The sequence below is a fragment of the Pseudomonas sp. GW821-FHT10B02 genome (assembly GCF_059415665.1).
Genome location: NZ_JBWKNR010000008.1, coordinates 109,681 through 221,036, shown reverse-complemented (window position 1 = coordinate 221,036; position 111,356 = coordinate 109,681). Strand labels below are relative to the sequence as shown.

The window sequence follows — 111,356 nt, the reverse complement described above, 5'->3', positions numbered from 1 at the left end:
GCCTCGGGCTCAGCCTTTCACCGGTACCAGGTCGAAGTTGTCGGCCTGGTACTGGAACAGCAGGCAGTCAGCCGCGGCGGTGCAGCCGCTTTCATGCACCAGATTGGCCGGCAGCTTGTAGTACGAGCCCGCTGGATACTCGGTGCGCACCTTGTCGATCACGGCGTAGAAAGTGCCTTTCAGGACCACTGTTGGCAGGCTCTGGCGGTGGGTGTGCAGACCGTTGTCGGTACCCGCCTTGAAGGTGACAAAGGCCGAGTAGTCACCCTTGCCGAAAATATCCCCCTCAGTGTTGGCGTAAGTGACGGCGCCGTTGGTGTTGGGTACGGCCTGCCATTGCAGAGTGGAGTTGGGCAGCGAGATCAGTGCTGCTGGTTCGGTCTCGCTCTGGGCAACCACGGTAGTGGCAGAGGCGGTGAGGATCAGGCCGAACAGGGAGGTTTTCAAAGCTTTCATGGCGATAACCTTCGTTGAGTGGAGTGCGCGAAGGTTAATTGAACGCTTGATGCAGAAATACGCCAATTAGAGGTCATGATTTGTGCGTTTTTTGCACCAATTACATCAGCCAGCGTGGGGCCCGATAGTAGTCCTGAAGGTAATCCAGCAGTGCGCGAACCTTGGGCGCCAGGTAGCGGCTTTGCGGGTAGAGCGCATACAGGGTGCGCGCAGGTTGTTGCCAGTCCGGCAGCAGTTGCACCAGGCGGCCATCCTGCAAGGCGTCGTGGACTATGAAACGGTCAAAGCTGGCGATGCCCAGGCCACCGATAGCGGCGGCCCGTAGTGCCATCGGCGAGTTGGCGCTGACACGGCTGGGCATCAGCACCTCACGTTGGCTGCCCGAAGGCCCGACCAGTTGCAGGCGCTGCGGTTGAGCGAGGCGGTTGTAGCCGAGCAGCGGATGTTCGCCCAGGTTGTCGGCCGTGATCGCGTTTGGCAGGCGCTTGAGGTACGACGCGGCGGCGACCAGTATCACTTCACTCGGCGCCAGCGTGCGTGCCACCAGGCTGGAGTCCGGCAAGTGATCGGTGACCCGCAGGCACAGGTCGATGCCCTCATCGAGCATATCGACGAAGCGGTCGGTACAGCTCAGTTCAATCTGCAACCCGGTGAAGCGTTCGACGAAGCCGGGTAGCCAGTGACCCAGTTCCAGTTCGCCAAACGCACTGGACACGCTCAAGCGCAAGGTGCCGGAGGGTTGCTGCTGGTGCTCGGAAAGCTCCAGCGTCATTGCCTCCATCTGATCGAGAATCTGCACGCAGTGACGGTAGAACAGCGCACCCGCTTCGGTCAGTTGCAGGCGCCGGGTGGTGCGGTTGAGCAGTTGACTGCCGAGCTGGCGTTCGAGGTTCTTCACCTGCCGCGACAGCACTGTATGGGATTGGCCCGCGAGGGCGGCAGCGGCGCTGAAGCTGCCGTGCTCGACCACCCGGCGGAAGGACTGCATGGCGCTGAACTGGTCCATCAGAGGGCGATGCTCCTTGAGATCTGCGGCCCGTTGCAGGCGCTGGCACAGCCGGCGCCTGCAACGCCGGGGTCAACGGCGAACCAGCAACACCCCACTCTCCATGTGATGGGTATACGGAAACTGGTCAAACAACGCGCAACGCTCGATGCGGTGTGTGTCGTGCAACTGGGCGATGTTCGCCGCCAGGGTTTCCGGGTTGCAGGAGATGTACAGGATATTGTCGAAGCGCCGGGTCAGCTCGCAGGTGTCCGGGTCCATGCCGGCACGCGGCGGGTCGACGAACACGCTGCCGAACTGGTAGCTCTTCAGGTCGATGCCTTCCAGACGGCGGAACGGGCGTACTTCGTTGAGCGCCTCGGTCAGCTCTTCGGCGGACAGGCGCACCAGGCGCACGTTATCCACCGCATTGTCGTCGAGGTTGTGCAGCGCGGCGTTGACCGAGGTCTTGCTGATCTCGGTGGCCAGCACCTTGCGCACCCGGGTCGCCAGCGGCAGGGTGAAGTTGCCGTTGCCGCAGTACAGCTCGAGCAGGTCGTCCTGACGCTCGCCGAGGGCCTCGTAGGCCCAGTTGAGCATCTTCTGGTTCACCGCGCCGTTAGGCTGAGTGAAGGCGCCTTCCGGCTGGCGATAGCGGAAGTTGCGTCCGGCGATCTGCAGTTCTTCTACTGCGTAATCGCGACCGATCACCACACGTTTGCCCTTGGAGCGGCCGATGATGCTGACATCCAGGTCTTTGCCCAACTGCTGCGCGGCGGCTTCCCAGTGCTCGTCCAGCGGACGGTGGTAGCACAGGGTGATCATCGCGTCGCCGGCCAGGGTGGTGAGGAACTCGACCTGGAACAGCTTGAAGCTCAGCGCCGAGCTGGCCTGCCAGGCGGCCTTGAGCCGCGGCATCAGTTCGTTGATGCGCAGGCTGGCGATCGGGAAGTCTTCGATCAGGATCGGCGTGTGCTTCTCGCCCGGAGCGAACATCGCATAGAAGCGTTGCTCGTTTTCGCGCCACAGGCGGAACTCGGCGCGCAGGCGATAGTGCTCGCGTGGCGAGTCGAATACCGCAGGTTCCGGGGCATCGAAAGGCGCCAGCAGCTCGCGCAGGCGCGCGGCCTTGGCGTCGAGCTGCTGGGTGTAGGTCGAAGGGTCGAAGACAGCACTCATGCGTTGAACCAGCCCAGCTTGATGACGAACAGGATCGAGAGGATCACCAGCGCCGGGTTCAGGTCGCGGCGACGGCCGGAGAGCAGCTTGATCGCAGTCCAGGAAATGAAACCGAAGGCGATGCCGTTGGCGATCGAGTAGGTCAGCGGCATGGCCAGGGCGGTGATCACCACTGGCGCGGCTTCGGTGACGTCGTCCCAGTTTATTTCAGCCAGGCCCGAAGCCATCAACACGGCGACGAACAACAGTGCCGGTGCGGTGGCGAAAGCCGGCACGCTGCCGGCCAGCGGGGCGAAGAACAGTGCAAGCAGGAACAGGATGGCGACGACGATGGCAGTCAGGCCGGTGCGTCCGCCAGCACTCACGCCGGCAGCCGACTCGATGTAGCTGGTGGTGGTCGAGGTGCCCAGCAGGGAACCGGCCATGGCCGCGGTACTGTCAGCGATCAGGGCGCGGCCCATCTTCGGCATATGACCGTCCTTGCGCATCAGGCCGGCGCGTTTGGCAACGCCGATCAGGGTGCCGGAGTTGTCGAACAGGTCCACGAACAGGAAGGCGAAGATCACGCTGACCAGGCCGACATCCAGGGCACCCTTGATGTCCAGTTGCAGGAAAGTCGGGGCCAGCGAAGGCGGCATCGAGACCACGCCCGCGAACGGGGTGACGCCCAGGGCGATCGAGGCCACGGTCACCGCCAGGATGCCGATCAGTACTGCGCCACGAACCTTCAGTGCTTCCAGGGCGACAATCAGGAAAAAGCCCAGGGTGGCGAGGATCGGCGCCGGTTGCTTGAGGTCGCCCAGGCCCACCAGGGTCGCCTGGTTATCGACGACGATACCGGCGTTGTGCAGGGCGATCAGTGCCAGGAACAGACCGATACCGGCAGCAATGGCCGAACGCAGTGGTAGCGGAATGCTGTTGACGATCCACTCACGGATACGAAAGATCGACAGCAGGAAGAACAGCACCGCTGAAATGAATACCGCACCCAGGGCCACCTGCCAGGTGTGGCCCATGTGCAGGACCACGGTGTAGGTGAAGAAGGCGTTCAGGCCCATACCCGGCGCCAGGGCGATCGGGTAGTTGGCGATCAGGCCCATGGTGGTCGAGCCGATGGCAGCTGCCAGACAGGTGGCAACGAACAGCGCGCCCTTGTCCATGCCGGTCTCGCCGAGAATGCTCGGGTTGACGAACAGGATATAGGCCATGGCCAGGAAGGTGGTCACGCCCGCGAGAATTTCGGTGCGGACATTGGTGTCGTGTGCTTTTAGTTGAAACAGCCTTTCCAGCATGCCTGCTCCCCGTGGCGCGCCCCGGCGCCGTGAATGTATCGACCCCCTCAGCAAAGCACAGACCGTACCGGACGGTTTGTGGAATTTGATTGGGCCGGAAAAAAGCCGCGCATCATACCAGCATGCTTGGCCAGCGGTAATTATTGTCGCGATACACTGCAGATATCTGCAGGTTCTGCGCCGATTCCCCCACATCCCCCTCATGAGAGCCCGCTGTGCAACTGATTGATTACCGCGACCTGAGCCAGGCCCAGCGCGACCAGCTGGTCGGCATCCAGGTGCACCCCGAGCAACTGCGCTATTGCGGCGATATGGCCAGTGCGCTGTACATCCTGCTGAGTACTGAAAGCGATGACATGCGCGGTGTGGTGCTATTGCTCGATGCCGAGCCCAGGGCCTTTCTGTTGCTCCAGCGCGGGGCGTTCCTGCCGCCCTGGGCCGCGGCCGATGCGGCCACGATCAGTGCCTTGCAGGTGGATCGACGCATACAGGGGCGCGGCCTGGGACGATTTTGTATGCAGGCATTACCCGGTTGGGTTCGCGCTTGCTGGCCGGATGTTCGCCGCCTGCAATTGTCGGTGGAACCAGACAATCACGCCGCCCTGGCGTTGTACCGGGGGACTGGCTGGATTGACAGCGGTAATGGCTATCGCGCCCTCAAGGGCTACGAGTGTCAACTGACCCTCATGCTGTGAGCGACTACGCTTTATCCATACCCCGACGGAGTGCAGTCATGACCCACAGAGCCCTGATCGTAATTGCTGAAGGCGTGGATGATCTGCAGAGCGTGACCCTGATCGACGTGTTGCGCCGCGCCGAAGTTGAAGTGGTGGTGGCCAGCATCGAAGGCCGGCGCATGCTTACCTGCGCCCGTGGCACGCGCTTGACCGCCGACGGCATGTTGGTGGACTTGCTTGCCCAGCCGTTCGAACTGATCGTGTTGCCGGGGGGCGAGAAAGGGGGGCAGCACATGGCGGTGCACCAACCGCTGACACAGCGGGTAGTGGAGCAGGCCAAAGCCGGCAAGTTTTTTGCCGCGATTGGCGAAGGGCCCTTGGCATTGCAGGCTTTCGGGGTGCTGCGTCAGCGGCGCATGACCTGTCATCCGGATGTCAGTCAGCAGCTCTCCGGGTGCAGTTTCGTTGACCAGCCGGTGGTGGTGGACGGTAACTGCATTACTGCACAGGGCTCGGGAGCGGCGTTGGCGTTTGCTTTGACGCTGGTGGAACAGGTGGCGGGAAAGGCGGCTCGTAACCGAGTTGCGGGACAGTTGCAGGTATAACAGTTCTGGCTTCATCGCCGGCAAGGCCGGCTCCCACCAGGTCCGGTGCTTACACATCCTGTGGGAGCCGGCCTTGCCGGCGATGAGGCCCTTGAGATCAACCCAGGGACTTGCTGTGCATATGATCCCTTCCGGCCAGGCTCGGGAACAGCTTGATCCACACCCCGGTCACCACCAGCGTCCCGACCCCGCCGAGCACTACTGCCGGCACGGTACCGAACCAGTGCGCAGTCAGCCCTGACTCGAATTCGCCAAGCTGGTTGGACGCGCCGATGAACAGCCCGTTCACCGCACTGACCCGGCCACGCATCTCATCCGGTGTCTCCAGCTGCACGAAGGCGCCGCGAATCACCATGCTGATCATGTCGGCTGCGCCGAGCACGGCCAGCACCGCCAGCGAGAACCAGAACGAGGTCGACAGGCCGAAGGCGATGGTGGCTACACCAAAGATCCCGACAGCGGTGAACATCACCCGACCGACCTTGCGCTCCACCGGAAAGCGCGCCAGCCACAGCGACATCAGCAAGGCTCCCACCGCTGGCGCCGAGCGCAACAGGCCAAGGCCCCAGGGCCCGGTAAGCAGGATGTCCTTGGCGAACACCGGCAGCAGTGCGGTTGCGCCGCCGAGCAATACGGCGAACAGATCCAGGGAGATGGCGCCGAGGATGTCCGGGCGGCTGCGGATAAAGCGAATCCCGGCCAGCAAGGAGTCAAGGCTGGCGCGGCCTTGCTGAGGCGCTTGCGGTCGCACACTGAGGCTCAGGGTCAGCAGGCAAGCCGTCACGTACAGCAGCACAGTCGGGCCGTACACCCAGACACTGCCAAATGCATAGAGGAAACCGCCCACCGCGGGGGCGACGATGGTTGCCGCCTGCATCGCCGAGGCCGAGGCCGCTACTGCGCGGGGAAACAGCGCAGAGGGCACTACGTTCGGCAGCAGTGCCTGGGTCGCCGGCATTTCGAAGGAGCGGGCGCTGCCGAGCAGAAAGGCGAGGATGAAGATCAGTTCGCGGCTGACATTGCCGGTACTGCTGCCGACCACCAGGGCCAGGGCGATCAAGGCCTGAGCCGACTGGCACAGGGCGGCGACGCGGCGCCGGTCGTAGCGGTCGGCGACATGCCCGGTGTGCAGCATGAACAGCACCCGCGGGGCGAACTCCACCAGACCAACCAGGCCAAGGTCGAGGACGTTGCCGGTCAACTGGTAAAGGTGCCAGCCGATGGCCACGGTGAGCATCTGGAAGCCACTGGCGGTACACACCCGCGCCAACCAGAACGCGAGGAAAGGGCGATGGTGACGCAACAACAGCGGCGGATGGGCTGACATCGGCGAAACAGAGCCTCGGCGAGGGAAACAGCGGTGCAGATTATCACCAGTTTGTAACGGCGAGTTACAAGAAGGTCGGGCAATGCGCCGTTTGTGCACTGTTTTGGGGCGCACAAAACCGTGCACAACTGATCTGCGGCAATGAACCACACAACCGCGCGGACCTTTCAGGACTATCCTTTCAGGCAGCCGTTGATCTGGATCAATAGTTTCATTTGCAACGGTGGGCCAGAACGGCCGAATTCCCTGCGTTGTGAAGTACTCAGAACAATTCCAACTAGCCACACTCAACTACCGTGGGGGCAGTTGGCGCCAAGGCCCATCGCCTGACGCCGGATTACCTGACAGAGGAAGCACTATGTTCGGATTAGAGGCCCTAGATCTCGCCCGAATTCAGTTCGCGTTTACCGTGTCTTTTCACATCCTGTTTCCGGCCATCACCATTGGCCTGGCGAGTTACCTGGCGGTGCTCGAAGGCTTGTGGCTGAAGACCAACAACAGTGTCTACCGTGACCTTTACCACTTCTGGTCGAAAATCTTTGCCGTCAACTTCGGCATGGGTGTGGTCTCCGGTCTGGTCATGGCCTATCAGTTCGGTACCAACTGGAGCAAGTTCTCCGACTTTGCCGGCTCCGTCACCGGACCGCTTTTGACCTATGAAGTGCTTACCGCCTTCTTCCTCGAGGCCGGTTTCCTCGGCGTCATGCTGTTTGGCTGGAACCGTGTCGGCCGTGGCCTGCACTTCTTTGCCACGGTCATGGTGGCCATCGGTACGATCATTTCCACGTTCTGGATTCTTGCCTCCAACAGCTGGATGCAGACCCCGCAGGGTTACGAAATCGTCAACGGCGTTGTAGTCCCGGTGGACTGGTTCGCGGTGATCTTCAACCCGTCGTTCCCTTATCGCCTGCTGCACATGGCCACCGCGGCGTTCGTTGCCACGGCGTTCTTCGTTGGCGCTTCGGCGGCCTGGCACCTGCTGCGTGGGCGTGACAACCCGGCGATCCGCAAAATGCTCTCGATGGCGATGTGGATGGCCCTGATCGTCGCGCCGATTCAGGCGGTGATCGGTGACTTCCATGGCTTGAACACCCTCAAGCACCAGCCGGTGAAAATCGCCGCGATCGAAGGTCACTGGGAGAATGTCGGTGACGAGCCGACCCCGCTGATTCTCTTCGGCATTCCCGACATGGAAGCCGAGACCACCCGCTTCAAGCTGGAAATTCCGGCCCTGGGCAGTCTGATCCTGACCCACAGCCTGGACAAGCAAGTACCGGCGATGAAGGAGTTCCCGAAGGAAGACCGGCCTAACTCCACCGTGGTGTTCTGGTCGTTCCGGATCATGGTGGGTCTGGGCATGCTGATGATCTTCGTCGGCCTCTGGAGCCTGTGGCTGCGCAAGCGCGACAAGATCTACAGCTCGCGTCCGTTCCTCTACCTGACCTTGTGGATGGGCCCGTCCGGCCTGATCGCGATCCTCGCCGGCTGGTTCACGACCGAGGTTGGCCGTCAGCCCTGGGTGGTCTATGGCGTGATGCGTACTGCCGATGGTGTCTCGAACCACAGCTATACCCAGCTGGGCGTGACCCTGGTGATGTTCGTGGTGGTCTATTTCGCCCTGTTCGGTGCGGGTCTGGGCTACATGATGCGTCTGGTGCGCAAAGGGCCGAAAACCGGCGAGGGCGAAGAGCCGATCAAAGGCGGACCTGGCCAGAAACGCACGCCGGCACGGCCGTTGTCTGCTGCCGATGACGATCACGACGATCGCGAGCACACCAGCCTGAACAAGGGGAACTGAGTCATGGGTATTGATCTTCCACTGATCTGGGCCGTGATCATTATCTTCGGCATCATGATGTACGTGGTCATGGATGGTTTCGACCTGGGGATCGGCATTCTCTTCCCCTTCGTCAAAGGCGAGCAGGACCGTGACGTGATGATGAACACCGTCGCGCCGGTCTGGGACGGTAACGAAACCTGGCTGGTACTCGGCGGTGCGGCGCTGTTCGGCGCCTTCCCGCTGGCCTATGCGGTCGTGCTGTCGGCACTTTACCTGCCGCTGATGCTGATGCTGGTGGGCTTGATCTTCCGCGGTGTGGCGTTCGAGTTCCGCTTCAAGGCCACGGCCGAAAAGCGTCACCTGTGGGACAAGGCGTTTATCGGCGGTTCGCTCGCGGCGACCTTCTTCCAGGGCGTGGCTCTGGGTGCCTTCATTGAAGGTTTCAAGGTGGTCGACCGTAGCTATGCCGGTGGTGCCTTCGACTGGCTGACCCCGTTCAGTCTGTTCTGCGGGCTGGGGCTGATTGTTGCCTATGCCTTGCTCGGCTGCACCTGGCTGATCATGAAAACCGAAGGCAAGCTGCAACTGCAGATGCATGACCTGGCGCGTCCTTTGGCCCTGGTGCTGCTGGCCGTGACCGGTATCGTCAGTATCTGGACGCCGCTGGCGCACCCGGAGATCGCCTCGCGCTGGTTCACCCTGCCTAACCTGTTCTGGTTCCTGCCGGTGCCGATCCTGGTGCTGGTGACCCTCTACGGTTTGCTCAAGGCGGTGGCACGCAACGCGCACTACACCCCGTTCCTGCTGACCCTGGCGTTGATCTTCCTTGGCTACAGTGGCCTTGGCATCAGCCTGTGGCCGAACATCATTCCACCGTCGGTTTCGATCTGGGACGCTGCCGCACCACCGCAGAGCCAGGGCTTCATGCTGGTGGGGGCGCTGTTCATCATTCCGTTCATCCTTGGCTACACCTTCTGGAGCTACTACGTGTTCCGCGGCAAGGTGACCCACGAGGATGGCTACCACTAGGAGGGCCTGGCAATGACCGGCAAACACACCTTCGATGAAGAGAAAAAGCCGCTCTGGCAACGGCTGGGCTGGCTGGCGGTGATCTGGGCCGGCAGCGTGGCGGCCTTGGGGATTGTTGCCTGGCTGATGCGCATGTTTATGGCTGCCGCCGGATTAAGCACCCACTAATAGCGCATTTCCCATCCCGCCTTGCGGCGGATTTACCACCCTTCGCAGTGTGAGCTGCGAAGGGTTTTTTTTGGGCTACTGCATCATTTACGCGCTTTGAGCACCACGAACTTCGGCGTCGCCGCCACCTGCTCAACGCCACGGAACAACCGCGCCAGCTTGCTGTGGTAGCCCAGATGGCGGTTGCCGACGATGTACAGCGCACCGCCGACCACCAGCGCTTCGCGGGCCTGCTGGAACATGCGCCAGGCGAGGAAGTCGCCGACCACTTGCTGTTGGTGGAACGGTGGATTGCACAGTACGACGTCCAGAGACTGTGCCGGCTGGCCAGCCAGGCCATCGTCGGCACGTACGCTGACTTCACGCTCGCCCAGCGCCGCTTGCCAGTTTTCCAGCGCCGACTGGGTGGCCATGTAGGACTCATCAACCAGGGTGTAGTGGGCTTGCGGGTTGCTCAAGGCACTGACGATAGCCAATACGCCATTACCGCAACCCAGATCGGCGACCCGGGCTGAGCCGAGGTTGTTGGGAAGGTGAGGCAGGAACGCGCGGGTGCCGATGTCCAGGCCTTCGCGGCAGAACACATTGGCATGGTTGAGCAGTTCCAGGCGTGGCGCATCCAGTTGGTAGCGCGTTGGGTAGGGGGAAGTGAATGCGCCTTTGTCCTCTACCGTGGCAATCAGCAGGCGGGCTTTTTTCTGCGCCAGCGATGCCTGTACCGGGCCGATGTATTTTTCCAGCAGATCACCGGCAGCGCGTGGCAGGTGCTTGATCATCGCGCCGGCAATCACCTGGGCTCCGGGTGCCAGATGAGCTTGCAAGCGGATCAGTTGCTCTTCGAGCAGGGCCAGGGTCTTGGGCACGCGCACCAGCACCCGGTCGAACGGGCCTTGCCAGTTGGCGTTGGCCGCAATGAATGGCAGCGCGTCGAAGGACTGGCCATTGCGCACCAGGTTTTTCTCCAGCGCCAGTCGGGCCAGGTACGAGTCGCCGCTGCTGGTGACCTGCAGGTGGCGGCTCAGGCTGATCGCCAAGGCCCCGAAGCTGTCATTGAGCACCAGCACACGGGTACTGGCTTCTGGCGATTGCTCGGCCAAATGCTGCAGCAGGTACTCGTCGGCAGCGTCGAAGGCTTGCAAGGGATCGTTGGCTTGCTCGGGCTGGCGAAGCAGATCGAGCTCGGCGAAGGGGCTGGTCAACAAGGGCATGGCGTTAAGGCTCTGAGACATGGTCGCGCGACGCAGTCGGCCGCGCTTTGCAGAGGCATGATTCTACAGGGCTTTGACTGGCAAGGGGCTAGTTCAACAGACCGCTCAGTGCAGCAATCGCAATGGCGCCGGCTTTGTTGCTGGTGTTCAGCTTGGTGATGATACTGCGGATATGGAAGTTTACCGTGCTTTGCGACAGGGCGAGGATGCGGGCGCATTCGGCAGCGGTTTTGCCAGCTGCAGACCACTTCAGCACTTCGGTTTCACGGGCGGAAAGGTGAAAGCAAGGAGTGGGGCTGGTTGACTGTCGGTTCAGCACCAGTGTGTGCATCACGTTGCACAGCCAGATGGTGTTCCCGGCCGAATTGTAGAACTCATTGGTATCGACCGGTGTATTGCTGCGGACCACGCTCAAGATGCTTTCGTTTTGATGCAAGCCGTGTGCTGATTGGCTCCAGCCGTACCGTAGCCCGTGCAGTCGGGCTTGTTCCCAGAATTCAGGTGTCTGTCGAAAGGTGTCATCGTCCCAGAGAATGGGCAGCAACGAGGTATGGCAATGGGCGACTATCGGGTCGATGTTCAAATAGTTGCAGCGCTGATAGCGCTCGTTCCAGGCTGTGGGATAGTTGTTGTAGGTCTTGAGCGTTGGCTGCTGGGACGCGGTGTGGATGTGCGTGGTGAATGAAAAGTATTCCATGCCGAGTTGTTGTACCAGAGACGCTGCCTGATCAAACATCCGTTGATGATTTGTTTCATTGAGCAGTTGTTGCAACTGTTCTTCCTTCCAATGGGGCATGGCAATAGCCTCCTGCTGATTGGATCCAAGCTTCACTGTCATGAAAAATCAGTGTAGGAAATACCTGACTCCGTTGCTGAGTTTTTTTCGCTACAAGCACAAGCGCTTTTTCGCCAGATTGGATCTTTGGCCGATATGAAAATCCGGGCGTTGAGTGTGGCCGTGGCGATGCCACTACAATCCAGCGGTGTTTATCCTGGCGCGATTGCGCGACACTGGGCGCATCTGTTTTTTGGAGTAAGTCATGACTGCCAGTGCTGAAAAGTTCACCCGCCAGACGTTGCTTGACGTCCAGCCGCTGACCCCAAGCCTGTTCAGCCTGCGCACCACGCGTGATCAGGGATTTCGCTTCCGCTCCGGTCAGTTCGCCCGCCTGGGGGTGACCAAGGCCGATGGCAGTGTGGTCTGGCGCGCTTATTCAATGGTCTCGTCGCCGTTTGACGAGCACCTGGATTTCTTTTCCATTGTGGTGCCGGGAGGGGAGTTCACCAGCGAGCTGAGTCGTCTGCGGGAAGGCGACAGCTTGTTGATCGATCGTCAGGCCTTTGGCTTTCTGACCCTGGACCGTTTTGTCGATGGCCGTGATCTGTGGTTGCTGGCCACAGGGACCGGCATCGCACCGTTCGTCTCGATCCTGCAGGACTTTGAAGTCTGGGAGCGCTTCGAGTCGATCAAACTGGTGTATTCGGTGCGAGAAGCCAAGGAGCTGGCGTATCTTGACCTCATCGCCGGTCTGGAGCAGCGTGACTACCTGGCCGAGTTTGCCGGCAAGTTGCAGTTCATTCCGGTGGTCACACGCGAACCGCATCCCGGCGCACTCAATGAGCGCATCACCACCCTGATCGAGAATGGAGAGCTCGAGCGCGCCGCGGGCCTGGCGCTGACGCCGGAGCATTCGCGGGTAATGCTCTGCGGTAATCCGCAGATGATCGACGACACCCGGCAGGTGCTCAAACAGCGTGGCCTGAACCTGAGCCTGAGCCGCCGCCCCGGGCAGGTAGCGGTAGAAAACTACTGGTAGGAGCTGGCGACAGCCTGCGATGGGCCGCATAGCGGCCCCGGGACGGATTCAGGGCTGCCGATTCTGCGACTTGAGCAGGTCGCGGATCTCGGTAAGCAGCTCCTCTTCCTTGGTCGGTACCGGTGGCAGGCTTGGCGCTTCGGCTTCTTCGCGTTTCAGGCGGTTGATCGCCTTGACGCCCATGAAGATCGCGAAGGCGACAATGATGAAGTCGAGAATGGTCTGGATGAATTTGCCATAGGCCAGCACCACTGCCGGGATATCGCCTTCGGCAGCTTTGAGGGTGACGGCAAGATCACTGAAGTCGACACCGCCGATCAGCAAGCCGATTGGTGGCATGATCACATCACCCACAAAGGATGAAACGATTTTGCCAAAGGCGGCGCCGATGATGATACCGACGGCCATGTCGACCACATTCCCTTTGACCGCAAAGGCCTTGAATTCACTGAGCACGCCCATGGTTTATTCCTTGTAACAGATGAGTTTGGTAAACGCAGTGTAATTCAGCTACACGCTTCATGCTCCGCGCTGCTGCTACAGACTGCAGTTATATCGAATAGTTTTGTCGTTTTATGTGGCCGCCCAGGTCACGCAGGTCGGCTATCATGGTCCCTTTTCCGAGGACCGTCCCCCATGGCCAAGGCCAAGCGCATGTACGGCTGCACTGAGTGCGGCGCGACCTTTCCGAAATGGGCCGGCCAGTGCGGTGAGTGCGGGGCCTGGAACACCCTGGTCGAGACCGTGCTGGAAAGCGGCGCTGCAGCGGCGCCCAGTGGCCGCACCGGCTGGGCCGGGCAGCAGGCGCAGATCAAGACCCTGGCCGAGGTCAGCGTCGAAGAGATCCCGCGCTTCAGCACCGCCAGCGCCGAGCTGGACCGGGTATTGGGCGGTGGCCTGGTTGACGGTTCGGTGGTACTGATCGGTGGCGACCCGGGTATCGGCAAGTCGACCATTCTCCTGCAAACCCTGTGCGCCATCGCTACGCGCATGCCCGCACTGTATGTCACCGGCGAAGAATCCCAGCAGCAGGTGGCGATGCGTGCCCGGCGCCTGGGATTGCCCCAGGATCAGTTGCGGGTAATGACCGAAACCTGCATCGAGGCAATCATCGCCACTGCCCGGGTGGAAAAGCCCAAGGTCATGGTGATCGATTCGATCCAGACCATTTTCACCGAGCAGTTGCAGTCGGCGCCTGGCGGTGTCTCCCAGGTGCGTGAGAGCGCCGCGTTGCTGGTGCGTTACGCCAAGCAAAGCGGCACGGCGATCTTCCTCGTCGGTCATGTCACCAAGGAAGGTGCGCTGGCAGGCCCGCGCGTGCTGGAGCACATGGTCGATACCGTGCTGTATTTCGAAGGCGAATCCGACGGCCGCCTGCGTTTGCTGCGAGCGGTGAAGAACCGTTTCGGTGCGGTCAATGAACTGGGCGTGTTCGGCATGACCGATCGCGGTTTGAAGGAGGTCTCCAACCCGTCGGCGATCTTCCTCACCCGCGCGCAGGAAGAGGTTCCCGGCAGTGTGGTCATGGCCACTTGGGAGGGCACCCGGCCGATGCTGGTGGAAGTCCAGGCGCTGGTCGATGACAGTCACCTGTCGAACCCGCGCCGGGTCACTCTGGGCCTGGACCAGAACCGCCTGGCCATGCTCCTGGCGGTGCTGCATCGCCATGGCGGTATTCCGACCCATGACCAGGATGTCTTCCTCAACGTGGTCGGTGGGGTCAAGGTGCTGGAGACCGCGTCCGACCTGGCGTTGATGGCGGCGATCATGTCCAGCTTGCGCAACCGTCCGCTGGATAACAGCCTGCTGGTATTCGGCGAAGTCGGCCTGTCGGGTGAGGTGCGTCCGGTGCCCAGCGGCCAGGAGCGTCTGAAAGAAGCGGCCAAGCATGGCTTCAAACGCGCCATCGTGCCCAAAGGCAATGCGCCCAAGGAAGCGCCACCAGGTTTGCAGGTGATTGCGGTCACCCGTCTGGAGCAAGCGCTGGATGCGTTGTTCGAGTAACAATCTGTGGGAGCGGGCTTGCCCGGCGATTGTGACTCGACTGACACACCGTAATCGCGGGGCAAGCCCGCTCCCACCGGTTTAGCTTCTACTTGCAGCGTAAATAAAAAAGGCCGGTGCACATGCACCGGCCTTTTTGTTGCGTAGCGTTGATCAATGCTCCGAAACGGCCTCTCGTCGTGCCGGAGGCTCGCCGTGTTCACCTTCGCCCATCACCGGAACCTCCTTGCCTTCGGCATTGAACAGCTTGCCGTCTTCGAAGTAGTCGCCGTCACGCAGGGCGGAGATATCCGAGTAGTGGATGGTACGTTCGTAGGCTGCGGCAAACACCGATTGCTGATCGGAGTTACCCACGGTGAAGTGGTTGAACACCAGGTTCAGGACAATGGCCATGATCGCTGCCGAGCTGATGCCGGAGTGGAAGATGGTCTCGAACCAGTTGGGGAATTGCGCATAGAAGTTCGGTGCGGCAATCGGGATCATGCCGAAGCCCAGCGAGGCGGCGACGATGATCAGGTTGACGTTGTTCTTGTAGCTGACCTTGGACAGGGTACGGATACCGCTGGCGGCCACGGTGCCGAACAGCACGATACCGGCACCACCGAGTACCGAGGTCGGTACTGCGGCAATCACCCGGCCCATGATCGGCAGCAGGCCGAGCACCACCAGGATCACCCCGCCGGTCGCTACGACGTAGCGGCTTTTCACCCCGGTCACGGCGACCAGGCCGACGTTCTGGGCGAAGGCGCTCTGGGTGAAGGAGCCGAAGATCGGCGCCAGGATGCTCGACGCCATGTCAGCGCGCAGGCCATTGCCCAGGCGTTTGGAGTCAACCTTGGTGTCGATGATTTCACCGACGGCGAGGATGTCGGCCGAGGTTTCCACCAGGGTCACCATGATCACGATGCACATCGACAGGATCGCAGCGATGTGGAAGGTCGGCATACCGAAGTGGAACGGGCTTGGCATTGCCACCAGCGGGCCTTCAAGCACCTTGCTGAAGTCAGCCATGCCCAGCGACCAGGCGATGAGGGTACCGATGACCATGGCCAGCAGGATCGACAGGCGCGAGATGGTGGCGCTGCCGAGCTTGCTTAGCACCAGCACGATAACGAAGGTCAGCGCGGCCAGGCCGATGTTGGCCATGCTGCCGAAATCCGGGGCCTTGCTGTTACCGCCCATGACCCAACGCGCAGCAACGGGCATCAAGGTCAGGCCGATGGTGGTGATGACGATACCGGTCACCAGTGGCGGGAAGTATTTGGTAATTCGCGAGAACACCGGGGTGATCAGGAAACCGATGAACGACGCGGCCATGACTGCACCCAATACTCCGGGCAAACCGCCACCGCCTTCACTGCTGAGGATCGCGCCCATGGTCGCGACACCGGCAAACGAGACCCCTTGCACCAGCGGCAGCTGGCAACCGAACCACGGCAGTCCGAGGGTTTGCAACAGGGTTGCCAGGCCGCCGGCAAACAGCGACGCAGCGATCAGTAGACCAATGTCCGCGGGAGTCAGGCCAGCGGCCTGACCGAGGATCAACGGCACGGCGACGATGCCGCCATACATGGTCAATACGTGTTGCAGGCCGTACGCCAGGTTGGCACCCAGGCCAAGGTTCTCGTCTTCGGGACGTGCTGCTGAAGACGTGCTAGAGGAGGACGTATTCATGAGGCGGGGTCTCTGTTTTATTGTTGTGGCGCTACTGTAGACAAGTCATACGCTATGAAGCCAGAACAATTGTATACAATTTTTAGATTGGCGTAGGAACAGTCAGACGCTCAATTTGGGTGTTTAAGTGAATGCAGTTATCGTTCCAACACGCAAACGCAGGCCTCGCAAGGCTGCGTGAAAACGGATAGGAGGGGTAAAAAAGCTGTCCGAGTGGACAAAAACGTAACGAGAGGGAAATCCGGTAGCAAGCTAAGTTATTTTAAATTTCGATCAGTTCTCGCAGTTCACGCATCATTTCGGGGTTGTCGGCCAGGTTGAGTTCCACCAAACGCCGTAAATGACACGATGAGTCGATATCAGTGCGCAGGCAGACAAAACCCAGTCGATTACCTTCTTCATGGCGCAGTTCCACCTGCATCCATAACGTTACCTGCTCCCCCAGGTGGACAAGGGCCTCGAAATCCTGGGTCAGGTCGGGGTCCCACGGCTCCGGGCATTTGATCAGCAAGCCCTTGAGGGACAGGTCAATCAGCTCGACCGGCCAGCATCGCTCGCCCTGGCGCAGTTCAGTGGGGCTATCAAAGGCAACACGCTGGAAACGTCGACGTTCTTGGTGGTCGCTCATGTTCAGGCACTCCGGGGTTCTTCCTGACTATAGCTCAGCACTTGCCAAGGTCCGCGCAAGGGCGCATAACGAGTTTTGTTCAACCCGCGTTGAAGGCTCTAGACCAACGTGGGGGGTGGTCTTTCCTGTCAGGATCGCTAGACTCGAAAGGCTGTCTTTTATCCACTAGCTGGAAGCAAACCATGAACAACAATAATAGCCTGCTACGCCACATTCCGTGGCTGGCGCTGGCAGTCATAGGAGCCTGTGCGCTGGGTGTGGTCGCCCTGCGTCGTGGCGAGGCCATCAACGCCTTGTGGATCGTCGTCGCTTCGGTGGCCATTTACCTGGTCGCCTACCGCTACTACAGCCTGTTCATCGCCACCAAGGTGATGCAGCTGGACCCACGTCGGGCTACCCCGGCGGTGCTCAACAACGATGGTCTGGACTATGTACCGACCAACAAACACATCCTTTTCGGTCACCACTTTGCCGCCATCGCTGGCGCCGGCCCATTGGTCGGTCCGGTCCTGGCCGCGCAGATGGGCTACCTGCCCGGCACGCTCTGGCTGATTGCCGGCGTGGTGCTGGCCGGTGCGGTGCAGGACTTCATGGTCCTGTTCCTGTCCACCCGCCGCAACGGTCGCTCGCTGGGTGACATGGTCCGCGAAGAAATGGGCCGGATTCCGGGCACCATTGCCCTGTTCGGCTGCTTCCTGATCATGATCATCATTCTCGCGGTGCTGGCGCTGATCGTGGTCAAGGCCCTGGCCGAGAGCCCATGGGGCATGTTCACGGTCATGGCGACCATCCCGATCGCGATGTTCATGGGCATCTATATGCGCTACATCCGCCCGGGCCGCATCGGCGAGATCTCGCTGATCGGCGTGGTGCTGTTGTTGCTGTCGATCTGGCTGGGGGGCCAGGTTGCCGCTGATCCGGTCTGGGGCCCGGCATTCACCTTCACCGGTGTGCAGATCACCTGGATGCTAGTGGGTTACGGTTTTGTCGCTGCCGTACTGCCGGTGTGGCTGGTGCTGGCACCACGTGACTACCTGTCGACCTTTCTCAAGATCGGCACCATCGTTGGCCTGGCCATCGGTATCCTGATCATCGCCCCCGAGCTGAAAATGCCGGCGCTGACCCAGTTCACCGACGGCACCGGCCCGGTATGGAAAGGCACCCTGTTCCCGTTCCTGTTCATCACCATCGCCTGTGGCGCGGTGTCGGGCTTCCACGCGCTGATCTCCTCGGGCACCACGCCCAAGCTGCTGGATAACGAAACCAACGCCCGTTACATCGGTTACGGCGGCATGCTGATGGAGTCGTTCGTGGCGATCATGGCCATGGTTGCCGCTTCGGTGATCGAGCCAGGCGTGTACTTCGCCATGAACAGCCCGGCCGCAGTGGTCGGTGCCGACGTTGTGTCGGTGGCGCAGACAGTCAGCAGCTGGGGCTTTGCGATCACCCCTGACGCGCTGGAAGCGGTGGCCAAGGACATTGGCGAGCACACCATCCTCGCCCGTGCCGGTGGTGCGCCGACCCTGGCGGTGGGTATCGCGCAGATCCTGCACCAGGTCCTGCCGGGTGAAAACACCATGGCCTTCTGGTACCACTTCGCGATCCTGTTCGAGGCGCTGTTCATCCTCACCGCAGTGGACGCCGGTACCCGTGCCGGTCGCTTCATGCTCCAGGATTTGCTCGGCAGCTTCGTACCGGCGCTCAAACGTACCGAATCGTGGGGTGCCAACCTGCTCGCTACTGGCGGTTGCGTAGCGCTCTGGGGCTACCTGTTGTACCAGGGTGTGATCGATCCGTTGGGCGGTATCAACACCTTGTGGCCGCTGTTCGGCATCTCCAACCAGATGCTCGCCGGCATCGCGCTGATGCTCGGTACCGTGGTCCTGATCAAGATGAAGCGCCAGCGCTACATGTGGGTCACGCTGCTGCCAGCTGTATGGCTGCTGATCTGCACCACCACCGCCGGCTTCATCAAGCTGTTCGATCCGAACCCGGCGGTCGGTTTCCTGGCGCTGGCCAACAAGTACAGCGTGGCGCTCGATGCCGGGCAGGTACTGGCACCGGCCAAGGATATCGGCCAGATGCAGCACGTGATCTTCAACGCCTATACCAACGCTGGCCTGACGATCCTGTTCCTGTTCGTGGTCTTCAGCATCCTGTTCTTCGCCCTCAAGGTCGGTATTGCCGCCCTGGGTAAAAAAGAACGGACTGACAAAGAGTCTCCGTTCCAGGCACTGCCAGATGCGTAACCCAAGAGGAATGCAGTGATGTTCAACGATCTCGGTCGACTGGGTAAGTACCTGGGGCAGGCAGCCCGCCTGATGGTCGGCATGCCCGACTACGACAACTACGTCGAGCATATGCAGACCAAGCACCCGGACAAACCGGTGATGAGCTACGAGGCGTTCTTCCGCGAACGCCAAGAGGCGCGTTACGGTGGCAAGTCCGGGCCCAAGTGCTGTTGAATGACAGCTACTGACGGCAGTTGAACCTGTGGGAGCCCGGCTTGCCGTGCTCCCACAGTCATTTTCAGTTCAGGAGATTTTCCGTTTGCACGCGCCCATTCCGGTAACAGTACTCAGCGGTTTTCTGGGGGCCGGCAAGACCACCTTGCTGCGCCATCTGCTCAAGGCCGAACATGGCCTGAAGATCGCTGTGATCGAAAACGAATTCAGTGACGCCGGCATTGATACCCAGTTGCTTGGCGATGAACCGGTGCAGGTCATGACCCTGGCCAACGGCTGCGTTTGCTGCAGCATCCACACCGACCTGACCAAAGCCTTGTTCCTGCTGCTGGAACGTCTGGACGCCGGCGAAATCGCCTTCGACCGCCTGGTGATCGAGTGCACCGGTTTGGCTGATCCGGCGCCGGTGGCGCAAACCTTCTTCATCGACGAGGAACTGCGCGAGCGCTACATCCTCGACGGCATCATCACCCTGGTCGATGCCGCCCACGCCGAGCAGCACCTGACCCAGGCGATCGCCCAGGCGCAGGTAGGCTTTGCCGACCGCCTGCTGGTGAGCAAGACTGACCTGGTCGATGCTGACAGCTTCAAGGCGTTGAGCGATCGGCTGGGGCGCATCAACCGTCGCGCACCGATCCGGGTGGTCGAGCACGGCCGTATCGATCTGGCCGAACTGCTTGATGTGCGAGGTTTCAACCTCAATGCCGATCTCGGCGGCGGCCTGAGCCTGCGTCCGGTCAGCCAACCGGCCACGCCGGATCGCATCTCCAGCCTGGTGCTGCGCACCGACACGCCGCTGGATATCGACCGGCTCAGCGACTTCATGAACCAGTTGCTGGAAGACCATGGCAAGCAGCTGCTGCGTTACAAGGGTGTGCTCAGCATTGCGGGTGAGGATCGCCGCCTGGTGTTCCAGGGGGTACTGAAACTCTATGGTTTTGACTGGGATACCGAGTGGGCAGAAGGGGAGACGCGTGAGAGCGTGATGGTGTTTATTGCCGATGATTTGCCGGAGGCGAAGATTCGCGAAGGGTTCGAGCGTTTGTAGGAGCGGATAAATCCGCTCCTACAGCAGGCACAAAAAAGCCCGGCTCAAGAGCCGGGCTTTTTCACATCAGGTAACTGCGATTACTTGCCGTATACCGGCAGCTTGGCGCAGATAGCCTTGACCTTCTCACGAACGGCGTCGATCACCGCTTCGTTGTTCAGGTCAGCCAGGATGTCGCAGATCCAGCCGGCCAGTTCTTTACACTCAGCCTCTTTGAAGCCACGAGTGGTCACAGCCGGAGTACCGAAGCGCAGGCCGGAGGTGACGAACGGGGAGCGTGGGTCGTTCGGTACCGAGTTCTTGTTGACGGTGATGAAGGCTTTGCCCAGGGCAGCGTCAGCATCTTTACCGGAGATCTCTTGCTTGATCAGCGACAGCAGGAACAGGTGGTTCTGAGTACCACCGGAAACCACGTCGAAACCGCGCTCGATGAACACGCCAGCCATGGCCTGGGCGTTTTTCACGACCTGCTGCTGGTAGGCTTTGAACTCAGGCTGCAGCGCTTCCTTGAAGCAGATCGCCTTGGCGGCGATAACGTGCTCCAGCGGGCCGCCCTGGGCGCCCGGGAAGACTGCGGAGTTCAGCTTCTTCTCGATGTCGGCGTTGGCACGGGCCAGGATCAGGCCGCCACGTGGACCGCGCAGAGTCTTGTGGGTAGTGGTGGTGACGACGTCGGCGAATGGTACCGGGTTCGGGTACACGCCTGCAGCGACCAGACCGGCAACGTGGGCCATGTCGACGAACAGGTAGGCACCGACCTTGTCAGCGATTTCGCGGAAGCGCGGGAAGTCCAGAATCTGCGAGTAGGCAGAGAAACCGGCAACGATCATCTTCGGCTTGTGCTCGACGGCCAGACGCTCGACTTCGTCGTAGTCGATCAGGCCGTTGGCGTCGATGCCGTACTGCACAGCGTTGTACAGTTTGCCCGAAGAGCTGACGTTGGCACCGTGGGTCAGGTGACCACCGTGGGCCAGGCTCATGCCCAGGATGGTGTCACCGGCCGACAGCAGGGCCAGGTAGACAGCGGCGTTGGCTTGCGAACCGGCGTGTGGCTGGACGTTGGCGTAATCGGCGCCGAACAGTTCCTTGGCACGGTCGATGGCCAGTTGCTCGACCACGTCGACGTATTCGCAGCCGCCGTAGTAACGCTTGCCTGGGTAGCCTTCGGCGTATTTGTTGGTCAGAACCGAGCCCTGGGCTTCCATGACTGCCGGGCTGGTGTAGTTTTCCGAAGCAATCAGCTCGATGTGCTCTTCCTGGCGCTGAGCTTCTTGCTCCATGGCGGCAAAAAGATCGGCGTCGTACTTGGCAATGGTCAAATCACGGCTGAACATGGCGGTCCTCAAGGATCGTGCTGAAATAGGCGGGCATTCTACCTCATCAGCTTTTGTCTGGCATATGAAAGGGCATCATGTCGCAGACAAATGGGGCTCATGAGCGACAAGCTGCAAACCTACTCGAACATGAACAGCGTTTCGTTGCTGAACTGCGCTTCGAACTGGTTGGCCGGCATCGGCCGCCCGAACAGGTAACCCTGCACTTCGTCGCAATCGTGCTCGCGCAGAAACTCCAGCTGCTCGTGGGTTTCCACGCCTTCAGCAATCACCGCCAGGTTCAGGCTGTGGGCCATGGCGATGATTGCCCGGGCGATCTGCGCGTCCTGCTCGCCTTCGGGCAAACCGTCGACGAAGGTGCGGTCGATCTTCAGTACATCGATAGGGAACTGTTTGAGGTAGTTGAGTGACGAGTAGCCGGTACCGAAGTCATCGACCGCAATGCTCAGGCCGAGCTTTTTCAGGCTGTCGAGGATCACCATCGCCTCGTTGACTTCACGCATCAGGATACTTTCGGTCAGCTCCAGCTCCAGGCATGCCGGTGGCAAGCCAGTGTCCTTGAGGATGGTGGCAATCCGCGTGCCGAGCTGGCCGTCGGAGAACTGCCGCGCCGAGATGTTCACCGAGACCTTGGGCACCTGCACCTTGTCCTGATGCCAGACCTTGAGCTGGCGGCAGGCTTCCTTGAGTACCCAGTCGCCGACATCCACGACCAGTCCCAGCTCTTCGATCACCGGAATGAAATCGCCCGGCGGCACCAGCCCGCGGCGCGGATGACGCCAGCGCAGCAGGGCCTCGGCACCGGTCAGGCGCTTGCCGTCACCGCTGAACTGCGGCTGGTAATAAAGAATGAATTCGTTCTGCTCCAGGGCATGGCGCAGGTCGCTTTCCAGCTCCAGGCGCTCGAGGGCGCTGGCGTTCATGTCGGCCTGGTAGAACTGGAAGTTGTTCTTGCCACGCTCCTTGGCGTGGTACATGGCCGTGTCGGCGTTCTTCATCAACTGGCTGAGCTCGCTGCCGTCCTGCGGGCTCAGAGCGATGCCGATACTGGCGGTGACGAAGAACTCGCGGTTTTCCAGGACGAACGGTCGTACCAGGCTGCCGAGGATCTGCTCGGCAACGTTGATGGCGCGGTTCAGGGCCGTTTCCCGGGTCGCCCGCGGTTGCAGCAACAGGGTGAACTCGTCACCGCCCATACGCGCCACGGTGTCATCATCATCGACACAGTCGAGCAGGCGCTCGGCCATGTCCTTGAGCATGCGATCGCCAGCGGCATGGCCGAGGGAGTCGTTGATCGGCTTGAAGCGGTCGAGGTCGAGGAACATCAACACCACCCAGGCTTTTTGCCGGTCAGCCTGCTGCAGGGCCGTGTGCAGACGGTCCTGGAACAGGGTGCGGTTGGGCAGGTGGGTCAGGGCGTCGTAATAAGCCAGGCGGTGAATGCGCTGCTCACTGGCTTTGCGTTCGCTGATGTCGGTGAAGAAGCACACGTAGCTGGCCAGGTCGCCTTCGTCGTCGAGCACTGCGGTGATGCCGACCCAGGCCGGGTAATGCTCGCCATTGCGACGCTTGAGCCACACTTCACCTTCCCAGGTGCCACGCTGGTTGAGCTGCTTGAGCACATAGCGCAGGTGCGCTTCCTGGTGTTCGTCCACCGTCAGCATGCTCGGCAATTGATCGAGCACATCGGCCACGGCATGGCCGCTGACCCGGCTGAACGCTTCGTTGGCCTGGACGATATAGCCGGCCGGGTCGGTGATCAGGATCGCCGATGTCGAGTGTTCGAATACCGTGGCGGCCATGCGCAGGTCTTTCTCGGCGCGGCGCTGCTGGCTGATGTCGCGGCCGACCCCGAGGATCCCTTCGAAACGCTCCTGATCGTCCCAGACCAGCACCAGGCGCAATTCGATCGGAATCTTGCGGCCATCGGCGCGCAGGCAATCGAACAGGAACAGCTGGTTGGGCAATTGAGTGCGCAGTTGCTCCAGTTGCTCAGGGTCATTCAAGGCCCGGTTGACCCGTTCGACCAGGGCATAGATGCCGGTCAATTGCGCCGGGTTGGCGATGGTCGAATGCCAGCCGTTGTCGAAGATCCAGTCGACCTCATAGCCCAGCACAGCCTGTACCGATGGGCTGACATAGTTGAGCTGCAACTGGTTGTCGGTGGAGAAGATCACATCGCTGATGCTTTCGGCGAGCATGCGATAACGCTGTTCACTGTCGCGCAGCGACTCGCTGGCCTCGATCTGGTCGGTCACGTCCTTGCCAACGCCGATGATGCGGGTGACAACGCCGTTGCCATCGCGGGTCAGGGCTTGCTCACGAATGTCGAAGCGCCGCCAGCGTTGATCGTAATGACGGAAACGCAGTTGGCAATGCAATTGCTCGACACCGCCGGTGTCGAGCAATTGCTGGCGAACTCGCCAATACAGCTGGGCATCGTCCGGGTGCAGGAGGATCTCCCAGAAGCGTTCGCCCATCTGTGCCAGCTGGCTACGGTCGTAACCGAGGGTCTGGCCGAGGTTGCGGTTGCTGAAGATCATCTGCTTGCTTTGCACATCTTGCACGTACAACTGGTCAGGCACCGTACGCACGACGTCCGACCAGAAGCTTTCGCGCTCGAGCAACGACAGCTCGACCTGCTTGCGGCTGGTGATGTCGCTGATGCTGAGGATCACCGCTTCATAGTCGCGGCGCTGCTCGGGGAATTTCACCATCAGCCAGAGGTGCAGGTCCTGGCCGTCGGCGTTCGGCAGGTGGACTTCCAGTTCCAGCTGCTGCTGGTTGTCCAGCACCGCTTCAACCAGTTGCACGCCAATGCCTTCGATACCGGCTTGCGTGCCTTCGACCAGACAGTTCCAGGCGGCATCGCAGCAGTTGACCCCCAGCAGTTGCAGGGCCACCTGGTTGACCTCGGTGACCTTGAGTTCCTGCAGCAAGACCCGCCGCAGTGCCCGGTCAAAGGCCAGGCGTTGCTGCAAGGCCTGGCGGCTGCGCAGACGATGACGCTCCAGCTGCACAGGCAAGCCGGAGAGGTCGAGTACGCACAGGGCAACGCCAGTGCCTTCGAAAATATCGTGATAGCGCCGACGGCTTTCCTGCAGCATGCGGTGCCGGCGACGCATATTGATCAAGGCAAGCAAGGGCAGCAGGGCGCAGAACAGGCCGAGCAGACACTTGCCGATCAGTGCCGGCAGCAGTTGTTCGCGGGCCAGTCCTGCATCGAACAGGCCGCGTAGTTGCCAGGTACTGTTGTCGAGGAACGCGAGCATTACGCTTTGCAGCGGTTCGTCACTGCCCGGCGCCGGTTGATGGCGATTGATGATCTCGCCGGTGCGGCTGTTTTCCAGGAGCCACAACGGGTGATTGGGGCGGTCCAGGTGTGAAGTCAGCTCGCTGTAGTAGGCCGGGCCCAGGCGCAGCAGCCAGTAACCCGGGGTGTCGCCCGGCTGGCGCAGCAACAGGTAGATCAGACGATTGTCCGCGCTGTTGCTGTAGTAATGGTCGTGACCCTGGTTGAGCCGCAGCAGCTCGTCCACAACATGACGATCCGGGGTGGCGCCGAGGCTGTCGCTGAGCACCTTGCCTTGGGAATCGATCCACACCAGGCTCTGCAAGGCCGGCAGTCGGGCCTGCAGTTTCGCGAGGATGTCCGGCAGTTGCGCAGGGCTTGGCGACGAACGGTAAGGCTGGACAATGTTGTGGGCCACCTGCGCCTTGAGCGACATGCTCAGGGCCATGTGATCGGCCAGTTCGGCGCTGGCGTCAAGGCTGTGCTGGTACTGGTCGGCCTGGGTGTGGCGGTACTGGTCGACCAGTTGCCAGAGCAGCAAGCCGAGCAACAGCAGGACCAGCAGGGCCAGCGCGCTTTTCAGAGAACCGCGTAATGCAGAGCCGGGTGCGCTGGACGGCGTGCGCAGGGATGTCGGCTGAGTGAGATTGGTCAAGCGATGATCCTGCGGTATGGCTGGATGGCAGGTTTAGAGCTGCTGGCTTGCAAGCGCCACGGTCCCTGGCGGCTACTCTGGTCACGCACTATAAGCCTGACGCCCGAAGGGCGGCTAGCATGCCCGCAAATGTGGCAAAGTGCCAGCCCTGTTCGTCGGCGGTTTGCCCAACAAGGCGCATTGCGGTAGCTTTGGCCCTTTCCTGGGGGCTGCGGCTCCCTTCATCTGTTTCGCGCTCATTTTTTCGTCTCTGACGCTAGGTTTTTCCATGGCTCAATACGTCTACACCATGCATCGGCTGGGCAAAGTTGTCCCGCCGAAGCGGGAAATCTTGAAGAACATCTCCCTGTCGTTTTTCCCCGGCGCCAAGATCGGCGTGCTCGGCCTGAACGGCTCGGGTAAATCCACCCTGCTCAAGATCATGGCTGGCGTCGACAAAGAGTTCGACGGCGAAGCCCGTCCGATGCCGGACCTGAACATCGGTTACCTGCCACAGGAACCGCAGCTGGACCCGAGCAAGACCGTCCGTGAAGTGGTCGAGGAAGCGGTCAGCGTGATCAAGGACGCCCAGGCGCGTCTGGACGAGGTCTACGCCGCTTACGCCGAGCCCGATGCCGACTTCGACAAGCTGGCCGCCGAACAGGCCAAGCTTGAAGCCATCCTGCAGGCCAGCGACGGCCACAACCTCGAGCGCCAGCTGGAAGTCGCGGCAGATGCCCTGCGCCTGCCGGCCTGGGAGGCCAAGGTCGAACACCTGTCCGGTGGTGAAAAGCGCCGTGTGGCGCTGTGCCGTCTGCTGCTGTCGGCCCCCGACATGCTGCTGCTCGACGAACCGACCAACCACCTGGATGCCGATTCCGTCGCCTGGCTGGAGCACTTCCTCCACGACTTCCCGGGCACCGTGGTAGCGATTACCCACGACCGTTACTTCCTCGACAACGTCGCCGGCTGGATCCTCGAGCTCGACCGCGGCGCCGGTATTCCGTACGAAGGCAACTATTCGGGTTGGCTGGAAGCCAAGTCTGATCGTCTGGCCCAGGAATCCAAGCAGCAGTCGGCCCACGAAAAGGCCATGAAGGAAGAGCTGGAGTGGGTGCGCAAAGGCGCCAAGGCTCGTCAGTCCAAGTCCAAGGCCCGTCTGCAACGCTTCGAAGAAATGCAGTCGCAGGAATTCCAGAAGCGCAGCGAAACCAACGAGATCTACATCCCGGCCGGTCCGCGCCTGGGCGACAAGGTCATCGAATTCAAGAACGTCACCAAAGGCTATGGCGACCGCGTACTGATCGACAACCTGTCGTTCAGCATGCCGAAAGGCGCCATCGTCGGTGTGATCGGCGGTAACGGTGCCGGTAAATCGACCTTGTTCCGCATGCTCATGGGCAAGGAACAGCCGGACTCGGGCAGCATCGAGATCGGTGAAACCGTGCAACTGGCCTGCGTTGACCAGAGCCGCGAAGACCTGGACGGCAACAAGACCGTGTTCCAGCAGATCTCCGACGGTTCCGACCAACTGCGTATCGGCACCTACGAGATCCCGTCGCGGACCTACGTCGGTCGCTTCAACTTCAAGGGCGGCGATCAGCAGAAGTTCGTCAAGGACCTCTCCGGTGGTGAGCGTGGCCGTCTGCACCTGGCCCTGACCCTGAAAGAGGGCGCCAACGTCCTGCTGCTCGACGAACCGTCCAACGACCTCGACGTAGAAACCCTGCGTTCGCTGGAAGAAGCCCTGCTGGACTTCCCGGGCGCCGCCATTGTGATCTCTCACGATCGCTGGTTCCTGGACCGTGTGGCGACCCACATCCTGGCTTACGAAGATGATTCGCAAGCGGTGTTCTTCGAAGGCAACTACACCGAGTACGAAGCCGATCGCAAGAAGCGTCTCGGCGAAGCTGCTGCCCAGCCACACCGGGTACGGCACAAAAAACTGGCATAACCCTTCGGGTTTTGCACTGAAACGGGGCCTTCGGGCCCCGTTTTTTTTTTGCGGGGCTGTGGGAGCGGGCTTGTCCGGCGAATGTATACACTTATACAAATGCACCATTTAATTTCATAAAAACGACATATCGCTCTGTTCCGGTGCGACTGGTTCTTGGTAGAGTCTGGAAAAAAACCAATAAGTCCAAATCTCTATCTGGTGAAGTGTCTATGATCGAATCCGTCGAAGATTTCCTTGCGCGCCTGAAACAGCGCGACCCTGCCCAGCCTGAGTTCCACCAGGCAGTCGAAGAAGTGCTGCGCAGTCTCTGGCCATTCCTTGAGGCCAATCCGCATTACCTTCAGGCCGGCATTCTTGAGCGCATGGTCGAGCCTGAGCGGGCAATCCTGTTCCGTGTGTCGTGGGTTGATGACGCGGGCAAGGTCCAGGTCAACCGCGGCTACCGTATCCAGATGAGCAGCGCCATCGGCCCGTACAAGGGCGGCCTGCGTTTCCACCCCTCGGTGAACCTCGGCGTACTGAAGTTCCTGGCCTTCGAGCAAGTGTTCAAGAACTCCCTGACCTCGCTGCCCATGGGCGGCGGCAAAGGTGGCTCGGACTTCGATCCGAAGGGCAAGAGCGATGCCGAAGTCATGCGCTTCTGCCAGGCCTTCATGAGCGAGCTGTACCGCCACATCGGCGCGGATCTGGATGTGCCAGCCGGTGACATCGGTGTCGGCGCTCGCGAGATCGGCTTCATGTTCGGCCAGTACAAGCGTCTGGCCAACCAGTTCACCTCGGTGCTGACCGGCAAGGGCATGACCTACGGTGGCAGCCTGATCCGTCCGGAAGCGACCGGCTACGGTTGCGTATACTTCGCCGAAGAGATGCTCAAGCGTCAGGACCTGCGCATCGACGGTCGCCGCGTGGCGATCTCCGGTTCCGGCAACGTTGCCCAGTACGCCGCGCGCAAGGTCATGGACCTGGGCGGCAAGGTCATCTCGCTGTCCGACTCCGAAGGCACCCTGTTCTGCGAAGCCGGCATGACCGACGAGCAGTGGGATGCGCTGATGGAGCTGAAGAACGTCAAGCGCGGCCGCATCAGCGAGCTGGCCGAGCGTTTCGGCCTGGAGTTCCGCAAGGGTCAGACGCCATGGAACCTGCCATGCGATATCGCCCTGCCGTGCGCCACCCAGAACGAACTGAATGGCGAAGACGCTCGCACCCTGCTGCGCAACGGCTGCATCTGCGTGGCTGAAGGCGCGAACATGCCGACCACCCTCGACGCTGTGGATATCTTTATCGAGGCGGGCATCCTGTTCGCTCCGGGCAAGGCCTCCAACGCCGGTGGTGTTGCGGTGAGCGGTCTGGAAATGTCGCAGAACGCCATGCGCCTGCTGTGGACCGCTGGCGAAGTGGACAGCAAGCTGCACAACATCATGCAGTCGATCCACCACGCCTGTGTGCACTATGGCGAGGAAAACGGCCGGATCAACTACGTCAAAGGCGCCAACATCGCCGGCTTCGTCAAGGTTGCCGACGCCATGCTGGCCCAGGGCGTGGTCTAAACCTCAGGCTCGATGGCGACGATCTCGATCGACAGATCCCCTGCCGGTCGTCGCCACAGTACCTCGTCACCGGGCGCAGCTCCCAGCAGTGCCCGGCCCAGTGGTGAGCCCCAGTTGATCAGGCCCTTGCCAGCATCGGCCTGATCTTCACCGACCAACTGCACCTGGTGCTGCTGGTTCTGTTCATCGATAAAAATCACCCGGCTGCCAATCTGCACCTTGTCCGATGCGCTCGCCTTGGCAACGACCTGGGCACTCTGTACGCGGGCAGTGAAGTAGCGCAGGTCGCGCTCTGTGTCGGCCCGGCGTTGCTTGTCGGCGTGTTCGCCCTGGGCCTGCAAGTCGCTGTGCAGGGCGTGCAGCTCAACTAGCCGTTGTTGCAACTGGGCCAGGCCCTGGGCGGTGACGTAGTTGGGCTGTTCGCTGATCTTGCGCTCCACCGGCTGGTCGGCCTGGGCGGCAGCCTGGTCTTCATTGACGAATGCTCGGCTCATGATGGCCTCCTGTGCATAGAGACCATGCTGACAGATCAAGAGGTGTCGGGGTTGTCCGTTCGCGACCTATTTACGTCGGTAGGCGCGTGCCGCATCGCGGTCTTTCTCTTCCTGCCACTGTTCGTCGCGTTCATCCCAATGACGCGCACGGTAGTCCTGCAAGTCCTGGTTTTCCTGCATGGCATGGCACTGGCGGAAACCGTCGTCCCAGCCGGTTTCGTACTGGCGGTTGTGCAGGTAGCGCGGCACGTCCTTGCGAAAGTCTCCGGCCATTACCCCGGCAGCCTGGCGGCCGCTGCTGCAGCCGTCCTGGAAGCCATCGGCATAGGCGGGTGGATAGCCTTGGTTGATCAATTGTTCGTGGGTTGTCTGGCAACCTGCAAGTACCATTATTACGCCCAACAACCACCCACACCGCTGCATGTCCGGACTCTCCGCAATCTATGGATAAGTCTAGGTGAGCAGTTGTCGGTGATGCGTCAAAACGCTGTGAAGCTATCGCGGGGCAAGCCCGCTCCCACAGTGCCCCGCGATGGGATCAATAGTGGTACCACTTCACCTCCAGCATCACCTCGTTCTGCGCCGTCGCCAGCTGACTGAATTCACGCTTGGCACTCAGGCGCAAACCCAGGTCACGGGACAGCTCCCACTGCTGGTTCAGGCTCAGGCTACGGCGCACTTCGCCATTGGTGAAGTAATCGGCCTTCGCCTCGACACTCAGGTTGCCCAACGGATTGCGCCACAGCAGGCCGGTGTTGAAGCCGGCAGCCGGAGCAATGAATTCGGCAAAGTCGTTGTTGTGTTCGACCCGCACCGTACCCAGGGCAAAGCCAAGCATTTCGTCGGCCAGTTGCCAGGTGCCGCCCGCACCGCCATTGACGTGGCTGACCAGCACTTCATCGTCATGCTTGCCCAGCACCCGCTCAAGGCCGCCGGTCACCTGCCACGACCAGGGTTGCAGCAGGTCGTTGCGCGGCGTCAGCGAGCGGATGGTGGCCAGGTCCAGGCGCTGGACCTGCCAGTCGTTGTTTTCATACTGGCGCACCTTGAGCTGAAGGATCTCGATCTGTGCGCCGAGGGGGAAGCCATAGGCGTTGTCGTTGAGATCGTGGTAGGCCATGCGCAGGCCGTATTCGGCAAAGGCGCGGTCTTCGCGGGTACCCGCGCCAAGCTGCCAGGTACGTGACTGATGGCCATCTTCAGGCAGGCCCGGGCGTTCGATATCCAGTTCTGGCGCCGGGTTGCGGTTGATCGCCCGCAGCAGCTCGAAGCTGCGTTGGGTGCGTGCCGGGTCGCGCTCCTGACCGTTGGCGCGATAGCGTTCGAGGCGGTATGCAGCATCCTGGATCAGCGCCTGGCGCTCGCGCGGCAGGGCGGTGAATTCGGCGCTTTGCAGGTGCGCCGTATCTGCACTGACCGCCAGCACTTGTTGTTGCTCCCCGGCGTCCAGCGGCTTGGCGCGCTCCAGCAGTTCGCGCTCGCGCGACGGCCGATAGTCGATGCGTTCCACCAGGCCCGACTGCTTGACCGCCTTGACCGTGTCGGTGGGAATCGCGGTCAGGGGGAACTGTGAGGTCAAGTCCAGGCCCGGGCGGGCGACCTGAAGCAATTCGAGCAGCCGGTAGGAGCAGTTTTCGTCGAAGAAGAAGTAGTCGAACTGGATCTGCTTGAGCTCCCAGACATGTTCGACCATGCGCCCGGTTTCTTCTGGCGTCAGGTTAAGCCGGTATTCCCACAGGTCGCGGTTTTCCAGGCTGCGGTACTCGGAGAGCTTTTCCTGGTACGGCACCAGTGCGAACAGTCCCGGATAGCCGCCCATCAGGCCTTTCCAGGCGTAGAGGATGCTGTTGTCGTTGCCTTCGATGTAGGCGCCGAAATTGATCGCGTAGCTGAGCAGGGCGGTCTCGTTGCTCTGCACGTCGGCCTGGTCGATGCGCAGCAGGGTGTGGCCGAACATCGACGAGGGGCTGTTGAGGTAGGCGGCAGGGAAGATCATTACCGCACTGTGCGGTGAAACGTCCTTGTACCACTGGGTGTATTCCTTGCAGTCCGGCGCCGGCAGGTCATCGAGCTGCAATTGTTCGCGCAGCCAGCGGGTGCGTGCCGGGAATACACATTGCGCATGTTTGTCGCCCAGACTGGCCGGTGCATACAGGGCCTGCAGCGTGGCACGCAGCTCCTGGTCGGGATGGTGGGCACCGTCCTCGGCGAGGAAGAAGCGCCGGTCATCGACATAGCTGCGCCAGCCGCCGAGCTTGGCGGTCTCGTAGTGGCCCAGGGAAATCCAGTAACGGTCGGCGGCCAGTTGCGCAAGGCGCGTGTCATCGAACGAGGGAGCAGCTTGCAGCGGGGCGCAGGCACAGAGCGCCAGGTAGGCAAGGCGTTTGAGCATGTCGGGCAACTACGTCTGAATGATGCCGATAGAGGCAGGAAACAACCCGCCCCGGCCTGGGGCGGGTGGGCCGAGCTTAAGCCTGGGTCGCGTATTTGGCCAGGCGTGGATCGCTTTTGAGTACCGCCAGGGTGTTGCTGTGAACGTCTTCGGCGGTCACATCCGCAGTCTTGAAGATTTCCTGGAAGTGCTGGTGGGTGACGGCGGCAAAGTGCGCACGGTCTTCCGGAGCGACGCCAAGTACCACGGCGTAGGTGGTCAGCGCTTCGCCCTGACCTTTGGCCATGTCTTCGGAGAGCTCGTTCATCATGCCATTCATGGCGAACCAGGATTTACCGCCATAGGTCAGTGCCGCGTTGGTCGAGCAGCCGTTGGTGCCCGAGGTCATGCCGAACGTAGCGTTGCCGGATGTACCGTTGGTGGTGGAGGCGAGGAAGTGGGCCGGTGTGCCGCGCTGGCCCTCGAACAGCATGTTGCCCCAGCCGCAGTCCGGTCCACCAGGGGCCTGGGCCATGGCGTTGAGGGAAACCGCGGTGAACAGAGTACCCAGAAGAATCCGTTTCATAGCTTTGTTCTCTTTCTAGTCGTCGATACCAAAGGTCAGGGTTATCTGGCATGTCTGTCAGCAGAGTTGCCAGGGGCGGGTCGGTTGTTTACCCAGCCGCGCAGTAATGGAGTTTAGGCACGATCTAAGGGTTCCGTGATTTATTGCGAAAAATTGCTGAGGAAGGTTGATCTGGCGCGGGTTTTCGGCCCTGCGACATATTGTGCCGATGAGCCTTGCAAGGCGCGGGCAGGCGGCGCCAGAATGCCGTCATCTGCCCCGCCGAAGTAAGGAAGCCCGATGCCCGATCCTGTCGCTGCGAGCCTGCGTCTTGCGCCAGAAGCCTTGACCCGGCCGTTTTCCGCCGAACAGTTCGCCTTTTCCACCACCAATGATCTGGAGCCTTTTCGCGGTGTGCTTGGCCAGGAACGTGCTGTCGAAGCCTTGCAGTTCGGCGTCGCCATGCCCCGTCCCGGTTACAACGTGTTTGTCATGGGTGAGCCCGGCACCGGGCGATTCTCGTTCGTCAAACGTTACCTCAAGGCCGAAGGCAAGCGCCTGCAAACGCCGTCGGACTGGGTTTACGTCAACAATTTCGACGAGCCGCGCGAGCCGCGCGCCCTGGAACTGCCGCCGGGCAGCGCCGGGGCGTTCATCAGCGATATCGGCGGTCTGATCGACAACCTGCTGGCCACCTTCCCGGCGGTGTTCGAGCACCCGTCCTATCAGCAGAAGAAAAGCGCCATCGACCGCGCCTTCAATCAGCGCTATGACCGTGCCCTGGATGTCATCGAGCGCGCTTCGCTGGAAAAGGACGTGGCCCTGTACCGCGACAGCAGCAACGTCGCCTTCACGCCGATGGCCGATGGCAAGGCGCTCGACGAGGCGGAATTCGCCCAGTTGCCCGAGGCCGAGCGCGAGCGCTTCCATGAAGATATCGCCGCCCTTGAAGAGCGCCTCAATGAAGAGCTGGCCAGCCTGCCGCAGTGGAAGCGCGAATCGAACAATCAGCTGCGCCAACTGAACGAAGAAACCATCACTCTGGCGCTCCAGCCTTTGCTTGCGCCGCTGTCTGAAAAGTACGCGGAGAATGCTGCCGTGTGTGCCTACCTGCAGGGCATGCAGGTTTATCTGCTGCGTACCGTGGTCGAGCAACTGGTCGATGACAGCAAGACTGACGCCCAGGCGCGCAAGCTGCTGGAAGAGCAATACGCACCAAGCCTGGTTGTCGGTCATCACGTCAGTGGTGGCGCTCCGGTGGTGTTCGAGCCGCACCCGACCTACGACAACCTGTTTGGCCGGATCGAATACAGCACCGACCAGGGCGCGCTCTACACCACCTACCGCCAGCTGCGCCCCGGCGCTCTGCACCGGGCCAATGGCGGCTTCCTGATCCTCGAAGCGGAGAAGATGCTCGGTGAGCCGTTTGTCTGGGATGCGCTCAAGCGCGCCCTGCAATCACGCAAGCTGAAAATGGAGTCGCCGCTCGGTGAATATGGCCGCCTGGCCACCGTCACGCTGAATCCGCAGATGCTGCCGCTGAACATCAAGGTGGTGATCATCGGCTCGCGCCAGCTGTACTACGCCTTGCAGGACCACGATCCGGACTTCCAGGAAATGTTCCGGGTGCTGGTGGACTTCGACGAAGACATCCCCATGGTCGACGAGAGCCTGGAGCAGTTCGCCCAGTTGCTCAAGACCCGCACCAGCGAGGAGGGCATGGCACCGCTGAGCGCCGATGCGGTGGCGCGTCTGGCGACCTACAGTGCGCGCCTGGCTGAACATCAGGGGCGTTTGTCGGCGCGCATTGGCGACCTGTTCCAGCTGGTCAGCGAGGCGGATTTCATTCGTCACCTGGCCAACGACGAGATGACCGATGCCGGTCATATCGAACGGGCGCTCAAGGCCAAGGCGACTCGCACCGGCCGGGTCTCGCAGCGCATCCTCGACGACATGCTGGCGGGGATCATCCTCATCGACACCGAAGGCGCTGCGGTCGGCAAGTGCAACGGCCTGACCGTGCTGGAAGTCGGCGATTCGGCCTTTGGTATCCCCGCGCGCATCTCCGCCACGGTTTATCCCGGCGGCAGCGGTATTGTCGATATCGAGCGTGAGGTCAACCTCGGCCAGCCGATTCACTCCAAAGGCGTGATGATCCTCACCGGGTACCTGGGCAGTCGTTATGCCCAGGAATTTCCCCTGGCGATTTCCGCGAGTATTGCCCTGGAGCAGTCCTACGGTTACGTGGACGGTGACAGTGCGTCGCTGGGCGAGGCCTGTACGCTGATCTCGGCGCTGTCGAAAACCCCGCTCAAGCAGTGCTTTGCCATCACCGGTTCGATCAACCAGTTCGGCGAGGTGCAGGCGGTTGGCGGGGTCAACGAGAAAATCGAAGGCTTCTTCCGCCTGTGCGAAGCCCGCGGGCTGACGGGCGAGCAGGGCGCGATCATTCCGCGTGCCAACGTCGCCACGCTGATGCTCGACGAGCGGGTGTTGCAGGCGGTGCGCGCAGGCATGTTCCACGTCTATGCGGTCAGCCAGGCCGACGAGGCGTTGAGCCTGCTGGTCGGCGAACCGGCCGGTGAGCCGGATGCCGAAGGCGAATTCCCCGAGGGCAGCGTCAACGCCCGCGTGGTAGAGCGCCTGCGGGTGATTGCCGAGATGATCAGCGAGGAGGAGCTCAAGGAGGCGGAGAAAGAGCATGCCGAGCAAGCCCTGGCTCAGGTGAAATCGTCCTGAGTCAAATTATCGGCGCCGCAGCGGCCATGACCGCTGGGCGCCGGTTTTTCCACGCGGCAGCGGATTTCTTCTATTCTTCAATTCAGGGATCGTAGTCATTACAGGATCGAAACAGCCTTGCCCGCAGGGCTGAAACCAGGGTTTACCGAGGATCGTCGCCATGCCGCGCAGCCTCAGCCTCACCCGCCAATGCCTGGGCCTGGTGACCCGCATTGAATGCAGCATTCGCCCACTGGCCGGTGACAACGGCATGTGGACCCTTTTATTTGCCGCCGGCATGGCTGGCGAGCAACCTTCCGCGATCAAAGCCCAGGGGCCTTTTCACGGGCCGTTTGTGGCCGAGTCGGTGCTCGACGCGATTGTCGACAGCCTGACCCTGCATGGCTATCAGGTGGCCGACGACCCGCAGATCTGGTGCGTGCATCTGCAGGCCCAGTTACGCCGGATCAATGGTGAGCGTGTCCATCACGTCGGCGACTTCCAGTTCAACCCGGAAACCTGAAGCGGCGATCCGCAGGCACTGCAACAACGCCCGGCGCTGCCCCTGTGGCAGCGTGCCACGGGCTTTTTCTGTCATGGCTGGCTGTTATACTCGCGCTCGCTTTTTTTGCCACCTGACGAGTTTTCAATGGAACGTATTATCGAAAATGCGATGTATGCCTCGCGCTGGCTGCTCGCCCCGATCTATTTTGGTCTGTCGTTGGGCCTGCTGGCGCTGGCACTGAAGTTCTTCCAGGAGATCTTCCATGTACTGCCCAATATCTTCTCGCTGGCCGAGGCTGACCTGATCCTGGTGATCCTTTCGCTGATCGACATGGCCCTGGTCGGTGGTCTGCTGGTGATGGTGATGATTTCCGGCTACGAGAACTTCGTTTCCCAGCTGGACATCGACGAAGACAAGGAAAAACTCAACTGGCTGGGCAAGATGGACTCGTCTTCGCTGAAGATGAAGGTGGCGGCGTCGATCGTGGCGATCTCCTCGATCCATCTGCTGCGGGTGTTCATGGATGCACGCAACATCGAGACCGAGTACCTGATGTGGTACGTGATCATCCACATGACCTTCGTGGTATCGGCCTTCGCCATGGGTTACCTGGACAAGCTGACCAAGCACTGATCGACCCGCTCAGCGCCTCACATGACCGCCCGTCCGTTGCAAAACGGACGGGCGGTTGCGTTTTTGTCTTGTGCTTTGACACATGCTGTACAAAAAATGAACCGTCACTTGAAGTGCCTGCTCAACGTTCCAGTAGCGAGGTATCACCATGAACCTTCAACAACTGAACACCGAGGCCAAGGCCGGTCATGTCGAAGAGCTCAACCTGATCGCCCTCGAAGGCGGCGATTTCATCATTGAGGCACGGGTAAAAGGTCATGCCCATCCTCTGGATGACAAGCATGGGCAACGCGTGAAAGTACATTCAGTGGTCGATGCCCAGCGTCTACTCAACGGTTTGCCAGCCGTGCCGGTGCACATGGTGCACTGGTCGATGGATGACGAGATGTGCGGCGCAGGCAGCGCCGGTGACGGCGACCTGAAAATCCCGATGCCACGCCGCTCTGCCTGGTAGCTGAACAGCTTTGCCGCAGTGTGCTAGGCTGCTCGCCCTTTTCATAAAGGGCGCGGTTGTCGTGCGCCCTGCAGCGGAGCAAGCAAATGTCCGAAATCAACCTGTCTACCGACGAAACTCGCGTCAGCTACGGCATCGGCCGTCAGCTGGGTGGCCAACTGCGTGACAACCCGCCACCGGGTGTTAGCCTGGACGCCATCCTGGCCGGCCTGACCGACGCGTTCAACGGCAAAGACAGCCGCGTCAGCGAAGAAGACCTGTCGGCCAGCTTCAAGGTCATCCGTGAAATCATGCAGGCTGAAGCTGCGGCCAAGGCCGAAGCTGCTGCTGGCGAAGGCAAAGCCTTCCTGGTTGAAAACGCCAAGCGTGACGGCATCACCACCTTGGCTTCGGGCCTGCAGTTCGAAGTGCTGACCGCCGGTGAAGGCGCCAAGCCGAGCCGTGACGACAGCGTGCGCACTCACTACCACGGCACCCTGATCGACGGCACTGTGTTCGACAGCTCTTACGAGCGTGGTCAGCCAGCAGAGTTCCCGGTCAGCGGCGTGATCGCTGGCTGGACCGAAGCCCTGCAACTGATGAACGCCGGCAGCAAATGGCGCCTGTACGTTCCGAGCGAGCTGGCTTACGGCGCTCAGGGCGTTGGCAGCATCCCGCCGCACAGCGTACTGGTGTTCGACGTCGAGCTGCTGGACGTACTGTAAGCACTGCGCAGGGCCTTTCGGCCCTCATCGCCGGCAAGGCCGGCTCCCACAGGATTGCACTGATCTGAAGATCAACCGGGTCTCTGTGGGAGCTGGCCTTGCCAGCGACGCTTTTTCAGTTCCACTCGGCTCCACCGCCAGGGCGCAACGCCCGCGCATAGCAGAACAGGAACAGGTTCCTCACCAGTTCCTTGAGCACAATCGGCTCACTTGAATTCAAACCGTTAAGGTCCAGGTCACCCTGGTCGCGCAGCTCGTCCAGTGCTTCTTGTTCGAGCACGGCACAGACTTCGCCGGTTTCCCGGTGCAGGATGCGCAGGTAAGGATGCGGGCGGTCAAGCCAGGCGTCTATCAGATAAGTCATGGCTATTCTCCTTGGAAGCGTCCAATGAGAATAATTCTTATTATCAAAATAGCAAGAGGCTATTGGGAAAAAATCGCCCAATGGTGTTTGGCGGGATGTTTCGAGGCTGGCTGGCAGCCCCGAAACCACCGGGACTCAGACCTTGCGGACGAACTCGGATTTCAGCTTCATCGGGCCGATGCCGTCGATCTTGCAGTCAATGTCGTGGTCGCCATCGCACAGGCGGATGTTCTTGACCTTGGTGCCGACCTTGACCACCAGCGAGGTGCCTTTGACCTTCAGGTCCTTGATCACGGTGATGGTATCGCCGTCCTGCAGGACGTTGCCCACCGAATCCTTCTTGACCGCTTCATCGCTCACTGCCTCGGCTTCACCGGCGGCGGACCACTCGTGTGCGCACTCGGGGCAGATCAGCTGGGCGCCGTCTTCGTAGGTGTATTCGGAGTTGCATTTAGGGCAGGGTGGCAAAGTGCTCACTAGGGTTCCTCAAGACGTACAGGTACAAAACCTACATTGTATAGGGTTTTGTCCGTCAGAGGGTAATCGGGCCCATCGAGCGATGGGCCAGAGGCGGGATCAGTGGGTACGGGCGACCGCGAATTCGCTCAGTTCCACCAGGGCATCGCGGTACTCGCTGGCTGGCAGCACGTCCAGGCAGGCGATGGCGCGGGCCACGTAGTCGCGGGCCAGTTGCGCGGTGTAGTCCAAAGAGCCGGAAGCTTCGACCGCCGCACGGATGCTTTCGAGGTCTTCGATGCCGCCTTTCTGGATCGCCTGGCGCACCAGTGCAGCCTGTTCGGCGGTGCCTTCGCGCATGGTGTAGATCAGCGGCAGGGTTGGCTTGCCTTCGGCCAGGTCGTCGCCGACGTTCTTGCCCAGGGTTTGCGCATCGCCTTTGTAGTCGAGCAGGTCGTCGACCAGCTGGAAGGCTACGCCCAGGTGATCACCGAAGGTGCGCAGCGCTTCGCTTTGCTCAGGGGTGGCCTGGGCCAGGGCGGCGGCACTGTGGGTCGAGGCCTCGAACAGCATCGCGGTCTTGCCGCGGATGACGTCCATGTAGACTTCTTCGGTGGTGCTCGCGTCGCGGACCTTGGACAGCTGCAGGACTTCGCCCTCGGCGATGACCCGGGTGGCCTTGGAGAGGATCTGCATAACCGGCATCGAGCCCAGTTCGACCATCATCTCGAACGAGCGCGAATAGAGGAAATCACCAACCAGCACGCTCGGTGCGTTGCCCCACAGGGCATTGGCGGTGGACCGGCCGCGGCGCATGCCGGACATGTCGACCACGTCGTCGTGCAGCAGGGTGGCGGTGTGCAGGAATTCGATGGTGGCGGCCAGCAGGCGCACGTCGTCGCCTTCGCGACCCAGGGCCTTGCCACACAGCAGCACCAGCAGCGGGCGCAAGCGCTTGCCACCGGCTGAAGTGATGTAGTCGCCGATTTTCGATACCAGCGGTACACGCGAAGTCAGCTGTTTCTTGATAATCTCGTCAACGGCGCTGAAGTCGTCCGCTACCGCTCGGTAGAAAGCTTGGGGTTGCATCGGCCACAGGTGCTCCATAAAGGTTGCGCGGCATGCTAGGTCGCGGGTCCCGGCGTGTCAAGGCGCGGTCCCCGCAGGCCGGGGGCGGGACTTGCAAGGGGCGAGCGGCTTGCGTACAATCGCGCACCCTGAACTTCCTGGGCAGCACCTGCCTTACGCAATTGCACTGGGCCGTTCCAGCCCTATGCAGCCATGCCAGCCAATACTCTTCCTATAAAGAGCTGGGTGAGCAGGATTATCGGAGAAATACCCATGTACGCAGTAATTGTTACCGGTGGCAAGCAGTACAAAGTCGCCGAAGGTGAATACCTGAAAATCGAAAAACTGGAAGTCGCCACTGGCGAATCCGTGACTTTCGACCGCGTTCTGTTGGTTGCCAATGGCGACGACGTGAACATCGGCGCTCCAGTCGTTGCTGGTGCCAAAGTTGTTGCTGAAGTGATCTCCCAAGGTCGTCACGACAAAGTTCGCATCATCAAGTTCCGCCGCCGTAAGCACCACATGAAGCGTATGGGCCACCGCCAGTGGTTCACCGAAATCAAGATCACCGGTATTTCGGCTTAATCGCCTGAATCCATTTCTGGAGAATTGAACCATGGCACACAAAAAAGCTGGTGGTAGTACCCGTAACGGTCGCGACTCAGAAGCCAAACGCCTTGGCGTGAAGATGTATGGCGGCCAGGCTATCATTCCTGGCAACATCATCGTGCGTCAGCGCGGCACCCAATTCCACGCTGGCTACGGCGTTGGCATGGGCAAGGATCACACCCTGTTCGCCAAGATCGCGGGTAAGATCAAGTTCGAAGTAAAAGGCGCCTTCGGTCGTCGTTACGTGAGCGTTGTCGCCGAGTAATCGCGCGAACGCTGGAAAAGCCCTGTCTCGCGACGGGGCTTTTTCGTTTGTGGGGTGAGTCTCTTGCAAAGCTGTTTGTATGGGCTGCCGGCGCTGGTGTTTCGGTCGTTGACGGGGGCCGCCGCGCTCACTTTTGCAAGAGCCTTATGTCTTTGTGTCACTCAGCTCGTCCAGCTGACGAGAGGCGGTTTTTATGAAGTTTGTTGACGAAGTATCGATCCGGGTCAAAGCCGGTGATGGCGGTAACGGTTGCATGAGCTTCCGCCGCGAAAAGTTCATCGAGAACGGTGGTCCCAACGGCGGTGACGGTGGTGACGGCGGCTCGGTATTCATGGTTGCCGACGAGAACCTCAACACCCTGGTCGACTACCGTTACACCCGTCATTTCGAAGCCCAGCGCGGCTCCAACGGTGGCAGCACCGACTGCACCGGCAAGAAAGGCGACGACCTGATCCTGCGCGTGCCGGTCGGCACCACGGTGATCGACTCCGCCACCCAGGAAGTCATCGGCGACCTGGTCAAGCCTGGCCAGAAGCTGATGGTGGTTCAGGGCGGCTGGCACGGCCTGGGCAACACCCGTTTCAAATCCAGTACCAACCGTGCGCCACGCCAGACCACCCCAGGCAAGCCGGGTGAGCAGCGTGACCTGAAACTGGAAATGAAAGTACTGGCCGACGTCGGTCTGCTGGGCTTGCCGAACGCCGGCAAAAGTACCTTCATCCGTTCGGTGTCGGCCGCCAAGCCGAAAGTCGCCGACTACCCGTTCACCACCCTGGTGCCAAACCTGGGCGTGGTCAGTGTCGACCGCTGGAAGAGCTTCGTCATCGCCGATATTCCCGGCCTGATCGAAGGCGCCTCCGAAGGTGCCGGCCTGGGTATCCGTTTCCTCAAGCACCTGGCGCGTACCCGCCTGCTGCTGCACCTCGTCGACCTCGCGCCGCTGGATGAAAGCAGCAGCGCCGATGCCGCCGAAGTGATCGTCAACGAGCTGGTTCGCTTCAGCCCGTCGCTGGCCGAGCGTGACCGCTGGCTGGTGCTGAACAAGACCGACATGCTGATGGACGACGAGCGTGACGAGCGCGTCAAGGAAGTGGTCGAGCGTCTGCAGTGGGAAGGTCCGGTCTATGTGATCTCGGCGATCTCCAAGCAGGGCACCGAGCAGCTCAGCCGCGACATCATGCGCTATCTCGAAGACCGCGCCGACCGCCTGGCCAACGACCCGGCCTACGCCGAAGAGCTGGCTGACCTCGATCAGCGTATCGAAGACGAAGCCCGTGCCCAGCTGCAGGCGCTGGACGACGCGCGTGCCTTGCGCCGCAGCGGCGTCAAGAGCGTGCACGACATCGGCGACGACGATGACGACGATTGGGATGATGACGACGAAGACGGTCCGGAAATCATTTACGTGCGCGACTGATTCGTTGCAGTACACTAAACGCCGCTCTCTGGAGCGGCGTTTTAGTATCTAAAGATCTATATAGGTTGGAAGAAGATGCGGAGCAAGGTGACGGGTGCGCAGCGCTGGGTGGTGAAGATCGGCAGTGCCCTGCTGACAGCAGATGGCAAGGGCCTGGATCGCGCCGCCATGGGCGTCTGGGTCGAGCAGATGGTAGCGTTGCATGAGGCAGGTGTTGAACTGGTATTGGTGTCGTCCGGGGCGGTTGCGGCCGGGATGAGCCGCCTGGGCTGGGCCAAGCGACCGAGTGCGATGAACGAGCTGCAGGCTGCGGCTTCAATCGGCCAGATGGGCCTGGTGCAGGCCTGGGAATCGAGCTTTGCCGAGCATGGCCGGCACACTGCGCAGATCCTCCTGACCCACGATGACCTCTCCGACCGCAAGCGTTACCTCAACGCTCGCAGTACCTTGCGCACGCTGGTCGAGCTGGGCGTGGTGCCGGTGATCAACGAGAACGACACGGTGGTCACCGACGAAATCCGTTTCGGCGACAACGACACCCTGGCCGCGCTGGTAGCCAACCTGGTCGAAGCCGACCTGCTGGTGATCCTCACCGATCGCGACGGCATGTTCGATGCCGACCCGCGTAACAACCCCGATGCAAAGTTGATCTACGAAGCCCGTGCCGACGATCCGAGCCTGGATGCGGTAGCCGGTGGCACCGGTGGCGCCCTCGGCCGTGGCGGCATGCAGACCAAGCTGCGTGCTGCGCGTCTGGCGGCACGCTCCGGTGCCCACACGATCATCGTTGGCGGGCGTCTGGAGCGCGTGCTCGACCGCCTCAAGGCCGGCGAGCGTCTTGGCACCCTGCTGTCGCCTGAGCGCGGCATGCTGGCTGCGCGTAAGCAATGGCTGGCCGGGCACCTGCAGACCCGTGGCACTCTGGTACTCGACGACGGCGCGGTGAAGGCCTTGCGCAAGGACAACAAGAGCCTGCTGCCGGTTGGGGTCAAGACCGTGCAGGGCAGCTTCCGCCGTGGCGAGATGGTGGTTTGCGTCGGCCCTGATGGCCTGGAAGTCGCCCGCGGCCTGGCCAATTACAGTGCCCTTGAGGCGCAGAAAATCATCGGGCAGTCGTCCGAGGCGATCGAAAGCCTGCTGGGCTATAGCGCCGAGCCGGAGCTGGTGCATCGCGACAACCTGATTCTGGTCTGAGGAAACAACCGTGCTCAAAGGGATAGTGACTGCTGCACTGCTGGCGTTGCCGGTGCTGGCCTCGGCCGAGGAAATCGGTCAGGTGTCGACCGTGTTCAAGTTTGTCGGGCCGAACGACCGCATCGTCGTCGAGGCTTTCGACGACCCGAAGGTGGAAGGGGTGACCTGCTACCTGTCGCGGGCCAAGACCGGCGGCGTGAAAGGTGGCTTGGGCCTGGCTGAAGACCGTGCCGAAGCCTCGATCGCCTGTCGCCAGGTGGGGCCGATTCGCTTCAAGGAGCAGCTCAAGGACGGTGACGAGGTGTTCAAGGAGCGCACCTCGCTGGTGTTCAAGACCATGCAGGTGGTGCGCTTCCTCGACAAGAAGCGCAATACCCTGGTCTATCTGGTGTACTCGGATCGCTTGATCGAAGGCAGCCCGCAGAACGCGGTGACGGCGATTCCGATCTTGCCGTGGCCCCAGCAGTAATACCGGGTTGAATTCATCGCCGGCAAGGCCGGCTCCCACAAGGGCCGCTATCTGCAGTCCCTGTGGGAGCCGGCCTTGCCGGCGATGGGGCCTGAAAGGCCCCCGCAGAAGCCTCAGGCCGAAGCTTCTTCCTCTTCTTCTTTGCGCACCACCGCCTTCTCCACATCCCGACGGCTGATGTATTTCCAGTCCGCCTCGTCAATGTAGATCCCGTTCGGCCCGCTGCCGCCTTCCAGGTCAATGGCGACATGCGCCGAGACCTGCGGCTTCACACTCGCCAGAATCGGCACGAAGCCCAGCTGCAGGCTGGTTTCCAGCAATGCGGCCTGGTTGCGTTCGTCGATGTCGGCCGCCTCGTCGAGGTAGTACGGCAGGCGCACGCGACCGGCCAGGTCACGGTCCATCAGGTGCAGCAACAAGTACATGTTGGTCAGCGCCTTGATGGTCATGGTGGTGCCGTTGGACGCCGCGCCGTCGATGTCGGTGTGGATCACCGGCTGGCCACCGACCTTGGTGATCTCGAAGGCCAGTTCGAACAGGTCCTTCAGGCCCAGCTGGTTGTGGTTGGCCGCTACCAGGCGCGCCAGGTACTCCTTGGCCTCTTCGTTCTTGTTGTCCTGCTCGGCGCTGGCGCTCAGGTCGAACACCGACAGGGTCTCGCCTTCTTCGTACTGGCCGGCGCTGTGGATGATCTGATCGATGTGCTTGAGCGCTTCCTTGTTCGGCGCCAGGACAATGCGGAAGCTCTCCAGGTTGGACACCTGACGCTTGTTGATCTCGCGGTTGAACAGCGCCAGCTGGTGCTCGAGGCTGTCGTAGTCGCTGCGGATGTTGCGCAGGGTCCGGGCAATGTCGGTGACGGCCGCGCGGCGTGCCTTGCCCAGGGTCAGGGCTTCTTCGGTACGGTGCGAGTAGGCGTTGATCAACAGTTGCAGGCGGCGCTCCATGTCGTCTTCGCTGTCGAACTTGGCCACGCCCTTGAGGCGAACCTGGGCGTACAGCGCTTCGATCTGGCCGTCGACCCGCAGCAGGCCCTGCCAGCTGTCCTGATAGTCGTTGAGCAGGGGCAGCAGGTTGTCCATCGAGTCGTCGACCGGCTCCATGAACGGCGTGCCGAACGGCAGGTCGGCCGGCAGCAGCTGGCGACGGCGCAGGGCGTCGTCGAGGGTGCGCTGCTTGGCTTCCATGTCGGCGATCTGGCGGCCGACCAGTTGCAGCTTGGCCGACAGTTGCTGGACGCGCTCGGTGAAGGCGTCGCTGGAGCGCTTGAGTTCGTCCTGGGCGGCTTCCATCTGCGCCAGTTGTTCGAGTTTGTCGCCTTCCTCGGCGGCCAGGGTTTCGCTGCGGCGGAAGTCTTCCAGGGCCTTTTGCGCGTCCAGTACCTGCTGGTACAGGGCTTCGGTCTGGGTCTTGCTCGCGGCACGGTCGGCGGCGACCGCTTGTTGGGTCTTGAGCTGCTTGAGTTCTTTCTCCAGGCGTTCTTTCTGGTCGCGCAGCGCGGCACGGTCGGCCAGGGCCTGCAGGGCAGGCGGCTCGATGTGCGACAGGTCGATCGACAGGCCCGGGGCTTCGAAACGCTCGCCCTTGAAGCCGTCGAGCACCGCTTCCAGGGATTTGACCCAGACGTCGCTGTCATCCAGTTCGATGCCGCGCTCGCCCAGTGGCAGGCTGAACAACGCGCCGTTGAACAGGCGCATCAAGCGCTCGACGTCCTGCTGCGAGAACTCTTCGCGCAAGCGGGCGTAGCTGTTGTTGTCGGCGTGGTCGAGCTGCTGCTTGACCGACTTCAGGCGCTTTTCCAGGTCGCGCAGACGCTCTTCGAGGTCTTCGGCGCTGAACTGGCGGGACTGGGCCAATGCACCGGCGAGTTCGTCGTGGGCGTCCTTGGCGGCCAGCAGTTGCTGCTCCAGAACCTTGACGTCGTCGACCAGGGCGAAGCGGTGCTTGAGCACCGACAGTTCGCCGAGCCAGCGCTGCACGCCGGTGATTTCGCGTTCCAGGCGCATCAGCTCCTGGGTGCCGCCGCGCTGGTCGTTCTGCAGGTGGTCCTGTTCGTTCTTGTAGTGCTCGGCCTGGATCACCAGCTCTTCTTTACGGGCGCTGGCGTAGTCCTGCCAGGTGCCGAGCAGCGAATCGAGCAGCGGCGACAGGCGATGCAGTTTGCCGCGCAGGATGTCGCGCTGGGCCACGCCGTTGGCCAGGGCCTCGACCAGCGGGCCGGCAGCGACCAGCGAGTTGTAGTCCTGCTCCATGCGGCGCACGTCGCGGAAGGCTTCTTCGCAGGCGGCGATGTAGTCGACGCTGCCCGAGCGCAGGCTGTGCTCGAACGCATCGAGGAACAACTGCTTGAGCTTGGCCGCAGTAATTTCACGCATGTGCAGCAGGTTGATGAACAGTGCGCGGAAGGTTTTCAGGCTCTGCTCGCTGGTGGAGCGCAGCGGGATCAGGGTGAGGTCGAGCGGGATCGAGGTGTGGCCGCCGACCAGCAGGCGTCGCAGTTCGTCAGGCTTGAGCTCGTAGGCTTTGAGGCCATTGCGCTCAAGGTTGTTGAACAACTCCTTCTGGCGCAGGCAGGTGTCGTCCTTCTGGTAGTGCGCCAGGTCCAGCTCGCCGGCGTAGGCGAAGAACTGGTGACCGAAACCACCGCCCGGGCCGCGCCCGACCACACCGATCACGTGCGGGCCGTGAGGCAGGTTGACCTCACAGAGGATGTAGCTGGTGTCGCTGGCAAAGTAGAAACGGCGCGACTGCTCCAGGCTGTACTTGCCGAAGCTCATGTCGGACATGCGCGCCAGGATCGGAAACTGCAGGGCGTTGATCGAGGCACTCTTGCCCAGGTTGTTGGCACCGTAGACCGACAGCGGGTGTTCCAGGGGGAACAGGCCGAGGCTGTAGCCGGCGGTGTTGAGCAGTGCGAAGCGGCGAATGCCGTAGCGTTCCTGGCTCATGCGTCAATCTCCTGTTGCTCTTCGGCGATGGCTCGGGCCAAGGCGTCTTCTTCGCTTTCTTCGAACGGGCTGAGGTCGAGCGGGTCGTCGGTGCGGTTCAGCTCTTCAGGGCTCTCTTCCTCGACCAGTACCGGCGTTGGCAGCGGCAGGGCGCTGTGCAGGCTGGCGGCCAGGTCGCGGTCCTGCTGGACCGACAGGCAGACATCGAGGAAGCGGTGCATCGGCGGCAGGAAGCGGTAGATACCGTTTTCTTCGTGAGCAAAGCCGAGCTGGGTCATGCGGCGCATGATCTTCTCTTCCAGCTCATCCGGGGTTTGCACTTCGGCCTGAATGAACAGGTCGCGGTATTTTTCCAGCATCGATGGCAGTTCATCGCGGCCGAGGCTGCCGCCATCGAGGACCGACATCGGATCGCGGCCCTGGTCGGCCAGGTGTTCAACCAGGATGAAGGTGAACAGCGACAGGCGCTGGGCGGTCTTGTTGACCTGCGCGGCGGCCAGCTCCGGGACGAAATAGTAGAAACCACGGGTGTCGCACACCAGTTCGAAGCCCAGGGCCTTGAACAGGCCGCGGTACTGGTCCTGGAAGTTCGACAGTTGGGCGTACAGCTCCGGGTCGCGGCGGCTGATGTGGAAGCCCTTGAACAGCTCGCGGAAGATCGGTGCGAGCTGAGGCAGTTCGGAAAGATCAAGATGCATGGGCAGGGCTCGCAGTAGGCTCAGGCGATGGTTCGCGGCTCGATGTCAGGGCGAAGGAGCGCAGGCTGACCAGGTGTTCGCGGGTGAGGTATTCGCGGCGCTCGAGGCGCTCGCGGGTAAAGCGTTTTTCCCGCGACAGGCGCGAGAACCAGTACAGCAGCTCGTCGGTGGCGCCTTCGGGCTCCTGGTCCAGCAGCCAGACCATCAGGTCCGGCAGGGGCAGGGCACCTTCGCAGCGCTCGAGCATTTCCTTGACCGTACGCGGCGCGCGCGGGGCCTCGCCCTTGTGGCTCTTGTGCGCCTTGGGGAACTTGGCCGGCTTGGGTTCGAAGCGGGCCAGGGCATACACGTAGGCCTCAACCTGGCTGGCACTGCCGAGGAAGGTGCTCTGTGGCCGGGTGAACATCGGCATGGCCGCCTGGGGTACGGCATCCAGGCCCTTGCGGCGGATCACCGAGAGGGCCAGGGCGGCGCCACGGGTCACCGCGTTGTGGCGGCGGGCTTCTTCGCGTAGTGGCAGCAGCAGTTCGCGGGCATGGCGCAGGGTCAGCTGGGCGCTGGTCTGCATCTCGAGGATGCGCGCGTGGGTGCGCAGCAGCATGTCGTCATCGACCAGGTGGCCGAGCCGGGCCTGCTCGCCGAGCAGGCGCAGCAGCACGGTCTCGACCTTGCGTACGCCTTGTTCGAAGGCACCGTCGGCGTTGACCAGCTGGATCATCGGCTCGACATATTCATCCCAGGTCGCCAGGACCTCGGCATAACGCTGGCGCAGGGGGATCTGGCGGTCGCTGGTCTTGGCCCGTTCGGCCACGGCGACCAGCGCCTGCTCATCGTTGTCGAGCTTTTTCAGGACATCGCGCACGCGCATGTCGAGCAGGCGCAGCTGGCGCGCCAGGTCGTTGCCATCGCGAATCTCGAAGGCGTCCTGGATGTGTCCGGCCAGACGCTCGAGGTGGCGCAGGTAGGCCTCGATCTCCAGGCACAGGCCCAGGCGGTGCTCGCGGCGCAGGTAGGCGAGGAAGTCGTGGATCTGTGCGTTGAGCTCGAAGCGGTTGGGGCTTTTCGCCACCGGCACGAGAATATCCAGGCGGATCCAGACGTCGAGCAGGCTGGTGATGTCCTGGGGCGTGCTCTCCAACTGCTGGTTGGCCAGTTGCTGGCGCAGTTCGCTGAGGCTCAGGGTGCCCCCGTCGAAGCGCTCGCACAACGGCTCAAGCAAGGCCCAGTGTTCGGCTAGGGCGCGCAGGACGCGCTTGGGTTCGATCATTGGCGGGTCGACTCGTTGCCAAATAAAAGCGCCGATTGTACTGCATCAGGTGCCTGTCGATTCACCCCCTGATCGTTTGAACCTGCTGTCGGGCGGTTTTCTGCCGATCAACAGCGGCGCCGAGCGGCGAACAACGTTAGAATATCGGCCCTGACTTATCCACAGATGGCCGATCCTTCTTGTTAATCGAGTCCCGCCGCCGCGCTTACCTCAACGCCATGCAAGTGGTGCACTGGCTGCCGCGTACCGAACTGCCGTTCGCCGCCCCGTCGCGCCCGGAGCTGTTGCTGCCGCTGGCGCCCGAGGTGCTGCCCGAGTTCGACGCACCGCAGGTGGAGCCGGCACGGGTGGCGGTCAATGCGCCAGTGGCGCGCAGTGGCGAACGACCAAAAATCGAGATCCCGCGTCCTGGCAGCACGGCCAAGGCCGCCAGCAAGCCGGTTGAAGAGGCTGAAGCGGCCCCGGTAGTGGCCAGGCCGGTAGCGGTACCGCCGCCGCGCTTCGCCCTGCAACTGCTGCGTGCTGGCAGTTGCCTGCTGTTGGTGGAGTTGGCTACTGGCCAGCCGTTCCAGAGCCGTGACCCCTCGTACCTGTTGCTCAAAGACATGCTGCGCGCCGCCGGTCTACCCGACAGCCCGCAGATTGTTGGCGAACCGGTGCGTTGGCCATTGCTGGTGCGCGGCAACCTCGATCAGGGGCCGCAGGCAGCAACCGATTTTGTTCAGGGCTTCATTCAGGCCCGGCTTGAAGAGGCTCCCTGTGTCTGTTTATGGCTGATTGGCCTGCCTGCCGTGCGTTTTGCCGGTGAAGCGGACGCCGAGGCTTATTACCGCGAGTTGCCGGTCGAGGGGCTGGGCACTGCCTGGGCCTTGCCTGGCCTTGAACTGTTGATGGACGAGCCGCAACGCAAGGCGGACGTCTGGCAAGCCATGCGCCGGCTGATGGCGCGCTGGAAACCAAGCGATGAGTAACACGATCAGTTTCCGCCGGATGACCGAGGCGGATCTGGATGCCGTACTGAAGATCGAATACGCCGCCTTCAGCCACCCCTGGACCCGGGGGATTTTCCTCGACGGGCTAAAATCCTATGAAATCTGGCTGATGTTCGAAGGTGAGCAGCAGGTGGGCCACGGTGTGATCAACGTGATCATCGACGAAGCGCACCTGCTCAATATCACGGTCAAACCGGAAAGCCAGGGCCGCGGCCTGGGCCTGCGACTGCTGGAAGAGCTGATGAAGCGCGCCTACGAGCTGAACGGCCGTGAGTGCTTCCTTGAAGTGCGTGCCAGCAACCAGTCGGCCTATCGCCTGTATGAGCGCTACGGCTTCAATGAAATCGGGCGGCGCCGCGACTACTACCCGGTAGCCGGCGGTCGCGAAGATGCTTTGGTCATGGCCTGTACCCTGATCGAATGATCGAGCGTCACTGTAGCCCGGCAACATCCAACAGATGAGAAGCGAACATGCACGATCTACAAGAACTGATTGATAACAACGCACGCTGGGCCGATGCGATCAAACAGGAAGATCCGGATTTTTTCGCCAAACTCGCCCGCCAGCAGACCCCTGAATTCCTCTGGATCGGTTGTTCCGACGCACGGGTGCCGGCCAACGAGATCGTCGGCATGTTGCCGGGTGATCTGTTCGTGCACCGTAACGTCGCCAATGTGGTGCTGCACACTGACCTGAACTGCCTGTCGGTGATCCAGTACGCCGTGGATGTGCTCAAGGTGAAGCACATTCTGGTGACCGGGCATTACGGTTGCGGTGGTGTCCGCGCCTCGATGCAGGACCGGCAACTTGGCCTGATCGACGGCTGGCTGCGTTCGATTCGCGACCTGTATTACGACAATCGGGTGGAGCTGGCCAAGCTTGCCACCGAAGAGGAGCGGGTTGATCGCCTGTGCGAGCTGAACGTGATTCAGCAGGTGGCCAACGTCGGTCACACCACCATTGTCCAGAATGCCTGGCACCGCGGTCAGAGCCTGTCGGTCCATGGCTGCATCTATGGCATCAAGGATGGTCGCTGGAAAAGCCTGAATGCGACCATCAGTGGCCTGGATCAGTTGCCGCCGCAGTATCGGTTGCGCCCGCAGGACTGAGTCGGCCCTATCGCGGGGCAAGCCCGCTCCCACCAGATTCACTTCCACCCGGTGGGAGCGGGCTTGCCCCGCGATAATTACCCGCGTCCATGCTTAACTCGTTGTGACTCTTGGAGCGAGTGAGACTAATGACTTCGTGGCGCACAACCGGACTCTTGCTGACGCTACTGTGCAGCGCTCAATCGCACGCCGATGAGCGCGACCTGTACATGTTTGCCCAATGGGCCGGCGACCATGAAACCCGGGCGTTTCGCCAGATGCTGGTGGATGCGCGGTTGTATGGCGTGGTGCCGATCTATCAGCTGCTGCGTTCGGCCAGTGACTGGCGCCTGTGTTCGGCACAGCCCTTTGCGGTGGCACCAGCGGCGCAGTGGCCAGCGGTGCGTTCGACCCTGCAACTGCTCAAGGCCCTGGGGGATCAGGGCCTGCTGCAGCGTTATGAAGTGGTTTCGAGCTACCGTGATCCGCGCCTGAACCGCTGTGCTGGCGGCGCCGTAGACAGCGCGCATACCCGGGCGTTTGCGGTGGATGTGTTGTTGCCATCCTGGGCTGATCCCAATCCGTTGTGCCAGTTCTGGCAGACCCAGGGCAAGGCCTGGAACATGGGCCTGGGCCGTTATCCATCAGGGCGCATTCATATCGACACGGCGGGCTTTCGCACCTGGGGCGGGGACTTCAGCGCCGGCTCGTCTTTCTGCGCCTTGCCAACGGCCTATAAGCCTCAGAGCAAATGAGCCAGGCAGGCTTCGGCCTGCGCGCTGACCCACTGGGCGAAGCGTCGGCATTTGTCGTCGTCGGCCATTGCTTGCTGACAGAGCAGGTAGTACGCCGATTGGTCCTGGACGAAGCTGCGCGGTGCTTGCAACTGACCGCTGTCGATTTCGTCCTGAACCATCAGGAATGAAGCCATCGCCACCCCCAGACCGGCCACGGCCGCCTGGATGCACAGGTAGAAATGCTCGTAGTCGGCGCGCTGGGTATCCCGGGCCGACTCGCCGCTCAGGCGCAGCCAGGTACTCCAGGCGTTGGACCGTGATGCGCTGTGCAGCAAGCGCTGGCCGTCCAGGCCCTGGCTCGCGATAGTCAGGTTGACGCTGCTCACTGGCCCCACCCATTCGTCACAGATCTTCAGTGCATGCAGGCTGGCGTCCCAGCGAAAATCATCGCGGCGCAAGGCCAGGTCGACGCCGCTGCGGGAAAAGTCGATGGGGCCACCGGCAGCCACCAGGTGCAGGTGAATATCGGGATGGGCGGCATGGAAGGCCGGCAGCCTCGGGATCAGCCATTTCATCGCGATGGTCGGCTCGCATGACAGTACCAGCACGTTTTCCCGCGCCTGTTGTTGCAGGCGATGGACTGCGCCTTGCAACTGTTCGAATACCGACAGGGTAGTGCCATGCAGGGCGCGGCCGGCCGGGGTAAGGAAGATTGCGCGATTGCGCCGCTCGAACAACTCCACCCCCAAGGACTCTTCCAGCAGGCGCACCTGACGGCTGACGGCCCCATGGGTGACGTTCAGTAATTCGGCGGCGCGCACAAAGCTCTGGGTCTGCGCGGCCACGTCGAAATAGCGAAAGGCGGAGAGTGCGGGAAGTTTCATATCTGTGAGGAAAACTAGCGGATTTAGCGCACTATAAATCGCTTTTGGTCGTAGACGAAGCTTTCGATAATGGCGGCGTGTGCAGAGTGAGCGCGGGGCAAGCCCGCTCCTGTCTGTGCGATTTTTTAGCAGATCGAGGAGCTTTTCGTGAACGAACTCATTGCCGTTGCCGTGTTCACCGTCCTGGCGGTGATCAGCCCGGGTGCGGACTTTGCCATGGTCACCCGCAGCAGTTATGCCTTTGGCCGACGTGCCGGTTTGTCTGCCGCGCTGGGCATCGCCCTGGGGGTGCAGGTGCATGTGTTGTACACGGTACTGGGCATCGCCTTGATCATCAGCCAGACCCCGTCATTGTTTCTGGCGATGAAGGTGCTGGGGGCCGGTTACCTGATTTACCTGGGTTACAAGTCGTTGACCAACACCACGCGGATTTCCCTTGAAGGCGGCACAGCTTCCAGCCAGCTTGGTGTGTTCGCAGCCTTTCGCTCCGGTTTTCTGACCAATGCCCTCAATCCCAAGACCATGCTGTTCGTGGTCAGTGCCTACACTCAGGTGGTGCAACCGGGCAGTTCGCTGGCGACCAGTCTTGGTTATGGTCTGTTCATGTCTGTGGCCCACTGGTTGTGGTTCAGCCTGGTCGCGCTGTTCTTCTCCTCGGCATCCTTGCGTCGGGTCATGCTTGATCGGCAGTTGCTGGTCGATCGGGTGATCGGTGTGGCCCTGATCGGTCTGGGGCTGGCGGTAGTACTGGCCAACGTGCGCTGAAGAGCAGGATTACCCGCACAACACTGCGGACATGGCGCAGGAAACCTTCATGCGTCTGCTCGGTGCCGATGCCTATGAACAAATCACCTTCTGCACAAGTGCTGCAAGAGGCGGCCGAATGGCTGGTGCGCCTGGAGGGTGAAGTCGGCGCTGCCGAGCGCAATGCCTTTCGTGACTGGCTCGACGCCGACCCTGAGCATCTGCAGGCTATCGAGCGTTTGCAGGGCAGCATGGCGGCGCTGCGCGATCTGCCGGGTGAACCGGCGCGGGCGGTCCTCGACAGCCTTGCTCGGCGGCGTGCAGCCCGACAGCCGATCAAGGCCCTGGCGCTGGCCGCGTTGCTGTTGTTGCCGATCGGCTTGGCGTTGCAGCAGTTTCCGCCGTCTTACCTGCTGGCTGACATCCGCACCGGCAGCGGCCAATGGAGCACCCGGCAACTACCCGATGGCAGCCGTATCAGCCTGGATGGAAGTACCGCCGTTGATCTGCAGTTCGATGGTCAGCGCCGCACGGTGCGCCTGGTGCAAGGAGAAATCCGGCTGGATGTGGCCAAGGATGCCACGCGACCGCTCCTGGTGCTGACCGAACACGGCAGTGTGCGAGCGCTGGGTACCCGTTTTGTCGTAGAACAGTTGCCTGACTCTAGCTGGGTGGCGATGATTGAATCGACTACCGAAGTCGACAGCGCTGGCAAACGCGTAGTGGTTCAGGCCGGGCAGGCGGTGCGCTTCGATGCGGCGGGGCCGGGGGCGCTGCAGTCTATCGATGCGGCAGGGATTGAGCAGGCCTGGGAGCAACATCAACTGCTGGTGCGCGATCAGCCCCTGGACCAGGTGCTTGAGCGGCTGGCGCGCAATCATCGGGGTTACTTGATGTATGACCCCAAGGACCTGGAGTTGCTGCGGGTCACTGCGGTGCTGCCCGCCGACGACAGTCAGCGGGCACTGCGTTTGTTGGCGCGCAGCTTGCCGATCAGGATTGAGCATTACCCCCCGTTGATCACGCGGGTTTCACTTGAGCGGCCTTGAAGGCCCTGCTGATTGCACAAGGCAAAAAAAAAGGGCCTACCTTGCGGTAAGCCCTTTTTCGGTACTTGGTGGCTACACAGGGACTTGAACCCCGGACCCCAGCATTATGAATGCTATGCTCTAACCAACTGAGCTATGTAGCCAATTGGCGCGCATTATTCGCTTTAAACGGATACCTGTCAACACTCTTTTTTAAAAAAATTCATCGTGCGATCAACTGCTTAGCGGGCAGGTAGCTCAGCAGCACCAGCTGCGTGGTGTGGCAACGGTGCTGATCAGCGGACGATGATCAATTGCCCGGCAAGGTTGTGGGTGCGCAACTGCTCAGTGGTGGCCAGGGCAGCGAAGGCATCGGCGGCCTGATCGAGGTTGAAGTGACCACTGACCAGGCGTCGGCCGGCCTGTTCATCGAGCAGCAGCAGGCGGCTGCCCTGGTAGTCGGCCAGCCGTTGCAAGACATCGCGCAACGGCACATCGCGAACACGCAACTGACCGTCACGCCAGGCCAGCAGGCGTTCGGCATCGACACTTTCGACCTGGCCCAGACGGCCGCCGCGCAAGTTCAGGCGCTGGCCAGGAGCAAGCATGCGCTTTTCGCCGAAAGCGCTGCTGACCTCCACTTTGCCCTTGAGCAGGATCACTTCATTGCGGTCACGACCACGGCTGACCGCGAAACGTGTGCCAAGCACCTGAATCCGGGTGTCATCGACTTCGACCACAAAGGGGCGGCCATCATGGATCACGTCGAGGAACACCTGCCCCTGAACCAGGCGCACCTTGCGTAGCGGTCCGCGCAGGTCGACATCCACCGCGCTGGCGCTGTCGAGCATCAGTTTCGAACCGTCGGCCAGCTGGATCTGCCGACGCTCGCCAGCGGCGCTGGCCACATCGCTGTTCAGGCGTTGCAGGTAAGGAAGCTGCACCATCGACACCAGCGCGCCGACCAGCAAAACACAGGCGGCGACGGTCCAGCCCAGCCAGGAGCGCGGGGCCTCGCGCCGTTGCGCTTTGTGTGCCCGGTAGCCAGGCTCGGTCGGTAGTACTGAGGTGGGGGAAGAGTTCATGGCAGTGCGATGCTCTGGGCGGGAAGCAAGGGCTGGGAAACGTACAAAATGCTATAGCTATTGAGAATCATTAGCAAGAATGTCGAAATCACGTTCGTCGAAAAGAATAGTGCGCTTGCTAACGAATTCTGGATAATTGGATCCCAACCACCGGATGGAAGACCTTGTCATGGCTGTAAGCAGTGCCTCGTCCATTTCCCCCGCCAGCGCCACGCCTGCCCAGAGCAGCCCGCTGGTCATGCGGATCATCGCCGCTTGCGCCCTGGCGCACCTGATCAACGACCTGATCCAGGCGGTGCTGCCGTCGATCTATCCCATGCTCAAGGCCAACTACGGGCTGAGTTTTGCCCAGGTGGGGATGATTACCCTGACCTTCCAGATCACCGCCTCGCTGCTGCAGCCCTGGGTGGGTTTCTACACCGATCGCAAGCCGATGCCGAACCTGCTGCCACTGGGCACCCTGTGCACGCTGGTGGGGATCGTCATGCTGGCGTATGTCGGCAGCTTTCCGATGATTCTGCTGGCGGCGGCGCTGGTGGGAATCGGCTCTTCGACGTTCCATCCGGAAACCTCGCGCATTGCCCGGCTGGCCTCGGGCGGGCGCTTCGGGCTGGCGCAGTCGACCTTTCAGGTGGGGGGTAATGCCGGCTCTGCGTTTGGTCCTTTGCTGGCAGCAGCGATCATCATTCCGTTCGGCCAGGGCAATGTCGCCTGGTTTGGCCTGTTCGCTGTATTTGCGGTGCTGGTGACCTATGGCTTGAGCCGCTGGTACCGCGAACACCTGAACCTGTTCAAGGCCAAGGCCGGCCAGGCGGCCACTCACGGCCTATCGCGCGGGCGCGTGACCGGTGCGTTGGTGGTGCTGGGGCTGCTGGTGTTCTCCAAGTATTTCTACATGTCCAGCCTTACCAGTTACTTCACCTTTTACCTGATCGAGAAGTTCGACCTGTCGGTGGCCAGTTCGCAACTGCACCTGTTCCTGTTCCTCGGTGCGGTGGCCGCCGGGACGTTCTTCGGCGGGCCGATCGGCGACCGCATCGGGCGCAAGGCAGTGATCTGGTTCTCGATCCTCGGCGTGGCGCCGTTCACCCTGTTGCTGCCATACGCGGACCTGTTCTGGACCAGCGTCCTGAGCGTGATCATCGGCTTTATCCTGGCGTCGGCGTTCTCGGCCATTGTGGTTTATGCCCAGGAGCTGGTGCCGGGCAATGTCGGCATGATCGCCGGGATTTTCTTCGGCCTGATGTTCGGTTTTGGCGGTATCGGTGCGGCGTTGTTGGGCTACCTGGCCGACCTCAAAGGTATCGAGTACGTCTACAGCCTGTGCTCTTACCTGCCGCTGTTCGGTCTACTGGCGATCCTGTTGCCGTCCACTGGAAAGCGTTGAAGGCAGGTGACAAGCGAGGAACTTCGACAAGGCATCAACTTTTGGAAGAAGTTGGCGGCTGCGTGGCCAGACCAGACTGACGGGTAACCCGGCTGTAGACAGTTCAGGAAGGATCTCCACCAGTTCGCCACGCTGCAACTCGTCCCTGATCATCCAGGTGGCCAGCTGCGCAATGCCGTAGCCGCCTTTGACCGCTTGAACCTGTGCTTCGCCACTACCGAGGACGATTCTGCCGTTCATGGCCCGACGCTCTATCTGCCGGTCGGACCCGGCAAAATGCCAGGGGCTGATGCTGCCGTCCGCCCGTCCATACATCACATATTCGTGCTGATCGAGGTCTCGGCTGTTGATGATCGGGGCATGCTGGCGCAAGTATTGCGGTGCCGCGCAGAGGATCAGGCGCTCCTGACCGATAGGCAGGTGGGCGAGCAGGTCCGGGAGTTGATCAATGCTGCCGATGCGCACGGCCAGATCGATACCTTCTTCAATGACATCGACGAAGCGATCGGTGAACGAAGTATGCAATCGCAGCCGTGGGTTGTTTTCGGTGAAATTGAGCAGAAGCGGCATCACATGCTGGCGGCCGAAAGTTACCGGGACATCGACGCGCAAGCGTCCCGCAGGCTCGTTGCGTTCGGCTGCCAGGACGGTCTGGGCCTCTTCGAGTTCGGCCAGGATCCGGGTGCAGGTGAGGTAGAACGCATCGCCTGCATCGGTCAGGTTGAGACTGCGCGTCGTGCGCTCGAACAAGCGTGTTCCCAGCCGGGCCTCCAGACGTGCGATACCTTTGCTGACCGCCGATGTTGTCAGGTGGAGCTGAGTGGCGGCGGCGGTAAAACTGCCGGAATCTGCTGCCGCTACAAAAACTTCGATGCCTTTGAGGTGCTCTGTAAGCCTCATTGTCGATCCTTGAATGGCTCGTCGATGTACTTCGGTGGAGCGTTCATCATCTCGTGGAATGCTGATCCGCTCCAACCGCACTGCGAGGCTCGGAGTGTGGCATCAATGCAGGTCTGTTGCGGTTGGGGTGAGTGCCAACGGTACTTGCTTGATTCGGGCCATTGCCGCGGCCATCAGCACCGCCAGCAAGGCAATGCCGGCTGCGACATAGCCAATGCTGGCGAGTCCGCCGTGTTCAATGCTGTAGCCGCCAATGATCGCCCCAAGGCCGATACCGGCATTGGCGGCCGAGACGTTCAACGTACCGGCCAGTGCCTGGGCGTGGGTGGCAGCCTTCATGACACGAACCTGGCAAACCGGATACAAGGCGGTGTAGGCGATGCCCCATACCGTCAATGCAACCGCGAGCCAGAGGTAGGAGCTTGCCAGCGGGATGCTGATCGCCATGCCGATACCCAGTATCAGCACGAAGACAGCGGTAGCGCCCAGTGGATTGCGGTCGACGAAGTGGCCACCAAGCCAGTTGCCGAGCAGTCCGATTGCACCAAAGCCCATCAGCCACCAACCGACCGCTACCGGCTCGATGCCCGCCAGGCGTTCCAGCAGGTCTGCCAGGTAGGTATAGGCAGTGAACATCGCGGTAAACACGACAACCGAGAGGATCACATTGGCGACAAAGCGGCGGTCGCCGAGGATGCTCAGTTGCTTGAGAAAACCGGTACGCTGCGGGCGCGCCAGCCTGGGCATGAATACAGCCAGCAGCACGGTCATGACCAGCGACAGTACCGCCAGCCCCCAGAACGCACCACGCCAGCCAATCATGTTGGCTGCGACCGTGCCCAGCGGAATGCCGAACAAGGTGGCGGCAGCAATCCCCAGATAGACTTGAGACACTGCACGCCCGGCACGTTCGAGGCCAACCAGCTGGCTTGCGGTTTCACTTGCCGTTCCCCAGAACACCGGCAGCAGCACGGCAGGGATGAAGCGCGCCAGGCTGAGTATCCAGATGTTGGGCGCCATTGCGGCGAGGGCGTTGGACGCTGCGAACACCACCATGATGAAGATGAACAGCCGCTTGCGTTCGATGTGAGCCAGCGCCGCGGTCAAGGGTGGGCCGAACAGCATGACCGTGAACGCGAAGAGTGTGACCAGTTGGCCAGCAACAGGGATTGAAATATGCAGGTCACGGGCCAGAGCGGGCAGCAATCCGATTATCAGAAACTCGGTCGTCACAATGACGAACGCAGCCACCGCCAGCAGTGCGATGGAGAAGCCGCTGGCGCCTTGGGGAGCGCTAGTGGTCTGGGGATGATTCAATACTTGAGTCATGGACTGGAATCCGACGGACGAAGAGTCCCCATAGGCTATAAAAGATTTTTATTCTTATCTTGGATGTGTTTTCTTCCGATTGTTGAATCCAGTTCTCTAATAAGCGACTTATCTCAATCGCTTTTACAACTATTCCGCTGCACATTGACGCGTGCCGTGTGCATCCCCTAGAGTGCGCCTCCCTTTTCCGACGGTTGCTGATGCATGAGCCGCTCTTGCAGTTGTTACACGATGCCACCACCCGCAGCCCAGGCCGCGTGGTGCAACTGGCCGTGTGACACGGTACTCAAGCGTCGGCGCAGCGTGTTGTTCGCCTTCACCTTCTCTCCACCCGCGTTCACTCTCTGACGCGGTAAATAGCACGCCCGGCATCGCCGTGGTCGAGCTTGCCTGCACCTGAACTCTTTAAGGTCATGTATGAGCTGGCCCAGGACGACTTCGTTCTTGCGCCAGTGGTGGAGTTGTAATGAACAAGCGTTTTCTGGCGGGCCTGTTGTTCGCCGTGTCGGTGGTCGGTTTCAGCCTCGGGGCGAGCCTGCCTTTGGTGTCACTGCGTCTGCTCGAAGCAGGCGCCAGTACCTTGCAGATCGGCATTCTCTCGGCCATTCCGGCGGCGGGGATGATGCTCTCGGCGTTCATGGTCGATGCCTGCTGCCGGCACCTGACACGAAGAGCCATCTACCTGCTGTGCTTCGGCCTGTGTGCTTTGAGTATCGGCCTGCTGGAGTGGGCCTTTTCCTCGATCTACCTGCTGGCGCTGTTGCGCTTGGGCCTGGGCATCGGCATGGGCATCGCGATCATTCTCGGCGAGTCCTGGGTCAATGAACTGAGCGAAGAACACAACCGCGGCAAGGTCATGGCGCTGTACGCCACCGCGTTCACCGGCTTTCAGATGCTCGGCCCAGCCATGCTGGCGCTGGTCGGTGCGCAGAGCGCATGGGTGACCGCAGTGGTTACCGCCTGCTACGGCCTGGCGTTGCTGTGTATTGTGCTGACAGTGCCCAACGATCACGTCGAGCATGGCGAGGAGGGCGGCAAGAGCTTCTCCCTGGCAGGCTTTTTCCGCGTGGCGCCGGCGTTGTGCATGGGGGTGCTGTTCTTCTCGTTCTTCGATGCGGTGATTCTCTCGCTGATGCCGGTGTACGCCTCAAGTCACGGTTTTGCCGTGGGGGTGGCGGCGTTGATGGTGACAGTGATCCTCACCGGCGACATGCTGTTCCAGCTGCCCCTGGGGTGGTTGGCTGACCGCAGCGAACGGACCCTGGTGCATCTGGTGTGTGGCGTGGTGGCGATGCTGATCGGCCTGGCCTTGCCCTGGCTGCTGCAGGTGCAGTGGCTGCTGTGGCCGGCCCTGGTAGTGCTGGGGGCCGTTGCCGGAGGTGTCTATACCTTGGCACTGGTGTTGATTGGCCAGCAGTTCAAGGGTCAGGATTTGGTGACCGCGAATGCCAGTGTTGGGTTGTTGTGGGGCGTTGGCAGCCTGGTCGGGCCGCTGGTCAGCGGTGCGGCCATGGATGTCGCACCCCATGGTTTGCCCATGGCGCTGGCGATAATGGCCGCGTTGTTCGTGTGCTTTGCCCGCAGCGCCAACCGCAAGGCCAGACGCCTTGCAGTTGCGGGCTAAGCCGAGATGCCCATCATCACTTTGATGGGGGCTGCAATCCTGCTCAGAAACGCTCGGGAATCAGGCGGAACGGGTAGTCGGCACTCTTGTAGCTGCCGATTTTGCCGCGCTTTGGCAGCTTGATCTGCTGGTCGTGGGTGATGTCCTTGTAGGGAACCTGCTTGAGCAAGTGGCTGATGATGTTCAGGCGGACCCGTCGTTTGTCTTCAGAGTGCGCCATGTACCATGGAGCCCAGGAAGAATCGGTGGCAGCAAACATCTCATCGCGTGCGCGGGTGTAGTCGTCCCAGCGGCTGAACGATTTCAGGTCCATGGGGGAGAGCTTCCAGATTTTGCGACCATCGGTGATGCGTTCTTCCAGGCGTCGTTGCTGCTCTTCGGCGCTGACTTCCAGCCAGTACTTGATGACGATGATGCCGGACTCGACCAGCATCTTTTCGAACAGCGGGGTCACCGCCAGGAATTTTTTCGCCTGGTCGTCGGAGCAGAAGCCCATTACCCGCTCGACCCCGGCGCGGTTGTACCAGCTGCGGTCGAAGATCACCACTTCGCCAGCTGAGGGCATGTGCTGAATATAGCGCTGGGCATAAATCTGGCTCTTTTCCCGCTCGGTCGGTGCCGGCAGTGCGACAACGCGGAATACCCTCGGGCTGACACGCTCGGTGATGGCCTTGATGGTGCCACCTTTGCCGGCGCCGTCACGCCCCTCGAAGACGATGCAGACTTTCAAGCCCTTGGCCGTCACCCACTGTTGTAGCTTGACCAGTTCGACATGCAGGGCTTTGAGTTCTTTTTCGTATTCCTTGCGGGGTAGACGCTCTGCGTTATGCTCTTTTTCTTTCTTCTTTGCCATGCGCCGATACCTCATCAGTGAAAGTGGTTCTGAGTATAGACAGGGTGGTCTCAGAGGGGCCTGACGCGGCTCAATGGAAAAGAAAAACCCCTTGAGGCGGATATCCTCAAGGGGTTTTGTGTGCATCGGGGCCCAGCAGGACCCGCAGGCGGCTTAGACGTTAAAGCGGAAGTGCATCACGTCACCGTCCTTGACGATGTAATCCTTGCCTTCCAGACGCCATTTGCCAGCCTCTTTCGCGCCGCCTTCACCCTTGTACTGGATGAAGTCGTCATAGGCGACTACTTCGGCACGGATGAAGCCTTTCTCGAAATCGGTGTGGATCACGCCTGCCGCCTGAGGGGCAGTGGCGCCGACACGCACGGTCCAGGCGCGGACTTCCTGAACACCGGCAGTGAAGTAGGTCTGCAGGTTGAGCAGGCCGTAACCTGCGCGGATCACGCGGTTAAGGCCAGGCTCTTCCAGGCCCAGGGCCTCGAGGAACATGTCCTTTTCTTCGCCTTCGTCGAGCTCGGCGATTTCCGCTTCGATCTTGTTGCACACTGGTACGACTACGGCGCCTTCTTCTTCGGCGATGGCGCGCACGACGTCCAGGTGCGGGTTGTTCTCGAAGCCGTCTTCAGCGACGTTGGCGATGTACATCACCGGCTTGCTGGTCAGCAGGTGGAAGCCACGGATCAGTGCCTTTTCGTCGTCTGCCATGTTCTTCATCAGGCTGCGCGCAGGCTTGCCTTCGGTGAAGTGCGGGATCAGTTTTTCGAGGATGGCTTTCTGGGCCAGGGCATCCTTGTCGCCGCCCTTGGCATTACGCGCAACCTTCTGCAGTTGCTTCTCGCAGCTGTCGAGGTCGGCGAAGATCAGTTCCAGGTCGATGATCTCGATGTCGCGCTTGGGGTCGACGCTGTTGGAGACGTGAATCACGTTCTCGTCTTCGAAGCAGCGCACCACGTGAGCAATGGCGTCGGTTTCGCGGATGTTGGCCAGGAACTTGTTGCCCAGGCCTTCACCTTTCGAGGCACCGGCAACCAGGCCGGCGATGTCGACGAATTCCATGGTGGTCGGCAGTACGCGGTTCGGCTTGACGATGGCCGCCAGCGCATCCAGACGCGCATCAGGCATCGGTACGATGCCGCTGTTCGGCTCGATGGTGCAGAAGGGGAAGTTCTCAGCCGCGATACCGGATTTGGTCAAGGCGTTGAACAGGGTGGACTTGCCGACGTTGGGCAGACCGACGATGCCGCAATTGAAACCCATGGTGAATCCCTCTTCGTGGAGTCAGGCCTTCTGGCTGTGCAGCTCTCTCATCGCACGCGTCCAGTCGCCGGCGAGGATGTCCGGCAGCACGCCGAGGGCAAAATCGATACTGGCGTCCAGCTTTTCCTGTTCGGCGCGCGGCGCCTTGCCCAGGACGAAACCGGAGACCCTGCTGCTGTCACCCGGGTGGCCGATGCCAAGCCGCAGACGGTGAAAGTCTTGGTTGTTGCCGAGCTGCGCAATGATGTCGCGCAGGCCGTTGTGCCCACCATGGCCGCCGCCTTTCTTGAGCTTGGCGACGCCGGGCGGCAGGTCGAGTTCGTCGTGGGCCACCAGGATGGCATCTGGCGGGATGCGGAAAAAGTTCGCCAGTGCAGCAACGGCCTGGCCGCTGCGGTTCATGTAGGTGGTCGGAATCAGTAGACGAACGTCTTTGCCCTGATGGCTGAATTTAGCCGTCAGGCCGAAATACTTGCGGTCAGCGGTCAGGTTGACACGCTGGGCGCTGGCAATGCGTTCTACGAAAAGAGCCCCTGCGTTATGCCGGGTCTGTTCGTATTCGGGGCCAGGGTTTCCCAGGCCGACGATCAGTTGGATGGCGGTCACGTCAGGGGCTCTTCCTTGGAGTTGGGGGTTACAGTGCGGGGCACTGTAACCCGATCAACGCCGGCGTGCTGAGTAGATTACTCGGCAGCGCCTTCTGCAGCTTCAGGCGCAACACGCGGAGCGTGAACGTTGGCAACAGCTTTGTCATCACCGTGGGCCAGAGCAACGAACTCAACGCCTTTCGGAGCTTTGAGGTCCGACAGGTGAATGATGGTGCCGACTTCGGCTTTGGCCAGGTCGACTTCGATGAACTCAGGCAGGTCTTTGGCTTCGCAGGAAACTTCGATCTCAGCCACTACGTGGGAGATTTCGCCGCCTTTCTTGATCGGAGCTTCTTCGTTGATGAAGTGCACCGGAACGATAGCGGTCAGTTTCTGGCCAGCAACAACGCGGACGAAGTCAGCGTGCATGATGAACTGCTTGGCTGGGTGACGCTGCATGGCTTTGACAACGACGTTTTCTTTCTTGCCGTCGATGTTCAGCTCGATAACGTGGCTGAAAGCAGCTTCGTTTTCGAACAGCTTGGCAACTTCTTTAGCCAGCATGGTGATGGAAACTGGCTCTTTGTCACCGCCGTAAACTACAGCAGGAACGGAAGAGGCGAGACGACGCAGGCGGCGGCTCGCACCTTTCCCCAGGTCGGTACGCGCTTGGGCGTTCAGGATGAAATCAGTCATTTTGTATCTCCAAAATAGCCATCTCCCGCAGGCGTTTGCGACCAGCGCCAAACGGGGTGGGCAAAAAAGCCCCGCCCCAACAACAGGTGTTGGGGCGGGGCGCTTTTCGTCAACGAAAGGTTCGCGAGGGCAAAACCCTCAGCGGAACATCGCGCTGATCGATTCTTCATTGCTGATGCGGCGAACCGCTTCAGCAACTACCGGTGCGATATCCAGTTGACGGATACGGTCACAGGCTTGTGCAGCTGCGGACAACGGGATGGTATTGGTAACCACCAGTTCGTCCAGCACGGAGTTCTCGATATTCTCGATCGCCCGACCCGACAGGACAGGGTGCGTGCAGTAGGCGTAAACCTTGGCAGCGCCGTGTTCTTTCAGGGCCTTGGCCGCATGGCACAGGGTGCCGGCGGTATCGACCATGTCGTCGACGAGAATACAGGTACGTCCTTCGACGTCGCCGATGATATGCATCACTTCGGAGTGATTGGCCTTTTCACGGCGTTTGTCGATGATACCCAGATCGACGCCCAGGGACTTGGCAACAGCACGTGCACGCACGACGCCGCCGATGTCCGGGGACACGATCATGAGATTCTCGAAACGCTGGTCTTCGATGTCATCCACCAGAACGGGGGAGCCGTAGATGTTATCTACCGGAATATCGAAGAAACCCTGGATCTGGTCAGCGTGCAGGTCGACAGTGAGAACACGGTCGATACCAACGACGGTGAGCATGTCAGCGACGACTTTGGCGCTGATAGCTACACGCGCCGAACGCGGACGGCGATCCTGGCGGGCATATCCGAAGTAAGGAATCACGGCAGTGATTCGAGACGCTGAGGAGCGGCGGAAGGCATCAGCCATCACTACCAGTTCCATCAGATTATCGTTGGTTGGCGCGCAAGTCGGCTGAATAATGAAAACGTCTTTACCACGAACATTTTCATTGATCTCAGTGCTGATTTCGCCGTCGGAGAATTTACCGACAGAGACGTCACCGAGAGGGATATGCAGCTGACGTACGACACGCCGAGCCAGATCGGGGTTAGCGTTCCCCGTAAAGACCATCATCTTGGACACGCGCAGTACCTGAAGGCTGAGGGTATACCTGGATGAGTATAAGGAAAATGGCAGGGGCGGCTGGATTCGAACCAACGCATGGCAGGATCAAAACCTGCTGCCTTACCGCTTGGCGACGCCCCTGTATTTGTTGCTGCGAGTACCTTGTACTCGATTCCTAGAGCAGACTTTGCAGCTTGCGATGCAACATTGAAATGTTGCTTCCCTTTGCTACAAATCCTGTTTGGGTATCTGCAAGAAGGGCCAAAACTTTATCAGCTTCAGCTTTGCTTGGGAAGGCCCCAAACACACAACTTCCAGTTCCGGTGAGCCTAGCATCAGTGAATTTGCTTAGCAAACTCAGTGAGTTACGTACTTCTGGGTAACTCTGCTCTACTACCGGTTGGCAGTCATTTCGACTGTTTCCCTTGGGAACGGGGCGCATCTTAAGGGGCAAGGAATCACGTGTCAACTGCGGATGTGAAAAAATTTCTGCTGTACTTACAAATACTTGTGGCACCAGCACGACATACCAGGGTTCTTCCGGGTCTGCCGGGGTGAGGATCTCGCCGACGCCTTCGGCGAATGCCGCGTGGCCACGGACGAAAACCGGCACGTCGGCGCCCAGGCTCAGGCCCAGTTCTGCCAGTTGGTCTTCGCTGCACCCAAGCTGCCACAGGTGATTGAGACCGAGCAGGGTGGTGGCGGCATCCGAACTGCCACCGCCGATGCCGCCGCCCATGGGCAGGATTTTTTTCAGCCAGATGTCGGCGCCTTGTGTGCAGCCGCTCAGGGCCTGCAGTTTACGGGCGGCCCTGACGATCAGGTTGCTGTCATGGGGGACGCCTTCGATATCGCTGTGCAGGCGGATTTCGCCGTCTTCGCGCGCGGCAAACGACAGCTCATCGCCGTAGTCGAGAAACTGGAAGAGGGTTTCCAGCAGGTGGTAGCCATCGTCGCGGCGACCAAGAATGTGCAGCATCAGGTTGAGCTTGGCCGGGGCCGGCAGGGTCAGCTGGGTCATATCAGTGCCCCAGCTGGCGCGGCTGCCAGTCCTTGACCACCAGGGTCACGTCGATATTTTGCCCGTGCAGCTTGAGGCGCTCGGGCAGCCAGTAGCCGTTCTGCTCGGTATAGCTCAGGTACTGTACGTCCCAGCCGTCCTGCTTGAGGCTGGCCAGGCGGCTGTCGCGGCCCAGGGTCAGCTGGCTCTTGCTGTCCGGTGCGGGCAGGCCGCGTACCCACCAGACCAGGTGCGATACCGGCAATTCCCAGCCGAGCTGTTCTGCGAGCAGGGCCTCCGGGCTTTTCGCTTCGAAGCGGCCCTGGTTGGCAACCTCAAGCACAACCCCGCCCGGGCGACCGGTCAGGCGTGCGGCGCCACGGCCCAGCGGGCCGGACAGGCGAATGTCGTAGTAATCCTGGCGCTGCAGCCAGAACAGGGTACCGCTGCCGGAATCTTTGGGGGCGCGGATCCCGACCTTGCCGTTGATCTGCCAGCCGTCGAGGGTGCTCAGCTGTTGTTTGTGCTCGCGCCACAATTCCGGGCTGCCCTGGCCCTGGAGGGCTTCACGGGAACCGAAGCCGGCACAACCGGCGAGCAGGGCGATCAGGCTGAAGGTGATGCAGTGGCGCAAAAACATAGGCTTAAAGAGTCTCGGAACCGGTCAGGCGCAAGACGGTCTTGCGCAGGATAGGGCTGTCGGGTTGGGCTTCGATGGCTTTGGCCCAGATCTGGCGTGCTTCGCGGCGTTTGCCGTTGGCCCAGAGCACTTCGCCCAGGTGCGCGGCGACTTCGTGGTCGGGGAAGCGCTCCAGGGCCTGGCGCAGCAGGCGCTCGGCTTCGTCGAGATTGCCCATGCGATAGTTGACCCAACCCAGGCTGTCGAGCACCGCGGGGTCGTCCGGGTTGATCTGGTGAGCCTTGTCGATCAGTGCCTTGGCTTCGGCATAGCGCGTGGTGCGGTCGGCCAGGGTGTAGCCCAGGGCGTTGAGGGCCATGGCGTTTTCCGGCTCGCGGGCAATGATGCTGCGCAGGTCCTTTTCCATCTGGGCCAGGTCGTTGCGCTTTTCGGCCAGCATGGCGCGGGTGTACAGCAGGTTGTTGTCGTCCGGGTACTGCTTCAGGGCCTGTTCCAGTACTTGCAGGGCCTGGGCGTCCTTGTCGTTGTTACCCAGTGCCTCTGCTTCGATCAGGTACAGCTGGATGACGTAGTCCGGCTGGGTGTCGCGGGCCAGCGCCAGGCGCCGTGACGCTTCTGTGCTACGGCCATTGGCCACAAGGATGTCGGCCTGGCGCAGTTGTGCCGGCAGAAAGTCGTTGCCCGGCCCGACCTGGGCGTATTCGTCCAGGGCTGCCTGCGGCTGGTTGCGTTCTTCATGGATGCGCCCCAGGTTCAGGTGCGCCGAGTCGACGTGACTGTCGCGCTCGATCAGTTCTTGCAGGTACCCGGTCGCTTCATCCCAGTTCTTGGTTTCCAGGCAGATCAGGGCCAGGGAGTACCGCAGCTCGTCGTCATCCGGGTATTGCTCGAGCAGGCTGGCAAACTCGACTTTGGCGTCGTCCAGGCGATCCTGTTCCACCAGGGTGCGGGCATAGGTGAGGCGCAGACGCTTGTCGTCCGGGTTCTGGCGGATGGTTTTCTGCAGCAGCGGCAGGGCTTCTTCGCCGCGGCCCACGCTTTGCAGCAGGCGCGCGCGCAGCAGCACCGGAGCGATCTCGCCTTCCTCGGGCGGATGCGCTTCAAGCAAGTCCAGTGCCGCCTGGGAATTACCGTCCTGCTGCAGAAGCAAGGCCTTGCCGAATACCAGCTGGCCATTGTCCGGGTATTTCTGCAGCAGGCGATCGAAGCTCTTTTGCAGGCCGTCGCGGGTGTCCTGGTCGGTTTCGGCGGCCGACAGGGCGAGGAAATCGAAATGGGTGTCGCCTTTGCCCTGCAGCACTTTCTCCATGTAGACCATGGAGTCGTCGTAGCGGCCCCCGCGTGCCAGCTGGATGGCAGCAGCGCGTTGCGCATCGAGGTTGTCCGGAGCGTTTTTCGCCCAGATCAGTGCGGTATCCAGGGCGGATTGATCGGCGCCGAGGTATTCGGCAATGCGGTAGGCGCGCTCGGAAATGCCGGGATCCTGGGTTTTGATTGCCTCACTGACATAGTTGTCCAGGGCTATGTCAAAGCGATTGCGCTGGCCGGCCAGTTCCGCACTCAACAGGTTGTACACGGTTTCCTGGGTAAACGACCCATAGACCACCGGCTTGTCCGCCGGCTTTTGTGCGACATCGAGGGCAGGCGCCTGGGCATCCGTCGAGTCGGGGGCCAGGGTCTGGCAGCCCTGGAGCAGGGCCAAGGCAAGGAATAACGCGTAGGATCTATTCATAGTGAGGATTTGGGCGGCTTACCAGCGGTCGGATCATCATGACACAAGCGCCGGGGCAAACCCATAAGCGAAGGTCTCGGTAGAGGTAGACTATAGAGACAATAGCGAGCGGTGGTTGTTCTGAAACCTGCGAAGTAGGACAATTATCGGCTTCTCGTCATAATCAGCGACCTTGCATGGCCTTTCTTGCCCTCGGTATCAACCATAAGACTGCCTCGGTAGACGTACGCGAGCGCGTGGCGTTTACACCTGAGCAGCTGGTGGACGCCTTGCAGCAGCTCTGCCGACTGACCGCCAGCCGTGAGGCTGCGATCCTTTCGACCTGTAACCGCAGCGAGCTCTATATAGAGCAGGACCACCTGGCAGCAGAGAGCATTCTGCGCTGGCTGGCCGAATACCATAAGCTGAGCCTCGATGAACTGCGCGCCAGCGCCTACATTCATGAGGACCATGATGCGGTCCGGCACATGATGCGGGTGGCGTCCGGGCTCGACTCGCTGGTGCTTGGCGAGCCGCAGATTCTCGGGCAGATGAAGTCTGCCTACGCCGTGGCGCGCGAAGCCGGGACCATCGGCCCGCTGCTTGGCCGGTTGTTCCAGGCAACCTTCAGTGCCGCCAAACAGGTGCGCACCGATACCGCCATCGGCGAAAACCCGGTGTCGGTGGCCTTTGCCGCTGTCAGCCTGGCCAAACAGATCTTCAGCGACCTGGGTCGCAGCCAGGCGCTGTTGATTGGCGCCGGCGAAACCATCACCCTGGTGGCGCGACACCTGCACGAGCAGGGCGTACGGCGTATCGTGGTCGCCAACCGCACCCTGGAGCGGGCCAGTACCCTGGCCGAGCAGTTTGGCGCCCATGCGGTGTTGCTGGCGGATATTCCGCAGGAGCTGGTCAACAGCGATATCGTCATCAGTTCCACTGCCAGCCAGTTGCCGATCCTCGGCAAGGGTGCGGTGGAAAGTGCGCTGAAGCAGCGCCGGCACAAGCCGATCTTCATGGTCGATATCGCCGTGCCGCGCGATATCGAGCCAGAAGTCGGTGAGCTGGACGACGTCTACCTGTATACCGTCGATGACCTGCACGATGTGGTCGCCGAGAACCTCAAGAGCCGCCAGGGCGCTGCCCAGGCCGCCGAAGAGCTGGTCTCGGTGGGCGCTGAAGATTTCATGCTGCGCCTGCGCGAGCTGGCGGCGGTGGATGTGCTCAAGGCATACCGTCAGCAGAGCGAACGCCTGCGCGACGAAGAACTGCAAAAGGCCCAGCGCATGCTGGCCAATGGTGGCAGCGCCGAAGAGGTGCTGGTGCAACTGGCGCGCGGGCTGACCAACAAATTGCTCCATGCACCCAGTGTGCAACTGAAAAAGCTCTCTGCCGAAGGCCGCCTCGATGCGTTGGCCATGGCTCAGGAACTCTTTGCCCTCAATGAGGGTTCGACGGATAAAACCCCGCAATGAAAGCGTCGCTGCTCAATAAGCTGGACACCCTCCAGGACCGTTTCGAGGAATTGACCGCCCTGCTGGGTGATGCTGAAGTCATTTCCGACCAGACCCGCTTTCGCGCCTATTCCCGCGAATATGCCGAAGTCGAGCCCGTGGCTGCGGCTTACGCCCAGTGGCGCAAGGTGCAGGACGACCTGGCCGGTGCCCAGGCGCTGCTCAAGGATAGCGACCCCGACCTGCGCGAAATGGCCGTAGAGGAAGTACGCGAAGCCAAGGAGCAACTGGCCGAACTGGAGAACCAGCTGCAGCGCATGCTGCTGCCCAAGGATCCCAACGACGGGCGCAACGTGTTCCTGGAAATCCGCGCCGGTACCGGCGGTGACGAGGCGGCGATTTTCTCCGGCGACCTGTTCCGCATGTATTCGCGCTACGCCGAACGTCGTGGCTGGCGCCTGGAAATTCTCTCGGAAAACGAGGGCGAACACGGCGGCTACAAAGAAATCATCGCCCGGGTCGAGGGCGACTATGTCTATGGCAAACTGAAGTTCGAGTCCGGTGCCCACCGTGTTCAGCGTGTGCCGGAAACCGAATCCCAGGGCCGTATCCACACCTCGGCCTGCACCGTGGCGGTACTGCCCGAGCCTGACGAACATGTGGCGATCGAGATCAATCCGGCCGACTTGCGCGTGGATACCTACCGTGCCTCCGGCGCCGGTGGTCAGCACATCAACAAGACCGACTCGGCGGTGCGCATTACCCACTTGCCTACAGGTATTGTGGTCGAGTGTCAGGAAGAGCGTTCCCAGCACAAGAACCGTGCAAGGGCGATGTCCTGGCTGTCGGCCAAGCTCAACGACATGCAGACCAGCGCTGCGCAGAATGCCATTGCCAGCGAGCGCAAGCTGCTGGTCGGCTCGGGCGACCGCTCCGAGCGGATTCGTACCTACAACTATCCACAGGGCCGGGTTACGGATCACCGTATCAACCTGACCTTGTATTCCCTCGATGATGTCCTGGCCGGCGGCGTGGACGCGGTGATCGAACCGCTGCTGGCCGAGTATCAGGCTGACCAACTGGCTGCACTGGGTGAGTAAATGACGATTATCGCCAGCCTGCTCCGCGCCGCGGAGCTACCGGATTCGCCAACCGCGCGCCTGGATGTCGAGCTGCTGTTGGCGGCCGCCATCGGCAAGTCACGCAGTTACCTGCACACCTGGCCTGAGCGGATCGTCAGCAGCGAAGCGGCGCTGGTCTTCGCCGAGTACCTGCAGCGCCGCCGTAGCGGCGAGCCGGTGGCCTACATCCTCGGGCAGCAAGGTTTCTGGAACCTGGACCTGGAAGTCGCACCGCATACCCTGATTCCGCGTCCGGACACCGAGCTGCTGGTTGAGACTGCCCTCGAGCTGTTGCCGCTGAGCCCGGTTCGCGTGCTGGACCTGGGCACCGGTACCGGCGCCATTGCCCTGGCCCTGGCCAGCGAGCGGGCGCAGTGGCAGGTCATGGCGGTGGACCGCGTGCTTGAGGCTGTGGCCCTGGCCGAGCGCAACCGCCAGCGCTTGCAACTGAACAATGTCCAGGTACGCAGCAGCCACTGGTTCGACGCTCTCAAGGGCGAGCGCTTTGATCTGATCATCAGCAATCCGCCGTATATCGCTGCCGAAGATCCGCACCTGGTGGCGGGCGATGTGCGCTTTGAACCGAGCAGCGCGCTGGTGGCGGGGGCCGATGGCCTGGACGACCTGCGCGTGATCATCAGCCAGGCGCCTGCGCATCTGCAGCCGGGTGGCTGGTTGCTGCTCGAGCACGGTTACGATCAGGCTGCAGCGGTGCGCGAGTTGCTGGCTCAGCACGACTTCGAACAAATCGAAAGCCGCATCGATCTCGGCGGCCATGAACGAATCAGCCTGGGGCGACTGTCGTGCTGAGTGATCAGGAACTATTGCGCTACAGCCGGCAGATCCTCCTGGCTCAGGTCGATATCGACGGGCAACTGCGGCTCAAAGACAGCCGGGTATTGATCGTCGGCCTCGGTGGCCTGGGTTCGCCCGTGGCGTTGTACCTGGCGGCGGCGGGTGTCGGTGAACTGCACCTGGCGGATTTCGACACGGTCGACCTGACCAATTTGCAGCGTCAGGTCTTGCACGACACTGCCTCGGTGGGGCTGAGCAAGGTCGACTCGGCGTTGAACCGTTTGCAGGCGATCAATCCCGAGGTGCGCCTGGTTGCCCACCGTAGCGCTCTGGATGAAGATTCGCTGACGGCCGCTGTGCAGGCGGTCGACCTGGTGCTCGACTGCACCGACAATTTCGCCACCCGCGAGGCGGTCAATGCCACTTGCGTGGCACAAGGCAAACCGTTGGTCAGCGGTGCGGCGATTCGCCTGGAAGGGCAGTTGTCGGTGTTCGATCCGCGTCGCCCTGAAAGCCCCTGCTACCACTGTCTCTATGGTCATGGCAGTGAAGCCGAGCTGACCTGTAGCGAAGCCGGGGTCGTCGGTCCGCTGGTAGGTCTGGTGGGCAGCTTGCAAGCCCTTGAAGCGCTCAAGCTTCTGGCAGGTTTTGGTGAGCCACTGGTTGGGCGCTTGTTGCTGATCGATGCGCTGGGCAGTCGCTTTCGTGAGTTGCGCGTCAAGCGTGATCCGGGGTGCAGTGTCTGTGGCGGGCACGATGACTGATCAGGCGGCAGCGCCGGTCGGCGTCTTCGATTCCGGTGTCGGTGGTTTGTCGGTGCTGGCAGAAATCCAGCGCTTGCTGCCCAATGAGTCACTACTGTACGTCGCCGACTGCGGACATATTCCCTATGGCGAGAAGTCTCCTGAGTTCATCCGTCAGCGTTGCCGCCTGGTCGCCGAGTTTTTCCGCGAGCAAGGCGCCAAGGCCATGGTGCTCGCCTGCAACACCGCCACCGTCGCTGCGGTAGCCGACCTGCGTGAGCACTATCCGGACTGGCCATTGGTAGGGATGGAGCCAGCGGTAAAACCCGCTGCTGCCGCCACCCGTAGTGGCGTGGTGGGGGTGCTGGCTACCACCGGCACGCTGCAGAGCGCCAAGTTCGCGGCGCTGCTCGACCGCTTTGCCAGCGATGTACAGGTAGTGACTCAGCCGTGCCCCGGGCTGGTCGAGTGCATCGAGGCGGGAGATTTGAGCAGTCCGGCCCTGCGTGACTTGCTGCAGGGCTATTTGAAGCCCTTGCTTGCAGCGGGCTGCGACACCTTGATTCTGGGCTGTACGCATTATCCTTTCCTCAAGCCTCTGCTGGCACAGATGGTGCCGCCATCCATTGCCATTATCGACACCGGTGCCGCCGTCGCCCGCCAGTTGCAACGGCTGCTGGGCGAGCGGCGCTTGCTGTCTGATGGCCCTGCGCGTGAGGCACAGTTCTGGACCAGTTCAAGCCCGGAACATTTGCGAAAGATACTTCCGATGTTGTGGAATAAATCTGACAGTGTGCGAAGCTTCACAGTGTAAGAAGTGCGATAAGGCACTGAACATTCTTATGAACTAACACGGCCGTCACGATATCTAGAATCTTGTCCGACAAGACAGAAGAACCAACATTAGCATTAGGAAAAAGGACGTTTCTCATGAAGAAACTGCTTTGTTTGGCTGCAGTTGCAGCCGTGACCCTGGGGCAATCGTTTACAACTCAAGCGGCAGATATTTCTTTTTCAGTTGGACAGACCGGCGAATCGACCATGACCTATCGCCTGGGTCTGCAATCGAACTGGGATGCCAGTTGGTGGCAAACCAGTGTTGGCCGGATTACCGGTTATTGGGATGCGGGCTACACCTATTGGGATGGCCAGGAATCGGCAAGCCATCACAGTCTTTCCGTTGCACCGGTATTCGTCTACGAGTTTGCGGGCGAGTCGGTAAACCCTTATGTCGAAATCGGTATCGGGGTGGCGGCGTTCTCTAGCACCGAGGTAGAAGACAACGAACTAGGTTCGTCTTTCCAGTTCGAAGACCGTATCGGTTTCGGCCTGCGTTTCGCGGGTGGCCATGAAGTTGGCGTGCGTGCCATCCACTATTCCAATGCCGGGTTGCAAACGCCTAACGATGGCGTGGAAAGCTACGCACTTCATTACCGCATGCCGCTATAAACCTGCGTCGGCCCTGCAAGGGTTGCAGGGCTGAGAGGCTACCTGGGTAGCGGCCAGAGGTCGTTCAGGTGCAGGGCCTCCAGCACCAGGTTGGCGGGGCGATCAGGCAGGCGATTAAGAATGACCTCTGCGGCGGTGTGCGCCGTCCATTGTTCTGGAGCAACCGGCTCCGTCACCTGCGCAAAGTTCAGATCCATCGGAGCAATGATCGTCAGGTCTATGGCCTGGGCGGCGAGTGCGGCACGCTGGCTGTTGAGTAGCTGGACCAAGCTATTGTCCACCGTGGCCGGTTGGCTGGGGTCATGCAGCTGCAGTGCTGAATAGCGGCTGAGAATACTGACCACCTGAGGCGAGTTGTTGCCTTGCAACAGGGGCCGGGCACTTTCCAGGCAGTGCCGGGTGGCGCTGAGGTTGCTGCTGACAATCCCTTCGAAAATGGCCGGGGCCGGCGTATCGATCGCCAGATAGTCGCAAGTTCCAGCATTGATGATCATGCAGTCGAGCGCACCCCAGTGATCGCTGATCTGCCTGGCGGCTTCTTGCGCTTCATCTGGCTCGCTCAGATTGCCGTCGAGTAACAGCAAACTTTCAGGATACTGCAGGGAAAAGTCTTGCAAGAGTTCACAAGTCCGGCCACTGGCAGCTACTCGTGAGCCCTGTTCCAGTAACTGCTCGACCAGCGCCAGCCCAAGACCGTTGCTGGTACCGGTAATCCAGACACGATTGGCAATGAAGTTATTCAAAAGGCGATTCCTCAACCTGCCGCGTGGATAAATTCTTGAAAGCGTTCAAGGCGCGTTGGCGACTGCTACCGAGGTCCACAATGGGTTGTGGGTAATCATTTGTAGCAAATAACGGTGCAAGTGGCATTGGGCTATGAATGTTTTTTTCATCGGAGGCTGCCAGCTCTGGCAACCAGCGCTTGATAAACCAGCCTTGGCTGTCGAAACGTCGGGATTGGCTGACCGGATTGAAGATCCGGAAGTAAGGCACCGCATCGGTTCCGGTAGAGGCGCTCCACTGCCAGCCACCGTTATTCGCGGCCAGGTCGCCATCAATCAGGTGACGCATGAAGAAGCGCTCGCCTTCACGCCAGTCGATCAACAGGTTCTTGGTCAGGAACATCGCCACGATCATACGTAGTCGGTTATGCATCCAGCCGGTGGCAAGCAGTTGACGCATGGCGGCGTCGATGATCGGAATACCGGTGCGGCCTTCCTGCCAGGCTTTCAGTTCGTCGGGTGCGTGGCGCCAGGGGAGTGCCTCGGTTTCCTGGCGGAAGGCGCGGTGGCGCGACACCCGCGGGTAGCCGTTGAGGATGTGCTTGTAGAACTCACGCCAGATCAGCTCGTTGATCCAGGTCACCAGCCCGCTGTTGCCACTGTCAAACTCGCCGTGGTTGTGCCCCAGGGCACGCAGCAGGCACTGGCGAGGGGAGATGACGCCCGCTGCGAGATAAGGCGAGAGTTGGCTGGTGCCGGCAACGGCGGGAAAGTCCCGTTGCAGCTGGTAGTCATCAACGGCTTCATCGATAAAGCGCTGCAGGCGGTCATGGGCTTCGGTTTCACCGGCAGGCCAGAGATCGCTCAGGCTGGCAGGTGGCACGGCGAAACCCGGCACCTGAGTGGGGATCGCATCGCTGGCGACCGCCAGTGGTGTCTGGGGTGTTAGCAGCGGCCGAAGGCCTGGCAGGCCCAGGTGCAAGCGTTCGTAACAGGCTTTGCGAAATTGGCTGAAGACCTGGAAGTAGCCACCGCTGCGGGTGAGGATGCTGCCGGGTCTGAACAGCAATTGATCCAGGTGGCGATGCACGGCAATGCCCGCCTGAGACAGCGACTCACTGACGGCCTGATCGCGGCGGCTTTCGTTGATGCCGTACTCTTCGTTCAGGTGCAGTGCCTGAACCTGGTGCTCGCGGCAGATCTGCAGCAGCACATCAGGGGCCTGGTCCCAGGTGTCGGCTTCGCGCACCAGCAACGGGATGTTCAGTGTGGCCAGGCGCTCGCTTAACGCTGCCAGGTTACGCAGCCAGAAATCGATTTTGCAGGGGGCATCATCATGGCTGCGCCACTGTTGCGCGCTGACCAGCCAGACCGCCAGGGTCGGCCCCTGTTCGCATGCGGCGGACAATGCGGTGTTGTCGTCTACGCGCAGGTCACTGCGCAGCCAGATCAGTTGCATGGTGTTTGTTCAGATTGCATTGCGCAGGCTCAAGTTTTCCGGGTGCGGTTGCAGGTAGACCTGTTGCAGCACATAGGGATCGGGATGACCGCGCAAGTGATGCTTGAGCAGCGTCAGGGGCACCACCAACGGCACGATGCCGTCGTGGTACTGGTGGATCAGTTGCCGGATTTCCAGTTTGTCGTCTTCGCTCAGCACCTTGCGCAGATAACCGCTCAGGTGCAGCAGCACATTGCTGTGGTTGCCGCGGCTGGCGCAGCGGCGTAGCGCCTGCATCAACTGGCTGAAGTAACGGGGGCCAAGTTCCTGCGGATCATCGTCGCGGGTCATGCTGCCCAGCAGCTTGCCCAGTGTTTTGTACTGATGCGGGTTGTTGGCCATCAATTGGTACTTGTACCGCGCATGGAAGGCGATCAAAGCGCCACGGCTCAGCCCTTCGGCGAGTAGCTGCTGCCAGGCGGCGAAGGCATACACGCGGGTGATGAAGTTTTCCCGCAGGACCGGGTCGCACAAGCGGCCGTCTTCTTCGACCGGCAAGTCCGGGCGTTGCTGGCAAAAGGCAGCAGCATAAAGACCGCGGCCGCCTTCGTGGGCGGGATAGCCGTTGGCCTTGTAGACCTTGACCCGTTCAAGCCCGCACGACGGCGATTTCTGCATGAAGATGTAGCCACAGATATCGGTGAGGTCCGTGGCCATCTGCTGCCCATAGGCGCGCAGCGGGCCAGACAGGTCCAGTGCCGGATCATGACTGGCGACGGCTTGTGGGGCGGCGGGATCGCCTGTCAGGCGGATGGGCGCGCGTGGAACGCCGAGGCCGATGGCCATTTCCGGGCAGACCGGGATGAAGTCGAAATACTCTCCCAGTACCTCGTTGCAGAGTCGAGAGGCCTTGTGACCGCCGTTGTAGCGAACCTCGGCACCGGTCAGGCAGGCGCTGACCGCGATTCTGGGTTTGCGAGCGGCGTGCGACGCGTCCATGGCGAACTCCGAATAATCTTGTACATAAGAATATTTATGTACAGGATTATCATAGGAGTAAATGTAGGCGAGTCAATTGTTTTGCATGATTCTCGTATAGGAATTATCCGCAATGCTGCGGCGCAGTCATTCCAGGTGCTCGAGCAATCTGCGTGCGGCTTCCTGGCCACTGAGCCAGGCGCCTTCGACACGTCCGGACAGGCACCAGTCGCCGCAGGCATACAGACCCAGGTCGGCGTCGGCCAAGGCGCCCCACTCATGATTGCTGGCCGGACGGGCGTACAACCAGCGGTGGGCGAGGGAAAAGCTGGGGGCAGGGACCACGCAGCCGACCAGCTCGGCGAAATCACCCCAGAGCTGTTCGATCACTGCTTCCTTGCTCAGGTCGATGTGTTGCTTGCTCCAGCTTGAGGTGGCATGCAGGACCCAGGTGTCCATGTGCTCATCACGTCCCGGTTTGCTGCGATTGCAAGCCAGCCAGTCCAGCGAGCTGTCCTGCACGAAGCAACCCTGCATCGGTGTGTCCAACGGCGTATCGAATGCCAGGGCAATTGCCCAGGTCGGGTCCATCTGCACGCCGGCGGCGGCGGCGGCGAGCTTGGGCGCGGTGGCCAGCAGCTGGGTCGCCTGCGGAGCCGGCACCGCAACCACTACCCGGCTGAAAGGGCCGTGGCTGCAGCCGTCGGTATCCTGCAAATGCCAGTACTTCTGACCACGGTAGACCTCTGCGATCCGGCAGCTGAAATTGACTGTCACATCCTTGAGCAGGCCGCGGGTGATGGCACTCATGCGCGGTACGCCAACCCAGCGGGTCTGTTCGTCCGGCGATGGGCTCAGGACGCCATTCTGGTAGTTGTAAAGTTGCGGTTTCCACTCTGCAACCCAGCCGGCTGCGACCCACTGCTGGACCTGATCGACAAAGCGCCGGTCACGGGCAGTGAAGTACTGGGCGCCGAGGTCCAGGGCGCCGGCATCGCTGCGTTTGCTGGCCATGCGGCCGCCGCTGCCGTGCCCCTTGTCGAACAGGTGGACGGTCTGCCCGGCTTTTTGCAGTGCCTGGGCTGCTGACAGCCCGGCGATACCGGCACCGATGATGGCAATAGGTACAGTCATGATGGCCTCTTCGAACCTTATGGGTGCAGACTTCTCTTCTGCCGGGCAAACCTATACATCCTGTAAGTCCTGTATAAGGTGCTTCCGTTCATTACCGCAGGTTGGCCTATGTTTATCCGAGAGTGTTCGGTCAAAAAAGTGCCTTGATCTTAAAAATAGACCAGGGTGCGCCATGTGAGGACACAGCCATGCATATATTGCTGACCGGCGGTACGGGATTGATAGGTCAACAGCTTTGCCAGCGCTGGTTGGCGCAAGGGCATCGTTTGACGGTCTGGAGCCGGCGCCCTGAACAGGTGGGTAAATTATGTGGGGTCGGTGTGCAGGGCATCGCCCGGCTCGAGGCTTTAGGTGAGGATGATCCTGTCGATGCGGTGATCAATCTGGCCGGCGCACCGATAGCCGATCGGCCATGGAGCACGCGCCGGCGTGCGCTGCTGTGGAGCAGCCGGATCACCCTTACCGAGCAGTTGCTTGCCTGGCTCGAGAGCCGTCAGCAGCGCCCTGAGGTGCTGATCTCCGGGTCGGCGGTAGGGTGGTATGGCGACGGTGGTGAACGTGAGCTGACCGAGGCCTCGCAGCCGGTCAAGGAGGACTTTGCCAGTCAGCTGTGCATTGCCTGGGAAGAAACCGCACAACACGCCCAGGCCTTGGGCATACGCGTGGTGCTGGTACGTACCGGGCTGGTGCTGTCCAGTGAGGGCGGCTTTTTGTCGCGCCTGCGCCTGCCGTTCAAACTGGGCCTGGGCGGGCCGATTGGCGATGGTCGGCAATGGATGCCCTGGGTTCATATAGACGACCAGGTCGCGCTGATTGATTTTCTCTTGCAGCACAAGGACGCCAGCGGTCCTTATAATGCCTGCGCCCCGGAACCTGTACGCAACCGCGAGTTTGCCAGGCGCCTGGGCCGCGCTCTGCATCGTCCTGCATTGATGCCGTTGCCGGCACTGGTGCTGAAGGCCGGGTTGGGCGAGCTGTCGACCCTGTTGCTGGGCGGACAGCGGGCACGCCCGGTGCGTTTGCTCGCTGCGGGGTTCACTTTCCGCTTCAATGATTTGCAATCGGCGCTGGATGATTTGTCCAGGCGCCTCTGAAATAGGACGTTGCATGACCGATCACGCTCTGCTGCTGGTCAACCTGGGCTCGCCGGCCTCCACTTCGGTGGCCGATGTGCGCCGCTATCTCAATCAGTTTCTGATGGACCCCTACGTCATCGACCTGCCTTGGCCGGTGCGTCGTTTGCTGGTGTCGCTGATTTTGATCAAGCGTCCTGAGCAATCGGCCCATGCCTATGCCTCGATCTGGTGGGATGAAGGCTCGCCGCTGGTGGTGCTGACCCGGCGTTTGCAGGCTGCCATGCGTGAGCATTGGCAGCATGGGCCGGTGGAGATCGCCATGCGTTATGGTGAGCCGTCCTTGCCGACGGTGCTGCAGCGTCTGGCTGCGCAAGGCGTGCGCAAGGTTACCTTGGCGCCGCTTTATCCACAGTTCGCCGATAGCACGGTGACCACCGTGGTCGAGCAGGCCAGGCAGGTAATCGCCGAGCACAAGTTGCCGGTGGAGATGGCTGTGCTGCAGCCATTCTATGACCAGCCAGATTACATCGACGCCTTGGTGGAAAGTGCCCGGCCTTACCTTGAGCAGGATTACGACCACCTGCTGCTGAGTTTCCATGGCTTGCCCGAGCGGCATTTGAAGAAGCTCGATCCGACCGGTAAACATGATTTCCAGGCTGAGGACTGCTGTCGCGATTCTTCGCCCGAAATGCTTGCTGTCTGCTATCGCGGCCAATGTTTGCGTACGGCGCAGGCGTTCGCGAAAAAAATGGGCATCCCCGACGGCAAGTGGTCAGTGTCGTTTCAGTCGCGGTTGGGCCGGGCGAAATGGATCGAGCCTTATACCGAAACCCGTCTGGACGAATTGGGCAAGTCAGGGGTGAAAAAGCTGCTGGTGATGTGCCCGGCGTTTGTTGCCGACTGCATCGAGACGCTGGAAGAGATCGGCGATCGCGGGCGCGAGCAATTTGTTGCGGCGGGCGGAGAGGAGTTGCTGCTGGTGCCGTGCCTGAACGATCACCCGCAGTGGGTGCAGGCGTTGAAGGGGATGTGTGAGAGGGCTTGAGGGCTGATCGCGGGGCAGGTCGAGTGTCGCACTGCCCCGCGATGCTTTTAGTCCTTTATCTTGGTCTTCCAACCGTCGTTGCCCGGCAGCAGCAGGTTCAGGGCAATCGCCACCACCGCACACAGGGCGATGCCTTTGAGGCCCCAATCGTCCGGACCGGTACCCGTACCGACCAGCACGCCGCCGATACCGAACACCAGGGTCACCGAAACGATCACCAGGTTGCGCGCTTCGCCCAGATCGATCTTGTGGCGGATCATGGTGTTCATGCCCACCGCTGCAATCGAGCCGAACAGCAAGCAGAGGATCCCGCCCATCACTGGCACCGGAATGCTCTGCAGCAAGGCACCGAACTTGCCGATGAAGGCCAGGGTGATGGCGAAAACCGCCGCCCAGGTCATGATCTTCGGGTTGTAGTTCTTGGTCAGCATCACCGCGCCAGTCACTTCGGCGTAGGTGGTGTTGGGCGGACCACCGAACAGGCCGGCAGTGGTGGTGGCGATACCGTCACCGAGCAGGGTGCGGTGCAGGCCGGGCTTTTTCAGGTAGTCCCGACCGGTCACGCTACCTACCGCAATCACGCCGCCGATATGCTCGATAGCCGGCGCCAGGGCAACCGGCACGATGAACAGGATCGCCTGCCAGTTGAACGCCGGCGCAGTGAAGTGCGGCAGTGCCAGCCACGGTGCAGCGGCAATCTTGGCGGTATCGACCACACCGAAGTAGAACGACAGGCCAAAGCCCACCAGCACACCGGCGATGATCGGCACCAGGCGGAAGATGCCCTTGCCGAACACGGCGACGATCAGGGTGGTCAGCAGCGCTGGCATGGAGATCATCATCGCTGTGCTGTAAGGCAGCAGTTCGGTGCCATCACCGGCCTTGCCCATTGCCATGTTGGCGGCAATCGGAGCCATCGCCAGGCCGATCGAGATGATCACCGGGCCGATCACCACAGGTGGCAGCAGGCGGTCGATGAAACCGGTGCCTTTGATCTTCACCGCCAGACCGAGGAAGGTGTAGACGAAACCGGCCGCCATGACCCCGCCCATGGTCTCGGCCAGGCCGAACTGGCCCTTGGCGAGAATGATCGGGGTGATGAAGGCGAAACTCGAAGCGAGGAATACCGGTACCTGACGGCCGGTGACTACCTGAAACAGCAGAGTTCCCAAACCTGCGGTGAACAGCGCGACATTCGGGTCGAGGCCGGTGATCAACGGCATCAGCACCAGCGCGCCGAAGGCTACAAAGAGCATCTGCGCGCCGGAGACGACCTGGCGCCAGAGCGGGTCGTTGAACTCATCCTGCATGTTCAGGCGTCCTTCTGCTTGGTACCGAAGATCTTGTCACCGGCATCGCCCAGGCCCGGGATGATGTAGCCGTGCTCGTTCAGGCGCTCGTCGATCGAAGCGGTGTAGATCTGTACATCCGGGTGGGCCTTCTCGACGGTGTCGATACCCTCAGGGGCAGCAACCAGGACCATGGCGCGGATGTCCTTGCAGCCGGCTTTCTTCAACAGGTCGATGGTGGCGACCATCGAGTTGCCGGTGGCCAGCATCGGGTCGATGATCAGCGCCAGGCGCTCGTCGATTTCCGGGGCGAGCTTTTCCAGGTAGGTGTGCGCTTCGAGGGTTTCCTCGTTGCGGGCAACGCCCACGGCGCTGACCTTGGCGCCTGGTATCAGGCTGAGCACGCCGTCGAGCATGCCGATACCGGCGCGCAGGATCGGTACTACAGTAATCTTCTTACCGGCGATTTTCTCGACCTGGACCTTACCGCACCAGCCTTCGATCTCGTAGGTTTCGAGTGGCAGGTCTTTGGTGGCCTCGTAGGTCAGGAGCGTGCCGACTTCCTGGGCGAGTTCGCGGAAGTTCTTGGTGCTGATATCAGCGCGGCGCATCAGGCCGAGCTTGTGACGGATCAGCGGATGGCGGATCTCACGGGTAGGCATAGGGAAAGCTCCGGGGGCGGGCAAAAAAACCGCGGTAGATTAATCTATTCAGCCGTGTGTGTCCTATAGGCATTCTGGACGTTAGTCCATAAATGCTTGATCTGACGCCCCCGGATGCGTACCTTTGCCCGCTTTTCTCATTTGCAGCCCCCTGGAGAGCGCCATGTCCGCTGATCTCGAGCATATCCGTCAAGTCATGCGAGAGGCTGACTGCCTGTACAACGAAGCCGAAGTAGAGGCCGCCATTGCCCGCGTTGGCGCGCAGATCAGCGAAGTGCTGGCCGAAAGCAACCCGGTGGTGTTCTGCGTGATGAACGGTGGTCTGATTTTCGCCGGCAAGCTGCTGACGCACCTGCAGTTCCCGCTGGAGTCGTCTTACCTGCACGCTACCCGCTACCGCAATCAGACCAGCGGTGGCGATCTGTTCTGGAAAGCCAAGCCGGAAGTCTCGTTCATTGACCGTGACGTGCTGATCATCGACGACATCCTCGACGAAGGGCACACCCTCAGCGCGATCATCGACTTCTGCAAGCACGCCGGTGCCCGCGCCGTGCACACCGCCGTGCTGATCGACAAGGATCACGACCGCAAGGCCAGTGCAGAGCTCAAGGCTGACTTCTGTGGCCTGAGCTGCGTTGACCGTTACGTGTTCGGTTACGGCATGGACTACAAGGGTTACTGGCGCAACGCCAACGGTATCTTTGCCGTCAAAGGACTCTGAGGTCCGATCGCGGGGCAAGCCCGCTCCCACAGGATATTGAACTGTGGGAGCGGGCTTGCCCCGCGATGGCGTCATCCCATGCTAGAGTGCCAGGCCGCCTCAAGGAGCCTGTCATGCGTGCGATTGTCCCCTTTCTCCTGCTACTGAGCATGCCCCTGGCTGCTGCCCCCTTGCACAGTCAGTTCCTGCCGCCCGACGACCTGGCGCTACGCCAGGAAGCCCCCGAAGCCCAGCAACTGCTGCAGGTCACCGATTACTCAGTGGTGGTGGGCAACCAGCGTCAGTCCAACCAGCAGCCGATTCCGGTGACTTCGCCCTTGATCCTGCGCCTGAAGGGCAAGCCCATGAACAAGGGGGCAACGGTCAGCCAGGTGCTGATCAGTTTCGATGCCGAGAGCAAGAGCCTGAAAAAACCGGTATTCGATGACAAACGCAAAGTCCTGAGCCTGAACTATCCGATCAGTCAGTATCAGGTGATTGTCGACCTGCTGCGCAACAACACCGTCTATGTGCAGTTTCTCAGTTATGCCAACGGCCACGTCTGGGCCGATCTGCATACCGGCGCCGTACGCGCGCGTTGAGTGGCGGTGCCGGGCGGGGGTAAACTGCCGGCCCGTGAAAATGTCCGTGATGGTTCAGTTGGAGTCGGCAATGCGTAAAGACAAGAAGCAAGTGATTGGGGATGAGATCAGCGACGAGTACGTCAAATCCTTCCTGCAGTTCGAACCGGCGGATGCCACTTCACCTTCGCTGCACAAACTGATCAAGGCCTATCGCGGCCTGCGTATCGACGACTTCGAGCGCTTTGTCGGTTTCTTCGTTGCGGCTGGCTTTGACCTGGACGGTAAAGACGAGCACGGCAAGACCTTTGTTGATCAGATCCGCGACCAGCGCAACGCTGCTGAGTACATCGAGATCATCGACAAGGCCCGCGGCTGATTATCCTGCGCGCATAAAAAAACGCCCCGAAGGGCGTTTTTTTATGCCGGCGCGTTACGCGTAGTGCTGCGCCGGGCTGTTTTCGACCAGGCCCAGGACCTCGTCGTTGTGCGCGCTGATCTTGTGATACAGCGCAGCGTCTGCAGCCAGGACCTTTTCCCGGGCCGGGAAGATTTCCTTGAGTTTGGCCGCCCAGGCGCCCTTGGTTTTCTCCGGGAAGCAGCGTTCGATCAGCTCAAGCATGATCGATACCGTCACCGAAGCACCAGGAGAGGCGCCCAGCAGAGCGGCCAGGGTGCCGTCTTTGGCTGCTACCAGTTCGGTACCGAACTGCAGGATGCCGCCTTTTTTCGGGTCTTTCTTGATGATCTGCACGCGCTGACCGGCCACTTCCAGGCGCCAGTCCTCGGCTTTCGCCTCGGGGTAGAAGCGACGCAGCGAGTCCAGACGCTGCTCCATCGACTGCATCACTTCGCTGACCAGGTACTTGGTCAGGTCCATGTTGTCGCGGGCCACGGCGAGCATCGGGCCGATGTTGCTCATGCGTACCGACAGCGGCAGGTCGAGGAACGAGCCGTGCTTGAGGAACTTGGTGGTAAAGCCGGCATACGGGCCGAACAGCAGCGAGGTCTTACCGTCGACGACGCGGGTGTCCAGGTGTGGCACCGACATTGGCGGCGAACCGACTGCGGCCTGGCTGTAAACCTTGGCCTGGTGCTTCTTGACCACTTCCGGATTGTCGCAGCGCAGCCATTGGCCGCTGACCGGGAAGCCGCCAAAGCCTTTGCTCTCTTCGATGCCCGACTGCTGCAGCAGCGGCAGGGCCGCGCCACCGGCGCCGAGGAAGACGAAGCGGGCGTTGACGTCGCGGCTGCTGCCGCTGTTAACGTCCTTGATGCTGACGGTCCAGCCACTGCCGTTACGGCGCAGGCCGGTGACCCGCTTGCAGTACTTGACCTGGGCATCCGGCGCGCTGGCCAGGTGCTTGAGCAGTTTGTTGGTCAGGGTGCCGAAGTTGACGTCGGTGCCTTTCATGACGCGGGTGGCGGCGATTTTCTGGTCGGCAGGGCGACCCGGCATCATCAGCGGCATCCACTCGTTCATCACCGATTTGTCTTCGGTGTATTCCATCTCGCTGAAGGCGTGGTGCTGCTTGAGCAGCTCGAAGCGCTTCTTGAGGAAATCGACGCCTTTGTCACCTTCGACGTAGCTCAGGTGCGGCACCGGGTTGATGAACGCCCGTGGCGAGCTGAACGCGCCTTTCTTGCTCAGGTAGGCCCAGAACTGCCGGGACACCTCGAACTGGGTGTTGATGTGCACCGCTTTCTTGATGTCGATGCTGCCGTCGGCAGCCTGCGGCGTGTAGTTCAGTTCACACAGTCCGGCATGGCCGGTCCCGGCGTTGTTCCACGGGTTGGAACTTTCCGCGGCACCCGAATCCATCAACTCGACGACTTCCAGCTTGATCGCCGGGTCGAGTTCCTTGAGCAGTACGGCCAGGGTGGCACTCATGATGCCTGCCCCTACCAGTACTACATCGACTGCTTCGTTCTGCGCCATTTAACGCGTCTCCAAAATCTACAGCACCAAATTGACAGCATAGGATCTCTGGCTTGGCCAGGATCGCCATGTCCGATTCTTCGCAGTTTTTGCAACTTCAGCGGACACCGCCAAACGGGCTTTGCGTTGCCTATGAACGCATTTTAAGACCGCTGCGGCAATTCGACTTATGGTCAAGGTGTCCGTCGTGCGTTATGGACCGGCCTCAGGCACTCATCCTGGATGAGCACTGTTGCCAGCTGTTCAGGGCTGTTCGGGACACTTTAGGTGCTTTTGCACATGCCAGACTGTTCATTGCTCGCCACACTCTCGTGAAGTTGTGAAAACCCGTTTTTTCACGCTCTTTTGGAGTCGTGAACCTCAAAATGGTCTGCGCGATGGCAGGCCCGGCAGGTTCAGGCAGAGCAGAGGGCCGAATATTGCGGGCACACTGGCTGGTGCAAGACCTGTGTGGAAGGCTCTCTGTGGGCGGTGCGGGGGATGCCGATGGTGAACATTGGCGGTGCTGCGAGGCCCGATCAGGAGACGTCCTTATAATCGGGGGGAGATTATAACGATGTCTCGGGCAGAAATGATCTTTATTAGCGACTTTTATTGATGCACGGTTCAGGCGGCCAGGCTGCGCTGTACCCAGTTACCGCGGGGACGCGCGCAAACCCGGGCGCTGGCGGGCAGGGGACGGCTGAGCCAGCTGAGGCGAATTTCGTCGATTTCCACCCAGTTGCCAGCATCAGGCCGGGTTGCGCACTGTTTGAAGGCCAGGCAAAGCCCCTGGGTGTCGAGTCGTGCGAAGCTGCGCATGGGCCGGCGGTTGAACAGTGAAGCCCAGAACCAGGACATGGCGGTCTACCTCTTTGAGTGTTCTGGGCGCCAGCATAGCCGCCGGGTGATTAAACCAATGTGACAGCGAACCGGCAGCGCTCGCGCCGGTCTTATTCGCTAATGGCATGGCGATGGCTGGGCCGCGTCGTGCTGGTTATACTGGCGGCCTTTGCTGCCTATTCTGGAGAGATGAGCATGTTGCAACGTTTGTTGTTCGGTTTGATCGCGGTGACCAGTCTGACCCTGGCCGGTTGTGCCCACAGCCCGCAACAACTCAGCCCGCAACCCAAACTCACCGCCCAGCTCGCTCCGGTCGGTCATGGCCAGCCGGTGGTGGTCAAGGTGGTCGACGGTCGCGCTTCGCAAACCCTCGGCACTCGCGGTGGCCTGTACCCTGAAACCAGCGCCATCACCGTGACCGGCAACGATATCCTGCCGAAACTGCAAGCCCAGGCCGAAGCCGCCGTGCGCCTGCTGGGCTTCACCCCGACGCCAAACGCCTACAACGCGCCGCAGCTGACCGTGACCCTGGCCGAGCTGAAGTACCAGTCGCCCAAAGAGGGCATGTACGTGACGGAAGCCACCATCGGTGCAACCTTCAAAGCTGACGTGTCCAATGCCAACCGTCGCTACAGCGGCCGTTACGGTGCCTCCCTGGACCAGCGCTTCGGCATGGCGCCAAACCAGGAAACCAACACCAAGCTGGTGAGCGACGTCCTCAGCGACGCCCTGACCCGTCTGTTCAAGGACCAGGCCATCGGCCAGATCCTCGGCGAATAAGCCGGGCAGTTCGTACACAAGTAAAAGCCCGATGGCTGCAGTGCAGGCATCGGGCTTTTGTGTTTCTGGCTTCAGGCCGCTTCGACGTAGAAGTCCAGGACGCTGATGCCGGTCTGGCCATCGACCTCCGGCAGGTCGTCGTGGGCATGGCCGCCCAGGGCGCAGTACACCAGCCACTGGCGGTCCTGAACGTTGAAGGCCAGGCCATCGATCAAGGCCTGCTGCTCGTCGCTCGGGGCGATCAGGTAGAGGCGGTCCTGGTTTTCGGCGTGCAGCATGACAAGCTCCGGTTCGTTGCGAAGGCCGGTAGGGTGGCGTGTGTTGATGACCAACGTATGACGGCGGAAATTAATCGTCGTTTGTCGCAAAGGGCAGGAATACGCGCGGCGCTTGGGTAGAATGCGCGCCGTATCGAGTGTTTCGATGTACTTCTTCTGAGGTTCTGCGATGTCGTTGCAAGTGATCTGGGGGCTGTTTGCCGCCCACCCGGCCAAGCTGATCAACCTGCTGGCCCTGGTGTTGACCTGCCCTGGCGGGCTGCTGCTACACAGCGCCCGGCGCCGTGCCGCGCAAACCCTGGCCGGTATGGCCGCCGATGAAGCGGTGATCGATGGCATGAGCCTGCGCATCAACCGCTTCTACTACATCCTCGGCTTTGCCTTCCTGGCGTTGGCCTTGCTGCTGTCCTGGTTCAGTACCTGGGTCTGATAGGGGCTGCTGCGCACCCCATCGCCGGCAAGGCCAGCTCCCACAGGTATTGAGGCGGGCCTTGAGCCCTGTGGGAGCTGGCTTTGCCGGCGATGCAGGCGACGCGGTGTAACTTAGAGCGCCAACCCAGCTTTAACCCGGTACTGATTGCGCACCGGCGTTGCATACTGCTGCACCAGGTACGGCTGCTGCTCGACCGGGCAGGCATCCAGACGGCGCTGCCATTCGGCCTGGGCGCGGGCCAGTTCGTCGGCCGGGAACAGCTTGGCCGCCGTCGGCACCTGCAGGGCAGGATCAGCCTCGGCCCATTGCGCATAGGCCAGGTAATGCACCGGGAACAACCGGTAGCCGCCGAGAATTTGCCGATCGATTTCCACCGCCAGTTGCTTGGTGTCCTCGAAGAATGCCGTCACCGGCGGGGCAAAGTTGATGTGCACCCGTCCCTTATAGCCGGTGATGCCCTGGGCAATGCTGATGTCATCTTCACCCGGCGCCTTGGTGTAGCTGCCAGTGGTGGCGCGGATATACAGCTCGCGGGCCTTGGCCTGATCGCACGGGTCGTACTCGTAGCTGATCGACACCGGGCTCAGGTTCAGCGACTGGATCACCGCACCGAACGGCTCGTCCTTGCGGCTCATGTGGAACATTTTCAGGATTGCCGAATCGGTGCGATCGTCACCATCCTTGGCCCGGCCTTCAGCCTGGGCAATCCAGATCGACGCACCGTCGTTGCGGATCGAATGGTTGATGTAGGCCGAAAGCAGCTGGTAGGCCGCCAGTTTTTCCCGGCGCCCGCTGATCGAGCGGTGAACGATGAAGCTTTTGTTCAGGCGCATCATGTCGCTGACGAACGGCTTTTGCAGCAGGTTGTCGCCAATGGCGATCCGCGGCGTCGGCAGGCCGGCGTGGTACACCGCGTAATTGACGAATGCAGGGTCCATGACGATGTCACGGTGGTTGGCCAGGAACAGGTAAGCGGTGCCGGACTTGAGCAGCTCGACGCCGGTGTAGGTCACGCCGTCGGTAGCCCGCTCGATGGTATGGTCGACGTAGTACTCGACCTTGTCCTGCAGGGTCGAAACGCAGCTGACACCGGCAAACTCTTTGCGCAGGCGCCGGGCGATCAGCGGCTTGAGCAGCCAGCCGAATGCTCCGGCCATGCGCGGGAAGCGGAAGTGGGTGAGGATATCGAGGAATGCCGGGTCGCTGAGCAGGCGTGCCAGAACGGCAGGGACCTCAGCGTCGTCGTACGGTCGGATGGCATCGAATTCGCCCATCATGCTCTCTTGTTGGAAACGGCTAGGGTAATAGGTAGGACCGGGGTTCGAAAAACGGCTCGAACACGCGCAGGTCCTGTAAATAGACCGGCAATTATACGCACAAGTCACTCGGGAGGCCGCGATGCTGGAAACTGCGATCTACGATTGCCCCTATTGTGGTGAAGAAGTCGAAACGACAGTGGACCTGTCTGGCGGTGACCAGGAATACATCGAGGACTGCCAGGTCTGCTGCAAGCCGATCAGATTCGTGCTTCAGGTGCATGGTGAGGAATGGATGCTGGACGTTTACGGTGAGAATGACTGATGCAGCGAATCTATGATCCGGAAAACCTGCTGGAAGCTGAAATGCTGATCGGCATGCTCGCCAGTGAAGGTATCCAGGTGCACCTGGTGGGTCGTGACCTGATGGGGGCCATCGGCGACCTGCCGGTGCACGGCCTGCTGGGGCTGGCGGTCGCCGATGAACAGGCCGACAGCGCACGCCAGCTGATCGCCGCGTACAATACTGCCCAGCCACTTGCGGGCGACGAACCGGAGACTATCCCCGGAACCCTGATTTGCTAGGTTTTTGCCCTCATGTGTGGACGTTATGCGCTGTTTCGCTGGTCTCCCGCCTTTGCTGCGTTGCCGGGATTTCCCAGTGACCAGCAGGCGCAATGGAATATCTCCCCCGGCGCCTCGGTGCTGATCCAGCGCCGCCTCGAAGAAGGTCAGCTGGAGCTGGCGCGAGCACGCTGGGGGCTGACCCCGGCCTGGCTCACCGACCTGTCGCGCACCCCCGCCCATGCCCGGGCCGAAACCCTGGCCGAGCAACCGATGTTTCGCGAGGCGTTTCGCCTGCGCCGTTGCCTGATGCCGGCCAACGGTTTTTATGAATGGCGCGGTACCCAGCGCAAGCGCCCCTACTGGCTGACGCCGGGGGAGGGCTCTTCGCTGTTCTTTGCGGCGATCTGGGAGGCTTATCCGGTGCAGGATCAGGTCTGGCTGAGCACCGCAGTGGTGACTCAGGCGGCGGTGAATCAACGGCGGCCGCTGATGCTCGATGCAGCGGGGCAGGCGGCCTGGCTCGATCCCGAGACGCCTGTGGCGCGATTGTATGAGTTGCTGGCGAGCAGCCAGGCGCCGCTGCGTGAGCGGGTGCTGGCCAATTTTGTCAATGATCCGAAACTCAATGGGCCGGAGTGCCTGACCCCGGCTTAAAAGCATCGCGGGGCAAGCCCGCTCCCACAGGGTTTATCTATTGCCCTGTGGGAGCGGGCTTGCCCCGCGATTGGTTTACACCCGGAACTGATTGATCAACCGCCGCTGCTGCTCGGCCAGCTTGGTCAGCTCGGCACTGGCGGTACTCGACTCATCCGCGCCGCCGGCCACTTCATTGGCCACCTGACCAATGTTGATCACATTGCGGTTGATATCCTCAGCCACTGCACTCTGCTCTTCCGCAGCGCTGGCGATCTGGGTGTTCATGTCGTTGATCACCGATACCGCCTGAGTGATGCTCTCCAGCGCTTCTGCGGCACGAGCCGCCTGCTGCACGCTGTCATCGGTCTTGCCCTGGCTGTCCTCCATGACCCTCACGACATCGCGGGTACCCTGTTGCAGTTGCTGAATCATCTGCTGGATTTCTTCAGTGGCCTGCTGGGTCTTCTGCGCCAGATTGCGCACCTCGTCGGCAACCACGGCAAAACCGCGACCCTGTTCGCCGGCGCGTGCCGCCTCGATGGCCGCATTGAGCGCCAGCAGGTTGGTCTGTTCGGCAATGGCGCGAATAGCCGTCAGGATCGCATTGATGTTCTCGCTGTCGCGGGCAAGGGTCTGTACCACGCCGACTGCGCGGCCAATCTCTTCGGCCAGGGCGCTGATCGAGTCTGAAGTGTTGCGCACGATCTGCAGGCCCTGATGGGCCGCCTGGTCGGCGTTACTGGCAGCCTGGGCGGCATGGGTGGCATTACGCGCCACATCCTGGGCGGTAGCGGTCATCTCGTGCACGGCGGTGGCCACCAGGTCGATCTCGGCCATTTGCTTGTGTACGCCCTGGTTGGTGCGGATCGCGATGTCGGCAGTGTGCTCCGAGGAATCGCTGACTTTCTGCACCGAGGCCACCACCTGGCTGATCATCGCCTGCAGCTTGGCCAGGAAGGTGTTGAAGCCCTTGGCGATCGAGCCCAGTTCATCGGCGCGGTCACTGCTCAGGCGGCGGGTCAGGTCACCTTCGCCCTGGGCAATGTCGTCGAGCATGGCCACCATCTGCCTTAGCGGACGGGCGATGCCGTGAGCCAGCAGCCAGATCACCAGCAAGCCGAGGGCGGCGATGCCCAGGCCCATGAGGGTCATGCCGGTGAGGTCGGTGCTGCGTTGGGCGCTGAGCTCGTCCTGAAGCTTGTTGACGTCAGCCATTACCGCGCTCAGCGGCAACTCCAGCAGCAGCGTCCAGCGCGCATCGGTATTGCCGATCTTGAACGGCAGGTACAACTCGATGCGTCCGGCGTTCTGGTTGACCTCGTAGCGCAGGTTTTCGCCGCTGAGCTGGCTCAGGGTAGTGGCGACACTGGCGTCGAGGGCATCACGGGCTTTCTCGCCGAACTTGCTCGGGTCTTTGGTAAACGCCACCAGGCGGCCGTTGCCGGAGACCAGTGCGAGTTCGCCAGCACCGTCGTAGAGCTGCTTATCAGCAGTGTTGAGCAGCTCCTGGATGAAGTTTACCGACAGGTCGGCACCGGCAATCCCCTGGAACTGACCATCGATCAGGATCGGTTCGACGAAAGAGGCGAGCATGACCATCTTGTCGCCCACCTTGTAAGGCGCCGGGTCGATCACGCAGGCCTTTTTCGATTCTCGCGAGCACAGGTAGTACTCACTGGCTCGTACGCCGGTAGCGAGAACGGTCTGGTCATTGACGTCGGCCAGTTTGTCCAGACCGAGGCTGCCGTCATCGTTGCGAAACCACCAGGGCAGAAAGCGCCCGGTGGCACTGTCGATACCGGTGATGGAGGTGCCGACGAAGCGGCTGTCGTCATGGTCCAGGGCGTTGGCTTCCCAGCCCAGGTAGGTACCCAGGATCAGCGGGTTGGTCACCGCAGTCTGCTTGAGCAGGGCGATCAATTGTTCGCGCTCGATCTTGAGCAGCGGGTTGCCGCTGGCGTCCTTCATGCCCAGCATGGCGTTGCTGGTGGCCAGCCCGCGGGCGATCAGCAGCGGCGCTTCCAGACCGCGCTGGATTTCGCTGACCTGCGTGCGGGCCAGGGCAGTCAGGCGCTGCTCGATCACTGCCTCGAATTGCTGCTGGGTGCGGGTCTGCACCAGCTCCTGGGTGCGCTGGCCGGAATACACGGCGTAAAGCACCAGAGCGGCAACTATGCTTAAGACAATAGCGCCGGCCAAGGCCGCAACGGAAAACTGGATCGACCTGAACTTCATGAAGGGCTCCAAGCACAAGAAATTTCGTCTGCCTTGGGTTATCGGCGTGTGCGGGTCAAAGCATGAGTGCCGTCCGGAGAATTCTTCGTGCGGGGTGTGGCGGGCTCAATCGAGTCGGCCTAGGATACGCGGCATGTTCGAATGGAGTGTTTTCATGCGTAAGTCATTAGTTATCGGCGCCCTGAGCGCCAGCGTACTGCTTTCCGGATGCCAGGCAGTGAACACCACCAGCGGCGGTGCCGTGGGTGTCGAGCGTAAGCAATATATGTTCAGCATGCTGTCGACCGATGAGGTCAACCAGATGTATGCCCAGTCGTACCAGCAGACCCTGGGCGAAGCGTCGAGCAAGGGTGTACTCGACAAGACCAGCGCCCAGGCCAAGCGTGTCCAGGTAATTGCCGACCGCCTGATTGCCCAGGCACCGAAGTTCCGTCCGGATGCGGCGCAGTGGAACTGGGAAGTCAATCTGATCAAGAGTGACGAGCTCAATGCCAACTGCGGGCCTGGCGGCAAGATCTTTTTCTACACCGGGCTGATCGACAAGCTGAAGCTGACCGATGACGAGATCGCTGCGGTGATGGGCCATGAAATTGCCCACGCCTTGCGTGAGCATGGCCGTGAAGCCATGTCCAAGGCCTATGGTGTGCAGATGGCACGTCAGGGCGCGGGCGCCTTGCTGGGGCTTGGCCAGGACAGCCTGGCGATTGCCGACACCGTGGTGCAGTACAGCATGACCTTGCCTAACAGCCGCGCCAACGAGAATGAGGCCGACCTGATCGGCCTGGAGCTGGCCGCGCGTGCCGGTTACAACCCCAATGCCGCGATTACCCTGTGGGACAAGATGAGCCAGGCTTCAGGTGGTTCGCAGCCAGAGTTCATGAGTACTCACCCGGCTTCGGCCAGCCGCCAGGCTTCGTTGCAGGCGGCGATTCCGAAGGTGATGCCGTTGTACGAGCAGGCCAAGAAGTAAATCATTCATCGCGGGGCAAGCCCGCTCCCACTATGGGAGCGGGCTTGCCCCGCGATTGCATCTAGCCTATCCAGCCACTGACCTGCATCGCCGAATACACCGCCACGGCGGCCAGCACGAAGAACGCGGCCGAAGCCAGGCGGCGGATCAGGGTCAAAGGCAGTTTCTCGGCGGCAAAGTTGCCCGCCAGCACGACCGGCACGTTGGCAATCAGCATGCCCAGGGTAGTGCCGATGATCACCATGATCAGGTGCGGATACTGGGCCGCCAGCATCACTGTGGCGACTTGGGTCTTGTCGCCGATTTCCGCGATGAAGAATGCAATCAGGGTGGTCAGGAACGGACCGAAGCGCCGCGCGGTGCTGGCCTCGTCGTCATCCATCTTGTCCGGAATCAGCGTCCACAAGGCGGTGGCAGCGAAGCTTGCAGCGAGGATCCAGTGCAGGGTGGCAGCGGAGAAGAAGGTGCTGACCCAGGCACCGACAGCACCGGCAGCCGCATGGTTGGCCAGGGTCGCGGCGATGATGCCGGCGATGATCGGCCAGGGCTTGCGGAAGCGGGCAGCGAGGATGAGCGCGAGCAATTGGGTCTTGTCGCCAATTTCGGCGAGGGCCACGATCGCGGTCGGGACGAGCAATGATTCCAGCATCAGGATTCCTACGGGGGCGGGTCGACACGGCTATGACACGTACAGCCTTCCCGCCCCGGGTAAGGTGTGCGTGTCATAGGTCTTGTCAAACCCTGGGTCCGTCTGTGCGGACCGTGGGTCGCACGCGCCATGGTCTGTGGACCAAGTATGTTGACGCGTACCGGGCGAGCTGGGTGCTCGCGGGAGACTACTCCCCTAGGACGGAGCGGATTCTGCCTAGGCAAATCCGTTTCGGCAAGCGCTGATTTTAACCGCGTGTTGCCTGGTAGATGCGAAAGCCTTGCCCTTCGGCGCGTATCCGGCAATTGCCCAGCGCTTCTTCGATCAGCGGTTGATAGCGCAGGAAACTGTTGGCGACCAAGCGCATTTCTCCGCTTTTTTTCAGATGATCGGCTGATTTTCTCAGCAGGTTTTCCGAGGCCTGGTAATTGGTGTGAACGCCGGTATGGAACGGCGGGTTGCTCAGGATCACATCCAGATCACGGGGGGCGGCATCGATGCCGTCACCGCAGATCACCTCACCTTCCAGACCATTGGCCGCCAGGGTCAGGCGGCTGCTGGCGACGGCAAAGGCGTCGACATCAAGCAGGGTGATCCGGCTCTGTGGATAACCCCGCTTGATCGCCGCACCAAGCACGCCGGCGCCACAGCCGAAGTCGAGGACATGGCCGACCGGCAGTTGATCCAGGTTTTCCAGCAGCAGGGCGCTGCCGCGATCCAGACGGCCATGGCTGAACACGCCAGGCAGGCTGACGATCTTCAGTGGCCCGTCAGCCAGCGCCAACTCGAAATGTTCGGCCAGGCTTTCCAGCGACCTGGCTTCAGGTGCGTGTTCTACGGTGACCTGCCACAGCTGGCAGTGGCGGGCGCTGTCGAGCTTGCGTGGCTTGCCGAAGGCATGCAGCTGTTTTGCCGCGCCTTCGATACCGCCGCGCTTTTCCCCGACCAGATACAGCTCGCGTCCAGCCAGGCGCGAGGCCAGGGCATTGAGCAGGTAGTTGGCCAGCTCGCGGGACTTGGGCAGGAACAGTACGGCCGCGTCGAATGCCTGGGCAGGCGGCTCTACGCCGAAATGGCTGCGACCGCCAAAGCGGGCATCGATAGCGGTCTGATCGCCGGCATGCCAGCTCCAGCCGTGGGCGGCCGGCAGCTTGCCGAGCAGGTCGTCGGCGGGCAAGCCTGCGAGCAACAGCGAGCCCTGGAAAAGCTCGGCCTGACGAAGCAACACTTCACTGCGCGGGTCCATGGGTGGGGGCTCCTGAAAAAGTGGCGCAGTTTATCAGAGCCAGGTGCGGCTTAGCCGACCTGTCGACGCGGGCTGCCGGCAAAAAACGCCTCGGCGTTTTCGCACAGCTGCTCGACGATGCGCTGGCGTGACTCCACCGCGCCCCAGGCGCTGTGCGGGGTGATGATCAGGCGCGGGATGTCCTTGGCCAGCAACGGGTTGCCATGGACCGGCGGTTCGACACTCAACACGTCGGTGGCGGCACCGCCCAGATGGCCGGAACGCAAGGTATCGGCCAGCGCCTGCTCGTCGATCAGGCCGCCGCGGGCGGTGTTGATGACAAAGGCGCCGGGCTTGAGCAGGGCCAGTTCGCGGGTGCCGATCAGGTTGCGGGTGTGTTCGTTGAGCGGGCAGTGCAACGTCAGCGCATCGACCTGCGGGAGCAGTTCATCCAGGGGCAAACGGTCTTCACGAGGCGGGCGCCCGGGCAACTGCCCGAGCAGCACGCGCATGCCGAAGGCTTCGGCCAGGCGTGCCACGGCCCCGCCCAGTTCACCGTGACCGAGCATGCCGAGAGTCTTGCCCTCCAGCTCGACGATCGGGAAGTCCAGCAGGCAGAACTGCTTGGCCCGTGCCCATTGTCCCTCGGCCACGGCGTGTTGATAGTCCGGCAGGCGCGTAGCCAGCGCCAGCAGCAGGGCCAGGGTGTGTTGGGCGACCGATGGTGTGCCGTAGCCCTGGCAGTTGCTGACCACGATGCCCTGGGCCTGTGCGGCCTGCAGATCGACATTGTTGGTGCCGGTGGCGGCCACCAGGATCAGCTTCAGGTTAGGGCAGGCAGCCAAGGTGCTGGCGTCGATCATCACTTTGTTGCTGATCGCCACGGTTGCGCCGAGCAAGCGATCCATCACCTGATCGGGGGCGGTGGCCGAGTATAGTTGCAGCTCGTCGAAGCAACCGCGCAGGCGATCCAGGCTGAGGTCGCCCAGGTCCAGGGAGTGATGGTCGAGGAATACGGCGCGGCGCAGGGCGGACATGGAAGCTCCAGTGAGAGACGGTCGGGCTCAGGACGAATAGGCAAATTATCGTCTTTTGCGGCCTGATTCCATTCTATCCCACAGGTTGTTACGGGGTATGTCCAAGGCGTAATGTACGTTCTTCCGATTTCACCCACTGCCGCAAGGAGCCCCCATGTACTGGGCTGAATTTCTCACTGTTGCCTTGATTCACCTGCTGGCTGTGGCCAGCCCCGGTCCCGATTTCGCCGTGGTGGTCCGCGAGAGCGTCACCCATGGGCGTCGCGCCGGTACCTGGACTGCCTTTGGCGTGGGTATGGCGATTTTCCTGCATGTGGGCTATTCGCTGCTGGGCATCGGCCTGATCGTGTCGCAGTCGATTGTGCTGTTCAACGCCCTCAAGTGGCTGGCGGCAGCTTACCTGCTGTACATCGGCTTCAAGGCATTGCGCGCAGGTCCCGCCGCCCCCGGCAGCGATGCCGTGCAGGCCTCGACGGTGGAGCGCACGCCGCGAGCGGCGTTTGTCGCCGGCTTCATGACCAACGGCCTGAACCCCAAGGCCACGCTGTTCTTCCTGTCGTTGTTCACCGTGGTGATCAACCCGCACACGCCGCTGGCGATCCAGGCCGGTTACGGCGTGTACCTGGCGGCCGCTACCGGCCTGTGGTTCTGCCTGGTGGCGATGCTGTTCAGCCAGCAGCGCGTACGCGCAGGCTTTGCCCGGATGGGCCACTGGTTCGATCGCACCATGGGCGCAGTACTGATTGCCCTGGGTGTGAAGATCGCCTTCACCGAAATGCACTAATGGCTATTTGCCTCTAGCCATTTGCCCGGTCAAATCATTCCTTCGGCTGATTTGGCCGGCGTTGTGGCGTTCTAGAGTGGGTCATGTCTTGCCCAGCTCGTGCACTCTAGAAAAGGGACTCCTATGTTGCAGACTCGTGTCATTGCGCCTGCCGAGGGCGCTTATCAGTTTCCACTGTTGATCAAGCGCTTGCTGTTGTCCGGCAGCCGCTACGAGAAAACCCGCGAAATCGTCTATCGCGATCAGTTGCGCTTCAGCTACCTGACCCTCAATGAGCGCATTGCGCGCCTGGCCAACGTGTTGACCGCGGCCGGGGTCAAGGCCGGTGACACCGTGGCGGTGATGGACTGGGACAGCCACCGTTACCTGGAATGCATGTTCGCGATTCCGATGATCGGTGCGGTGGTGCATACCATCAACGTGCGCCTGTCACCGGAGCAGATCCTCTACACCATGAACCACGCCGAAGACCGCTTCGTGCTGGTCAACAGCGATTTTGTCGGCCTGTACCAGGCCATCGCCGGGCAGTTGACCACGGTAGAGAAAACCCTGTTGCTGACTGACGCCGAGTCCAAGACCGCCGATCTGCCGAACCTGGTGGGCGAGTACGAGCAATTGCTGGCCGCCGCCAGCCCGGTGTATGACTTCCCTGATTTCGACGAGAACTCGGTCGCCACGACGTTCTACACCACCGGTACCACCGGTAACCCCAAAGGTGTGTACTTCACCCACCGGCAACTGGTGCTGCACACCCTGGCCGCCGCTTCGGTCACCGGCAGCATCGACAGTGTGCGCCTGCTGGGCAGTAACGATGTGTACATGCCGATCACCCCGATGTTCCACGTCCATGCCTGGGGCATTCCCTATGTGGCCACGATGCTGGGGATCAAGCAGGTCTACCCTGGGCGTTACGAGCCGGAAATGATGTGTCAGCTGTGGCGCAATGAGAAGGTCACCTTCTCCCATTGCGTGCCCACGATCCTGCAGATGCTGCTCAATGCCAAGGGCGCGCAAGACCAGGATTTCGGCGGCTGGAAAATCATCATTGGCGGCAGCGCGCTGAACCGTGCCCTGTACGAAGCCGCCAAGGCCCGTGGCATTCAGCTGACCGCCGCCTACGGGATGTCCGAGACCTGCCCGCTGGTCTCTGCCGCTCACCTCAACGACGAACTGCTGGCCGGCAGCGAGGATGAGTGCATCACCTACCGGATCAAGGCCGGCGTGCCGGTGCCATTGGTGGAGACGGCGATTGTCGATGGTGAGGGTAACTTCCTCCCCAACGATGGCGAAACGCAAGGCGAGCTGGTACTGCGCGCGCCCTGGCTGACCATGGGCTATTTCCGCGAACCGCAGAAGGGCGCCGAACTCTGGCAGGGTGGCTGGCTGCACACCGGTGACGTGGCCACCCTCGACAGCATGGGTGTGATCGACATTCGTGACCGCATCAAGGATGTGATCAAGACCGGCGGCGAGTGGATCTCCTCGCTGGAGCTTGAAGACCTGATCAGCCGCCATCCGGCGATTCGCGAGGTGGCGGTGGTCGGAGTCGCCGACCCGCAGTGGGGGGAGCGACCTTTTGCCCTGCTGGTCGTCCATGAAAACCAGGTCATCGATGCCAAGGCGCTCAAGGAGCACCTCAAGCCTTTCGTGGAGCTTGGGCACATCAACAAGTGGGCGATTCCCAGTCAGATTGCCCTTGTTACTGAAATTCCCAAGACCAGCGTCGGCAAGCTCGACAAGAAGCGCATCCGCCTGGACATCACTCAGTGGCAGGCCAGTAACAGCACATTTCTCTCGACCCTGTGATGGCTCGCGGGTCGTGCCCGATCAGGTGCGACCCGCAGGCTAGACACATTTCAAACTTGTCATATGTCATTTTTCAGCCATTCTTCCCCAGCCAGCAGCGTGGCCGGTTCACAGCACCGCGCCACAGGGGTAGATATGCAAATCACACTTTAGAGGGATCAAGCACCACTAAGTGCTGGCTATAGTCGGGTCAGGGGATTTTCAGGAATGGGGGGCTGCACACGAATGTGCCTGGCCACTTGCTCGACGATCAGGGTGCACTGACACCCGTCGAACAAAGCGTTTCTGCAAAGGACTCACTGCCATAAAAATAAAGAAAGTACATGGAGTAGCGTCGATGACATCAGTAAATCTGTTCTGGCGCCGGGCGAAACTGCCTTTGGCCGTCAGCCTCGCTTCTACGCTCGCCGGTCCTGCATTCGGCGTCAGTTTCAACATCGGTGAAATCGAAGGGTCGTTCGACTCGTCGCTGTCCGTAGGGGCCAGCTGGTCGACGGCCAACCCGAACAAGAACCTGATTGGCGTCAACAACGGCGGCAAAGGCCTGTCGCAGACCTCCGACGACGGCCACCTGAACTTCAAGCGCGGTGAGACCTTCTCGAAGATCTTCAAGGGCATCCACGACCTGGAGCTCAAGTACGGCGATACCGGCGTGTTCGTCCGCGGCAAGTACTGGTACGACTTCGAGCTTAAGGATGAACACCGCGAGTTCAAGGACATCAGCGACTCCAACCGCAAAGAGGGCGCCAAGTCCGCCGGTAGCGAGCTTCTCGACGCCTTCGTCTATCACAACTACTCCATCGCCGATCAGCCAGGTTCGGTGCGTCTCGGCAAGCAGGTAGTCAGCTGGGGTGAAAGTACCTTCATCGGTGGCGGTATCAACTCGATCAACCCGATCGACGTGGCCGCCTTCCGCCGTCCTGGCGCCGAGGTCAAGGAAGGTCTGATCCCGGTCAACATGTTCTATGTGTCGCAGAGCCTGACCGACAACCTCTCGGCCGAAGCTTTCTACCAGATCGAATGGGACCAGACTGTCGTCGACAACTGCGGCACCTTCTTCTCCCAGCCTGACGTCATCGCCGACGGCTGTACCGACAACTTGCGCCTGCTCAACAGCAGCCGCAGCCTGCCGCCACAGGCACTGGGCTTCCTCGCCAGCCAGGGCGTCGACATCAACACCGAAGGTGTGAAGGTCGACCGTGGTCCGGATCGCGATGCGCGTGACAGTGGCCAGTTCGGTGTGGCCATGCGCTACATGTTCGAGCCGCTGGATACCGAGTTCGGCGCCTACTTCATGAACTACCACAGCCGTGCGCCGATTTTCAGTGCCACGGGCGCTGCCCCTTCAGTCTATGCCGGCCTGCGCAACCTGCCGCCTGCGCTGCAGGCGCTGGCACCGTTGATTGTCGCCGGTAATTCGCAGTACTTCGTCGAGTACCCGGAAGACATTCGCCTGTACGGCCTGAGCTTCTCCACCACCCTGCCTACCGGCACCGCGTGGAGCGGTGAACTGAGCTACCGGCCTAACGCGCCGGTCCAGCTCAACACCACCGATATCCTTTACTCTGGTGTTACACCGATCCCGGGTCTGGGCAACGCGTCGCTGCTCAAAGGCGTTCCAGGTCAGGACCAGCACGGCTATACCCGTAAGGAAATCACCCAGTTCCAGACGACGCTCACCCACTTCTTCGACCAGGTGATGGGGGCCAGCCGCCTGACCGTGGTAGGTGAAGTTGGCGTGACCCATGTCGGTGGTCTGGAAAGCGCGCACAAGCTGCGTTATGGCCGCGATCCGGTCTACGGTCCTGGACCGCTGGAGCCTACTGGTCCGGTGAATACCTGTGAGTTCCTCAACAATCGGACCATCACCGGTGCCGGCAATAACGCCCCTACGACCAACCTCTCGCGCAAATGCGAGAACGACGGCTTCACCACCAGCACCTCCTGGGGTTACCGCGCTCGCGCAATCTGGGACTACAACGACGTATTCGCCGGGGTCAACCTCAAGCCTAACGTGGCCTGGTCGCATGACGTCTCCGGTTACTCCCCGGGCCCTGGCGGCAACTTCGAGGAAGGGCGCAAGGCGATCAGCCTGGGCCTGGATGCCGAGTACCAGAACACCTACACCACCAGCCTGTCGTACACCAACTTCTTCGACGGCAAGTACACCACCGTGGATGACCGCGATTTCGTCGCCCTCAGCTTCGGTGTGAACTTCTAAGAACACGGATTCAGGACGAGCATGAACATGAAAATGACCAAGAATCTGCTGCAAGCCGGTGTGTTGGGCCTGTCGCTGCTGGCAACCGGCGTCATGGCGGCGGTGTCCGCCGACGAGGCGGCCAAGCTCGGCACCACGCTGACGCCAATGGGCGCGGAAAAGGCCGGTAACGCCGACGGTTCGATCAGCGCCTGGAAGCCGTTGGCCACCAATGCCGGCACCGTTGATGCCAAGGGTTTCCTTGCCGACCCGTACGCTAGCGAAAAGCCGCTGTACACCATCACCGCGCAGAACGTCGACCAGTACAAGGACAAACTGTCCCCGGGCCAGATAGCGATGCTCAAGCGCTACCCGGACAGCTACAAGCTGCCGGTCTATCCGACCCATCGTGGCTCGACCGTGCCGGCTGACGTGTTTGCCGCGATCAAGGAAAACGCTACCAAGACCAACCTGGTCGCTGGCGGCAACGGCCTGGAGAACTTCACCACCGCCGTTCCGTTTCCGATTCCGAAAAGCGGTGTCGAGGTGATCTGGAACCACATCACCCGCTATCGCGGTGGCAGCGTGACCCGCCTGGTAACCCAGGCCACGCCGCAAACCAATGGCTCCTACAGCCTGGTGTACTTCCAGGACCAGTTCGTCTTTCGTGACAAGATCAAGGGCTACGATCCGGCCAACCCGGGCAACGTGCTGTTCTACTTCAAGCAGAAGGTGACGGCGCCAGCGCGTCTGGCCGGTACCGTGCTGTTGGTCCACGAGACCCTCGACCAGGTCAAGGAGCCGCGCAAGGCGTGGGTCTACAACGCCGGTCAGCGTCGTGTGCGCCAGGCACCACAGGTGTCCTATGACGGTCCGGGTACTGCAGCCGATGGCCTGCGGACTTCCGACAACCTGGACATGTTCAACGGTGCGCCGGATCGCTACGACTGGAAGCTGGAAGGCAAGAAAGAGATGTACATCGCCTCCAACAGCTACAAACTCGACGATCCAAAGCTCAAGTACAGCGACATCATCAAGGCCGGGCACATCAACCAGGACTTGAGCCGCTATGAGCTGCGCCGCGTCTGGCACGTGGTCGCCACCCTCAAGCCAGGCCAGCGTCATATCTACGCCAAGCGTGACTTCTATATCGATGAAGACACCTGGCAGGCTGCAGTGATCGACCAGTACGACGGTCGCGATCAACTGTGGCGCGTTTCCGAGGCCCACTCCCAGGACTACTACAACGTCCAGGTGCCGTGGTACACCCTGGAAGCCATCTACGACCTGCAGTCGGGTCGCTATTTGGCACTGGGCATGAAGAACGAGGAGAAGAAGGCTTACGACTTCGGATTCTCGGCTAGCATTAGCGACTTCCAGCCCGCAGCGCTTCGCCAGGAAGGTGTGCGCTAAGTTTCAAACCTCCGTGTGATCTCCCAGAACGCCCCGGCTTGCCGGGGCGTTTCTGTTTGCGCGGCCTGCCTGATCCGGCACTGTCGCTTTTTGTTGTAGTCTTTTTTCCGCAAAGCGCGGCAATCATCTTCAAATGTGCGTTTTTAACCGCTAGTCTGCGCTGACCCGTACTGCCGAAGATTCTCTAACTAAAACGAGCCGGCCATGACTGATCTGTCCCGTACGCAAGGGTTCGCCGGCCAGGCCATGAGTGTCCTGGAAGGACGCTTCTATCGTCCGCCACTGCCTGAAGGGCACGTGCCGCGGGCGCGCCTGTGCCAGCGCCTGCAATCCGGGCTGGGTGGCCGCTTGTTGCTGGTCACCGCGCCTGCTGGCTTCGGCAAGAGCTCCCTGGCCGTGGAATTCTGTCAGGGCCTGCCCAATCACTGGAGCAGCCTGTGGCTGGGATTGAGCCGTCGCGACAACGATCCGGGACGTTTTCTCGAACGCTTGCTTGAAGGCCTGCAGCAGTATTGCCCGGTGCTGGGCAACCAGGCCCTGGGCCTGCTGAAAATGCGCCAGCGCCACCAGCCGTTTGCTTTCGAAGAATGGCTCGATGGCCTGCTCGATGAGTTGGCTTTCCATCTGCAGCCACACAATCCCTTGTTGCTGGTGCTCGATGACTACCATCTGGCCCAGGGCCCGGTACTTGATCGCTGCCTGCAGTTTTTCCTCAATCACTTGCCGCCGGGGTTGGTGCTGCTGGTCACCAGTCGCTTGCGCCCGGACTGGCACCTGGCGCGCCTGCGTCTGTCGCGCCAACTGCTCGAACTCAACGAACAGGACCTGCGCCTGACCCCCGACGAGTCGCTGGCGGTGCTGGGCCAGCAGAGCACCGGTTTGCGCGGCCAGGCCCTGGATAATCTGATCCAGCGCAGTGACGGCTGGATTGCCGGGCTGCGTTTCTGGCAGCTGGCGGCCAGCGAGTCTGGCGCCGACAGTGCGTTGCCCCAGGCCCTGCATGGCGGCGAGGGCTTGATCCGCGATTACCTGCTCGAAGAAGTGATCGATATTCTGCCGGCCGAAGTTCAGGGCTTCCTCAACGATACCGCGTGCCAGGAGCGCTTCTGCAGCGAGTTGTGCGATGCCCTGCGTGAGAGCCACGACAGCGCCGAGATCATCGCGTACCTGCAGGCGCATCAGGTATTCCTGGTGCCGCTGGACGAACATGGGCGCTGGTACCGCTATCACCATCTGTTTTCCGACCTGCTGCGCAGCCGCCAACCCAGCCTGCCGCTGGCGAGCCTGCACCTGCGTGCCTGCCGCTGGTTCCAGGGCCAGGGGTTGCTCGACGAGGCGGTGGAGCAAGCCTTGCGGGCAGGGCACCTGGATGTCGCCGCCAACCTGGTGCAGAACCTTTCCGAAGAGCAACTGCTGGCCGAGCAGAACGTCGGTATGTTGCTGCGCTGGAAGATGGACCTGCCCGATAGCCTGCTGATCAGCACGCCACGGTTGATTGTGCTGTACAGCTGGGCCCTGGGCCTGGCCGGGCAACTGGACGCCGCCGAAGAGCTGGCCAGTCACCTGAGTCGCTTCCTGCCAGCGCCTTCGGCGACGGCACAGCGTTCGATGCTGGCGCAATGGCTGGCCTTGAGTGGGGTCATCGCCCGCGGCCGTGGCGATCGCGAACGCACCCGCTCCTATTGCGTCGAAGCCCTGCGCAGCCTGCCGCAGAAGCGCTATGGCCAGCGCCTGGTGTGCTTGTCGACGGTTTCCAACCTGGCGATTGCCGACGCTGACTTCTCGCGGGCCCGCAGCTGGAACCGCGAGGCGCTGGAGCTGGCTCAGCGGGTCGGCAACCCATTGTTCGAAGCCCTGGCACATTACGATCGCGCACGGGTGCTGCATGCTCGCGGCGAAGTACTGCGGGCCCTCGATGAAGTGCGCCAGGGTTTGCAGCGTCTGCAGGGACTGTCGGCGCAGCGCTTGTACGCGGCGCGGGCGCGCCTGACCTTGTACGAAGGCTATCTGCTGGTCGCGCGCCTGCAACCGGAAGCCGGGCGCAGCCGTCTGCGTGCAGGTCTGGTCGAGGCACGGGCCTGTCGCGACATCAGCGTGCTGATCGGTCATTGCGTGATCGCTTCGCAGGATGGCCGCGAAGGGCGCTTTACCGAAGCCTTCGCCGAACTGGCCGAGGCCGAACGGCTGATGCACATCTGGGACGTACCGCCGATTTTCTATCTGGCGATGATTACCCTGATCAAATGCGAACTCTGGCTGGCCCAGGGACGCACGGATCTTGCCGAGTCCTGGTTGTTGCGTCTGGGCCAGACCTACGGCGGCAAAAAGGCGGCTGCGGCACCGGAGTTCCATCCCTTGCTGCCGCTGCATATCGAACTGCAACAGGCCTTGCTCGAACGTACCCAAGGGCGTCTGGAGCAAGCCGGACAACGCCTGCAGGCGCTGGTCGAGCGCGGTCAGGCCAGCGGTGGTCAGTTGTTGTGTGTCACTGCGTTGTGCCAATGGATAGGCTTGTTACTGGCCAGCAACAACGAGATGCAGGCCCGTGATTTGTTGGCACTGAGCCTGGAAGCTGGCCGCGGTGGCGCCTTGCAGGCGTTCCAGCGGCTATTGCAGGACCACCCGCAGTGGCTGCGCGAGCAGTTGCTGATGCAACCTGCGAGTCCGACGCAGGCCAGCCTTCTGGCGCTGTTGCCGGCCCTCGATACGGCTCAAGCCACCGGCACCAGCTGTGAGACCTTGAGCGCACGGGAGAAGGCGGTGCTGGAGTTGATTGCCCAAGGTTGTTCCAACCAGGAAATCAGCGACCGGCTGTTCATCTCCTTGCATACGGTCAAGACCCACGCCAGTCACATCAACAGCAAGCTGGGCGTCGAGCGCAGGACTCAGGCTGTCGCCCGGGCCAAGGCCCTGGGCCTGCTGGCCTGACGACTGAATGTGCGGCCAGGGAGGAATATCTGCTGTACTGTCTGGCAGGTTCTTTCCTGTTGGAGGCCTCGCCCATGTTCCGTGCACGCACCCTGGTGCTGCTGACCTGCTTGTTACCCATGGGTACGGCACTGGCGGCAGAAGGGCCGTCGTTTTCCTGCGACAAGGCCGAAGGCGTGGCACTGAAAGTGTGCCAGAGCCCGCAACTGAGCAAACTCGACCGTGACCTCGCAGCCCTCTATAAACGCGTGCTCGGACAAGCCGACAGCGATTCGCAAAAGCAGCTCAAGGCGACCCAGCGCGGCTGGATCAAGGGCCGTGATGAATGCTGGAAAGCCAGTGATGTTGATGCCTGTGTACTTGAGCAGTATCAGGTTCGCCTGGTCAAACTGCAGATCCAGTCCGGTGCGGTTCAGGTACCGGCAGCCGTCGAATTTGACTGCAATGACGACAGCAAACCCTTTACCGCAGTGTTCTACAACCAGCTTGAACCGCAAGCGGCGGTGCTTACCTATGGCGATGATCAAACCATCGCCATAGCCCAGCCTTCAGGCAGCGGCAGCAAGTACAGTGCCGAGGGCGTCGAGTTCTGGGAACATCAGGGCGAAGCCAAAGTGAAATGGTATGGCACCGAGCTGACCTGCCAGGCAGTGCGCTGAGCAAGCGCCTATGCCAGGCTTTACGAGGGGCAGAGGATCGAAGATGATGGCCGCTTGCTATCATCATTGAGTGCTTCACCATGACGCAGATGCTGTCCATCCTCGCGCCATGGATCGGCTTGGGCGTCCTGTCGATCCTGTGGATACGTGCGTTGTTGCGCGGGCGTGAGCTTGAACGGCAATTGCGTGAATGCCGCCAGCCCCTTGATGATTCGGGCAGCAGGCAGGCGCCGGGCGCTGCGGTGCTGCCGGAAGACATCGAGCGCTATCAACGCAGCCAGTACTTTGCCCGCATTGGCACCTGGGACTGGGCGATCGACACCGAACAGCTCTATTGGTCTGACGCCATCTATCCCATGTTCGGTTTTCAGGTCGGGGAAATCGTCCCCAGCTATGAGCGTTTCTGCGCCAGCGTGCATCCGGATGACCGTGATCAGGTCCGCGCCGGAGAACTGCGCTGCATTGCAACGGGGGAAAACCATGATGAGGAGTACCGCGTGGTCTGGCCTGACGGCAGCGTCCGCTGGCTGCGCGAGACCGGCAACGTGGTGTGCAACAGTCAGGGCAAGGCCGTGAAAATGATCGGGGTGGTACGCGATATCACCGAAGAAAAGGCCTGGGCCAGCCAGCTACAGAACCTGGCGCACAACGATGCCTTGACCGGCCTGCCCAATCGTCTGGCGTTTGAGCAACGCCTGGCGCTGGCCCTTGAAAAGGCCCGCAATAGCAACACGCGGGTGGCTCTGGCGTTTATCGACCTTAACGACTTCAAGACGATCAACGACCGTAGTGGCCATGCCGTTGGTGACCAGGTGTTGAAGTTTACTGCCAAGCGGCTCAAGCAAATGCTGCGTTCGGCCGATACCGTGGCCAGGATTGGTGGCGATGAGTTCGTCCTGATTCTTGAAGGGTTCTCGCCCGGTGCCGGGGTGGAAGAGGAAGTGCGCCTGCTTTGCGCCAACGTGATCGAGTCACTGGCTTTTCCCATGATCGTTTCCGGGGAGCTATTGCAGGTGGGTACCAGCTTGGGAGTAGCGATCTATCCGGATCATGCCGCGAGCATGGACACCTTGATCCACCTTGCGGACCTGGCCATGTATGAAGCCAAGCGCAGTGGTGAAAACCAGTTGCGCCTGGCTGCAGCAGGCGCTTGTGCGTAACCCCGATTGTCAGCCCATGAGTGTCGACCCTGATGTCGCGCCGGATTTACCCGCGAAGCCAGCCTGTGGTTGTTGAGGTCTGTGCATCCTTTTTTTTATTTGCCATGTCAGGTTTCGTGGATGCAGGTCTACAGCCATAAAAGTTTTCTGATCGTCGATGATTTCTCGGACTTTCGCAGTTCGGCGCGCTCCATGCTGCGCGAGCTGGGCGTGCGTGATGTCGATACTGCCGATAGCGGTGAGCAGGCCCTGCGTATGTGCGCGCAGAAGCGTTATGACTTCATCCTCCAGGACTTTCACCTGGGCGACGGCAAGAAGAACGGCCAGCAGGTGCTCGAAGACCTGATCCTCGACAAGTTGATCAGCCATGAATGTGTGTTTCTCATGGTGACCGCCGAGACCAGCCAGGCGATTGTCCTCAGTGCCCTGGAGCATGAGCCGGATGCCTATCTGACCAAACCGTTCAACCGTATCGGCCTGGCTCAGCGTCTGGAAAAACTGGTGCAGCGCAAGACCTTGCTCAAGCCGATCCTCCAGGCCCTGGACCGTGGCCGCCCGGCCGAGGTGCTGGCGGCCTGCGCCGAGCTGTGCAAGAAGGACCCGCGTTTTGCGCCCTTGTGCTTGCGCTACCGCGCCGATGCGTTGCGTGACCTGAATCGTTATGACGAGCTGGAAAAGTTCCTCTCCACGATCATTTCCAGCCGGGCCACGCCGTGGGCCTACGCCGCTCTGGGCAGCCTGCTGTACAAGCGCAATCAGATTTCCCAGGCCCAGGGTGTGTATGAACAGGCACTCAAGGCTTTCCCGATGATGCCCGGCCTGTATGACGGGCTGGCTGAGGTGCTGGTCGCTCAAGGGGAAAGCAAACGTGCCCAGGGCGTGCTGGAAGAAGCGGTACGTCTGTCGCCGCTGGCGGTACGCCGGCAGATGATGCTGGGCAAGCTGGCGCTGAACAACGATGACTTCGACACTTCCTCGAAGGCTTACCGGCATGCGGTCAACCAGGGCCAGAGCTCACGTTACAAAGACCCGGAGAGCAACCTCGGCCTGGTTCAGGCGCTGATGAACAAGAACGCCGGCAACGGCCTGGATGCGCGTACCCGGGTCGAGATCAACACCGTGCTCAGTGAAGTGGCCAAGGAAAACGTCGAGGACCAGGGCCTGCAGGTCCGCGCACGGTTGATGAAAGCGGCCAGCCTGCAACAGGCCGGCGACGCCGAGACCGCTGCCAAGCTGACCGAACAGGCTATGGCCCGTCTGGACAAGATGGAGCAGTTCTTCTCCGTCGAAGCGGCATTGGTGGTGGCGACCCAGTTGCAGCAGCTCGGCCAGGAATCGGCCGGCACCTCGATTCTGAAAAACTGTGTGGAGACCTACGGTGATGACCCCAAGGTGATGCAGAGCGTGGCGCGCCTGACCGACGATCCGGCGGTTTTGGGCGCGGTGACCGAAGCCGTCGACCTCAACCGCCAAGGGGTACGCAGCTATCAGGCTGGGCAGCTCAGCGAAGCCCTGGGACAGTTCCGTCGTGCCCTGACATTGCAGCCGAAGAACATCAGCATCGCCCTCAACACCGCCCAGGCCTTGCTGCGCATCGGTGGTGAAACACCGCCGCCAGCAATCATGGACGAATGCCGCGCCTGCCTGACCTGCGTCGCCGGTATTCCCGAAAGCGACAGTCGCTATGACCGTTACCGCAAACTGCACATCCGGGCTTTTGGCGCATGAACCAGGACAATCAGGGGCTGGACTTCTCCACGGTGATCGCCTCCACCGTACATGACATGAAAAATTCCCTGTCGGCGCTTACCCAGGCCCATGGCCAGTGGTTGGCACGTCTCCCGCAGGATCTGCGTGGCAGTAGCGAGCAGGGGGTGTTGGAGTACGAAGTCACCCATCTCAATGGCATGCTCGTGCAATTGCTGGGGCTGTACAAACTGGGCGTCAATCAGTTGCCGATGTGTCCGGATTATCACGAACTGGACGACTTCATCGAGGCGCAGCTGGCAGCCCAGCAGAACTTGCTGCAGCACCGCGATATCCTCGCCAGCTGGCGTATCGAAACGGCCAGTCCGCTGGGCTTTTTTGATCGCGAACTGGTCAGCTCGGTGGTCGCCAACGTCCTCAACAATGCCATGCGCTATGCCGGTCACACCTTGCTGATCACGGTGAGTGACGAAGACGAGCAACTGTTGCTGAGCATCAACGACGATGGCCCGGGTTTTCCGGCGCGTATGCTCGAGCGCCAGCACGACTACGTGCAGGGCATTGAGGCGCAGAGTGGCAGCACGGGACTGGGGCTGTACTTTGCCGCGCGGATTGCCGCCTTGCACGAGCGCAACGGGGTAAAGGGGCGGATCGAGATCGCCAATGGCGGGGCGTTGGGCGGGGGCTTGTTCAGGCTTTATTTGCCGTGAGCCATTGATCGCGGGGCAAGCCCGCTCCCACCGGGGATACACCGAACCGGTGGGAGCGGGCTTGCCCCGCGAAATATCTTCCACTGGTCGGCTTTCCACTGTGTCGCTTGAATCCCTGGGTGAAGGGGTCTAGTTTTTTCATGTGGGAAAATTTCCCACAAGATAAAAAGTACAAGAATACCCAACGATTTCCGGCTTGATATTGCGTTTCTCACGGTAATGACCAGGAGACGGAAGATGCAGACTCATCGGCTGTTCAAGAAGGCTCTACTGGCGCTGGCCATCGGCGGCGTGCTGTCGGCCTCCCTCGTTTTGATCCCCGATTCGATTACCCAGAGTTCCAGCGCCTACGCCAAAGATGGTGGCGGTGGTGGTGGAGGTGGTCACGGCGGTGGTGGCGGTGGTGGCGGTGGCGGCCACGGTGGAGGTGGCGGTGGCCACGGCGGTGGCGGCGGTGGCGGCCACGGTGGAGGTGGCGGTGGTCACGGCGGTGGCGGCGGTGGCGGTCACGGAGGCGGTGGTGGTCATGGCGGCGGCAACGGTGGCGGTCACGGTGGTGGAAGCGGAGGTTCAGGCGGCCATGGTGGAAGCGGCAATGGTGGTGGCCATGCTGGCAACGGCAGTGGCAGCAGCAGTGGCAGCGGTCATAGCGGCAGCAGCCATGGCGACGCCGGCACGGGCCAGGCCGGCAACTCGAACTCCGGGCGCAGCAGCAACCATTCAGAGCCTGGCGATGATCATGGCAATCATGTCGGTGGTGAGCCCGGCGATGACCATGGCAATCATGTGGGCGGTGAGCCCGGCGATGACCATGGTCATCATGTTGGCGGCGAACCTGGCGACGACCATGGCAATCATGTTGGCGGTGAGCCTGGTGATGACCGTGGTAATCATGTGGGTGGCGAACCGGGTGATGACCGCGGTAATCACGTCGGCGGCGAACCAGGTGACGACAACAGCAGGAGCTGATTGACTGCAATGCACTCGCCCACACTCCCTCCTGCGTTGTTGAGCGCTTTGCGACGGGTCATGCGTCCCCTGGTACGCCTGATGCTTCGCAAAGGCGTCACCTATACGGTGTTCGCCGATTTGCTCAAGGAGGTATTCGTCGATGTGGCTGATCGAGAGTTTCGTCTGGACGACAAAGCGCCGAGCGACAGCCGCATCAGCCTGCTTACCGGGGTCCATCGCAAGGACGTAAGGCGCCTGCGCACGGAGGACGACACGGCGAGCATGGCATTGCCGGAGAACATCACTCTGGGCGCGCAGCTGGTTAATGCCTGGACCAGCAACTCGCCGTTCTGCAAGACGGCTGGCCAAGCGCTACCGCTGCCGCGACTGGCAAGTGTTGGCGGTGATGTCTCCTTTGACGCGCTGGTGGCGCAGGTCAGCACGGATATCCGCGCCCGGGTAGTGCTCGACGAATGGTTGCGCCTTGGTGTGGTGCGGCTTGATGAACAGGATTGTGTGCACCTCGAGGCCCAGGCATTTGTGCCGCAGAAGGGCTTTGACGAAAAAGCCGCCTACCTTGCCCACAACCTGCACGACCATGCCAGCGCGGCGGTGCACAACCTGACCGCGCAAGGGCAACCTTTCTTCGAACGCAGCGTGCACTACGACGCGCTGAGCCCAGCCAGCGTCGAAGTGCTGCGTGAAACGGTAGCCAGTGAGGGGATGCAGACCTTGCTCGGTTTCAGTCGGCTGGCCGCCGACCTGGAAAACGGCGATCTGTCGAGCCTCGATCCACGCCAGCGCATCACCATCGGGCTGTATTTCTACACTGAGCCTAATTCGCCGACGGCGCCTCCTCCATGATCTCGCCACTGCGCCGCTTTCATGCTGCCGCCCTGGTCCTGGGTTTTGTGTTGAACCTGGGGGTTTCCTCATGGGGGAGCGCAGCACCGGTGTGTGTCAGCCGCGATGAAATTGGCATGACCGACGCTGCGGGCCTGCAATTTCCGGGCGGCACCGGGGGTACCGGGGCGCGGCCGGGCGGCATGGGTGGCACCGGTATCCAGGGCGACAATGGCGGGGTTGGTGGTAGCGGGGCGCCGATCCAGCAGCGGCC

The 111,356-nt window shown here is 61.3% G+C and carries 107 protein-coding genes, 2 tRNA genes, 1 pseudogene and 1 riboswitch (1 of these 111 running past the window's edge); of the genes and pseudogenes, 59 read left to right on the top strand and 51 right to left on the bottom strand.

Translation table 11 applies throughout. From position 1 onward, the window contains the following. Positions 1-9 precede the first annotated feature (9 nt). The 4 genes from AC07OF_RS14540 to AC07OF_RS14525 all read right to left on the bottom strand — a co-directional run bounded on the left by AC07OF_RS14540 (position 10) and on the right by AC07OF_RS14525 (position 3,912). A complete protein-coding gene (locus tag AC07OF_RS14540; protein ID WP_495073033.1) occupies positions 10-456 on the bottom strand; it encodes a cupin domain-containing protein in 447 nt (148 codons plus the stop codon). Between the two features lie 100 nt (positions 457-556). After that, positions 557-1,462, bottom strand: a complete 906-nt coding sequence (locus AC07OF_RS14535) for a LysR family transcriptional regulator (RefSeq protein ID WP_495073032.1) — start codon at positions 1,460-1,462, stop codon at positions 557-559. A 72-nt stretch (positions 1,463-1,534) separates the two neighbouring features. Then, positions 1,535-2,620 (bottom strand): tRNA (uridine(54)-C5)-methyltransferase TrmA, encoded by a 1,086-nt coding sequence (gene trmA, locus AC07OF_RS14530; protein ID WP_157194311.1) that lies wholly within the window; start codon positions 2,618-2,620, stop codon positions 1,535-1,537. Next, complete coding sequence (locus AC07OF_RS14525) at positions 2,617-3,912, bottom strand: NCS2 family permease (protein WP_157194310.1); 1,296 nt, start codon at positions 3,910-3,912, stop codon at positions 2,617-2,619. Before AC07OF_RS14525 ends, trmA begins: the two co-directional genes overlap by 4 nt. 215 nt (positions 3,913-4,127) lie before the next feature. Between AC07OF_RS14525 and AC07OF_RS14520 the strand changes: the two genes are divergently transcribed. Both AC07OF_RS14520 and AC07OF_RS14515 read left to right on the top strand, forming a co-directional pair. Beyond that, positions 4,128-4,607: a GNAT family N-acetyltransferase gene (locus AC07OF_RS14520; RefSeq protein ID WP_495073031.1), complete on the top strand. Its 480-nt coding sequence runs from the start codon at positions 4,128-4,130 to the stop codon at positions 4,605-4,607. A gap of 38 nt (positions 4,608-4,645) precedes the next feature. Then, complete coding sequence (locus tag AC07OF_RS14515) at positions 4,646-5,194, top strand: DJ-1 family glyoxalase III (protein ID WP_157194308.1); 549 nt, start codon at positions 4,646-4,648, stop codon at positions 5,192-5,194. Positions 5,195-5,291: 97 nt separating this feature from the next. Here the strand turns inward: AC07OF_RS14515 and AC07OF_RS14510 are convergent, their stop codons facing one another. Next, the gene (locus AC07OF_RS14510) at positions 5,292-6,521 is read right to left on the bottom strand and encodes an MFS transporter (protein WP_157194307.1); all 1,230 of its coding nucleotides are present in this window, start codon (positions 6,519-6,521) and stop codon (positions 5,292-5,294) included. A 358-nt stretch (positions 6,522-6,879) separates the two neighbouring features. Here AC07OF_RS14510 and AC07OF_RS14505 point away from each other — a divergent pair, with 358 nt between their 5' ends. From AC07OF_RS14505 to AC07OF_RS14495, 3 genes are read left to right on the top strand one after another with little or no spacing between them, the layout of a single operon-like run. After that, on the top strand, positions 6,880-8,319 hold the full coding sequence (locus tag AC07OF_RS14505; protein ID WP_476446033.1) for a cytochrome ubiquinol oxidase subunit I: 1,440 nt from the start codon (positions 6,880-6,882) through the stop codon (positions 8,317-8,319). A 3-nt stretch (positions 8,320-8,322) separates the two neighbouring features. Continuing rightward, positions 8,323-9,330, top strand: coding sequence for a cytochrome d ubiquinol oxidase subunit II (gene cydB / locus AC07OF_RS14500; RefSeq protein ID WP_038614873.1), 1,008 nt, complete (start codon positions 8,323-8,325; stop codon positions 9,328-9,330). 12 nt (positions 9,331-9,342) lie between these two features. Next, positions 9,343-9,498: a DUF2474 domain-containing protein gene (locus AC07OF_RS14495; protein WP_157194305.1), complete on the top strand. Its 156-nt coding sequence runs from the start codon at positions 9,343-9,345 to the stop codon at positions 9,496-9,498. An 83-nt stretch (positions 9,499-9,581) separates the two neighbouring features. Here the strand turns inward: AC07OF_RS14495 and AC07OF_RS14490 are convergent, their stop codons facing one another. Together AC07OF_RS14490 and AC07OF_RS14485 are read right to left on the bottom strand one after the other, a co-directional pair. Continuing rightward, complete coding sequence (locus AC07OF_RS14490; RefSeq protein WP_157194810.1) at positions 9,582-10,706, bottom strand: methyltransferase; 1,125 nt, start codon at positions 10,704-10,706, stop codon at positions 9,582-9,584. An 88-nt stretch (positions 10,707-10,794) separates the two neighbouring features. Beyond that, complete coding sequence (locus AC07OF_RS14485) at positions 10,795-11,502, bottom strand: autoinducer binding domain-containing protein (protein ID WP_157194304.1); 708 nt, start codon at positions 11,500-11,502, stop codon at positions 10,795-10,797. A 244-nt stretch (positions 11,503-11,746) separates the two neighbouring features. Here AC07OF_RS14485 and AC07OF_RS14480 point away from each other — a divergent pair, with 244 nt between their 5' ends. Beyond that, the gene (locus AC07OF_RS14480) at positions 11,747-12,523 is read left to right on the top strand and encodes a ferredoxin--NADP reductase (RefSeq protein ID WP_157194303.1); all 777 of its coding nucleotides are present in this window, start codon (positions 11,747-11,749) and stop codon (positions 12,521-12,523) included. Positions 12,524-12,571: 48 nt separating this feature from the next. Here the strand turns inward: AC07OF_RS14480 and mscL are convergent, their stop codons facing one another. Continuing rightward, the gene (gene mscL / locus AC07OF_RS14475; protein WP_157194302.1) at positions 12,572-12,985 is read right to left on the bottom strand and encodes a large-conductance mechanosensitive channel protein MscL; all 414 of its coding nucleotides are present in this window, start codon (positions 12,983-12,985) and stop codon (positions 12,572-12,574) included. Positions 12,986-13,159: 174 nt separating this feature from the next. Here mscL and radA point away from each other — a divergent pair, with 174 nt between their 5' ends. Further along, positions 13,160-14,527 carry a DNA repair protein RadA gene (gene radA, locus AC07OF_RS14470; protein WP_038614855.1) on the top strand — a complete coding sequence of 456 codons (1,368 nt, stop codon included), beginning with the start codon at positions 13,160-13,162 and terminating at the stop codon, positions 14,525-14,527. 153 nt (positions 14,528-14,680) lie between these two features. On the opposite strand, the gene AC07OF_RS14465 is transcribed toward radA, so the two are convergent. Then, positions 14,681-16,201, bottom strand: a complete 1,521-nt coding sequence (locus AC07OF_RS14465; protein ID WP_038614852.1) for a nucleobase:cation symporter-2 family protein — start codon at positions 16,199-16,201, stop codon at positions 14,681-14,683. 262 nt (positions 16,202-16,463) lie between these two features. After that, positions 16,464-16,829 carry a PilZ domain-containing protein gene (locus AC07OF_RS14460; RefSeq protein ID WP_038614850.1) on the bottom strand — a complete coding sequence of 122 codons (366 nt, stop codon included), beginning with the start codon at positions 16,827-16,829 and terminating at the stop codon, positions 16,464-16,466. 182 nt (positions 16,830-17,011) lie between these two features. Between AC07OF_RS14460 and AC07OF_RS14455 the strand changes: the two genes are divergently transcribed. The 3 genes from AC07OF_RS14455 to yjiA all read left to right on the top strand — a co-directional run bounded on the left by AC07OF_RS14455 (position 17,012) and on the right by yjiA (position 20,342). Then, positions 17,012-19,078, top strand: a complete 2,067-nt coding sequence (locus tag AC07OF_RS14455) for a carbon starvation CstA family protein (RefSeq protein WP_038614847.1) — start codon at positions 17,012-17,014, stop codon at positions 19,076-19,078. An 18-nt stretch (positions 19,079-19,096) separates the two neighbouring features. Further along, the gene (locus tag AC07OF_RS14450) at positions 19,097-19,294 is read left to right on the top strand and encodes a YbdD/YjiX family protein (protein ID WP_008094130.1); all 198 of its coding nucleotides are present in this window, start codon (positions 19,097-19,099) and stop codon (positions 19,292-19,294) included. A gap of 85 nt (positions 19,295-19,379) precedes the next feature. Continuing rightward, entirely contained in the window at positions 19,380-20,342 is a 963-nt protein-coding gene (gene yjiA, locus AC07OF_RS14445) for a GTPase (protein ID WP_157194301.1), read from the top strand. Positions 20,343-20,422: 80 nt separating this feature from the next. On the opposite strand, the gene glyA is transcribed toward yjiA, so the two are convergent. Then, a complete protein-coding gene (gene glyA, locus AC07OF_RS14440) occupies positions 20,423-21,676 on the bottom strand; it encodes a serine hydroxymethyltransferase (protein WP_038614841.1) in 1,254 nt (417 codons plus the stop codon). Positions 21,677-21,795: 119 nt separating this feature from the next. Then, a complete protein-coding gene (locus AC07OF_RS14435; protein WP_157194300.1) occupies positions 21,796-25,623 on the bottom strand; it encodes a bifunctional diguanylate cyclase/phosphodiesterase in 3,828 nt (1,275 codons plus the stop codon). Between the two features lie 268 nt (positions 25,624-25,891). On the opposite strand from AC07OF_RS14435, the gene ettA reads away from it, so the two are divergent. Together ettA and gdhA are read left to right on the top strand one after the other, a co-directional pair. Next, positions 25,892-27,556: an energy-dependent translational throttle protein EttA gene (ettA, locus tag AC07OF_RS14430; RefSeq protein WP_038614835.1), complete on the top strand. Its 1,665-nt coding sequence runs from the start codon at positions 25,892-25,894 to the stop codon at positions 27,554-27,556. Between the two features lie 212 nt (positions 27,557-27,768). Beyond that, positions 27,769-29,106 carry an NADP-specific glutamate dehydrogenase gene (gene gdhA, locus AC07OF_RS14425; RefSeq protein WP_038614831.1) on the top strand — a complete coding sequence of 446 codons (1,338 nt, stop codon included), beginning with the start codon at positions 27,769-27,771 and terminating at the stop codon, positions 29,104-29,106. Here gdhA and AC07OF_RS14420 read toward each other — a convergent pair. The 4 genes from AC07OF_RS14420 to AC07OF_RS14405 form a co-directional block, all read right to left on the bottom strand. Continuing rightward, a complete protein-coding gene (locus tag AC07OF_RS14420) occupies positions 29,103-29,600 on the bottom strand; it encodes a GreA/GreB family elongation factor (protein ID WP_157194299.1) in 498 nt (165 codons plus the stop codon). The two genes, gdhA and AC07OF_RS14420, sit on opposite strands and share 4 nt — an antisense overlap. A gap of 66 nt (positions 29,601-29,666) precedes the next feature. Further along, positions 29,667-30,023 carry a hypothetical protein gene (locus AC07OF_RS14415; protein WP_157194298.1) on the bottom strand — a complete coding sequence of 119 codons (357 nt, stop codon included), beginning with the start codon at positions 30,021-30,023 and terminating at the stop codon, positions 29,667-29,669. 115 nt (positions 30,024-30,138) lie between these two features. Further along, positions 30,139-31,992 carry an Lnb N-terminal periplasmic domain-containing protein gene (locus tag AC07OF_RS14410; RefSeq protein WP_495073030.1) on the bottom strand — a complete coding sequence of 618 codons (1,854 nt, stop codon included), beginning with the start codon at positions 31,990-31,992 and terminating at the stop codon, positions 30,139-30,141. Positions 31,993-32,068: 76 nt separating this feature from the next. Beyond that, the gene (locus AC07OF_RS14405; protein ID WP_157194296.1) at positions 32,069-32,557 is read right to left on the bottom strand and encodes a DUF3015 domain-containing protein; all 489 of its coding nucleotides are present in this window, start codon (positions 32,555-32,557) and stop codon (positions 32,069-32,071) included. Between the two features lie 279 nt (positions 32,558-32,836). Here AC07OF_RS14405 and AC07OF_RS14400 point away from each other — a divergent pair, with 279 nt between their 5' ends. The 5 genes from AC07OF_RS14400 to bamJ all read left to right on the top strand — a co-directional run bounded on the left by AC07OF_RS14400 (position 32,837) and on the right by bamJ (position 37,550). Continuing rightward, on the top strand, positions 32,837-35,275 hold the full coding sequence (locus AC07OF_RS14400; protein WP_157194295.1) for a Lon protease family protein: 2,439 nt from the start codon (positions 32,837-32,839) through the stop codon (positions 35,273-35,275). A gap of 160 nt (positions 35,276-35,435) precedes the next feature. Continuing rightward, on the top strand, positions 35,436-35,777 hold the full coding sequence (locus tag AC07OF_RS14395; RefSeq protein ID WP_038614813.1) for a PA4575 family protein: 342 nt from the start codon (positions 35,436-35,438) through the stop codon (positions 35,775-35,777). A 126-nt stretch (positions 35,778-35,903) separates the two neighbouring features. After that, positions 35,904-36,392 (top strand): TIGR00645 family protein, encoded by a 489-nt coding sequence (locus AC07OF_RS14390; RefSeq protein ID WP_038614811.1) that lies wholly within the window; start codon positions 35,904-35,906, stop codon positions 36,390-36,392. Positions 36,393-36,540: 148 nt separating this feature from the next. Continuing rightward, positions 36,541-36,846, top strand: a complete 306-nt coding sequence (locus AC07OF_RS14385; RefSeq protein ID WP_038614808.1) for a DUF6482 family protein — start codon at positions 36,541-36,543, stop codon at positions 36,844-36,846. A gap of 86 nt (positions 36,847-36,932) precedes the next feature. Next, positions 36,933-37,550 (top strand): BamJ family beta-barrel-assembly machinery protein, encoded by a 618-nt coding sequence (gene bamJ, locus AC07OF_RS14380; RefSeq protein ID WP_038614805.1) that lies wholly within the window; start codon positions 36,933-36,935, stop codon positions 37,548-37,550. 115 nt (positions 37,551-37,665) lie between these two features. Here bamJ and AC07OF_RS14375 read toward each other — a convergent pair whose 3' ends face one another. From AC07OF_RS14375 to AC07OF_RS14365, 3 genes are all read right to left on the bottom strand, one after another. Further along, the gene (locus AC07OF_RS14375) at positions 37,666-37,914 is read right to left on the bottom strand and encodes a PA4570 family protein (RefSeq protein ID WP_038614802.1); all 249 of its coding nucleotides are present in this window, start codon (positions 37,912-37,914) and stop codon (positions 37,666-37,668) included. A 135-nt stretch (positions 37,915-38,049) separates the two neighbouring features. Continuing rightward, complete coding sequence (locus AC07OF_RS14370; RefSeq protein ID WP_038614799.1) at positions 38,050-38,391, bottom strand: zinc ribbon domain-containing protein YjdM; 342 nt, start codon at positions 38,389-38,391, stop codon at positions 38,050-38,052. Positions 38,392-38,490: 99 nt separating this feature from the next. Next, on the bottom strand, positions 38,491-39,459 hold the full coding sequence (locus AC07OF_RS14365; RefSeq protein ID WP_157194294.1) for a polyprenyl synthetase family protein: 969 nt from the start codon (positions 39,457-39,459) through the stop codon (positions 38,491-38,493). A gap of 252 nt (positions 39,460-39,711) precedes the next feature. On the opposite strand from AC07OF_RS14365, the gene rplU reads away from it, so the two are divergent. From rplU to AC07OF_RS14340, 5 genes are all read left to right on the top strand, one after another. Beyond that, the gene (rplU, locus tag AC07OF_RS14360) at positions 39,712-40,023 is read left to right on the top strand and encodes a 50S ribosomal protein L21 (RefSeq protein ID WP_038614793.1); all 312 of its coding nucleotides are present in this window, start codon (positions 39,712-39,714) and stop codon (positions 40,021-40,023) included. 31 nt (positions 40,024-40,054) lie between these two features. Beyond that, positions 40,055-40,312 carry a 50S ribosomal protein L27 gene (gene rpmA / locus AC07OF_RS14355; RefSeq protein ID WP_010225698.1) on the top strand — a complete coding sequence of 86 codons (258 nt, stop codon included), beginning with the start codon at positions 40,055-40,057 and terminating at the stop codon, positions 40,310-40,312. Positions 40,313-40,505: 193 nt separating this feature from the next. Next, the gene (gene cgtA, locus AC07OF_RS14350; protein WP_038614790.1) at positions 40,506-41,729 is read left to right on the top strand and encodes an Obg family GTPase CgtA; all 1,224 of its coding nucleotides are present in this window, start codon (positions 40,506-40,508) and stop codon (positions 41,727-41,729) included. 75 nt (positions 41,730-41,804) lie between these two features. Then, positions 41,805-42,923, top strand: coding sequence for a glutamate 5-kinase (gene proB, locus AC07OF_RS14345; protein WP_038614787.1), 1,119 nt, complete (start codon positions 41,805-41,807; stop codon positions 42,921-42,923). A 10-nt stretch (positions 42,924-42,933) separates the two neighbouring features. Further along, positions 42,934-43,392: a CreA family protein gene (locus AC07OF_RS14340; RefSeq protein WP_191832790.1), complete on the top strand. Its 459-nt coding sequence runs from the start codon at positions 42,934-42,936 to the stop codon at positions 43,390-43,392. A gap of 113 nt (positions 43,393-43,505) precedes the next feature. Here the strand turns inward: AC07OF_RS14340 and mksF are convergent, their stop codons facing one another. Genes mksF through mksB form a run of 3 tightly spaced genes read right to left on the bottom strand, consistent with a single transcriptional unit; the run spans position 43,506 to position 48,305 of the window. Further along, on the bottom strand, positions 43,506-46,340 hold the full coding sequence (gene mksF, locus AC07OF_RS14335) for an Mks condensin complex protein MksF (RefSeq protein ID WP_495073029.1): 2,835 nt from the start codon (positions 46,338-46,340) through the stop codon (positions 43,506-43,508). Continuing rightward, a complete protein-coding gene (gene mksE / locus AC07OF_RS14330; RefSeq protein WP_038614780.1) occupies positions 46,337-47,038 on the bottom strand; it encodes an Mks condensin complex protein MksE in 702 nt (233 codons plus the stop codon). The genes mksF and mksE overlap by 4 nt, the downstream gene beginning before the upstream one ends. Further along, on the bottom strand, positions 47,028-48,305 hold the full coding sequence (gene mksB / locus AC07OF_RS14325; protein ID WP_038614777.1) for an Mks condensin complex protein MksB: 1,278 nt from the start codon (positions 48,303-48,305) through the stop codon (positions 47,028-47,030). The genes mksE and mksB overlap by 11 nt, the downstream gene beginning before the upstream one ends. 179 nt (positions 48,306-48,484) lie before the next feature. Here mksB and AC07OF_RS14320 point away from each other — a divergent pair, with 179 nt between their 5' ends. The 4 genes from AC07OF_RS14320 to AC07OF_RS14305 all read left to right on the top strand — a co-directional run bounded on the left by AC07OF_RS14320 (position 48,485) and on the right by AC07OF_RS14305 (position 51,141). Next, positions 48,485-49,276: an energy transducer TonB gene (locus AC07OF_RS14320; RefSeq protein ID WP_157194289.1), complete on the top strand. Its 792-nt coding sequence runs from the start codon at positions 48,485-48,487 to the stop codon at positions 49,274-49,276. Further along, the gene (rimI, locus tag AC07OF_RS14315; protein ID WP_157194288.1) at positions 49,269-49,721 is read left to right on the top strand and encodes a ribosomal protein S18-alanine N-acetyltransferase; all 453 of its coding nucleotides are present in this window, start codon (positions 49,269-49,271) and stop codon (positions 49,719-49,721) included. The genes AC07OF_RS14320 and rimI overlap by 8 nt, the downstream gene beginning before the upstream one ends. 47 nt (positions 49,722-49,768) lie before the next feature. Then, the gene (can, locus tag AC07OF_RS14310) at positions 49,769-50,407 is read left to right on the top strand and encodes a carbonate dehydratase (protein ID WP_157194287.1); all 639 of its coding nucleotides are present in this window, start codon (positions 49,769-49,771) and stop codon (positions 50,405-50,407) included. A 128-nt stretch (positions 50,408-50,535) separates the two neighbouring features. Next, positions 50,536-51,141 carry a D-Ala-D-Ala carboxypeptidase family metallohydrolase gene (locus AC07OF_RS14305; RefSeq protein WP_495073028.1) on the top strand — a complete coding sequence of 202 codons (606 nt, stop codon included), beginning with the start codon at positions 50,536-50,538 and terminating at the stop codon, positions 51,139-51,141. Here AC07OF_RS14305 and AC07OF_RS14300 read toward each other — a convergent pair. Further along, complete coding sequence (locus AC07OF_RS14300) at positions 51,129-52,007, bottom strand: LysR substrate-binding domain-containing protein (RefSeq protein ID WP_157194283.1); 879 nt, start codon at positions 52,005-52,007, stop codon at positions 51,129-51,131. The genes AC07OF_RS14305 and AC07OF_RS14300 overlap by 13 nt on opposite strands. 147 nt (positions 52,008-52,154) lie before the next feature. On the opposite strand from AC07OF_RS14300, the gene AC07OF_RS14295 reads away from it, so the two are divergent. Together AC07OF_RS14295 and AC07OF_RS14290 are read left to right on the top strand one after the other, a co-directional pair. After that, entirely contained in the window at positions 52,155-52,772 is a 618-nt protein-coding gene (locus AC07OF_RS14295) for a LysE family translocator (protein WP_157194281.1), read from the top strand. Between the two features lie 74 nt (positions 52,773-52,846). Next, entirely contained in the window at positions 52,847-53,800 is a 954-nt protein-coding gene (locus AC07OF_RS14290; protein WP_157194279.1) for a FecR family protein, read from the top strand. A gap of 66 nt (positions 53,801-53,866) precedes the next feature. Here the strand turns inward: AC07OF_RS14290 and AC07OF_RS14285 are convergent. Both AC07OF_RS14285 and AC07OF_RS14280 read right to left on the bottom strand, forming a co-directional pair. After that, positions 53,867-53,943: transfer RNA gene (locus AC07OF_RS14285), tRNA-Met, on the bottom strand. Between the two features lie 132 nt (positions 53,944-54,075). Further along, on the bottom strand, positions 54,076-54,864 hold the full coding sequence (locus AC07OF_RS14280) for a FecR family protein (protein WP_495073027.1): 789 nt from the start codon (positions 54,862-54,864) through the stop codon (positions 54,076-54,078). A 169-nt stretch (positions 54,865-55,033) separates the two neighbouring features. Between AC07OF_RS14280 and AC07OF_RS14275 the strand changes: the two genes are divergently transcribed. Continuing rightward, entirely contained in the window at positions 55,034-56,251 is a 1,218-nt protein-coding gene (locus tag AC07OF_RS14275; RefSeq protein ID WP_342623328.1) for an MFS transporter, read from the top strand. Here AC07OF_RS14275 and AC07OF_RS14270 read toward each other — a convergent pair. Together AC07OF_RS14270 and AC07OF_RS14265 are read right to left on the bottom strand one after the other, a co-directional pair. Further along, positions 56,213-57,151 carry a LysR family transcriptional regulator gene (locus tag AC07OF_RS14270; RefSeq protein WP_495073026.1) on the bottom strand — a complete coding sequence of 313 codons (939 nt, stop codon included), beginning with the start codon at positions 57,149-57,151 and terminating at the stop codon, positions 56,213-56,215. The two genes, AC07OF_RS14275 and AC07OF_RS14270, sit on opposite strands and share 39 nt — an antisense overlap. Positions 57,152-57,253: 102 nt before the next feature. Further along, positions 57,254-58,480: an MFS transporter gene (locus tag AC07OF_RS14265; RefSeq protein WP_495073025.1), complete on the bottom strand. Its 1,227-nt coding sequence runs from the start codon at positions 58,478-58,480 to the stop codon at positions 57,254-57,256. 466 nt (positions 58,481-58,946) lie between these two features. On the opposite strand from AC07OF_RS14265, the gene AC07OF_RS14260 reads away from it, so the two are divergent. Continuing rightward, complete coding sequence (locus AC07OF_RS14260; RefSeq protein ID WP_157194273.1) at positions 58,947-60,104, top strand: MFS transporter; 1,158 nt, start codon at positions 58,947-58,949, stop codon at positions 60,102-60,104. Between the two features lie 43 nt (positions 60,105-60,147). On the opposite strand, the gene ppk2 is transcribed toward AC07OF_RS14260, so the two are convergent. The 9 genes from ppk2 to AC07OF_RS14215 all read right to left on the bottom strand — a co-directional run bounded on the left by ppk2 (position 60,148) and on the right by AC07OF_RS14215 (position 67,928). Continuing rightward, positions 60,148-60,957 (bottom strand): polyphosphate kinase 2, encoded by an 810-nt coding sequence (ppk2, locus tag AC07OF_RS14255; RefSeq protein WP_157194271.1) that lies wholly within the window; start codon positions 60,955-60,957, stop codon positions 60,148-60,150. Positions 60,958-61,110: 153 nt separating this feature from the next. Then, positions 61,111-62,211 (bottom strand): redox-regulated ATPase YchF, encoded by a 1,101-nt coding sequence (gene ychF, locus AC07OF_RS14250; RefSeq protein WP_157194269.1) that lies wholly within the window; start codon positions 62,209-62,211, stop codon positions 61,111-61,113. 21 nt (positions 62,212-62,232) lie between these two features. Then, entirely contained in the window at positions 62,233-62,817 is a 585-nt protein-coding gene (pth, locus tag AC07OF_RS14245; protein ID WP_038614756.1) for an aminoacyl-tRNA hydrolase, read from the bottom strand. Positions 62,818-62,894: 77 nt separating this feature from the next. Next, complete coding sequence (locus AC07OF_RS14240; protein WP_157194267.1) at positions 62,895-63,494, bottom strand: 50S ribosomal protein L25/general stress protein Ctc; 600 nt, start codon at positions 63,492-63,494, stop codon at positions 62,895-62,897. A gap of 138 nt (positions 63,495-63,632) precedes the next feature. Next, the gene (locus AC07OF_RS14235) at positions 63,633-64,574 is read right to left on the bottom strand and encodes a ribose-phosphate pyrophosphokinase (RefSeq protein WP_009405962.1); all 942 of its coding nucleotides are present in this window, start codon (positions 64,572-64,574) and stop codon (positions 63,633-63,635) included. Between the two features lie 48 nt (positions 64,575-64,622). Next, a tRNA-Gln gene (locus AC07OF_RS14230) sits at positions 64,623-64,697 on the bottom strand. Positions 64,698-64,731: 34 nt separating this feature from the next. Further along, complete coding sequence (ispE, locus tag AC07OF_RS14225) at positions 64,732-65,577, bottom strand: 4-(cytidine 5'-diphospho)-2-C-methyl-D-erythritol kinase (RefSeq protein WP_495073024.1); 846 nt, start codon at positions 65,575-65,577, stop codon at positions 64,732-64,734. 1 nt (position 65,578) lies between these two features. Beyond that, positions 65,579-66,196 carry a lipoprotein insertase outer membrane protein LolB gene (gene lolB, locus AC07OF_RS14220; RefSeq protein ID WP_476446023.1) on the bottom strand — a complete coding sequence of 206 codons (618 nt, stop codon included), beginning with the start codon at positions 66,194-66,196 and terminating at the stop codon, positions 65,579-65,581. Between the two features lie 4 nt (positions 66,197-66,200). Beyond that, the gene (locus AC07OF_RS14215) at positions 66,201-67,928 is read right to left on the bottom strand and encodes a tetratricopeptide repeat protein (protein WP_495073023.1); all 1,728 of its coding nucleotides are present in this window, start codon (positions 67,926-67,928) and stop codon (positions 66,201-66,203) included. A 176-nt stretch (positions 67,929-68,104) separates the two neighbouring features. Here AC07OF_RS14215 and hemA point away from each other — a divergent pair, with 176 nt between their 5' ends. From hemA to AC07OF_RS14185, 6 genes are all read left to right on the top strand, one after another. Next, a complete protein-coding gene (hemA, locus tag AC07OF_RS14210) occupies positions 68,105-69,382 on the top strand; it encodes a glutamyl-tRNA reductase (protein ID WP_157194260.1) in 1,278 nt (425 codons plus the stop codon). Further along, a complete protein-coding gene (gene prfA, locus AC07OF_RS14205; protein ID WP_038614744.1) occupies positions 69,379-70,461 on the top strand; it encodes a peptide chain release factor 1 in 1,083 nt (360 codons plus the stop codon). Before hemA ends, prfA begins: the two co-directional genes overlap by 4 nt. Then, positions 70,462-71,292 carry a peptide chain release factor N(5)-glutamine methyltransferase gene (prmC, locus tag AC07OF_RS14200; protein WP_157194258.1) on the top strand — a complete coding sequence of 277 codons (831 nt, stop codon included), beginning with the start codon at positions 70,462-70,464 and terminating at the stop codon, positions 71,290-71,292. Beyond that, entirely contained in the window at positions 71,286-72,041 is a 756-nt protein-coding gene (locus AC07OF_RS14195; RefSeq protein WP_157194256.1) for a molybdopterin-synthase adenylyltransferase MoeB, read from the top strand. The genes prmC and AC07OF_RS14195 overlap by 7 nt, the downstream gene beginning before the upstream one ends. Then, positions 72,034-72,834, top strand: coding sequence for a glutamate racemase (gene murI, locus AC07OF_RS14190; RefSeq protein ID WP_157194254.1), 801 nt, complete (start codon positions 72,034-72,036; stop codon positions 72,832-72,834). Before AC07OF_RS14195 ends, murI begins: the two co-directional genes overlap by 8 nt. Before the next feature lie 116 nt (positions 72,835-72,950). Continuing rightward, positions 72,951-73,469, top strand: coding sequence for an acyloxyacyl hydrolase (locus AC07OF_RS14185; protein ID WP_157194252.1), 519 nt, complete (start codon positions 72,951-72,953; stop codon positions 73,467-73,469). Positions 73,470-73,507: 38 nt separating this feature from the next. On the opposite strand, the gene AC07OF_RS14180 is transcribed toward AC07OF_RS14185, so the two are convergent. The 4 genes from AC07OF_RS14180 to AC07OF_RS14165 all read right to left on the bottom strand — a co-directional run bounded on the left by AC07OF_RS14180 (position 73,508) and on the right by AC07OF_RS14165 (position 77,741). Beyond that, the gene (locus tag AC07OF_RS14180) at positions 73,508-74,212 is read right to left on the bottom strand and encodes an SDR family NAD(P)-dependent oxidoreductase (protein WP_495073022.1); all 705 of its coding nucleotides are present in this window, start codon (positions 74,210-74,212) and stop codon (positions 73,508-73,510) included. Next, entirely contained in the window at positions 74,205-75,650 is a 1,446-nt protein-coding gene (gene phrB, locus AC07OF_RS14175; RefSeq protein WP_476446018.1) for a deoxyribodipyrimidine photo-lyase, read from the bottom strand. Before phrB ends, AC07OF_RS14180 begins: the two co-directional genes overlap by 8 nt. A gap of 9 nt (positions 75,651-75,659) precedes the next feature. Further along, positions 75,660-76,628: a YbgA family protein gene (locus AC07OF_RS14170; protein WP_157194248.1), complete on the bottom strand. Its 969-nt coding sequence runs from the start codon at positions 76,626-76,628 to the stop codon at positions 75,660-75,662. Between the two features lie 126 nt (positions 76,629-76,754). Then, entirely contained in the window at positions 76,755-77,741 is a 987-nt protein-coding gene (locus AC07OF_RS14165) for an NAD(P)/FAD-dependent oxidoreductase (protein ID WP_157194246.1), read from the bottom strand. Positions 77,742-77,929: 188 nt separating this feature from the next. Here AC07OF_RS14165 and AC07OF_RS14160 point away from each other — a divergent pair, with 188 nt between their 5' ends. Next, on the top strand, positions 77,930-78,835 hold the full coding sequence (locus AC07OF_RS14160; protein WP_476446017.1) for a TIGR01777 family oxidoreductase: 906 nt from the start codon (positions 77,930-77,932) through the stop codon (positions 78,833-78,835). Between the two features lie 13 nt (positions 78,836-78,848). Further along, positions 78,849-79,862, top strand: coding sequence for a ferrochelatase (gene hemH / locus AC07OF_RS14155; RefSeq protein ID WP_157194242.1), 1,014 nt, complete (start codon positions 78,849-78,851; stop codon positions 79,860-79,862). Positions 79,863-79,909: 47 nt separating this feature from the next. On the opposite strand, the gene AC07OF_RS14150 is transcribed toward hemH, so the two are convergent. Together AC07OF_RS14150 and upp are read right to left on the bottom strand one after the other, a co-directional pair. After that, positions 79,910-81,172 carry a uracil-xanthine permease family protein gene (locus tag AC07OF_RS14150; protein WP_157194240.1) on the bottom strand — a complete coding sequence of 421 codons (1,263 nt, stop codon included), beginning with the start codon at positions 81,170-81,172 and terminating at the stop codon, positions 79,910-79,912. A gap of 2 nt (positions 81,173-81,174) precedes the next feature. Further along, positions 81,175-81,813 (bottom strand): uracil phosphoribosyltransferase, encoded by a 639-nt coding sequence (gene upp / locus AC07OF_RS14145; protein WP_038614720.1) that lies wholly within the window; start codon positions 81,811-81,813, stop codon positions 81,175-81,177. 163 nt (positions 81,814-81,976) lie between these two features. On the opposite strand from upp, the gene AC07OF_RS14140 reads away from it, so the two are divergent. From AC07OF_RS14140 to AC07OF_RS14130, 3 genes are all read left to right on the top strand, one after another. Further along, positions 81,977-82,534: a hypoxanthine-guanine phosphoribosyltransferase gene (locus AC07OF_RS14140; protein WP_157194238.1), complete on the top strand. Its 558-nt coding sequence runs from the start codon at positions 81,977-81,979 to the stop codon at positions 82,532-82,534. Positions 82,535-82,647: 113 nt separating this feature from the next. Continuing rightward, the gene (locus tag AC07OF_RS14135; protein WP_157194236.1) at positions 82,648-83,115 is read left to right on the top strand and encodes a hypothetical protein; all 468 of its coding nucleotides are present in this window, start codon (positions 82,648-82,650) and stop codon (positions 83,113-83,115) included. 70 nt (positions 83,116-83,185) lie between these two features. Further along, complete coding sequence (locus tag AC07OF_RS14130; protein ID WP_157194234.1) at positions 83,186-83,473, top strand: PA4642 family protein; 288 nt, start codon at positions 83,186-83,188, stop codon at positions 83,471-83,473. Positions 83,474-83,527: 54 nt separating this feature from the next. On the opposite strand, the gene mqo is transcribed toward AC07OF_RS14130, so the two are convergent. Beyond that, a complete protein-coding gene (gene mqo, locus AC07OF_RS14125) occupies positions 83,528-85,033 on the bottom strand; it encodes a malate dehydrogenase (quinone) (RefSeq protein ID WP_157194232.1) in 1,506 nt (501 codons plus the stop codon). A gap of 606 nt (positions 85,034-85,639) precedes the next feature. Further along, the gene (locus AC07OF_RS14120) at positions 85,640-85,873 is read right to left on the bottom strand and encodes a hypothetical protein (RefSeq protein WP_476446011.1); all 234 of its coding nucleotides are present in this window, start codon (positions 85,871-85,873) and stop codon (positions 85,640-85,642) included. Between the two features lie 177 nt (positions 85,874-86,050). Here AC07OF_RS14120 and AC07OF_RS14115 point away from each other — a divergent pair, with 177 nt between their 5' ends. Next, complete coding sequence (locus AC07OF_RS14115; RefSeq protein WP_038614708.1) at positions 86,051-86,635, top strand: YajG family lipoprotein; 585 nt, start codon at positions 86,051-86,053, stop codon at positions 86,633-86,635. Between the two features lie 71 nt (positions 86,636-86,706). On the opposite strand, the gene AC07OF_RS14110 is transcribed toward AC07OF_RS14115, so the two are convergent. Further along, positions 86,707-86,913: a hypothetical protein gene (locus AC07OF_RS14110; RefSeq protein ID WP_157194228.1), complete on the bottom strand. Its 207-nt coding sequence runs from the start codon at positions 86,911-86,913 to the stop codon at positions 86,707-86,709. A gap of 169 nt (positions 86,914-87,082) precedes the next feature. Here AC07OF_RS14110 and AC07OF_RS14105 point away from each other — a divergent pair, with 169 nt between their 5' ends. Further along, positions 87,083-87,343, top strand: coding sequence for a hypothetical protein (locus AC07OF_RS14105; RefSeq protein WP_157194226.1), 261 nt, complete (start codon positions 87,083-87,085; stop codon positions 87,341-87,343). 113 nt (positions 87,344-87,456) lie between these two features. Here the strand turns inward: AC07OF_RS14105 and AC07OF_RS14100 are convergent, their stop codons facing one another. Continuing rightward, positions 87,457-88,623 (bottom strand): 1-acyl-sn-glycerol-3-phosphate acyltransferase, encoded by a 1,167-nt coding sequence (locus tag AC07OF_RS14100; RefSeq protein WP_191832753.1) that lies wholly within the window; start codon positions 88,621-88,623, stop codon positions 87,457-87,459. Positions 88,624-88,744: 121 nt separating this feature from the next. On the opposite strand from AC07OF_RS14100, the gene AC07OF_RS14095 reads away from it, so the two are divergent. From AC07OF_RS14095 to AC07OF_RS14085, 3 genes are read left to right on the top strand one after another with little or no spacing between them, the layout of a single operon-like run. Then, the gene (locus tag AC07OF_RS14095) at positions 88,745-88,927 is read left to right on the top strand and encodes a CPXCG motif-containing cysteine-rich protein (RefSeq protein WP_010225771.1); all 183 of its coding nucleotides are present in this window, start codon (positions 88,745-88,747) and stop codon (positions 88,925-88,927) included. Further along, the gene (locus AC07OF_RS14090) at positions 88,927-89,187 is read left to right on the top strand and encodes a putative signal transducing protein (protein ID WP_157194222.1); all 261 of its coding nucleotides are present in this window, start codon (positions 88,927-88,929) and stop codon (positions 89,185-89,187) included. The genes AC07OF_RS14095 and AC07OF_RS14090 overlap by 1 nt, the downstream gene beginning before the upstream one ends. A 12-nt stretch (positions 89,188-89,199) precedes the next feature. Next, on the top strand, positions 89,200-89,823 hold the full coding sequence (locus tag AC07OF_RS14085; RefSeq protein WP_038614696.1) for an SOS response-associated peptidase: 624 nt from the start codon (positions 89,200-89,202) through the stop codon (positions 89,821-89,823). 75 nt (positions 89,824-89,898) lie between these two features. Here AC07OF_RS14085 and AC07OF_RS14080 read toward each other — a convergent pair whose 3' ends face one another. Continuing rightward, positions 89,899-90,642: a methyl-accepting chemotaxis protein gene (locus AC07OF_RS14080; protein WP_408635435.1), complete on the bottom strand. Its 744-nt coding sequence runs from the start codon at positions 90,640-90,642 to the stop codon at positions 89,899-89,901. 111 nt (positions 90,643-90,753) lie between these two features. After that, positions 90,754-90,948 (bottom strand): annotated as a pseudogene (locus AC07OF_RS14075) (HAMP domain-containing protein); the annotation flags it as partial. Positions 90,949-92,194: 1,246 nt separating this feature from the next. Here AC07OF_RS14075 and AC07OF_RS14070 point away from each other — a divergent pair. Beyond that, positions 92,195-93,010 carry a M48 family metallopeptidase gene (locus tag AC07OF_RS14070; protein WP_157194218.1) on the top strand — a complete coding sequence of 272 codons (816 nt, stop codon included), beginning with the start codon at positions 92,195-92,197 and terminating at the stop codon, positions 93,008-93,010. A 61-nt stretch (positions 93,011-93,071) separates the two neighbouring features. Here the strand turns inward: AC07OF_RS14070 and AC07OF_RS14065 are convergent, their stop codons facing one another. The 3 genes from AC07OF_RS14065 to AC07OF_RS14055 all read right to left on the bottom strand — a co-directional run bounded on the left by AC07OF_RS14065 (position 93,072) and on the right by AC07OF_RS14055 (position 95,921). After that, positions 93,072-93,659 (bottom strand): TMEM165/GDT1 family protein, encoded by a 588-nt coding sequence (locus AC07OF_RS14065; RefSeq protein ID WP_010225776.1) that lies wholly within the window; start codon positions 93,657-93,659, stop codon positions 93,072-93,074. Between the two features lie 87 nt (positions 93,660-93,746). Next, a riboswitch (yybP-ykoY riboswitch) is annotated at positions 93,747-93,868 on the bottom strand. A 38-nt stretch (positions 93,869-93,906) separates the two neighbouring features. Continuing rightward, the gene (locus AC07OF_RS14060) at positions 93,907-94,905 is read right to left on the bottom strand and encodes a methyltransferase (protein WP_495073021.1); all 999 of its coding nucleotides are present in this window, start codon (positions 94,903-94,905) and stop codon (positions 93,907-93,909) included. A gap of 50 nt (positions 94,906-94,955) precedes the next feature. Next, complete coding sequence (locus tag AC07OF_RS14055) at positions 94,956-95,921, bottom strand: 2-hydroxyacid dehydrogenase (RefSeq protein ID WP_157194214.1); 966 nt, start codon at positions 95,919-95,921, stop codon at positions 94,956-94,958. Positions 95,922-96,075: 154 nt separating this feature from the next. On the opposite strand from AC07OF_RS14055, the gene AC07OF_RS14050 reads away from it, so the two are divergent. From AC07OF_RS14050 to AC07OF_RS13995, 12 genes are all read left to right on the top strand, one after another. Further along, a complete protein-coding gene (locus tag AC07OF_RS14050) occupies positions 96,076-96,705 on the top strand; it encodes a LysE family translocator (protein ID WP_422419381.1) in 630 nt (209 codons plus the stop codon). Positions 96,706-96,828: 123 nt separating this feature from the next. Then, a complete protein-coding gene (locus AC07OF_RS14045) occupies positions 96,829-98,511 on the top strand; it encodes a fatty acid--CoA ligase (protein WP_157194210.1) in 1,683 nt (560 codons plus the stop codon). Between the two features lie 337 nt (positions 98,512-98,848). Continuing rightward, a complete protein-coding gene (locus AC07OF_RS14040) occupies positions 98,849-100,732 on the top strand; it encodes a DUF1302 domain-containing protein (RefSeq protein WP_157194208.1) in 1,884 nt (627 codons plus the stop codon). A gap of 27 nt (positions 100,733-100,759) precedes the next feature. Continuing rightward, a complete protein-coding gene (locus AC07OF_RS14035) occupies positions 100,760-102,124 on the top strand; it encodes a DUF1329 domain-containing protein (RefSeq protein WP_157194206.1) in 1,365 nt (454 codons plus the stop codon). Positions 102,125-102,328: 204 nt separating this feature from the next. After that, positions 102,329-105,052 carry a winged helix-turn-helix domain-containing protein gene (locus AC07OF_RS14030; protein WP_495073020.1) on the top strand — a complete coding sequence of 908 codons (2,724 nt, stop codon included), beginning with the start codon at positions 102,329-102,331 and terminating at the stop codon, positions 105,050-105,052. 74 nt (positions 105,053-105,126) lie between these two features. Beyond that, on the top strand, positions 105,127-105,711 hold the full coding sequence (locus AC07OF_RS14025) for an MliC family protein (RefSeq protein WP_157194202.1): 585 nt from the start codon (positions 105,127-105,129) through the stop codon (positions 105,709-105,711). An 80-nt stretch (positions 105,712-105,791) separates the two neighbouring features. Then, complete coding sequence (locus tag AC07OF_RS14020; protein ID WP_232478213.1) at positions 105,792-106,871, top strand: sensor domain-containing diguanylate cyclase; 1,080 nt, start codon at positions 105,792-105,794, stop codon at positions 106,869-106,871. 120 nt (positions 106,872-106,991) lie between these two features. Continuing rightward, entirely contained in the window at positions 106,992-108,599 is a 1,608-nt protein-coding gene (locus AC07OF_RS14015; protein ID WP_157194200.1) for a tetratricopeptide repeat-containing response regulator, read from the top strand. Then, positions 108,596-109,288 carry a sensor histidine kinase gene (locus AC07OF_RS14010; protein WP_038614677.1) on the top strand — a complete coding sequence of 231 codons (693 nt, stop codon included), beginning with the start codon at positions 108,596-108,598 and terminating at the stop codon, positions 109,286-109,288. The genes AC07OF_RS14015 and AC07OF_RS14010 overlap by 4 nt, the downstream gene beginning before the upstream one ends. A 237-nt stretch (positions 109,289-109,525) precedes the next feature. Continuing rightward, the gene (locus AC07OF_RS14005; protein ID WP_495073019.1) at positions 109,526-110,257 is read left to right on the top strand and encodes a hypothetical protein; all 732 of its coding nucleotides are present in this window, start codon (positions 109,526-109,528) and stop codon (positions 110,255-110,257) included. A 9-nt stretch (positions 110,258-110,266) separates the two neighbouring features. After that, on the top strand, positions 110,267-111,103 hold the full coding sequence (locus AC07OF_RS14000; protein ID WP_157194198.1) for a DUF6502 family protein: 837 nt from the start codon (positions 110,267-110,269) through the stop codon (positions 111,101-111,103). Further along, positions 111,100-111,356, top strand: the 5' portion of a protein-coding gene (locus AC07OF_RS13995; protein ID WP_495073018.1) for a DUF5666 domain-containing protein. The gene runs 1,453 nt beyond the window's last position; 257 of the gene's 1,710 nt are visible here — the first part of the coding sequence; the start codon lies at positions 111,100-111,102; the stop codon falls past the right edge of the window. The genes AC07OF_RS14000 and AC07OF_RS13995 overlap by 4 nt, the downstream gene beginning before the upstream one ends.

Excerpts from the sequence above, each read along its gene's own strand:
- prfA (WP_038614744.1), top strand. The coding sequence starts at position 69,379 with ATGAAAGCGTCGCTGCTCAATAAGCTGGACACCCTCCAGGACCGTTTC.
- AC07OF_RS14490 (WP_157194810.1), bottom strand. The coding sequence starts at position 10,706 with ATGCCCTTGTTGACCAGCCCCTTCGCCGAGCTCGATCTGCTTCGCCAG.
- AC07OF_RS14040 (WP_157194208.1), top strand. The coding sequence starts at position 98,849 with ATGACATCAGTAAATCTGTTCTGGCGCCGGGCGAAACTGCCTTTGGCC.
- AC07OF_RS14215 (WP_495073023.1), bottom strand. The coding sequence starts at position 67,928 with ATGAATAGATCCTACGCGTTATTCCTTGCCTTGGCCCTGCTCCAGGGC.
- AC07OF_RS14265 (WP_495073025.1), bottom strand. The coding sequence starts at position 58,480 with ATGACTCAAGTATTGAATCATCCCCAGACCACTAGCGCTCCCCAAGGC.
- AC07OF_RS14405 (WP_157194296.1), bottom strand. The coding sequence starts at position 32,557 with ATGAAACGGATTCTTCTGGGTACTCTGTTCACCGCGGTTTCCCTCAAC.
- ppk2 (WP_157194271.1), bottom strand. The coding sequence starts at position 60,957 with ATGGCAAAGAAGAAAGAAAAAGAGCATAACGCAGAGCGTCTACCCCGC.
- AC07OF_RS14050 (WP_422419381.1), top strand. The coding sequence starts at position 96,076 with ATGTACTGGGCTGAATTTCTCACTGTTGCCTTGATTCACCTGCTGGCT.
- AC07OF_RS14025 (WP_157194202.1), top strand. The coding sequence starts at position 105,127 with ATGTTCCGTGCACGCACCCTGGTGCTGCTGACCTGCTTGTTACCCATG.
- ychF (WP_157194269.1), bottom strand. The coding sequence starts at position 62,211 with ATGGGTTTCAATTGCGGCATCGTCGGTCTGCCCAACGTCGGCAAGTCC.
- AC07OF_RS14090 (WP_157194222.1), top strand. The coding sequence starts at position 88,927 with ATGCAGCGAATCTATGATCCGGAAAACCTGCTGGAAGCTGAAATGCTG.
- AC07OF_RS14005 (WP_495073019.1), top strand. The coding sequence starts at position 109,526 with ATGCAGACTCATCGGCTGTTCAAGAAGGCTCTACTGGCGCTGGCCATC.
- AC07OF_RS14185 (WP_157194252.1), top strand. The coding sequence starts at position 72,951 with ATGAAGAAACTGCTTTGTTTGGCTGCAGTTGCAGCCGTGACCCTGGGG.
- AC07OF_RS14465 (WP_038614852.1), bottom strand. The coding sequence starts at position 16,201 with ATGAATACGTCCTCCTCTAGCACGTCTTCAGCAGCACGTCCCGAAGAC.
- AC07OF_RS14165 (WP_157194246.1), bottom strand. The coding sequence starts at position 77,741 with ATGACTGTACCTATTGCCATCATCGGTGCCGGTATCGCCGGGCTGTCA.
- AC07OF_RS14450 (WP_008094130.1), top strand. The coding sequence starts at position 19,097 with ATGTTCAACGATCTCGGTCGACTGGGTAAGTACCTGGGGCAGGCAGCC.
- AC07OF_RS14525 (WP_157194310.1), bottom strand. The coding sequence starts at position 3,912 with ATGCTGGAAAGGCTGTTTCAACTAAAAGCACACGACACCAATGTCCGC.
- AC07OF_RS14140 (WP_157194238.1), top strand. The coding sequence starts at position 81,977 with ATGTCCGCTGATCTCGAGCATATCCGTCAAGTCATGCGAGAGGCTGAC.
- AC07OF_RS14280 (WP_495073027.1), bottom strand. The coding sequence starts at position 54,864 with ATGAACTCTTCCCCCACCTCAGTACTACCGACCGAGCCTGGCTACCGG.
- AC07OF_RS14390 (WP_038614811.1), top strand. The coding sequence starts at position 35,904 with ATGGAACGTATTATCGAAAATGCGATGTATGCCTCGCGCTGGCTGCTC.
- AC07OF_RS14240 (WP_157194267.1), bottom strand. The coding sequence starts at position 63,494 with ATGACTGATTTCATCCTGAACGCCCAAGCGCGTACCGACCTGGGGAAA.
- lolB (WP_476446023.1), bottom strand. The coding sequence starts at position 66,196 with ATGTTTTTGCGCCACTGCATCACCTTCAGCCTGATCGCCCTGCTCGCC.
- phrB (WP_476446018.1), bottom strand. The coding sequence starts at position 75,650 with ATGCAACTGATCTGGCTGCGCAGTGACCTGCGCGTAGACGACAACACC.
- trmA (WP_157194311.1), bottom strand. The coding sequence starts at position 2,620 with ATGAGTGCTGTCTTCGACCCTTCGACCTACACCCAGCAGCTCGACGCC.
- prmC (WP_157194258.1), top strand. The coding sequence starts at position 70,462 with ATGACGATTATCGCCAGCCTGCTCCGCGCCGCGGAGCTACCGGATTCG.
- AC07OF_RS14055 (WP_157194214.1), bottom strand. The coding sequence starts at position 95,921 with ATGTCCGCCCTGCGCCGCGCCGTATTCCTCGACCATCACTCCCTGGAC.
- AC07OF_RS14120 (WP_476446011.1), bottom strand. The coding sequence starts at position 85,873 with ATGTCCTGGTTCTGGGCTTCACTGTTCAACCGCCGGCCCATGCGCAGC.
- AC07OF_RS14060 (WP_495073021.1), bottom strand. The coding sequence starts at position 94,905 with ATGGACCCGCGCAGTGAAGTGTTGCTTCGTCAGGCCGAGCTTTTCCAG.
- AC07OF_RS14150 (WP_157194240.1), bottom strand. The coding sequence starts at position 81,172 with ATGCAGGATGAGTTCAACGACCCGCTCTGGCGCCAGGTCGTCTCCGGC.
- AC07OF_RS14385 (WP_038614808.1), top strand. The coding sequence starts at position 36,541 with ATGAACCTTCAACAACTGAACACCGAGGCCAAGGCCGGTCATGTCGAA.
- AC07OF_RS14460 (WP_038614850.1), bottom strand. The coding sequence starts at position 16,829 with ATGAGCGACCACCAAGAACGTCGACGTTTCCAGCGTGTTGCCTTTGAT.
- AC07OF_RS14515 (WP_157194308.1), top strand. The coding sequence starts at position 4,646 with ATGACCCACAGAGCCCTGATCGTAATTGCTGAAGGCGTGGATGATCTG.
- AC07OF_RS14085 (WP_038614696.1), top strand. The coding sequence starts at position 89,200 with ATGTGTGGACGTTATGCGCTGTTTCGCTGGTCTCCCGCCTTTGCTGCG.
- AC07OF_RS14110 (WP_157194228.1), bottom strand. The coding sequence starts at position 86,913 with ATGCTGCACGCCGAAAACCAGGACCGCCTCTACCTGATCGCCCCGAGC.
- bamJ (WP_038614805.1), top strand. The coding sequence starts at position 36,933 with ATGTCCGAAATCAACCTGTCTACCGACGAAACTCGCGTCAGCTACGGC.
- AC07OF_RS14540 (WP_495073033.1), bottom strand. The coding sequence starts at position 456 with ATGAAAGCTTTGAAAACCTCCCTGTTCGGCCTGATCCTCACCGCCTCT.
- AC07OF_RS14045 (WP_157194210.1), top strand. The coding sequence starts at position 96,829 with ATGTTGCAGACTCGTGTCATTGCGCCTGCCGAGGGCGCTTATCAGTTT.
- proB (WP_038614787.1), top strand. The coding sequence starts at position 41,805 with ATGCGGAGCAAGGTGACGGGTGCGCAGCGCTGGGTGGTGAAGATCGGC.
- rplU (WP_038614793.1), top strand. The coding sequence starts at position 39,712 with ATGTACGCAGTAATTGTTACCGGTGGCAAGCAGTACAAAGTCGCCGAA.
- radA (WP_038614855.1), top strand. The coding sequence starts at position 13,160 with ATGGCCAAGGCCAAGCGCATGTACGGCTGCACTGAGTGCGGCGCGACC.
- AC07OF_RS14080 (WP_408635435.1), bottom strand. The coding sequence starts at position 90,642 with ATGGCCGAGATCGACCTGGTGGCCACCGCCGTGCACGAGATGACCGCT.
- AC07OF_RS14455 (WP_038614847.1), top strand. The coding sequence starts at position 17,012 with ATGAACAACAATAATAGCCTGCTACGCCACATTCCGTGGCTGGCGCTG.
- AC07OF_RS14030 (WP_495073020.1), top strand. The coding sequence starts at position 102,329 with ATGACTGATCTGTCCCGTACGCAAGGGTTCGCCGGCCAGGCCATGAGT.
- mksE (WP_038614780.1), bottom strand. The coding sequence starts at position 47,038 with ATGCATCTTGATCTTTCCGAACTGCCTCAGCTCGCACCGATCTTCCGC.
- AC07OF_RS14020 (WP_232478213.1), top strand. The coding sequence starts at position 105,792 with ATGACGCAGATGCTGTCCATCCTCGCGCCATGGATCGGCTTGGGCGTC.
- cydB (WP_038614873.1), top strand. The coding sequence starts at position 8,323 with ATGGGTATTGATCTTCCACTGATCTGGGCCGTGATCATTATCTTCGGC.
- AC07OF_RS14505 (WP_476446033.1), top strand. The coding sequence starts at position 6,880 with ATGTTCGGATTAGAGGCCCTAGATCTCGCCCGAATTCAGTTCGCGTTT.
- AC07OF_RS14115 (WP_038614708.1), top strand. The coding sequence starts at position 86,051 with ATGTTGCAACGTTTGTTGTTCGGTTTGATCGCGGTGACCAGTCTGACC.
- AC07OF_RS14400 (WP_157194295.1), top strand. The coding sequence starts at position 32,837 with ATGCCCGATCCTGTCGCTGCGAGCCTGCGTCTTGCGCCAGAAGCCTTG.
- can (WP_157194287.1), top strand. The coding sequence starts at position 49,769 with ATGCACGATCTACAAGAACTGATTGATAACAACGCACGCTGGGCCGAT.
- gdhA (WP_038614831.1), top strand. The coding sequence starts at position 27,769 with ATGATCGAATCCGTCGAAGATTTCCTTGCGCGCCTGAAACAGCGCGAC.
- cgtA (WP_038614790.1), top strand. The coding sequence starts at position 40,506 with ATGAAGTTTGTTGACGAAGTATCGATCCGGGTCAAAGCCGGTGATGGC.
- AC07OF_RS14130 (WP_157194234.1), top strand. The coding sequence starts at position 83,186 with ATGCGTAAAGACAAGAAGCAAGTGATTGGGGATGAGATCAGCGACGAG.
- AC07OF_RS14070 (WP_157194218.1), top strand. The coding sequence starts at position 92,195 with ATGCGTAAGTCATTAGTTATCGGCGCCCTGAGCGCCAGCGTACTGCTT.
- AC07OF_RS14305 (WP_495073028.1), top strand. The coding sequence starts at position 50,536 with ATGACTTCGTGGCGCACAACCGGACTCTTGCTGACGCTACTGTGCAGC.
- AC07OF_RS14015 (WP_157194200.1), top strand. The coding sequence starts at position 106,992 with ATGCAGGTCTACAGCCATAAAAGTTTTCTGATCGTCGATGATTTCTCG.
- AC07OF_RS14495 (WP_157194305.1), top strand. The coding sequence starts at position 9,343 with ATGACCGGCAAACACACCTTCGATGAAGAGAAAAAGCCGCTCTGGCAA.
- mksF (WP_495073029.1), bottom strand. The coding sequence starts at position 46,340 with ATGAGCCAGGAACGCTACGGCATTCGCCGCTTCGCACTGCTCAACACC.
- AC07OF_RS14135 (WP_157194236.1), top strand. The coding sequence starts at position 82,648 with ATGCGTGCGATTGTCCCCTTTCTCCTGCTACTGAGCATGCCCCTGGCT.
- AC07OF_RS14510 (WP_157194307.1), bottom strand. The coding sequence starts at position 6,521 with ATGTCAGCCCATCCGCCGCTGTTGTTGCGTCACCATCGCCCTTTCCTC.
- AC07OF_RS14415 (WP_157194298.1), bottom strand. The coding sequence starts at position 30,023 with ATGCAGCGGTGTGGGTGGTTGTTGGGCGTAATAATGGTACTTGCAGGT.
- AC07OF_RS14300 (WP_157194283.1), bottom strand. The coding sequence starts at position 52,007 with ATGAAACTTCCCGCACTCTCCGCCTTTCGCTATTTCGACGTGGCCGCG.
- hemA (WP_157194260.1), top strand. The coding sequence starts at position 68,105 with ATGGCCTTTCTTGCCCTCGGTATCAACCATAAGACTGCCTCGGTAGAC.
- AC07OF_RS14375 (WP_038614802.1), bottom strand. The coding sequence starts at position 37,914 with ATGACTTATCTGATAGACGCCTGGCTTGACCGCCCGCATCCTTACCTG.
- AC07OF_RS14260 (WP_157194273.1), top strand. The coding sequence starts at position 58,947 with ATGAACAAGCGTTTTCTGGCGGGCCTGTTGTTCGCCGTGTCGGTGGTC.
- glyA (WP_038614841.1), bottom strand. The coding sequence starts at position 21,676 with ATGTTCAGCCGTGATTTGACCATTGCCAAGTACGACGCCGATCTTTTT.
- ispE (WP_495073024.1), bottom strand. The coding sequence starts at position 65,577 with ATGACCCAGCTGACCCTGCCGGCCCCGGCCAAGCTCAACCTGATGCTG.
- AC07OF_RS14395 (WP_038614813.1), top strand. The coding sequence starts at position 35,436 with ATGCCGCGCAGCCTCAGCCTCACCCGCCAATGCCTGGGCCTGGTGACC.
- AC07OF_RS14290 (WP_157194279.1), top strand. The coding sequence starts at position 52,847 with ATGAACAAATCACCTTCTGCACAAGTGCTGCAAGAGGCGGCCGAATGG.
- AC07OF_RS14035 (WP_157194206.1), top strand. The coding sequence starts at position 100,760 with ATGAAAATGACCAAGAATCTGCTGCAAGCCGGTGTGTTGGGCCTGTCG.
- AC07OF_RS14105 (WP_157194226.1), top strand. The coding sequence starts at position 87,083 with ATGTCGTTGCAAGTGATCTGGGGGCTGTTTGCCGCCCACCCGGCCAAG.
- murI (WP_157194254.1), top strand. The coding sequence starts at position 72,034 with ATGACTGATCAGGCGGCAGCGCCGGTCGGCGTCTTCGATTCCGGTGTC.
- AC07OF_RS14365 (WP_157194294.1), bottom strand. The coding sequence starts at position 39,459 with ATGCAACCCCAAGCTTTCTACCGAGCGGTAGCGGACGACTTCAGCGCC.
- AC07OF_RS14275 (WP_342623328.1), top strand. The coding sequence starts at position 55,034 with ATGGCTGTAAGCAGTGCCTCGTCCATTTCCCCCGCCAGCGCCACGCCT.
- AC07OF_RS14010 (WP_038614677.1), top strand. The coding sequence starts at position 108,596 with ATGAACCAGGACAATCAGGGGCTGGACTTCTCCACGGTGATCGCCTCC.
- AC07OF_RS14535 (WP_495073032.1), bottom strand. The coding sequence starts at position 1,462 with ATGGACCAGTTCAGCGCCATGCAGTCCTTCCGCCGGGTGGTCGAGCAC.
- rpmA (WP_010225698.1), top strand. The coding sequence starts at position 40,055 with ATGGCACACAAAAAAGCTGGTGGTAGTACCCGTAACGGTCGCGACTCA.
- mscL (WP_157194302.1), bottom strand. The coding sequence starts at position 12,985 with ATGGGCGTGCTCAGTGAATTCAAGGCCTTTGCGGTCAAAGGGAATGTG.
- AC07OF_RS14480 (WP_157194303.1), top strand. The coding sequence starts at position 11,747 with ATGACTGCCAGTGCTGAAAAGTTCACCCGCCAGACGTTGCTTGACGTC.
- AC07OF_RS14000 (WP_157194198.1), top strand. The coding sequence starts at position 110,267 with ATGCACTCGCCCACACTCCCTCCTGCGTTGTTGAGCGCTTTGCGACGG.
- AC07OF_RS14410 (WP_495073030.1), bottom strand. The coding sequence starts at position 31,992 with ATGCTCAAACGCCTTGCCTACCTGGCGCTCTGTGCCTGCGCCCCGCTG.
- AC07OF_RS14485 (WP_157194304.1), bottom strand. The coding sequence starts at position 11,502 with ATGCCCCATTGGAAGGAAGAACAGTTGCAACAACTGCTCAATGAAACA.
- AC07OF_RS14270 (WP_495073026.1), bottom strand. The coding sequence starts at position 57,151 with ATGAGGCTTACAGAGCACCTCAAAGGCATCGAAGTTTTTGTAGCGGCA.
- mqo (WP_157194232.1), bottom strand. The coding sequence starts at position 85,033 with ATGGCGCAGAACGAAGCAGTCGATGTAGTACTGGTAGGGGCAGGCATC.
- AC07OF_RS14160 (WP_476446017.1), top strand. The coding sequence starts at position 77,930 with ATGCATATATTGCTGACCGGCGGTACGGGATTGATAGGTCAACAGCTT.
- hemH (WP_157194242.1), top strand. The coding sequence starts at position 78,849 with ATGACCGATCACGCTCTGCTGCTGGTCAACCTGGGCTCGCCGGCCTCC.
- upp (WP_038614720.1), bottom strand. The coding sequence starts at position 81,813 with ATGCCTACCCGTGAGATCCGCCATCCGCTGATCCGTCACAAGCTCGGC.
- AC07OF_RS14065 (WP_010225776.1), bottom strand. The coding sequence starts at position 93,659 with ATGCTGGAATCATTGCTCGTCCCGACCGCGATCGTGGCCCTCGCCGAA.
- ettA (WP_038614835.1), top strand. The coding sequence starts at position 25,892 with ATGGCTCAATACGTCTACACCATGCATCGGCTGGGCAAAGTTGTCCCG.
- rimI (WP_157194288.1), top strand. The coding sequence starts at position 49,269 with ATGAGTAACACGATCAGTTTCCGCCGGATGACCGAGGCGGATCTGGAT.
- mksB (WP_038614777.1), bottom strand. The coding sequence starts at position 48,305 with ATGATCGAACCCAAGCGCGTCCTGCGCGCCCTAGCCGAACACTGGGCC.
- AC07OF_RS14095 (WP_010225771.1), top strand. The coding sequence starts at position 88,745 with ATGCTGGAAACTGCGATCTACGATTGCCCCTATTGTGGTGAAGAAGTC.
- AC07OF_RS14100 (WP_191832753.1), bottom strand. The coding sequence starts at position 88,623 with ATGATGGGCGAATTCGATGCCATCCGACCGTACGACGACGCTGAGGTC.
- AC07OF_RS14420 (WP_157194299.1), bottom strand. The coding sequence starts at position 29,600 with ATGAGCCGAGCATTCGTCAATGAAGACCAGGCTGCCGCCCAGGCCGAC.
- AC07OF_RS14170 (WP_157194248.1), bottom strand. The coding sequence starts at position 76,628 with ATGGACGCGTCGCACGCCGCTCGCAAACCCAGAATCGCGGTCAGCGCC.